The 114,527-nt window shown below is 71.4% G+C and carries 104 protein-coding genes and 1 pseudogene; 41 read left to right on the top strand and 64 right to left on the bottom strand.

Annotated features, from left to right (window positions below; all coding sequences use genetic code 11):
- Positions 1–452: 452 nt before the first annotated feature.
- Complete coding sequence (allB, locus tag B5D66_RS03705; RefSeq protein ID WP_078760178.1) at positions 453–1,805, bottom strand: allantoinase AllB; 1,353 nt, start codon at positions 1,803–1,805, stop codon at positions 453–455.
- A 38-nt stretch (positions 1,806–1,843) separates the two neighbouring features.
- Positions 1,844–3,106, bottom strand: a complete 1,263-nt coding sequence (locus tag B5D66_RS03700; RefSeq protein WP_078760518.1) for a DUF6986 family protein — start codon at positions 3,104–3,106, stop codon at positions 1,844–1,846.
- Positions 3,107–3,420: 314 nt separating this feature from the next.
- On the opposite strand from B5D66_RS03700, the gene B5D66_RS03695 reads away from it, so the two are divergent.
- Complete coding sequence (locus B5D66_RS03695) at positions 3,421–4,242, top strand: IclR family transcriptional regulator (protein ID WP_144389954.1); 822 nt, start codon at positions 3,421–3,423, stop codon at positions 4,240–4,242.
- A 45-nt stretch (positions 4,243–4,287) separates the two neighbouring features.
- Here B5D66_RS03695 and era read toward each other — a convergent pair whose 3' ends face one another.
- The 6 genes from era to B5D66_RS03665 form a co-directional block, all read right to left on the bottom strand.
- On the bottom strand, positions 4,288–5,244 hold the full coding sequence (era, locus tag B5D66_RS03690; RefSeq protein ID WP_078760176.1) for a GTPase Era: 957 nt from the start codon (positions 5,242–5,244) through the stop codon (positions 4,288–4,290).
- A 16-nt stretch (positions 5,245–5,260) separates the two neighbouring features.
- Positions 5,261–5,617 (bottom strand): cytidine deaminase, encoded by a 357-nt coding sequence (locus B5D66_RS03685; protein WP_078760175.1) that lies wholly within the window; start codon positions 5,615–5,617, stop codon positions 5,261–5,263.
- 49 nt (positions 5,618–5,666) lie between these two features.
- Positions 5,667–7,040: a hemolysin family protein gene (locus tag B5D66_RS03680; RefSeq protein ID WP_394330031.1), complete on the bottom strand. Its 1,374-nt coding sequence runs from the start codon at positions 7,038–7,040 to the stop codon at positions 5,667–5,669.
- Positions 7,041–7,078: 38 nt separating this feature from the next.
- Positions 7,079–7,573 carry an rRNA maturation RNase YbeY gene (gene ybeY / locus B5D66_RS03675; RefSeq protein ID WP_078760173.1) on the bottom strand — a complete coding sequence of 165 codons (495 nt, stop codon included), beginning with the start codon at positions 7,571–7,573 and terminating at the stop codon, positions 7,079–7,081.
- Positions 7,574–7,638: 65 nt separating this feature from the next.
- Positions 7,639–8,685, bottom strand: a complete 1,047-nt coding sequence (locus tag B5D66_RS03670) for a PhoH family protein (RefSeq protein WP_078760172.1) — start codon at positions 8,683–8,685, stop codon at positions 7,639–7,641.
- A 176-nt stretch (positions 8,686–8,861) separates the two neighbouring features.
- Positions 8,862–9,212, bottom strand: coding sequence for a histidine triad nucleotide-binding protein (locus B5D66_RS03665; protein WP_078760517.1), 351 nt, complete (start codon positions 9,210–9,212; stop codon positions 8,862–8,864).
- A gap of 466 nt (positions 9,213–9,678) precedes the next feature.
- Between B5D66_RS03665 and B5D66_RS03660 the strand changes: the two genes are divergently transcribed.
- Both B5D66_RS03660 and B5D66_RS03655 read left to right on the top strand, forming a co-directional pair.
- A complete protein-coding gene (locus B5D66_RS03660; RefSeq protein ID WP_078760171.1) occupies positions 9,679–10,209 on the top strand; it encodes a SigE family RNA polymerase sigma factor in 531 nt (176 codons plus the stop codon).
- The gene (locus B5D66_RS03655; RefSeq protein ID WP_078760170.1) at positions 10,206–10,901 is read left to right on the top strand and encodes a hypothetical protein; all 696 of its coding nucleotides are present in this window, start codon (positions 10,206–10,208) and stop codon (positions 10,899–10,901) included. Before B5D66_RS03660 ends, B5D66_RS03655 begins: the two co-directional genes overlap by 4 nt.
- A 65-nt stretch (positions 10,902–10,966) precedes the next feature.
- On the opposite strand, the gene B5D66_RS03650 is transcribed toward B5D66_RS03655, so the two are convergent.
- The 3 genes from B5D66_RS03650 to hrcA form a co-directional block, all read right to left on the bottom strand.
- Positions 10,967–11,704 (bottom strand): 16S rRNA (uracil(1498)-N(3))-methyltransferase, encoded by a 738-nt coding sequence (locus B5D66_RS03650; RefSeq protein WP_078760169.1) that lies wholly within the window; start codon positions 11,702–11,704, stop codon positions 10,967–10,969.
- A 74-nt stretch (positions 11,705–11,778) separates the two neighbouring features.
- The gene (gene dnaJ, locus B5D66_RS03645; protein ID WP_078760168.1) at positions 11,779–12,918 is read right to left on the bottom strand and encodes a molecular chaperone DnaJ; all 1,140 of its coding nucleotides are present in this window, start codon (positions 12,916–12,918) and stop codon (positions 11,779–11,781) included.
- Positions 12,919–13,932 (bottom strand): heat-inducible transcriptional repressor HrcA, encoded by a 1,014-nt coding sequence (gene hrcA, locus B5D66_RS03640; protein ID WP_078760167.1) that lies wholly within the window; start codon positions 13,930–13,932, stop codon positions 12,919–12,921. It abuts the gene before it with no gap.
- A gap of 271 nt (positions 13,933–14,203) precedes the next feature.
- Here hrcA and B5D66_RS03635 point away from each other — a divergent pair, with 271 nt between their 5' ends.
- Both B5D66_RS03635 and B5D66_RS25900 read left to right on the top strand, forming a co-directional pair.
- The gene (locus B5D66_RS03635) at positions 14,204–15,055 is read left to right on the top strand and encodes a DUF3097 domain-containing protein (protein ID WP_235000718.1); all 852 of its coding nucleotides are present in this window, start codon (positions 14,204–14,206) and stop codon (positions 15,053–15,055) included.
- Between the two features lie 92 nt (positions 15,056–15,147).
- Entirely contained in the window at positions 15,148–16,098 is a 951-nt protein-coding gene (locus tag B5D66_RS25900) for a DUF4870 domain-containing protein (protein WP_078760165.1), read from the top strand.
- A 50-nt stretch (positions 16,099–16,148) separates the two neighbouring features.
- Here B5D66_RS25900 and hemW read toward each other — a convergent pair whose 3' ends face one another.
- From hemW to B5D66_RS03615, 3 genes are read right to left on the bottom strand one after another with little or no spacing between them, the layout of a single operon-like run.
- Positions 16,149–17,381 (bottom strand): radical SAM family heme chaperone HemW, encoded by a 1,233-nt coding sequence (gene hemW, locus B5D66_RS03625; RefSeq protein ID WP_078760164.1) that lies wholly within the window; start codon positions 17,379–17,381, stop codon positions 16,149–16,151.
- Positions 17,382–17,441: 60 nt separating this feature from the next.
- Positions 17,442–18,098 carry an MOSC domain-containing protein gene (locus tag B5D66_RS03620; RefSeq protein WP_078760163.1) on the bottom strand — a complete coding sequence of 219 codons (657 nt, stop codon included), beginning with the start codon at positions 18,096–18,098 and terminating at the stop codon, positions 17,442–17,444.
- A 44-nt stretch (positions 18,099–18,142) separates the two neighbouring features.
- On the bottom strand, positions 18,143–19,174 hold the full coding sequence (locus B5D66_RS03615) for a LacI family DNA-binding transcriptional regulator (protein ID WP_200813505.1): 1,032 nt from the start codon (positions 19,172–19,174) through the stop codon (positions 18,143–18,145).
- A 107-nt stretch (positions 19,175–19,281) separates the two neighbouring features.
- On the opposite strand from B5D66_RS03615, the gene B5D66_RS03610 reads away from it, so the two are divergent.
- From B5D66_RS03610 to B5D66_RS03595, 4 genes are all read left to right on the top strand, one after another.
- Positions 19,282–20,919 (top strand): glycoside hydrolase family 13 protein, encoded by a 1,638-nt coding sequence (locus B5D66_RS03610; RefSeq protein WP_078760162.1) that lies wholly within the window; start codon positions 19,282–19,284, stop codon positions 20,917–20,919.
- Between the two features lie 219 nt (positions 20,920–21,138).
- Complete coding sequence (locus B5D66_RS03605) at positions 21,139–22,386, top strand: sugar ABC transporter substrate-binding protein (protein WP_078760161.1); 1,248 nt, start codon at positions 21,139–21,141, stop codon at positions 22,384–22,386.
- Between the two features lie 4 nt (positions 22,387–22,390).
- Positions 22,391–24,010 (top strand): ABC transporter permease subunit, encoded by a 1,620-nt coding sequence (locus tag B5D66_RS03600; RefSeq protein ID WP_235000716.1) that lies wholly within the window; start codon positions 22,391–22,393, stop codon positions 24,008–24,010.
- Positions 24,010–24,882 carry a sugar ABC transporter permease gene (locus B5D66_RS03595; RefSeq protein ID WP_078760160.1) on the top strand — a complete coding sequence of 291 codons (873 nt, stop codon included), beginning with the start codon at positions 24,010–24,012 and terminating at the stop codon, positions 24,880–24,882. The genes B5D66_RS03600 and B5D66_RS03595 overlap by 1 nt, the downstream gene beginning before the upstream one ends.
- A gap of 43 nt (positions 24,883–24,925) precedes the next feature.
- Here the strand turns inward: B5D66_RS03595 and lepA are convergent, their stop codons facing one another.
- Complete coding sequence (gene lepA / locus B5D66_RS03590; protein ID WP_078760159.1) at positions 24,926–26,761, bottom strand: translation elongation factor 4; 1,836 nt, start codon at positions 26,759–26,761, stop codon at positions 24,926–24,928.
- Between the two features lie 182 nt (positions 26,762–26,943).
- On the opposite strand from lepA, the gene B5D66_RS03585 reads away from it, so the two are divergent.
- The 5 genes and pseudogenes from B5D66_RS03585 (at position 26,944) to holA (ending at position 33,022) form a co-directional block, all read left to right on the top strand.
- A complete protein-coding gene (locus tag B5D66_RS03585; protein ID WP_235000715.1) occupies positions 26,944–27,960 on the top strand; it encodes a glycoside hydrolase family 18 protein in 1,017 nt (338 codons plus the stop codon).
- Between the two features lie 248 nt (positions 27,961–28,208).
- Positions 28,209–28,478 carry a 30S ribosomal protein S20 gene (gene rpsT, locus B5D66_RS03580; RefSeq protein ID WP_078760157.1) on the top strand — a complete coding sequence of 90 codons (270 nt, stop codon included), beginning with the start codon at positions 28,209–28,211 and terminating at the stop codon, positions 28,476–28,478.
- 126 nt (positions 28,479–28,604) lie between these two features.
- Positions 28,605–29,633, top strand: coding sequence for a ComEA family DNA-binding protein (locus B5D66_RS25895; RefSeq protein ID WP_235000713.1), 1,029 nt, complete (start codon positions 28,605–28,607; stop codon positions 29,631–29,633).
- A gap of 563 nt (positions 29,634–30,196) precedes the next feature.
- Positions 30,197–31,390, top strand: a pseudogene (locus tag B5D66_RS25890) (ComEC/Rec2 family competence protein); the annotation flags it as partial.
- Between the two features lie 663 nt (positions 31,391–32,053).
- On the top strand, positions 32,054–33,022 hold the full coding sequence (holA, locus tag B5D66_RS03565) for a DNA polymerase III subunit delta (RefSeq protein ID WP_078760513.1): 969 nt from the start codon (positions 32,054–32,056) through the stop codon (positions 33,020–33,022).
- A 771-nt stretch (positions 33,023–33,793) separates the two neighbouring features.
- Here holA and hutI read toward each other — a convergent pair.
- Together hutI and hflX are read right to left on the bottom strand one after the other, a co-directional pair.
- Positions 33,794–35,002: an imidazolonepropionase gene (gene hutI / locus B5D66_RS03560; RefSeq protein WP_078760156.1), complete on the bottom strand. Its 1,209-nt coding sequence runs from the start codon at positions 35,000–35,002 to the stop codon at positions 33,794–33,796.
- A gap of 261 nt (positions 35,003–35,263) precedes the next feature.
- Positions 35,264–36,775, bottom strand: a complete 1,512-nt coding sequence (gene hflX / locus B5D66_RS03555; RefSeq protein WP_144389953.1) for a GTPase HflX — start codon at positions 36,773–36,775, stop codon at positions 35,264–35,266.
- A 301-nt stretch (positions 36,776–37,076) separates the two neighbouring features.
- Between hflX and aceB the strand changes: the two genes are divergently transcribed.
- The 4 genes from aceB (at position 37,077) to B5D66_RS03535 (ending at position 42,885) form a co-directional block, all read left to right on the top strand.
- The gene (gene aceB, locus B5D66_RS03550) at positions 37,077–38,681 is read left to right on the top strand and encodes a malate synthase A (RefSeq protein ID WP_078760154.1); all 1,605 of its coding nucleotides are present in this window, start codon (positions 37,077–37,079) and stop codon (positions 38,679–38,681) included.
- 109 nt (positions 38,682–38,790) lie between these two features.
- On the top strand, positions 38,791–40,260 hold the full coding sequence (locus B5D66_RS03545) for an FAD-linked oxidase C-terminal domain-containing protein (protein WP_078760153.1): 1,470 nt from the start codon (positions 38,791–38,793) through the stop codon (positions 40,258–40,260).
- Between the two features lie 35 nt (positions 40,261–40,295).
- Positions 40,296–41,567, top strand: a complete 1,272-nt coding sequence (locus B5D66_RS03540) for an FAD-binding oxidoreductase (protein ID WP_078760152.1) — start codon at positions 40,296–40,298, stop codon at positions 41,565–41,567.
- Between the two features lie 4 nt (positions 41,568–41,571).
- On the top strand, positions 41,572–42,885 hold the full coding sequence (locus tag B5D66_RS03535) for a (Fe-S)-binding protein (protein WP_078760151.1): 1,314 nt from the start codon (positions 41,572–41,574) through the stop codon (positions 42,883–42,885).
- 3 nt (positions 42,886–42,888) lie between these two features.
- On the opposite strand, the gene B5D66_RS03530 is transcribed toward B5D66_RS03535, so the two are convergent.
- From B5D66_RS03530 to dapF, 3 genes are all read right to left on the bottom strand, one after another.
- Positions 42,889–44,601: an ABC transporter family substrate-binding protein gene (locus B5D66_RS03530; RefSeq protein WP_327307778.1), complete on the bottom strand. Its 1,713-nt coding sequence runs from the start codon at positions 44,599–44,601 to the stop codon at positions 42,889–42,891.
- A 143-nt stretch (positions 44,602–44,744) separates the two neighbouring features.
- The gene (locus B5D66_RS03525) at positions 44,745–45,728 is read right to left on the bottom strand and encodes an ABC transporter permease (protein ID WP_078760150.1); all 984 of its coding nucleotides are present in this window, start codon (positions 45,726–45,728) and stop codon (positions 44,745–44,747) included.
- 17 nt (positions 45,729–45,745) lie between these two features.
- On the bottom strand, positions 45,746–46,564 hold the full coding sequence (gene dapF, locus B5D66_RS03520; protein WP_078760149.1) for a diaminopimelate epimerase: 819 nt from the start codon (positions 46,562–46,564) through the stop codon (positions 45,746–45,748).
- A 110-nt stretch (positions 46,565–46,674) separates the two neighbouring features.
- Here dapF and miaA point away from each other — a divergent pair, with 110 nt between their 5' ends.
- Positions 46,675–47,604: a tRNA (adenosine(37)-N6)-dimethylallyltransferase MiaA gene (miaA, locus tag B5D66_RS03515; protein ID WP_078760148.1), complete on the top strand. Its 930-nt coding sequence runs from the start codon at positions 46,675–46,677 to the stop codon at positions 47,602–47,604.
- A gap of 9 nt (positions 47,605–47,613) precedes the next feature.
- Here the strand turns inward: miaA and B5D66_RS03510 are convergent, their stop codons facing one another.
- Entirely contained in the window at positions 47,614–48,297 is a 684-nt protein-coding gene (locus B5D66_RS03510) for a class III extradiol dioxygenase subunit B-like domain-containing protein (RefSeq protein ID WP_078760147.1), read from the bottom strand.
- 195 nt (positions 48,298–48,492) lie between these two features.
- Here B5D66_RS03510 and B5D66_RS03505 point away from each other — a divergent pair, with 195 nt between their 5' ends.
- A complete protein-coding gene (locus B5D66_RS03505; RefSeq protein ID WP_200813504.1) occupies positions 48,493–49,230 on the top strand; it encodes a TetR/AcrR family transcriptional regulator in 738 nt (245 codons plus the stop codon).
- 23 nt (positions 49,231–49,253) lie between these two features.
- A complete protein-coding gene (locus B5D66_RS03500) occupies positions 49,254–50,531 on the top strand; it encodes a cytochrome P450 family protein (RefSeq protein WP_078760145.1) in 1,278 nt (425 codons plus the stop codon).
- 55 nt (positions 50,532–50,586) lie between these two features.
- On the opposite strand, the gene miaB is transcribed toward B5D66_RS03500, so the two are convergent.
- The gene (gene miaB / locus B5D66_RS03495) at positions 50,587–52,047 is read right to left on the bottom strand and encodes a tRNA (N6-isopentenyl adenosine(37)-C2)-methylthiotransferase MiaB (RefSeq protein ID WP_268805164.1); all 1,461 of its coding nucleotides are present in this window, start codon (positions 52,045–52,047) and stop codon (positions 50,587–50,589) included.
- 250 nt (positions 52,048–52,297) lie between these two features.
- Between miaB and B5D66_RS03490 the strand changes: the two genes are divergently transcribed.
- The 5 genes from B5D66_RS03490 to B5D66_RS03470 all read left to right on the top strand — a co-directional run bounded on the left by B5D66_RS03490 (position 52,298) and on the right by B5D66_RS03470 (position 57,804).
- A complete protein-coding gene (locus B5D66_RS03490) occupies positions 52,298–53,041 on the top strand; it encodes an amino acid ABC transporter ATP-binding protein (protein ID WP_078760143.1) in 744 nt (247 codons plus the stop codon).
- 47 nt (positions 53,042–53,088) lie between these two features.
- Positions 53,089–53,940, top strand: coding sequence for a glutamate ABC transporter substrate-binding protein (locus B5D66_RS03485; protein WP_078760142.1), 852 nt, complete (start codon positions 53,089–53,091; stop codon positions 53,938–53,940).
- Positions 53,941–54,013: 73 nt separating this feature from the next.
- Positions 54,014–54,688, top strand: a complete 675-nt coding sequence (locus B5D66_RS03480; RefSeq protein ID WP_078760141.1) for an amino acid ABC transporter permease — start codon at positions 54,014–54,016, stop codon at positions 54,686–54,688.
- Positions 54,685–55,692 (top strand): amino acid ABC transporter permease, encoded by a 1,008-nt coding sequence (locus tag B5D66_RS03475; protein WP_078760140.1) that lies wholly within the window; start codon positions 54,685–54,687, stop codon positions 55,690–55,692. The genes B5D66_RS03480 and B5D66_RS03475 overlap by 4 nt, the downstream gene beginning before the upstream one ends.
- 144 nt (positions 55,693–55,836) lie before the next feature.
- Positions 55,837–57,804: a S9 family peptidase gene (locus B5D66_RS03470; protein WP_078760139.1), complete on the top strand. Its 1,968-nt coding sequence runs from the start codon at positions 55,837–55,839 to the stop codon at positions 57,802–57,804.
- A gap of 28 nt (positions 57,805–57,832) precedes the next feature.
- Here the strand turns inward: B5D66_RS03470 and rny are convergent, their stop codons facing one another.
- The 4 genes from rny to B5D66_RS03450 form a co-directional block, all read right to left on the bottom strand.
- Positions 57,833–59,419 (bottom strand): ribonuclease Y, encoded by a 1,587-nt coding sequence (gene rny, locus B5D66_RS03465; RefSeq protein ID WP_078760138.1) that lies wholly within the window; start codon positions 59,417–59,419, stop codon positions 57,833–57,835.
- Between the two features lie 245 nt (positions 59,420–59,664).
- The gene (gene recX, locus B5D66_RS03460) at positions 59,665–60,237 is read right to left on the bottom strand and encodes a recombination regulator RecX (RefSeq protein ID WP_078760137.1); all 573 of its coding nucleotides are present in this window, start codon (positions 60,235–60,237) and stop codon (positions 59,665–59,667) included.
- Positions 60,230–61,345 (bottom strand): recombinase RecA, encoded by a 1,116-nt coding sequence (gene recA / locus B5D66_RS03455; protein WP_078760136.1) that lies wholly within the window; start codon positions 61,343–61,345, stop codon positions 60,230–60,232. The genes recX and recA overlap by 8 nt, the downstream gene beginning before the upstream one ends.
- Before the next feature lie 281 nt (positions 61,346–61,626).
- Positions 61,627–61,821, bottom strand: coding sequence for a DUF3046 domain-containing protein (locus B5D66_RS03450; protein WP_078760135.1), 195 nt, complete (start codon positions 61,819–61,821; stop codon positions 61,627–61,629).
- A gap of 109 nt (positions 61,822–61,930) precedes the next feature.
- Between B5D66_RS03450 and B5D66_RS03445 the strand changes: the two genes are divergently transcribed.
- Positions 61,931–62,461, top strand: a complete 531-nt coding sequence (locus B5D66_RS03445; RefSeq protein ID WP_078760134.1) for a GNAT family N-acetyltransferase — start codon at positions 61,931–61,933, stop codon at positions 62,459–62,461.
- A 118-nt stretch (positions 62,462–62,579) separates the two neighbouring features.
- Positions 62,580–63,512 carry an oxidoreductase gene (locus B5D66_RS03440; protein ID WP_078760133.1) on the top strand — a complete coding sequence of 311 codons (933 nt, stop codon included), beginning with the start codon at positions 62,580–62,582 and terminating at the stop codon, positions 63,510–63,512.
- Between the two features lie 12 nt (positions 63,513–63,524).
- Here the strand turns inward: B5D66_RS03440 and B5D66_RS03435 are convergent, their stop codons facing one another.
- Positions 63,525–64,745 carry an ROK family transcriptional regulator gene (locus B5D66_RS03435; protein WP_078760132.1) on the bottom strand — a complete coding sequence of 407 codons (1,221 nt, stop codon included), beginning with the start codon at positions 64,743–64,745 and terminating at the stop codon, positions 63,525–63,527.
- Positions 64,746–65,011: 266 nt separating this feature from the next.
- Between B5D66_RS03435 and B5D66_RS03430 the strand changes: the two genes are divergently transcribed.
- The 5 genes from B5D66_RS03430 (at position 65,012) to B5D66_RS03410 (ending at position 70,602) form a co-directional block, all read left to right on the top strand.
- Positions 65,012–66,316 carry an extracellular solute-binding protein gene (locus tag B5D66_RS03430; RefSeq protein ID WP_078760131.1) on the top strand — a complete coding sequence of 435 codons (1,305 nt, stop codon included), beginning with the start codon at positions 65,012–65,014 and terminating at the stop codon, positions 66,314–66,316.
- A gap of 98 nt (positions 66,317–66,414) precedes the next feature.
- Entirely contained in the window at positions 66,415–67,425 is a 1,011-nt protein-coding gene (locus tag B5D66_RS03425) for a carbohydrate ABC transporter permease (protein ID WP_078760130.1), read from the top strand.
- A complete protein-coding gene (locus B5D66_RS03420) occupies positions 67,422–68,354 on the top strand; it encodes a carbohydrate ABC transporter permease (RefSeq protein ID WP_078760129.1) in 933 nt (310 codons plus the stop codon). The genes B5D66_RS03425 and B5D66_RS03420 overlap by 4 nt, the downstream gene beginning before the upstream one ends.
- A 150-nt stretch (positions 68,355–68,504) precedes the next feature.
- Complete coding sequence (locus B5D66_RS03415) at positions 68,505–69,956, top strand: glycoside hydrolase family 3 protein (RefSeq protein ID WP_078760128.1); 1,452 nt, start codon at positions 68,505–68,507, stop codon at positions 69,954–69,956.
- 193 nt (positions 69,957–70,149) lie between these two features.
- Positions 70,150–70,602: an RrF2 family transcriptional regulator gene (locus B5D66_RS03410; RefSeq protein WP_078760127.1), complete on the top strand. Its 453-nt coding sequence runs from the start codon at positions 70,150–70,152 to the stop codon at positions 70,600–70,602.
- An 82-nt stretch (positions 70,603–70,684) separates the two neighbouring features.
- Here B5D66_RS03410 and B5D66_RS03405 read toward each other — a convergent pair whose 3' ends face one another.
- The 10 genes from B5D66_RS03405 to B5D66_RS03360 all read right to left on the bottom strand — a co-directional run bounded on the left by B5D66_RS03405 (position 70,685) and on the right by B5D66_RS03360 (position 81,452).
- Positions 70,685–71,152, bottom strand: coding sequence for a Dps family protein (locus tag B5D66_RS03405; RefSeq protein WP_078760126.1), 468 nt, complete (start codon positions 71,150–71,152; stop codon positions 70,685–70,687).
- Between the two features lie 177 nt (positions 71,153–71,329).
- Complete coding sequence (locus B5D66_RS03400; RefSeq protein WP_078760125.1) at positions 71,330–71,689, bottom strand: helix-turn-helix domain-containing protein; 360 nt, start codon at positions 71,687–71,689, stop codon at positions 71,330–71,332.
- 158 nt (positions 71,690–71,847) lie between these two features.
- Positions 71,848–72,333: a CinA family protein gene (locus tag B5D66_RS03395; protein WP_078760124.1), complete on the bottom strand. Its 486-nt coding sequence runs from the start codon at positions 72,331–72,333 to the stop codon at positions 71,848–71,850.
- Entirely contained in the window at positions 72,330–72,935 is a 606-nt protein-coding gene (gene pgsA / locus B5D66_RS03390) for a CDP-diacylglycerol--glycerol-3-phosphate 3-phosphatidyltransferase (protein ID WP_078760123.1), read from the bottom strand. The genes B5D66_RS03395 and pgsA overlap by 4 nt, the downstream gene beginning before the upstream one ends.
- Complete coding sequence (gene rimO, locus B5D66_RS03385; protein WP_078760122.1) at positions 72,932–74,374, bottom strand: 30S ribosomal protein S12 methylthiotransferase RimO; 1,443 nt, start codon at positions 74,372–74,374, stop codon at positions 72,932–72,934. The genes pgsA and rimO overlap by 4 nt, the downstream gene beginning before the upstream one ends.
- A 128-nt stretch (positions 74,375–74,502) precedes the next feature.
- Positions 74,503–75,483, bottom strand: coding sequence for a helix-turn-helix domain-containing protein (locus tag B5D66_RS03380; RefSeq protein WP_159457208.1), 981 nt, complete (start codon positions 75,481–75,483; stop codon positions 74,503–74,505).
- A 240-nt stretch (positions 75,484–75,723) separates the two neighbouring features.
- Complete coding sequence (locus tag B5D66_RS03375; protein ID WP_078760120.1) at positions 75,724–78,213, bottom strand: DNA translocase FtsK; 2,490 nt, start codon at positions 78,211–78,213, stop codon at positions 75,724–75,726.
- Between the two features lie 113 nt (positions 78,214–78,326).
- On the bottom strand, positions 78,327–80,012 hold the full coding sequence (locus tag B5D66_RS03370; RefSeq protein ID WP_078760119.1) for a ribonuclease J: 1,686 nt from the start codon (positions 80,010–80,012) through the stop codon (positions 78,327–78,329).
- Complete coding sequence (dapA, locus tag B5D66_RS03365) at positions 80,009–80,986, bottom strand: 4-hydroxy-tetrahydrodipicolinate synthase (protein WP_078760118.1); 978 nt, start codon at positions 80,984–80,986, stop codon at positions 80,009–80,011. Before dapA ends, B5D66_RS03370 begins: the two co-directional genes overlap by 4 nt.
- A gap of 88 nt (positions 80,987–81,074) precedes the next feature.
- Positions 81,075–81,452 (bottom strand): phage holin family protein, encoded by a 378-nt coding sequence (locus tag B5D66_RS03360; RefSeq protein WP_078760117.1) that lies wholly within the window; start codon positions 81,450–81,452, stop codon positions 81,075–81,077.
- A gap of 221 nt (positions 81,453–81,673) precedes the next feature.
- Here B5D66_RS03360 and B5D66_RS03355 point away from each other — a divergent pair, with 221 nt between their 5' ends.
- Both B5D66_RS03355 and B5D66_RS03350 read left to right on the top strand, forming a co-directional pair.
- Entirely contained in the window at positions 81,674–82,216 is a 543-nt protein-coding gene (locus B5D66_RS03355) for a GNAT family N-acetyltransferase (protein WP_078760116.1), read from the top strand.
- A 106-nt stretch (positions 82,217–82,322) separates the two neighbouring features.
- Positions 82,323–83,192, top strand: coding sequence for a 1,4-dihydroxy-2-naphthoate polyprenyltransferase (locus tag B5D66_RS03350; RefSeq protein ID WP_078760115.1), 870 nt, complete (start codon positions 82,323–82,325; stop codon positions 83,190–83,192).
- A gap of 23 nt (positions 83,193–83,215) precedes the next feature.
- Here B5D66_RS03350 and B5D66_RS03345 read toward each other — a convergent pair whose 3' ends face one another.
- The 22 genes from B5D66_RS03345 to rimP all read right to left on the bottom strand — a co-directional run bounded on the left by B5D66_RS03345 (position 83,216) and on the right by rimP (position 104,230).
- Positions 83,216–84,007, bottom strand: a complete 792-nt coding sequence (locus B5D66_RS03345; RefSeq protein WP_078760114.1) for an urease accessory protein UreD — start codon at positions 84,005–84,007, stop codon at positions 83,216–83,218.
- Positions 84,007–84,738, bottom strand: coding sequence for an urease accessory protein UreG (ureG, locus tag B5D66_RS03340; RefSeq protein WP_078760113.1), 732 nt, complete (start codon positions 84,736–84,738; stop codon positions 84,007–84,009). Before ureG ends, B5D66_RS03345 begins: the two co-directional genes overlap by 1 nt.
- Positions 84,731–85,441 (bottom strand): urease accessory protein UreF, encoded by a 711-nt coding sequence (locus B5D66_RS03335; RefSeq protein ID WP_078760112.1) that lies wholly within the window; start codon positions 85,439–85,441, stop codon positions 84,731–84,733. Before B5D66_RS03335 ends, ureG begins: the two co-directional genes overlap by 8 nt.
- A gap of 3 nt (positions 85,442–85,444) precedes the next feature.
- Entirely contained in the window at positions 85,445–87,163 is a 1,719-nt protein-coding gene (locus B5D66_RS03330) for an urease subunit alpha (RefSeq protein WP_078760111.1), read from the bottom strand.
- A complete protein-coding gene (locus tag B5D66_RS03325; protein WP_078760110.1) occupies positions 87,156–87,863 on the bottom strand; it encodes an urease subunit gamma in 708 nt (235 codons plus the stop codon). Before B5D66_RS03325 ends, B5D66_RS03330 begins: the two co-directional genes overlap by 8 nt.
- A 279-nt stretch (positions 87,864–88,142) precedes the next feature.
- Positions 88,143–88,886 (bottom strand): 4-hydroxy-tetrahydrodipicolinate reductase, encoded by a 744-nt coding sequence (dapB, locus tag B5D66_RS03320; RefSeq protein WP_078760109.1) that lies wholly within the window; start codon positions 88,884–88,886, stop codon positions 88,143–88,145.
- A 26-nt stretch (positions 88,887–88,912) separates the two neighbouring features.
- Complete coding sequence (locus B5D66_RS03315; protein ID WP_078760108.1) at positions 88,913–89,407, bottom strand: hypothetical protein; 495 nt, start codon at positions 89,405–89,407, stop codon at positions 88,913–88,915.
- An 81-nt stretch (positions 89,408–89,488) separates the two neighbouring features.
- Positions 89,489–89,692: a hypothetical protein gene (locus tag B5D66_RS24915; RefSeq protein WP_144389951.1), complete on the bottom strand. Its 204-nt coding sequence runs from the start codon at positions 89,690–89,692 to the stop codon at positions 89,489–89,491.
- Positions 89,680–90,204 carry a hypothetical protein gene (locus B5D66_RS03310; protein ID WP_078760107.1) on the bottom strand — a complete coding sequence of 175 codons (525 nt, stop codon included), beginning with the start codon at positions 90,202–90,204 and terminating at the stop codon, positions 89,680–89,682. Before B5D66_RS03310 ends, B5D66_RS24915 begins: the two co-directional genes overlap by 13 nt.
- Positions 90,205–90,209: 5 nt before the next feature.
- Positions 90,210–90,740, bottom strand: a complete 531-nt coding sequence (locus B5D66_RS03305) for a hypothetical protein (RefSeq protein ID WP_078760106.1) — start codon at positions 90,738–90,740, stop codon at positions 90,210–90,212.
- A 28-nt stretch (positions 90,741–90,768) separates the two neighbouring features.
- Positions 90,769–91,512 carry a hypothetical protein gene (locus B5D66_RS03300; protein WP_144290688.1) on the bottom strand — a complete coding sequence of 248 codons (744 nt, stop codon included), beginning with the start codon at positions 91,510–91,512 and terminating at the stop codon, positions 90,769–90,771.
- A 329-nt stretch (positions 91,513–91,841) separates the two neighbouring features.
- Positions 91,842–93,176: a M16 family metallopeptidase gene (locus B5D66_RS03295; RefSeq protein ID WP_078760104.1), complete on the bottom strand. Its 1,335-nt coding sequence runs from the start codon at positions 93,174–93,176 to the stop codon at positions 91,842–91,844.
- Positions 93,177–93,275: 99 nt separating this feature from the next.
- Complete coding sequence (locus tag B5D66_RS03290; RefSeq protein WP_078760103.1) at positions 93,276–95,585, bottom strand: polyribonucleotide nucleotidyltransferase; 2,310 nt, start codon at positions 95,583–95,585, stop codon at positions 93,276–93,278.
- Between the two features lie 355 nt (positions 95,586–95,940).
- Positions 95,941–96,210 carry a 30S ribosomal protein S15 gene (gene rpsO, locus B5D66_RS03285; protein WP_078760102.1) on the bottom strand — a complete coding sequence of 90 codons (270 nt, stop codon included), beginning with the start codon at positions 96,208–96,210 and terminating at the stop codon, positions 95,941–95,943.
- Between the two features lie 219 nt (positions 96,211–96,429).
- A complete protein-coding gene (gene ribF, locus B5D66_RS03280) occupies positions 96,430–97,365 on the bottom strand; it encodes a bifunctional riboflavin kinase/FMN adenylyltransferase (RefSeq protein ID WP_078760101.1) in 936 nt (311 codons plus the stop codon).
- 92 nt (positions 97,366–97,457) lie between these two features.
- Positions 97,458–98,333: a tRNA pseudouridine(55) synthase TruB gene (gene truB / locus B5D66_RS03275; protein WP_078760100.1), complete on the bottom strand. Its 876-nt coding sequence runs from the start codon at positions 98,331–98,333 to the stop codon at positions 97,458–97,460.
- Positions 98,334–98,372: 39 nt separating this feature from the next.
- Complete coding sequence (gene rbfA / locus B5D66_RS03270) at positions 98,373–98,816, bottom strand: 30S ribosome-binding factor RbfA (RefSeq protein WP_078760099.1); 444 nt, start codon at positions 98,814–98,816, stop codon at positions 98,373–98,375.
- A 5-nt stretch (positions 98,817–98,821) separates the two neighbouring features.
- Positions 98,822–99,118: a DUF503 domain-containing protein gene (locus B5D66_RS03265; protein WP_078760511.1), complete on the bottom strand. Its 297-nt coding sequence runs from the start codon at positions 99,116–99,118 to the stop codon at positions 98,822–98,824.
- 106 nt (positions 99,119–99,224) lie between these two features.
- Complete coding sequence (gene infB / locus B5D66_RS03260; protein WP_078760098.1) at positions 99,225–102,203, bottom strand: translation initiation factor IF-2; 2,979 nt, start codon at positions 102,201–102,203, stop codon at positions 99,225–99,227.
- Positions 102,204–102,444: 241 nt separating this feature from the next.
- Positions 102,445–102,681 (bottom strand): YlxR family protein, encoded by a 237-nt coding sequence (locus tag B5D66_RS03255; protein WP_268805077.1) that lies wholly within the window; start codon positions 102,679–102,681, stop codon positions 102,445–102,447.
- Between the two features lie 37 nt (positions 102,682–102,718).
- On the bottom strand, positions 102,719–103,723 hold the full coding sequence (gene nusA, locus B5D66_RS03250; RefSeq protein WP_078760096.1) for a transcription termination factor NusA: 1,005 nt from the start codon (positions 103,721–103,723) through the stop codon (positions 102,719–102,721).
- A 24-nt stretch (positions 103,724–103,747) separates the two neighbouring features.
- Complete coding sequence (gene rimP, locus B5D66_RS03245) at positions 103,748–104,230, bottom strand: ribosome maturation factor RimP (protein WP_078760095.1); 483 nt, start codon at positions 104,228–104,230, stop codon at positions 103,748–103,750.
- A 328-nt stretch (positions 104,231–104,558) separates the two neighbouring features.
- Here rimP and B5D66_RS03240 point away from each other — a divergent pair, with 328 nt between their 5' ends.
- Together B5D66_RS03240 and B5D66_RS03235 are read left to right on the top strand one after the other, a co-directional pair.
- Positions 104,559–105,062, top strand: coding sequence for a hypothetical protein (locus B5D66_RS03240; RefSeq protein ID WP_078760094.1), 504 nt, complete (start codon positions 104,559–104,561; stop codon positions 105,060–105,062).
- Positions 105,059–105,505: a DUF4439 domain-containing protein gene (locus tag B5D66_RS03235; RefSeq protein ID WP_078760093.1), complete on the top strand. Its 447-nt coding sequence runs from the start codon at positions 105,059–105,061 to the stop codon at positions 105,503–105,505. The genes B5D66_RS03240 and B5D66_RS03235 overlap by 4 nt, the downstream gene beginning before the upstream one ends.
- 60 nt (positions 105,506–105,565) lie before the next feature.
- Here B5D66_RS03235 and B5D66_RS03230 read toward each other — a convergent pair whose 3' ends face one another.
- Positions 105,566–107,317 carry a proline--tRNA ligase gene (locus tag B5D66_RS03230; protein WP_200813503.1) on the bottom strand — a complete coding sequence of 584 codons (1,752 nt, stop codon included), beginning with the start codon at positions 107,315–107,317 and terminating at the stop codon, positions 105,566–105,568.
- A gap of 268 nt (positions 107,318–107,585) precedes the next feature.
- On the opposite strand from B5D66_RS03230, the gene B5D66_RS03225 reads away from it, so the two are divergent.
- Positions 107,586–108,428: a spermidine synthase gene (locus B5D66_RS03225; RefSeq protein WP_078760092.1), complete on the top strand. Its 843-nt coding sequence runs from the start codon at positions 107,586–107,588 to the stop codon at positions 108,426–108,428.
- Positions 108,429–108,440: 12 nt separating this feature from the next.
- Here the strand turns inward: B5D66_RS03225 and B5D66_RS03220 are convergent, their stop codons facing one another.
- Positions 108,441–109,127, bottom strand: a complete 687-nt coding sequence (locus B5D66_RS03220) for a hypothetical protein (protein ID WP_078760091.1) — start codon at positions 109,125–109,127, stop codon at positions 108,441–108,443.
- Between the two features lie 254 nt (positions 109,128–109,381).
- Here B5D66_RS03220 and B5D66_RS03215 point away from each other — a divergent pair, with 254 nt between their 5' ends.
- The 3 genes from B5D66_RS03215 to B5D66_RS03205 all read left to right on the top strand — a co-directional run bounded on the left by B5D66_RS03215 (position 109,382) and on the right by B5D66_RS03205 (position 112,419).
- The gene (locus B5D66_RS03215; RefSeq protein ID WP_078760090.1) at positions 109,382–110,317 is read left to right on the top strand and encodes a DMT family transporter; all 936 of its coding nucleotides are present in this window, start codon (positions 109,382–109,384) and stop codon (positions 110,315–110,317) included.
- A gap of 814 nt (positions 110,318–111,131) precedes the next feature.
- Positions 111,132–111,488 (top strand): hypothetical protein, encoded by a 357-nt coding sequence (locus tag B5D66_RS03210; RefSeq protein ID WP_235000703.1) that lies wholly within the window; start codon positions 111,132–111,134, stop codon positions 111,486–111,488.
- A gap of 16 nt (positions 111,489–111,504) precedes the next feature.
- On the top strand, positions 111,505–112,419 hold the full coding sequence (locus B5D66_RS03205) for an alanyl-tRNA editing protein (RefSeq protein ID WP_078760088.1): 915 nt from the start codon (positions 111,505–111,507) through the stop codon (positions 112,417–112,419).
- A 25-nt stretch (positions 112,420–112,444) separates the two neighbouring features.
- Here B5D66_RS03205 and B5D66_RS03200 read toward each other — a convergent pair whose 3' ends face one another.
- From B5D66_RS03200 to B5D66_RS25640, 3 genes are all read right to left on the bottom strand, one after another.
- Positions 112,445–113,407, bottom strand: coding sequence for an FkbM family methyltransferase (locus tag B5D66_RS03200; RefSeq protein ID WP_078760087.1), 963 nt, complete (start codon positions 113,405–113,407; stop codon positions 112,445–112,447).
- Positions 113,408–113,757: 350 nt separating this feature from the next.
- Positions 113,758–114,057, bottom strand: a complete 300-nt coding sequence (locus B5D66_RS03195) for a Dabb family protein (RefSeq protein ID WP_078760086.1) — start codon at positions 114,055–114,057, stop codon at positions 113,758–113,760.
- A gap of 134 nt (positions 114,058–114,191) precedes the next feature.
- The coding region (locus tag B5D66_RS25640) for an LPXTG cell wall anchor domain-containing protein (RefSeq protein ID WP_200813502.1) at positions 114,192–114,527 on the bottom strand (336 nt) is incomplete at its 5' end.

Genomic DNA, 114,527 nt, shown 5'->3' with positions numbered 1-114,527 from the left:
GCTTTGGGCACCGCCGTGGAGCGGGGTACGGCCCCGGTCGGCGCGGAGGCCGACCGGGGTCGCGTGTGGATCGGTGAGGTGGCGCCGGGGCGGTCGCCCCGGCGACCACGGGCGGCGGGGCGAGGGTGGGCGTGCGCGAGGCGCTGCCGCCTAGAACAGCGCGAACTCCTGCCGGGGACGGTCTCCCGGAGCCCTTCGACGGGCCGGACGGCGCGGAGCGCACCGTCGAGGTGCGCGCCCGCGCCCTGGGCGGCGACTCGTGGTCCGGGCCGCCGCCGGGGCGCCGGCCCGTGGTGCCGCGGGGACACCCGCGCGAGCCGGCCCGCTCCCGGTTGCCCGCCCCGCTCCGGCCGGCCCGTTCCACGCCACGGCTCCGGCCCGGGGACACGGCGGCCCGCCGGACGCTCCCCGGGCGGCCCTCCCCCGGGAACTCCGGCCCGCTCGGGCCGTCGTCACCCCCGGCTCAGCAGGCGCCCCTTCGGCTCGGCCGGGTCGACCAGCTCGCCGCGCAACCAGGTGGCGCGCACGACCCCGCGCACCTGACGGCCGTCGTAGGCGCTGATCGGGTTCCTGTGGTGCAGCTCGGCGACGTCCAGACGCACCACCTCGTCGGGGGCGACGACCGCGAAGTCGGCGTCGTTGCCGACGACCAGCCCGCCCTTGCCGTCGACACCGGCGATCTCGGCCGGCCGCCGCGCCATCCACTCGACGACCTCGGCGAGGGGGAATCCGCGCGCCGACGCTTCCGTCCACACCGTGGAGAAGCCCACCTGCACCCCGGAGATGCCGCCCCAGGCCGTCCCGAAGTCACCGGTGTCGAGGTTCTTCAGGTCGACCGTGCTCGGCGAGTGGTCGCTGACGATGCAGTCGATCACCCCTTCGCGCAGCGCCTCCCAGAGTTGATCGCGGTTGGCGCTTCCCCGGATGGGCGGACAGCACTTGAACTGGGTCGCTCCCTCCGGCACCTCCTCCGCGGCGATCGTCAGGTAGTGCGGGCACGTCTCGACCGTGAGGGGGACCCCCTCCTCTCGCGCCGCGCGGATCATCGGCAACGCCGTCGCGCTGGACAGGTGCAGGATGTGACAACGGGTACCGGTGGCCCGCGCGGTGTCGATGACCAGCCGGATCGCCGCGTGTTCGGCCTCGTCGGGGCGCGAGGCGAGGAAGGAGGCGTAGTCGCGACCGTACGCCGGCGGCGCGGCGTCGAGCACGCGGGGATCCTCGGCGTGCACGATGAGCACGCCGCCGAACTCGCCGATCGCCTCGGCCGCGACGCGGAACTCCTCGGGGGACAGGTGACCGAACTCATCCACGCCCGAGGGCGAGAGGAACGACTTGAAGCCGTAGACCCCCTGCTCGTGCAACGCGCGCAGCTCCTTGGTCGTGGCCGGCCCGCTGTTCTCGGGCACGGCACCGCCCCAAAACCCCACGTCGATGAGGACGTTGCCGCGCGCGACCGCGCGCTTGGCCTCCAGCCCGTCGACCGTTGTCGTGGGCGGGATGCTGTTGAGCGGCATGTCGATGATCGTGGTGACCCCGCCGGCCGCCGCGGCGCGGGTGGCGGTGGCGAACCCCTCCCACTCGCTGCGTCCGGGGTCGTTGACGTGGACGTGGCTGTCCACCAGGCCGGGAAGCAGCACCTCGTCGGCGGCGACCTCCACGGTGCGCGCCGCCGCAGGCGGGGTGTCGTAGTCGGTGATCGCGGTGATGCGCCCGTCGCGCACGGCCACGGCGATCGCGCGCTCTCCTTCGGGGGTGATCGCGCGTCGGGCCCGTATCACCAGGTCGTGGGCCTGCTCCGGCATGTTCCTCGCCTTTCTCGTCCGGTTGCCTTCGTTGACGGTCAGCCCACCCTGCGGTTGGCGAAGCCCTCCAGCTCCGAGCGTGACACCCCCGCCGCCGCGGCGACCTCGTCGTCGCCCAACGCCCCGCAGTGCAGGCCCCGGACCAGGGCCGAGGCCAGCGCCTGGGCCGTGGCGGGCTCGTCCATGATGGCGCCGCCGGCCGCGCCCAGGTAGGCCTTGAGGCGTTCGGCGGCGGGCTCGAACGCCTCGCGGTAGAAGGCGTAGGTGGCCAGGTAGCGTGTCGGCAGCTGATGCGGGTGCAGGTCCCAGCCCTGGTAGTAGGCCCGTTCCAGGGACCGGCGGACGAGCCCGGCGTGCAGCCGCCAGGCGGCGTGCACCTGGGCCGTGTCACCGACCGGGAGCACGTTGGTGGAACCGTCGGACAGCCACACGCCGGTTCCGGCGGCGGCGAGCTGCATGACGGCCTTGGCGTGGTCGGCGGCCGGATGGGCCATGCTCTGGAAGGCCGCGGTGACCCCGCAGGCGGCGCTGTAGTCGTAGGTGCCGTAGTGCAGGGCCGTGACCCGGCCGGGCGCCGCGTGCACCATGCGGGCGACGGCGGCCACGCCGTCGTGGGAGAGGATGGACTGCGGCGTCTCGATCTGCAGCTCGAAGGTGAGGTCGCCTTCCGCCAGGCCGAACCGCTTCTCCAGCTCCGCGGTGAGCCAGGCCATCGCCTCGACCTGCTCGACCGCGGTGATCTTGGGCAGGGTGAGCGTCAACCCGTCGGGCAGCCCCCCGGCCCGCTCCAGCACGGTGCGCAGGAACAGTCCGAGGCTGCGCAGGCCCCGCCTGCGGCCGGCGGACTCCATCCCCTTCATGCGGATGCCCCAGTAGGGCGGGGCCGTGCCCTCGGCCAGGTCGGCGCACAGGGCTTCGGCCGCCGCGGTCACGTGGGCGTCCTCTTCCTCGTCGGGCCGGGCGCCATAACCGTCCTCCAGGTCGATGCGCAGGTCCTCGACGGGTTCGGTCTGGAGTTTGGCCCGGACCCGGGGCAGGCAGTCGGCGACGGCCGCCTCGTCCAGGCCGGTGGCCGCGGCGAGGGTCGCGGTGTCGGGGGCGTGCTCGTCCAGGCAGGCCAGCGCCCGACGTCCCCATTCGGCGGCGAGTCCGGGGCGGATCGCGTCGGCGGGGACGTAGACGGTGTGGACCGGTTGGCGGCGGCCCCGGTCGCCGGGATAGCCGCGAAGGAGGCGGGCGTCGGCGTCGGCGAGCCTCGTGTCGAGGGCGTCGCCGAGTTCGGACAGGCCGATACCGGCCACGTCGGCCGCGCCGGCCAGGGAGTCCTGCTCAACCACGGTCTATGTCCCTTCCGCTGTGGACCGGCGCCCGGGGGCGAAGAGAACCCGGCACCGATAACTTCTATATAGCGGACATTAACTTCTACAATTCGGAACAACAAGAGGCAGTACGGCGGAGCCTCCCGAAACAAGGGGCGCCACAGGGGACTTCCGCAGATGGCAGCGGTCGGTACCGAGCCACGATCGGGATTAGCGGGCTCGGCTTCCGTATCGCAGAATGAGAACTCCGAACCGAGTGGCCGTGAGCCGGAACGGCCGGTCGGAGTGGTCACGCGATGGGAGCTACACCTTTGACAACGCCACCACAGACGACGACCGGCGGGACCGGTGCGGAGAGCGAGTCGAGGAACCGGTCGGGCGGCGTCCAGTCGCTCGACCGGGCCTTCGCCCTGCTGGAGATCATGGCCGACGCGGGCGGCGAGATCTCACTGAGCCAGCTCGCCGGCTCCTCCGGTCTTCCCCTCCCCACGATCCACCGCATCATCCGCACCCTGCTGGGCAACGGCTACGTCCGCCAGCTCCCGTCGCGACGCTACGCCCTGGGTCCCCGCCTCATCGGGCTCGGTGAGAGCGCGTCCCGCATGCTCGGCACCTGGGCGCGCCCCCACCTCGCCCAGCTGGTGGACGAACTCGGCGAGACCGCCAACCTGGCCATGCTCGACGGCGACAAGGTCGTCTACGTGGCCCAGGTCCCCTCTCCCCACGCCATGCGGATGTTCACCGAGGTGGGCCGGCGGGTGCTCCCCCACTCGGCGGGCGTGGGCAAGGCCCTGCTGGCCCAGCTCCCCGAGGCCGAGGCGCTGGCGACCGTGCGCCGCACCGGTATGCCCGCGGCCACCGACCGCACCATCACCACCCCCGAGGCGTTCGCGGCGGAGCTCGCCCGCATCCGGGAACGCGGGTACGCCATCGATGACGGCGAACAGGAGATCGGCGTCCGGTGCCTGGCCGTGCCGGTGCTCGGCGGACCGGCGATGATGGCGGTCTCGATCTCCGGCCCCGAATCGCGGATGAACTGGGAGTTCGTGGACCGGGCCGCGCCGATCGTGCAGCGCGCCGCGGTCAGCCTGGCCGGCGACCTCAACCACCAGAATTGAGCGTGGGGGCGCCGGGTCTCGCCCGACGCCCCCACACCCGTGGCCTCACACCTGCTGGTCGAAGCCCAGACGGCGCAGCTGCTTGGGATCGCGCTGCCAGTCCTTGGCGACCCGCACCCTCAGGTCGAGGTAGACCCGGCTGCCCAGCAGCGCCTCGATCTGCGCGCGCGCCCGCGAGCCCACCTCGCGCAGCCGCGCCCCCTTGGAGCCGATGACGATCGCCTTCTGGCTCGGGCGCTCGACGTACAACGAGGCGTAGATGTCGATGAGGTCCCTGCCCTCGCGGGGCGCCATCTCCTCGACCACCACCGCGATCGAATGCGGCAGCTCGTCGCGCACCCCCTCCAGGGACGCCTCGCGAATCAGCTCGGCCACCAGCATCTCGTCCGGCTCGTCGGTCAGCTCACCGTCGGGGTAGAGGGGCGGTCCCTCCGGCAGGTGGCCGCACAGCACGTCGGCGACCGTGTCGAGCTGGAAACCGGCCGCGGCCGACACCGGGACGATGTCGGCCCACTCGCCCAGCCGCGAGACCGCCAGGAGCTGCTCGCTCACCCGGGCCCGGTCGACGGTGTCGGTCTTGGTCACCAGCGCGACGACCGGGGTGTCGCGCTGGGCGGCCAGTTCGCGGGCGATGTAGGTGTCGCCGCGTCCGATGGGCTCACCGGCGGGGATGCAGAAGGCGATCACGTCGACCTCGACCAGTGTCGAGCGGACCAGGCTGTCCAGCCGCTCCCCCAGCAGCGTGCGCGGTTTGTGCAGGCCGGGGGTGTCGACGATGATCAACTGCGCGTCGTCTCGATGCACGATCCCACGCACGGTGCGCCGCGTGGTCTGCGGCCGGTTGCTGGTGATGGCCACCTTCTGGCCGACCAGCGCGTTCATCAGTGTCGATTTGCCCACGTTGGGCCGCCCGACGAAGCAGGCGAACCCACTGCGGAAGCCCTCCGGGTAGGAGGGCATGGGCAGCGGTACCCGCAGCTTTTCCAGGTCGAGGTCGTCCATGAGTCCAGTCTGTTCGTCAGGCGCGCGTGATGCTCGCGGGCGTGCCGTCCGGCCCGCTGAGCACCACGGTCGCGGTTTTCAGGTCACGGGTCACCGCGGCGTCGGCCGGCGACAGCTCCGTGGCCGCGCCCACCACGACGGCGGCCTCAAGCACCTCCGCGCCGCTGGAGACGGCGGCGGCGACCGCGGCCTGTAGTGCCGACAGCTTCAGTGAGGGCAGGTCCACGGTCGTGGCCACATAGGTGCGTCCCGTCTCGTCGCGCACGGCGGCGCCCTCGGCCGTGGCGTTGCGGGCGCGTGAGGAGCGGGCCAGCGTGATGAGCTTGGCGTCCTCGGGGTCGAGTTCGGCCGCGGTGGGGGTCGGTTCGGTCACGTCTTCCTCGTCTCCTGCGCAAACGGTCACCGCGCTGTCGCGCGGTGTCTCAGGCGTCGGCCCTGGGGGTCGGCTCCTGCTCCTGCTCGGCCGCGGCCACCCTCTCGACCAGGATCGTGGCGGTCTGGTTGCGTCGGCCGGAGGGATCCTCCGCGGTGAGCCGCAGACCGGCGTACACGGCCTGGGAGCCGCTGATGGGCACACGGCCCAGCACGTAGGCGAGCAGTCCTCCCACCGTCTCGACGTCGGGGGCGTCCACCTCGGCCCCGAACAACTCGGTGAGCTCGCCCAGCGGCAGGCGCGCGGTGACACGCGCCTTGTCCTCGCCCAGCCGTTCGATGGGCGGGACCTCGTCGTCGTACTCGTCGGTGATCTCCCCGACGATCTCCTCCACGATGTCCTCGATGGTCACCAGGCCCGCGGTCCCGCCGTACTCGTCGATGACGACCGCGACGTGGATGCGCTGCCGCTGCATGTCGCGCAGCAGCTCGTCGATCGGCTTGGAGTCGGGCACGTAGGTCGCCGCGCGCATGATGTCGCGGACGGTCCGGTGCTGGTCGGGCGCGCCGGGCCCGGCGTTCCACTGGTCGCGCAGCCGGGCCACGACGTCCTTGAGGTAGACGATGCCGACCACGTCGTCCATGTCCTCGCCGGCGACGGGGATGCGCGAGAAGCCGCTGCGCAGCGCGAGCGAGAGCGCGTCGTCCACGCTGGCGTCGTGGTCGATGAACACGATGTCGGTGCGCGGCACCATGACCTCGCGCACCGTCGTGTCGTCGAGTTTGAACACCGAGTGGATCATCTGGCGTTCCTCGGGGTCGATCACGTGCCCCCGCTCGGCCAGGTCGACCAGCCTGCGCAGCTCGTCCTCGCTGGTGAACGGCCCCTCGCGCTCGCCCTTGCCGCGCGGGGTGAACGCCTGCCCCAACAGGACCAGCGCCTGGGCGAGCGGCCCCAGCACCCGGGTGACCGGACGGACGATGGCGGCACCGGTCAGCGCGACCGCCGCGGGGAACTGCCGGCCCAGGATCCGCGGGGTGACGCTGATCAGCACGTAGTTGACCAGGATCATCACCACGGCGGCGAGGAGCACCGCGAGCCAGTCCAGGCCCAGCCAGTCGACGAAGCCGACGGCCAGGGCCAGCGTCGCCAGCACCTCGCAGGACACCCGCAGCAGCAGCACCATGTTGAGGTGGCGCGCCGGATCGGCCGCGACGTCCTCCAGGCGGCGTACCCCTCGGCCCGTACGGGTGCCGACGAGTTCGCCCACCCCCATGCGCGCCGCCCGGGTCAGGGCGACCTCGACGCTGACGAAGAAGGCGGCGGCCAGCGACAGCAGGATCGCGCATCCGAACGCGAGCCCCAGCTCCGCGGCCTCCTGACCGGTGACGGCCAGGAGTGTCACGGGCTCCGCCGCCGACAGGGCCGGTCCGAGGCCGGCCTGGCCGGTATGGCCAGAGGTCATCGCGGACCGTCCTCCGTCCCCGTCTGGGCCACGGACTGCTCCAGGCTGTGCCGCCATCCGGCGAGCAGTTCACCCTGGAGCCCGAACATCTCCTTGTGCTCCTCGGGCTCGGCGTGGTCGTAACCGAGCAGGTGCAAGATGCCGTGGGTGCACAGCAGGTCGATCTCGTCCTGGGTCGGGTGACCGGCCTTCTCGGCCTGGCGGGCGGCCACCTGCGGACAGATGATCACGTCGCCGAGGACACCGGGGTCGGAGGTGCGCCCGGGTCCCCCTGGGCGCAGTTCGTCCATCGGGAACGACAGCACGTCGGTCGGTCCGGGTTCGTCCATCCAGCGGACGTGCAACTCGGCCATCGGCTCCTCGTCGACGAGCACGATGGACAACTCCGCGAGCGGGTGGACCCGCATGGAGTCGAGCACGTAACGGGCCAGCCGGGCCAGCCGCGTCTCGTCGGTGGGGACGCCGGACTCGTTCGCGACGTCGATACTCATTGCTGAACGCGCCTCAATCTCTGTGTTCATCGGTCCGCGTGGCCCGGTGCGGGCCACGCGGGATATCAACCGGCGCCGTTGGCCGAACCAGCGGGGCGGGACCGCGGCCGGCGGTCGCGCTGCCGCCCGTCCTGCCGTTCGTGGTCATAGCGCCCGTAGGCGTCGACGATGGCGCTGACCAGCTTGTGGCGGACCACGTCGTTGCTGTTCAGGCGGCAGAAGCCGATGTCGTCGATCCCTTCGAGGATGCGCTCGATCGTGCCGAGGCCGCTGGCCTGACCACCGGGGAGGTCGACCTGGGTCACATCCCCTGTGACCACGATCTTGGACCCGAAACCCAGACGGGTCAGGAACATCTTCATCTGCTCGGGCGAGGTGTTCTGCGCCTCGTCGAGGATGATGAAGGAGTCGTTGAGCGTACGGCCCCGCATGTAGGCCAACGGCGCCACCTCGATCGTCCCCGCCGACATGAGCTTGGGGATGGAGTCGGGGTCGAGCATGTCGTGCAGCGCGTCGTAGAGGGGCCTGAGGTAGGGGTCGATCTTCTCGTAGAGCGTTCCGGGCAGGAAGCCCAGGCGCTCGCCGGCCTCGACCGCGGGGCGGGTCAAGATGATCCGGTTGACCTGCTTGGCCTGGAGCGCCTTGACCGCCTTGGCCATGGCCAGGTAGGTCTTGCCCGTACCGGCCGGACCGATCCCGAAGACGATGGTGTGGCGGTCGATCGCGTCGACATAGCGCTTCTGGTTGAGGGTCTTGGGCCTGATCGTGCGGCCACGCGCCGACAGGATGTTCATCGTCAGCACGTCGGCCGGCCGCTCGCCGTCGGCGCTGGGGGAGCGCAGCATCCCCAGGGTCCGGTCGATGGCGTCGGGGGTGACCTGGGTGCCGTTCTCGACGAGTTCGAGCAGTTCCTCGACGAGACGGACGACGAGCGAGGTCTCCTCGGGGCTGCCGCTGATGGTGATCTCGTTGCCCCGGACATGGATGTCGCTGTCGAAGGAGCGCTCGACCACCCGCAGAAGCTCGTCTCCGGACCCCAGCAGGTTGATCATCATGTGCTCTTCGGGCACGACGACCTTGACCTGGGTGCTTGGTTTCGTTGATTCGACCATAATGTGGCCTCGCGGCCGTCTCGCCCCTGCCTTTCGCGTCCGCTGGGATCGGTGGGGTAACAGCGTCGGCTGTTATGACGAAATTCTATCAAGTTGCCCCTGGTCACCCTCTGCGCTCGCGCGGCCGGGAAAGGGGCCTCCCCCGTCCCGGCCGCTGTTTCCGCGCGCCGTGACCGTTATCCGGGTGGCCACTCCAGGCCCCGTCCACCGAGCACGTGGCCGTGCAGGTGGAACACGGTCTGCCCGGCTCCGGGGCCGGTGTTGAAGACCAGCCGGTAGCCGCTCTCCGCGACGCCGTCGGCCTCGGCCACCGCCTGAGCCTCTCGGGCGATCTCGTCGAGGAGGCCCTGGCCGGCCCGTCCGGCCGCCGCGGCGTCGGGGTGGTGCTCCTTCGGGATGATCAGCACGTGGGTGGGTGCCTGTGGGTTGATGTCGCGGAACGCGAGGGTCCGCTCGCCCTCACGGACGATGTTGGCCGGCACCTCTCCCGCGACGATCTTGCAGAACAGGCAGTCGGGCTCGGTCAACGCCACCGCTGCCCTCCTCTCCTCTTTCTCCTCGGTTCCCCGCACCGGGGTGATCACGGCCATCCCATCACGCCTCGCGGGTGGGCGAGGCCCTCACCCGGGGACGGGCGGCATGCCGTTATCGGCATGCCGTTATGGCCGCGCCGGGACCGGGATTCTCCTACGGTGGGGCGAAGCGCGCCACCGCGTGCTCCCCCAACGCGCCTTCGGTGGTGAATAGCCGGAAAACCTCGCCGTCGCGGGCTATTCTGGTGCTTTGCGTGACTTCTCCCACGCTGTCACGCTCTCGGGGAAGAAGGGGGAACAGCGCGCATGGCCGAGACAAGGGGACCGGTCGCCGGCCCGGGCACGTCGGTGACGTCCGCCCACGGACTCCGCGACAGACCCGGGAACTGAGCGAGAAGAAGGCATGCCCTTTCGTAAACCCCGCGACAAGGGCGCGCGTCCCAATGACGTGACTGAGACCATGGTGGCGGGCGCGCCCGCGGCGACGGTAGCGGTCGAGTGGGACGCCGACCAGGCGGTGACGCAGCTCTACAGTGCTCACTACCGGCCGTTGGTCCGGCTCGCGACGCTTCTCGTCCGCGACTTCGCGACCGCCGAGGAAGTGGTACAGGACGCCTTCGTCGCCATGCACGGCGCCTGGAGGCGCCTACGAGACCCCAACAAGGCCCTGTCCTACCTGAGGCAGTCGGTGGTGAACCGGGCCCGTTCGGTGCTGCGCCACCGCGCCGTCGTCGAGAAGCACGCCCCCAAGGGGCTTCCCGACGCCCCCAGCGCCGAGCACGGCGCCCTGGGCGAGCTCGAACGAGCCGAGGTCGTCGCCGCGCTGCGCAGGCTCCCCACCCGACAACGTGAGGCCATCGTCCTGCGGTACTACGGAGACCTCTCCGAGGCACAGATCGCCGATGCCATGGGAATCAGCCGTGGCGCGGTCAAGAGCCACACGGCGCGCGGAATCGCCGCGCTCCGATCGGTCCTGGAGCGGACGACATGACCGACCCCTTTGACGATGGATTCGAGCAGCGGCTGCGCGAGGCGCTGCGTGCGGAGGCCGACTCCGTACGCCCCTCCCCCGAGGCCCTCGACCTGATCCGCACGCGCACCGCCCAACGCCGTCTCTCCCCCTGGGCCGCGCTGACCTGGCTGCGCCCGGCGGCGGCCGTCGCGGCCGCGGCGCTCATCGGCGGATCGGTGCTGCTCGGTACCCCCCAGATCCGCGACCAGGTCTTCTCGGGGGGCTGGGACTCCGCCTCGGACTCCCGTGGGACCCCCCATGACGGCCAGGGGCTCAGCGACACCACGAGCGAGACCCCCTCGGTCCCTCCCGACGGCCCCACCCCCGGTACCGAACCCGTCGCTCCCCGGCCCCCCGCTCCCTCGCCGTCCCCGAGCGGTCCCGATGGCGACACCGACCACAGGGGCCCGTCCGTCCCGTGCGCTTCTGAGGACGAGGCGCCCACCGCCACCGCCCGTGAGGGCGAGCCCAAGCGTCAGTCCTGCCCGGCCTCGGACGACCCCTCTCCGACTCCCGCCCCCACCACCCCCGCGCCCGCTCCCGAGCCGGAGCCCGATCCGGACGGCGAGGATCCCGGCGAGGGCGGGGCCTCTCCTCCTCCGGAGACACCCGAGCCCTCGGCTCCCGCGATCCCTCTCCCTCCCTCGCCCGCCGGCTCCGCGCTCGAGTAGCCCGGTCCGGCTCTTCGCGTTGTGGCCCCGCCCGTCCCCCGAGCGGGGCCACGCTCCGTCCGGACCTACCAGCGTCCGCAACGCGCCTGAAGCACCGCCAAGGCCGCCACACCCGCGGTGGAGGTGCGCAGCACGGTGCGGCCGAGCAGCGCCGGCACCGCTCCGGCCTGTGTGAACGCCGCCAGCTCCGGGTCGCTGATCCCTCCTTCGGGCCCCACGACCACGACGATCCCGCCGGCTGGATCGGTGGGGAGGGCAAGCGCGGCCAGGCGTTCCTCGGCCTCTTCGTGCAGCACCACGCCCAGTGCCGCCGAGGACAGCAGGGCGACGACGTCACGGGTCGAGGCGAGCCCGGCCACCTCGGGGACCCATGACCGGCGCGCCTGCTTGGCCGCCTCCCGCGCGGTCGCCCGCCACTTGTTCAGGGACTTCTCGGCGCGTTCGGCCTTCCACCGGGTGACGCAGCGTTGCGCGGCCCACGGCACGATGGCGTCCACCCCCGCCTCGGTCATGACCTCCACCGCGAGTTCGCCACGGTCCCCCTTGGGCAACGCCTGCACCACGGTGATCCGCGGCGTGGGCGACGGTTCGTGGACACGGTCGCGGACTTCGAGGGTCACCCTGTCCTTGCCGACCGCGCCGACCACGCACCGCGCCCGCGTCCCCGCGCCGTCGACCACGTGCACGGCCTCGCCGGCCACCAGCCGGCGCACGGTCGCCGCGTGCCTGCCCTCCGGCCCCGAAAGCACGACGGTGTCGTGGGCGAGCCCTCCCGGTTCGGTCAGGAAAACCGGAGCTGTCACAGGTCCCCTCTCAAGAAGAACGGCCGGACCCCGAGCCTGGTACCGGCCCCGGGTCCGGCCATCGGCCGGCCGGCTCAGCGTGTGTTGAAGGCGCCGCGCAACCGGGAGAAGATGCCTCCCTGTCCCGGGCTGAACTTGCCCGGCGGGTGGTCCTCGCCCCGCAGCTCGGCGAACTTGCGCAGCAGGTTCTCCTGCTCCTCGTCGAGCTTGCTCGGCGTCTCGACGGTGACGTGGATCATCAGGTCGCCCCGCCCCGGACCGTTGAGGTGCCGGCTGCCCCGCCCGTCGAGCGTGATGATCTGGCCGGAGTTGGTCCCCGGGCGCAGGTCGATCGTCTCGTTTCCGTCGAGTGTCTCGATGGTGAGCGAGGCCCCCAGCGCGGCGGCCGTCATCGGCACGGTCACCGTGCAGTGGAGGTCGTCTCCGCGCCGCTCGAAGATCGGGTGCGGCCGCTGCACGATCTCCAGGAAGATATCGCCGCGCGGACCGCCGTTGGGGCCGATCTCGCCCTCGCCGGCGAGCTGGATCTGGGTGCCGTCCTCGACACCGGCCGGAATCTGCACCGTGCGGGTGACCTTCTCCCGCACCCGCCCCTCGCCCGCGCAGTCGGGGCAGGGGTTGCGGATGACGGTGCCCTGACCGGAGCACTGCGGACACGGCCGCGTCGTCATGACCTGACCCAGGAACGAGCGCGTGACCTGGGAGACCTCACCGCGTCCGGCGCACATGTCGCAGGTCTCGCGGTGGCTCCCCTTGGCCGTGCCCTCGCCCTGGCAGGTACCGCACAGGACCGCGGTGGGGAAGGTGATGTCCTTGGTGACACCGAACGCGGTCTCGGCGAGATCCAGTTCGACCCGGACCTTGATGCTGCGGCCCCGGCGGGCGCGCTCGCGCGCGGCCCGGCCGGCCGTCTGGCCGCCGCCGAAGAAGGCGTTCATGATGTCGTCGAAGGGGAACCCCGCCCCGCCGAATCCGCCGGCTCCGGCGCCGCCGCCGGGCGCGAAGGGGTCCGCCCCCATGTCGAACATCCGGCGCTTCTCGGGGTCGGAGAGGACCTCGTAGGCCTGGGTGACCTCTTTGAAGCGTTCCTGGGTGAGAGGGTCGGGGTTGACGTCGGGGTGCAGTTCCCGCGCGAGCCTTCGGTACGCCTTCTTGATTTCGTCCTTGGTGGCCTCGCGGCGCACCCCGAGGATCTCGTAGTAGTCTCTGGCCACTTACTGCCCCGCCAAGATCTGACCGACGTATCTTGCCACTGCGCGTACCGCTCCCATCGTTCCGGGGTAATCCATTCGGGTCGGGCCCACCACACCGAGCTTTGCCAGTGACTGATCTCCAATGCCGTAGCCCGCGGTCACGATCGAGGTGGTCTGCAGCCCCTCGTGGGAGTTCTCCGCGCCGATCCGGACCGACAGCATGGACGGATCACCCGCCTCACCGAGCAAACGGATGAGGACGACGTTTTCTTCCAGTGCTTCCAGCACGTCGCGCAGCCCGGCGGAGAAGCCCATCCCGGCGAGGTTGGCGGTGCCGCCGAGGACGACCCGCTCCTCGTGCCGCTCGACGAGACTCTCCAGCAGGACCGACAGGACCGAGGCCGCCAACGGCCGCTCCTCGGCGGGCAGCCGGGCCGGCAGGTCGGAGACCGCTGAGGGCACCTCGTTGAGCCACTTGCCCGCCACCGCCTGGTTGAGCGCGGCCCGCAGGTCGCCGACGGAGGCCTCGGTGACGCGGTCGAGGCCGTCGATGACCTTCTGCTCCACCCGCCCGGTGTCGGTGATGAGAACCATCATCACGCGGTGGGGGCTGAGCGGGACGAGTTCGACGTGCTGCACCGCCGAGCGGGTCAGCGAAGGGTATTGCACGATCGCGACCTGGCGCGTGAGCTGCGCCAGGAGGCGGACCGTGCGGGCGATGATCTCGTCGAGGTCGACGGCGCCGGACAGGAACGTCTCGATCGCGCGCCGCTCGGCCTGCGACAGGGGCTTGACCGTGGACAGGCGGTCGACGAACAGACGGTACCCCTTGTCGGTGGGGACCCGGCCGGCACTGGTGTGCGGCTGGGTGATGTACCCCTCCTCCTCCAGGGCCACCATGTCGTTGCGGATCGTCGCGGGTGAGACCCCCAGGCTGTGCCGGTCGGCGAGCGCCTTCGATCCCACCGGCTCGTTCGTCGACACGTAGTCCTCGACGATGGCACGTAGCACCGCGAGCTTTCGATCGTCGAGCACGCGCTCACCTCCTGGCACTCCGTGGTCCTAAGTGCTAATTCTATGCCGTTCCGCCAAGTCGCTCCCCTCCACGTGATCGCGTCGGGGTGGCGCACCCCGCCGGCCGCGATCCTGACGTCGACCGGTCCGCTCCCGCCCCGGCCAGGACGCGCCGGCGTCGTCGAACGGTTTCCTACCCATGTGGCGGGGAGCGCGCACGGGTCCCGGCCGCGTCGACACGCCGTCGGCTCTGTCCGGGGCGGCGTCGAGGCCGCCACTACAATGCGGGCCCGTGCCCACTTACTCCGGCAGACCAGGCAGAAGGTACGACGGTGACGTCCTCGCCGGCGACTGGCATCGCCCGCGCCGAGGCCGGATCCGCGAGGTCCCGGCCGAGCCGGGGCTCGTCGTGGAATCCGCGGACGAGGGTTTCTGCGGTGCCGTGGTGGCGTGGGACAAGCAGACGGTCACGCTTGAGGACCGGCACGGACGCCGCCGCGTCTTCGACCTCGCCCCCGCCGCGTTCCTCATCGACGGGGAGCCGGTGACCGTGGTCCGCCCCCTCCCCTCGTCCTCCTCGGCTCCGGCGCGCAGCGCCTCGGGGTCGATCGCGGTCCCCGGCCTGCGCGCGCGGACCGCCCGGGAGAGCCGCATCTACGTCGAAGGCGTCCACGACGCCGAGCTGGTGGAGCGTGTCTGGGGACACGACCTGCGGGTGGAGGGGGTGGTCGTGGAACGCCTGGAGGGCGTCGACCACCTGCCGGAGGTCGTCGAACGGTTCGCCCCCGGCCCCCACCGCCGGCTCGGGGTGCTCGTCGACCACCTTGTGCCCGGGTCCAAGGAGAGCCGGATCGCCCGGCTCCTCACCTCGCCGCACGTGCTCGTCGTCGGCCACCCCTTCGTCGACGTGTGGCAGGCGGTCAAGCCGTCGGTTCTCGGCATCCCCGCCTGGCCCGAGGTGCCGCGCGGCCGCCCCTGGAAGGAGGGCGTCTTAAGCGCGCTGGGCTGGCGGGAGGAGCCGGGCGAGGCGTGGCGGCGGATCCTGGGGGCGGTCCGCTCCTACGCCGATCTGGAACCCGGGCTTCTCGCCAGGGTCGAGGAACTCATCGACTTCGTCACCGCTCCCCAGGAGGAGAGCAACTAGGCTCGTCCCAGCACGCGCAGCGACCTCCTCCGGCGCCCCACGGGGCCCGGCTCACCGATCGGCCATCGCAACCGGCACAGCCAAGGGACACCATGAGCGAGACACCGCCCAACCAGCCGCACCCCCAGGACCCTGCGGGCGGGCAGCCCGCCCACGGCCGGCCCGCCGGCGACCCTCCCGCTCCGGCGTCCCCGGAACACCCCTCCTGGCCGGGAACCCCCGCCGGCGGGCAGCCCGGCCATGCCGGCCCCTCCCACACCCCGCCCACGGGGGGACAGCCCGGTCACGCCCGTCCCTCGGGGAACCAGCCGGCCTACCGGCAGCCGTCGGGAGGACAGCCCGCCTACCAGCGGCCGCCCAGCGGACAGCCGGCCTACCAGCAGCCGCCCCAGGGGCCTCCCGGGTACGGACGGCCCGGCCATGCCCCCCACCCCCCGCAAGGGGCACAGCCCGGTTACGCCCAGCCCACCGGGAACCAGCCCGCCTACCAGCAGCCGGGATACGCGCAGCCGCCCGGCCCCCAGGGCCAGCCCCCCTACGGCGGCCCGTCCGGCTACGCCCAACCCGGCTACGCGCAGGGCCCCTACGGCCATCCCGGTTACGCCCAGCCCGGCTACGGTCCCCAGCCCTACGGGCAGCAGGCACACCCGGGGCAGGCCCCGCAGGGAAGCGCCCACCAGGGCGGGACCGGCTCCGACGACACCACGTGGGCCATGGTGGCCCACCTGGTCGGGGTGATCATGGCCTGCGCCGGATGGCTGCCCGCCCTGATCGTGTACCTGGTGAAGCGGAACGCCTCGCCCTACGTGCGCCACCACGCCGCCGAGGCGCTGAACTTCCAGCTGACCCTGCTCATCCCGTTCGTCCTCAGCTGGGCGCTGTTCATCGGCCTCGGCGTCTACGCGCCGGACCTCTCCCCGATCGGCTCGGCCCTGATCGGCCTGTTCTGGCTGCTCTCGATCGTCTTCGGGGTGCTCGCCGCGGTGGCGGCGACCAAGGGCACGTGGTACCGGTACCCGGTCGCGATCCGGATGGTGAAGTAGCCACGGCGCCGTCCCCGCGGTCCACGGCGCTCTCGGAGCGCGGGGACGGCTCAGGTGAGATCGCGTACCACCGCGTCGGCGAGGAGCCTGCCACGTCGGGTCAGCACGGCGCGGCCGTTCGCGTGGGCGTCGGCTTCGAGCAGTCCGTCGCGCACCGCCTGTCCGGCGGCGTTCCGCCCGTCCGCGTCGAGCAGGTCCAGCGGGCATCCGTCGATGATGCGCAGCTCCAGCAGGATCCGTTCGAAGCGCCGGTCGGCCTCGTCCAGGACCTCGCGCGCCTGGCCGGGGGTGATCCCCTCGGCGAGCCGGGCCGCGTAGGCCGCGGGATGCTTGACGTTCCACCAACGGGTCCCGCCGACGTGGCTGTGGGCGCCCGGGCCGACCCCCCACCAGTCCCCGCCGGTCCAGTAGAGCAGGTTGTGCCGGCTGCGGGCGGAGCGCGAGCGCGCCCAGTTGGACACCTCGTACCAGTGGTAGCCCGCCGCGGCGAGGAGTTCGTCGGCCATGAGATAGCGGTCGGCCATCGCGTCGTCGTCGGGCGCCGCAAGCTCGCCGCGGCGGACCCTGGCCGCCAGGCGGGTGCCCTCCTCGACGATCAGGGAGTAGGCCGAGACGTGGTCCGGGCCGGCCGCGATCGCGGCTTGGAGGGACTCCTTCCAGTCGGCGTCGTCCTCCCCCGGCGTCCCGTAGATGAGGTCGAGGTTGACGTGGTCGAACCCGGCCTCGCGGGCCCAGGCGACGCAGCGTTCCGGTCGTCCGGGGCTGTGCGCGCGTTCCAGGACGGCGAGAACGTGCGGGCGGGCGCTTTGCATGCCGAACGAGATCCGCGTGAACCCCGCCTCGCGCAACCGGCCCAGGGAGTCGCGGTCGACGGTCTCGGGGTTGGCCTCGGTGGTCACCTCGGCTCCGGGGGCCAGGCCGAACTCGGCGTCGATCGCGGCGAGGACGCGGCCGAGGTCGGCCGGGTCGAGGAGGGTCGGGGTGCCCCCGCCGACGAACACGGTGCTCACCGGGACGTCGCCGGTGCCGAGCACCCGCCGCGCGAAACGCAGTTCCGCGATGGCGAGATCGGCGTAGGTCTCGCGTGAGGCGGTCACCGATCCGTCCCTGGAGCGCAGCTCGCTCGCGGTGTAGGTGTTGAAGTCGCAGTATCCGCACCGCGTGACGCAGAACGGCACATGGACGTAGACGCCGAACGGGCGCTCGCCCACCCCCTCCAGTGAGGCGGCCGGCAACGCGCCATCAGCGGGCACGGGGTTCCCGTCAAGAGGTACCGAAGGCATGCTTCCAGTGTCGGTCATCGAGGGGACCGGCCGGTCCCCCGTCCCTCTCACCGGGGACGATCACCTGCGGGCGAGCCGCCGCTCCGCCGCGGCCGCGGCCCTCTCCCATTCCGCGGCCCGGCCGGGGATCTCCAGGACACGGCGGATCAGGGCGATGTCGTCATGGGAGGGGCGCGAGGCCCGGAAGGCCGTCGCCAGGTCGATCCCGTGATCGGGACGGTGCGCCACCTCGATCCGGTCTCCCGCGCCGACCTCGCCTTCCTCCAGCACCCTCAGGTAGGCCCCGGTACGCGCCTCCTCGGTGAAGCGCCGGACCCAGCCCTCCTCGCCCAGCCAGTTGCGAAACGTCCCGCACGGGACCCGGGGCAGGGTGACCTCCACCAACGCGGTACCGATCCGCCAGCGTTCGCCGACGAGCGCGCGGCTGACCTCGACGCCGCGGGTGGTCAGGTTCTCGCCGAACATCCCGCCCCGCAGGGGGCGCCCCAACAGCCGCTCCCACACGGCGAGGTCCTCGCGCGCGTAGGCGTAGACCGCCTGGTCGGGGCCACCGTGATTGTCCCGGTCGGCCTGTTCGTCACCGGCCAGCCCCAGCCGGCCCACCGCGACCGCGCCGTCCACCGGGCGTTTGTCGATCGCGGTCCGTCGCAGTCTCCCGGCCCATTCGGCGGCCACCGCGACACCGACGTTGACCGATTCAACCCGTCCACTGTCCATGCCGGAACGTTAGTGCGCCCGCCGCCGGTGTGGGAACTCCGGGATCAGGCCGACGTGGAGTGGGACAGGCCCGAGGGCACCACGCCGGTCGAGCCCCGCACGACGAGTTCGGGATCGAACATGTACTCGGTGCGCGACGCCGCGTGCCCGGCGATCTCGTCGCACAGGGCCCGCACCGCGGCCAGCGCCATGGCCGGGATCGGCTGGCGCACCGTTGTCAACGGCGGATCGGTGAAGGCGATGAGCTGGGAGTCGTCATACCCCACGACGGAGAAGTCGGCCGGGACCGACAGCCCCCGCTGCCGCGCGGCGCGTATCGCCCCCAGGGCCATCAGGTCGGATCCGCAGACCACCGCGGTGACGCCGCGGTCCAGCAGACGGCCGGCCGCCGCGTGCCCGCCCTCGACCCCGAACAGGGACAACTCGACGAGCTCGTCCTCGACGGCCAGGCCGTTGGCGGCCATGGCCTCGCGGTAGCCGGCCAGTTTGCGCTGTACCGGGACGTAGCGCCGCGGCCCGCTGGTGAAACCGATCCGGACGTGACCGAGCGCGGCGAGGTGGTTGACGGCGAGCTGGCTGGCGGTGCGATCGTCACAGGAGACGAACGCCGCGGGGATGTCCTCGGCGAAACCGTTGACGAGCACGATGGGCAGCCGTCGGGCGATGAGCGACCGGTACCGGCCATGGTCGACGGTGGTGTCGGCGTGCAGCCCCGAGACGAAGATGATCCCCGAGACGTTGCGTTCGAGCAGGAGCTCGACGTACTCGTCCTCGGCGATGCCCCCCGGGGTCTGGGTGCACAGCACCGGCGTGTACCCGTGCTGGGCCAGCGCCCCTTCGGCGGCCTGGGCGAACATGGGGAAGACCGGGTTCTCCAGCTCCGGAACGACCATCCCGACCAGCCCGGCCGAGCGCTGGCGCAGCCGGGCCGGGCGCTCGTATCCGAGCACGTCGAGCGCTGTCAGCACGGCCTTGCGGGTGTCGCTTCCCACCCCGGGCCGGTCGTTGAGCACTCGGGAGACCGTTGCCTCGCTCACTCCGGCCTGCCGGGCGATATCGGACAGTCGTGGACCCATGGGAGCACTCTAATGGACGAAAACGACCACGCATTGAAATAAATGAGTAATCTTGCGCAAGTAATTTCAGCCAGCCGAGATCGCTGAGGCGATACGGAGGGACCCTCATGCAGCAGCCCGCCGACCAGGCCGCCCCCCGCTCCCCCGGCTCCCGCCCGGGCTGGTGGCGCGATGCCGTCATCTACCAGATCTACGTCCGCAGCTTCGCCGACTCCAACGGCGACGGCGACGGCGACCTGCCCGGCATCCGCCGGCGTCTGCCGGCGTTGGCCGCTCTCGGCGTGGACGCGGTCTGGCTGACCCCGTTCTACGTCTCGCCGCTCGCCGACGGCGGCTACGACGTCGCCGACTACCGCGACGTGGATTCCCGGTTCGGCACGCTCGCCGACTTCGACGCGCTCCTGGAGACCGCCCACGACCTGGGCATCCGCCTGATCATCGACATCGTCCCCAACCACACCTCCTCCGCGCACCGCTGGTTCCGCGAGGCGGTCGCCGCCGAGCCCGGCTCCCCCGAACGCGCCCGGTACGTGTTCCGGCCCGGCAAGGGGCCCGACGGGGAGGAGCCGCCGAACAACTGGAAGTCCATCTTCGGCGGCCCGGCCTGGACCCGTCTGAAGCGTCCGGACGGCACCCCGGAGGAGTGGTACCTGCACCTGTTCGACGCCGAGCAGCCCGACCTCGACTGGACCAACCCCGAGGTCCACGAGGAGTTCGACGACGTGCTGCGGTTCTGGCTGGACCGTGGGGTGGACGGCTTCCGCATCGACGTCGCCCACGGCATGGTCAAGGATCCGGCGCTCCCCGACCTCGCCGAGGGCCAGACCGCCGAGCTGCTCGACGGCAGCACCCGGCTGCCCTACTTCGACCAGGACGGGGTGCACGACATCTACCGGCGCTGGCGCCGGATCGTCGACGGCTACGACGACCGCGCCATGGTCGCCGAGGCGTGGGTTCCCAACGCCGAGCGCGTGGCCCGCTACCTGCGCCCCGACGAGCTGCACCAGGCGTTCAACTTCGAGTTCCTGACCGCGCCCTGGGACGCCGCCACGCTGCGCAAGGTGGTCGACGACTCGCTGGAGGCCAACGGCGCGGTGGGCGCGCCCAGCACGTGGGTGCTGTCCAACCATGATGTGACCAGGCACGTCACCCGGTTCGGCGGTGGCGCCGAGGGGCTGCGCAAGGCCCGCGCGGCGGCCCTGCTGATGCTCGCGCTGCCCGGCTCGGTCTACCTCTACCAGGGTGAGGAGCTGGGGCTTCCCGAGGTGACCGACCTGCCCGAGGAGGCGCTGCAGGACCCCAACTGGAAGCGTTCGGGCTACACCGAGCGCGGTCGCGACGGCTGCCGCGTCCCGCTGCCGTGGGAGGGCGGCGAGCCGCCCTTCGGCTTCGGCCCCGACGGCAGCGCCCCCTGGTTGCCGATGCCCGCGGCCTGGCGGGAGCTCACCCGCGAGGCCCAGGCCGGCGATCCGGACTCGACGCTGTCGCTGTACACCTCGGCGCTGCGCCTGCGCCGGGAGCACGCCGCCCTGGGCGACGGCACCCTGACCTGGGTGGAGTCCCCCGACGACGTGCTGGCCTTCCGCAGGAGCCCCGGCTTCGCCTGCGCGGTGAACCTCGGGGCCCGGCCCGCGCGGGTCGCCCTGGAGGGTGCCCTGATGTTGGCGAGCGGTCCGGTGGAGGTCGGTGACGGCGGGGTCACGCTGCCGCCCTACACCGCCGTGTGGCTGGAGGAGCGCGCCTAGGCGCCCATGAGGCGACGACGGGCCCGGACGTCCTGGTGGACGGCCGGGCCCGTCATGTTACGGCGATGTTTCGCCGAGATTGCCGCATCCTTGCAGAAAATTTATGAAAAGGCTTCCATTCCTTGCAAGAAGTTGCTAGCGTCGCGGCACCAAGCCCCGCAGAGCCGTGACAGCGGGCACCGGGGGACCCGTCGCGGCTGTGTGTCCCTAAGGAGAGTCATGAAGATCCGTAGCGCCGGCGTGTTCGCGAGCGCCACGGTCCTCACCCTGGTCGCCACCGCCTGCGGCGGTGGCGGCGACAGTGGCGAGGCCGCCCAGGAGGAACCCAGCGGCACGATGGTCATCTGGGCCGACGACATCCGCACCAAGGCGCTGCTTCCCTTCGCCGAGGAGTTCGGCGAGGCACACGGCATCCAGGTCGAGGTCGAGACCATCCCCAACGAGGACCTGGAGTCCAACTTCGTCACCGCCCACCAGGCGGGCTCGGGCCCCGACATCGTCGTCGGCGCGCACGACTGGACGGGCAACTTCGTGCAGAACGGCGCGATCGACCCCGTGCAGCTCCCCGAGGACAAGGTCGCCGCGTTCAACGAGACCGCGATCGAGGCCGTCACCTACAACGGCCAGCTCTACGGCGTTCCCTACGCCACCGAGAACCTGGTGCTGATCCGCAACACCGAGCTCGCCCCCGAGGCGCCGTCGAGCGTCGAGGAGCTCGTCGAGACCGGCGCGGCGCTGAAGGACGAGGGCGAGGTCGAGGAGATCCTGGGTCTCCAGGTCGGCCAAGAGGGCGACCCCTACCACATCTACCCCTTCTACACCTCCGCCGGCGGCTACCTGTTCGGCCAGGACGACAAGGGCGACTACGACCCCTCCGACGTCGGCGTGGGCACGCCGGAGTCCGTCGCGGCGTTCGAACGGATCGCCGAACTCGGCGAGAAGGGCGAGGGCGCGCTGAAGCGCTCCATCGACAGCCAGAACGTCGCCTCCCTCTTCCAGGACGGCAAGACGCCCTTCTTCATCACCGGCCCGTGGTCGATCCCCGACGTCAAGACGGCCGGGATCGACTACGAGATCAGCGCGATCCCCGGCTTCGAGGACGGCGAGGAGGCCCGCCCGTTCGTCGGCGTGCAGACGTTCTACGTCGCCGCGGGCGGCGCCAACAAGGTCCTCGCCCAGGAGTTCGTGACCAACTACGTCACCGACCCCGAGCTGGCCATCGCGCTGTACGAAGAGGACCCGCGCCCTCCGGCGCTGACCGCGGCGCTGGAGCAGGTCTCCCAGAGCGACCCGGATCTGGCCAAGGTCACGGAGGCCGGCGCCAACGGCGACCCGCTGCCCGCCATCCCGCAGATGGCGGCCATCTGGGACCCGTTCGGCAAGGCGGAGGCCGCGGTCATCAGCGGGGAGGACCCCGAAGAGGCCGTCACCGCCGCGGGCAAGGCCATTACGGATCAGATCGGCTGAGTCCGTGTTCGCCGACCGACGTAACGGCGCGGGCGCCCCAGGCGGGGCGCCCGCGCGCCCCCCGCTCCCCGGAGGCGCCCTGGCCCCCCGCTCCGGATCGCTGGCCGGGCAGATGGTGAAGATCGGCATGCTCGGCCTCACCACCGCCCTGGCGGTGTGGGCCGCGTTTCCGCTGTACTCCGCGGGCAACTGGATCGGGATCGGCGTGGTGGCCGCGGTCACCACGCTCCTGTTCTACGTCTACCTGTCCCCCCGCGCCATCCCCGCCAAGTACCTCGTCCCGGGCACGCTGCTGCTGGTCGCCTTCCAGATCCTGCCGGTGCTGTACACGGTCAGCACCTCGATCACCAACTTCGGCGACGGGCACCGCGGCAGCAAGGAGGAGGCCATCGCCTCGATCGAGGCGTCATCGGTGGTGCGCGCCGCCGACTCCGTCGACTACCGCCTCACCGTCGCCGCCGTGGGCGACCCCGCGACCGGCGACCTGGTCTTCCTGCTGACCGACCCCGAGGGCCGGGTCCAGGCCGGCGACGCCGACGGGCTCACCGAGCTCGCGCCGGACGCCGTCACCACCGACCCCTCGGGCCGGATCACCGAGGCCGAGGGCTACACCCTCCTCGGTGCCGCGGAGGTGAGCGCGCGCAGCGCCGAGATCACCGCCTTCGCCGTTCCCAGCGGCGACGGCTCCGGCATCCGCTCCAGCGGCCTGTCCAGCGCCTATGAAGGCGACGCCACCCGCGCCTACGACGCCGACTGCGACTGCATCGTGGACGCCGCCACCGGCGCCCGCTTCACCGCCGACGACGAGCGGGGCGTCTTCCTCGACGAGTCCGGCGAACGCCTCCCGCAGGGCTGGCGTGTCGACGTCGGCTGGGACAACTTCGCCAAGGTGCTCACCAACCCGTCGGTGAGCGGCCCCTTCTTCGGCATCCTGCTGTGGAACCTCGCCTTCGCCGCGGGGACGGTCCTGCTCGTGTTCGTCCTCGGACTGGGGCTGGCCCTGCTCATGCACACCGACCGGTTGCGTGGGCGCAGGGTGTACCGCGTCCTGCTGGTCCTGCCCTACGCGATGCCCTCCTTCGCGATGCTGCTGCTGTGGCGCGACATGTTCAACGCCGACTTCGGCCTGGTCAACCGGCTGCTCGGCCTCGACGTCGACTGGCTGGGCGGGGAGTGGACGGCGCGCCTGGCGTTGCTGGTGGTCAACGCCTGGCTGGGCTATCCCTACCTCTTCCTCGTCGCCACCGGGGCGCTGCAGTCGATTCCGCGCGAGCTCACCCAGGCCGCCCGGCTGGACGGCGCCGGCGCCTGGCAGTCGTTCCGGCACGTCACGCTCCCGCTGTTGATGGTGGCGCTGACGCCGATCCTGGTGTCGACCTTCTCGTTCAACTTCAACAACTTCAACGCCGTCTACCTGATGACGGGCGGCGGCCCGTTCCCGCCCGACAATCCGATGGTGGGCGGTACCGACCTGCTCATCACCTACACCTATCGGCTCGCCTTCGGCGGCCAGGGCGCGCAGTACGGCTACGCCTCGGCGATCTCGGTCTTCATCTTCCTCATCGTGGCCGTCATCTCCGTGGTGAGCCTGAGGCGGAGCAGGAGCTTGGAGGAGACCCACTGATGACCGCGACGACGATGGGCGCCCGGGTGACGCGCTGGGCGCGGCTGACCGGATGGCGTCACCTGCTGCTGGTGGTCGCGTTGGTGTTCGCGCTCTTCCCGGTGCTGTTCGTGGTGTCGGCCGCGCTGAACCCCCTGGGCACGCTCAGCTCCAGCAGCCTGGTCCCCCAGGGGGTCAGCACGGCCAACCTGGAACGGTTGTTCAGCGATACCCCGTTCGGGTCCTGGTACCTCAACTCGATCCTGATCTCGCTGGCCAACGCGGCGGGCACGGTGTTCCTGTGCGCGCTCGCCGCCTACGCCTTCAGCCGGTTCCGCTTCATCGGCCGGCGCACCGGCCTGTTCGGTCTGCTGCTGGTGCAGATGTTCCCGCAGTTCCTGGCGATCGTGGCGATCTACCTGATGTTCACCGACATCACCGAGTACTGGCCCGAGGTGGGGTTCGACACCCCCTGGGGACTGATGCTGGTCTACCTCGGCGGCGCGTTGAGCGTGAACACCTGGCTGATGAAGGGGTTCTTCGACACCGTTCCCCGGGAGCTCGACGAATCGGCGCGGGTCGACGGGGCCACCCACGCCCAGGTCTTCTTCCGGATCATGTTGCCGTTGGTGGCGCCGGTGCTCGCGATCGTGGGACTCCTGGTGTTCATCAGCACCATCAACGAGTTCCTCATCGCCAGCGTGTTCCTGCGCGACCCGGAGTCCAAGACGGTCGCCCTGGGGCTGTACGGGCTGATCTCGGGCGAGCGCAACGCCAACTTCGGCATCTTCGCCGCGGGCACCCTGCTCATCTCCCTGCCGACGATGGCGGTGTTCTGGTTCCTCCAGCGCTTCATCGTCGAGGGCCTGACCAGCGGCGCCGTCAAGGGCTAGACCCACGGCGGGGCGGCCTCCCCGAGGCCGCCCCGCCGTCTCGCTACTTCTTCTTGTCCTTCTCTCCGCTCTCGGTGGACAGCGCGGAGATGAACGCCTCCTGCGGCACCTCGACCCGTCCGACCATCTTCATGCGCTTCTTGCCCTCCTTCTGCTTCTCCAGCAGCTTGCGCTTACGGCTGATGTCACCGCCGTAGCACTTGGAGAGCACGTCCTTGCGGATGGCGCGGATGTTCTCGCGGGCGATGACCCGCGACCCGATCGCGGCCTGCACCGGGACCTCGAACTGCTGCCGCGGGATGAGCTCGCGCAGCTTCTTGGTCATCTCGACGCCGTAGGCGTAGGCCTTGTCCTTGTGCACGATGGCGGAGAAGGCGTCCACGGTCTCGCCCTGGAGCAGGATGTCGACCTTGACGAGGTCGGCCGCCTGCTCGCCGGAGGGCTCGTAGTCCAGCGACGCATATCCCTTGGTACGCGACTTGAGCTGGTCGAAGAAGTCGAACACGATCTCCGCGAGCGGCAGCGTGTAGCGCATCTCCACGCGGTCCTCGGACAGGTAGTCCATCCCCTGGAGGACGCCGCGGCGGCCCTGGCACAGCTCCATGATCTGACCGACGTAGTCGGAGGGGGTCAGCAGGGTCGCCTTGACCACCGGTTCGCGGACCTCGGCGATCTTGCCCTCGGGGAACTCGCTGGGGTTGGTGACCGTGTGCTCGGTGCGGTCCTCCATGACCACCTGGTAGACCACGTTGGGCGCGGTGGAGATGAGGTCGAGGTTGAACTCCCGCTCCAACCGGTCGCGGGTGATCTCCAGGTGCAGCAGCCCCAGGAAACCACAGCGGAACCCGAACCCCAGGGCCGCCGACGTCTCGGGCTCGAACACCAGCGCGGCGTCGTTGAGCTGGAGCTTCTCCAGGGCGTCGCGCAGCACGGGGTAATCGGTGCCCTCGATCGGGTACAGGCCGGAGAACACCATGGGTTTGGGGTCGCGGTAACCCGACAGCATCTCCTCGGCCCCGTTGCTCGCCGAGGTGACGGTGTCACCGACACGCGACTGGCGGACGTCCTTGACCCCGGTGATGAGGTAACCGACCTCGCCCACCCCCAGGCCCTCGACCTTGGTGGGCTCGGGGGAGATGACGCCGACCTCCAGCGTCTCGTGGGTGGCGCGCGTGGACATCATCGCGATGCGCTCGCGGGTGTCGAGCCGGCCGTCGACGACGCGCACGTAGGTGACGACGCCCCGGTAGGTGTCGTAGACCGAGTCGAAGATGAGCGCGCGCGCCGGGGCGTCGGGGTCGCCGACCGGCGGCGGGATGCGCCGGACGATCTCGTTGAGCAGCTCCTCGACGCCCTCTCCGGTCTTGGCGCTGACCTTGAGGACCTCGGAGGGGTCGCAGCCGATGATGTTGGCCAGCTCGGCGGCGTACTTCTCGGGCTGGGCCGCGGGAAGGTCGATCTTGTTGAGCACCGGGATGATCGCGAGATCGTTCTCCAGCGCCAGGTAGAGGTTGGCCAGCGTCTGGGCCTCGATGCCCTGGGCGGCGTCGACCAGCAGGATGGCGCCCTCGCAGGCGGCGAGGGAACGGGAGACCTCGTAGCTGAAGTCGACGTGGCCGGGGGTGTCGATCAGGTTGAGCACGTAGGTCACGTCGTCGAGGGCGGTGAAGGGAAGCCGTACCGCCTGCGACTTGATCGTGATACCGCGCTCGCGCTCGATGTCCATGCGGTCGAGGTATTGCGCGCGCATCTGGCGATCCTCGACGACCCCGGTCAACTGCAGCATCCGGTCGGCCAGTGTCGACTTGCCATGGTCGATGTGCGCGATGATGCAGAAGTTTCGGATCAGCGCGGGATCGGTCCGGGTTGGCTGTGGCACCGTGGTCCGTTCACGTTCTCGAGGTGGTCAGGGCTGGCGGCGCGCCGTCGGCGCGGACGGGGGCGTCGTCTCTCCATGGTCTCATGCGGCAGCGCGCGGGCCGCCGGGGACTTCCCCGGTGATCACGCGGATGTGCCATGGTGGAGACCCTCGTCAGCCTATGTCACTTCGGGAGGCCCCCGGTGAAATGGTTCCTGCAACGAGTCCTGGCCGCGCTGGCCACGCTGGTGGTGGTCGCGGTGGGGGCGGGAGCCCTGCTGGGGATGCAGTACCAGGGCGAGCCCGCCGAGTGGGCGCGCTCGGGCGGCGACGACGCGATCTGGCTGGGCCACGCCTGGGTCGACGGCCGCAACGGCGAGGCGGAGTTCCGGGCGCTCGCCGAACGGGTCTCCAACAGCGGCATCAGGGATCTCTACGTGCACACCGGCCCCCTGGCCGAGGACGGCACCCTCGATCCGGAGCTCCACCCGACCGCGGCCGACTTCGTGGACCGGGTGCACGAGGAGCTGCCCGAGGTCCGGGTCTCGGCCTGGCTGGGCCAGCTCGTCCCGGAGCGCAGCGCCCGCGAGGGGCGGCTGGAACTCGCCGAGGAGGAGACCCGGGCCAACGTCGTCGCCGCGGCCCGCACCGTGATGGAGATCGGCTTCGACGGCGTCCACTACAACTTCGAGCCCCTGTCGAGCGGCGACTGGAACTTCCTGAGCCTGCTGGAGGAGACCCGGGCCGCGATCGGCGAGGAGGCCTGGCTGTCCAGCGCGGTCGCCCAGATCGAGCCCATTCCCGGCTTCCGGCTGCTCGCCAAGGCGGTCGTGGGCCGGGACAAGTACTGGTCCACCGGCTACCTGACCCGTGTCGCCGAGTTGGTGGACCAGGTCGCGATCATGACCTACGACACCGGCATGCCGATGGAACGGCTCTACGGTGGTTACGTCGTCCACCAGACGCGGATGGCCCTGGACGCCGTTCCCGAGGACGTCGGGCTGCTCATGGGGGTGCCGGCCTACGACGACGAGCACGTCATGCGCGACCCCGAGGCCGAGACCATGGAGACCGCGACGCGCGCCGTGCGCCTGGGGATGTCCGAACGCCTCACGGAGCCGCGCGAGGGCGCCGGCGTGGCCATCTACGTGGACTTCGAGGCCACCGACCGGCAGTGGGACGCCTACCGTGACGGCTGGTTCACGCCCGCCGCCCCGTGACGTCGGTGAGGCGCAGGGCGCGCGGGCGGGTACCCCATGTCGGTGTCGCGGTGGGCCGGTACGGAGTGGTCCCGCCGGACGGGCATAATGGAAGTCCGTGTCTCGGACGTTCCACGTTCGGTTATGAGCCCTTAGGACTCACACACCTACGTCGATGCGTTGCTGAGCCGGCCGTGGAACGGCTGCCCACGCGTCCGCGCTCTCTCGTGATCGGCGCATGATCTTAAGTAACTGGAGCACGTTTTCGCATGGCGAACATCAAGTCGCAGAAGAAGCGCAACCGGCAGAACGAGAAGGCCCGTCTGCGCAACAAGGCGGTGAAGTCGTCCCTGAAGACGGCCATCCGCAAGTTCCGCGAAGCCGCCGAGGCCGGGAACGTCGACGAGGCCGTCGTCCTCCAGCGGGCCGCCGCCCGCCAGCTCGACAAGGCCGTCAGCAAGGGCGTCATCCACAAGAACCAGGCCGCGAACCGCAAGAGCGCGATCGCCGCGCGCCTGAACAAGGTGCAGGCCGGCTGACCCAGCGTCATCCCACGGAAGGCCGTCCCCTTCGGGGCGGCCTTCCGTCGTCTCCGGGACGGCTTCTGTCCACAGGGGGATATCGCCGCCTGACGGGGGGCCGGCCGCTCACTTAGCGTGATCGGCATGGCACTGTTCTTCCGTTCCTCCTCGGGGCACGACACCTCGGGTACCGCCGAACAGCGGTTGCGCGCCCTCACCGGGTCGCCCGACTCGCGGGGGCCGGGCTCCCTCCCCTCCCCGCACCAGGCTCCGTCGGCCTCGCCGACCGTCCCCGGCTCCCCCGGCGTCACGCCCCCACCACGCACGAGGGCCCCGGCCGAGGGCGGCGAGAGCGACACCGACGTCTCCCCGCCCGTCCCCCTCCTCCCCGCCCCGCCCTACACCCTGCCGTCGTGGCGGCGTCCCTTCGGGCATCCGCCTCCCGGTTACACCGAGGCCCCTCCCCCCGCCTCACTCACCGGAGTCTTCCACCGGCTCGCCCGGCTCCTCTCCCCCTTGGCGACCGAGGGACCCCGCTTCGGCCGCCCCGGGGTCTGGGCCGTGTCCGCGGTCTGCGTGCTCGCCGCGCTGGTCACCGGGTGGTTCATGCTCCAGGCGCGGGCCGACCCCCATCCGGTCCCCGCGGCGGCCTCGATCGAGCCCGCGGCCCCCTCCCCGACCCGGGACCGGCTCGACTCCCCCGGCCCGCTTCACCCCTCCGGCCGGGTCACCGTCCACGTCGGTGGCGAGGTCAACGAGCCGGGGGTCGTCTCCCTGCCCTCCGGTGCCCGGGTCACCGACGCCATCGAGGCCGCGGGCGGCCCCCTGCCCGGCACCGACACCGGACTGCTGAACCTCGCCCGGCCGCTCACCGACGGCGAACAGGTCCTGGTCGGCGTCACCCCCTCCCCGGGCGCGCTCCCCTCCGGGGTGGGCGCCGTGTCCGGGGTCCCGGGCTCTCCCGCCGACGCCCCCATCGACCTGAACACCGCCACCGTCGAGCAACTGGACGCGCTCCCCGGCGTGGGGCCCGTCCTGGCCGGGCGCATCGCCGAGTACCGGGCCGCCAACGGCGGCTTCACCTCGGTCGAACAGCTACGCGAGGTCACCGGCATCGGCGAGCGCCGCTTCGACGAGCTCGGTCCGCTCGTGCGGGTGGACGGCCCACCGTGATCCCGCTCGGTACCGACGCCCCCGACCGCTCCGGTCCCTCCGATCTGCGCCTGTGCGTCCCCGCCGCGGCGGTCTGGCTGGTCACCCTGCTTCTGTCGGGTTGTTCCCCCGGCGTGGCCGCGTCCGTCGGTCTTCTCCTCATCGCGGCGGTGGGCTCGTGCGTCCCCGCGTTGCGCCGGCCGGCGGTGGAGGCCCCCGCGGCCCTCGTCGCCGTCACGCTGCTGTGCTCGGCCGGTGGGGCGCTCGCCGTGGCCGGACGTCTCAGCGCGGTCGGCGGCAGTCCGGTGACGGCCCTGGCGGCCCGCGAGGGCAGGGCCGAGTTCGAGGCCGTGGTCACCCTCGATCCCCGTCCCCGGACCGGCGGTCCCCCCGTCCGGGGAGGGTCCTACGTCGTCGAGGCCCGGACCACCTGGGTGAGCGTGGCGGGCCGGCGGGTGTCCAGCCGCGTACCGGTCGTCCTGTTGGTCTCGGGGCCGCGTTGGGCCCGTCTGGTGCCGAGCCAGCGGGTCCGGGCGCAGGCGCGTTTCCTGCCGGCCGACCGCGGCGAGCTGGTCGCCGCCCTGATGGCGGTGCACGGCCCGCCCCGTCAGGTCGCTCCTCCCTCCTCCGCGCAGGAGGTCGCGGCCTCCGCCCGCGCCCGGCTCCGCGCGGCGGCGTCGGTCCTGCCCGAGCCCGAGCGCGGGCTGCTGCCCGCTCTCGTCGTCGGTGACGTCTCCCAGGTGCCGCCCACCACCAGGGCGCACTTCGAGGCCGCCGGGATGACCCACCTGCTCACCGTGTCCGGCGCGAACCTGGCGGTGCTGACCGGCGCCGCGCTGGCCCTCTCCCGGACGCTGCGGCTGCCCCGTTGGTGCACGGTGGGCGCCTCCGCCCTCATGATCGCCGTGTTCGTCCTGGTGGCCCGGCCCGAACCCAGCGTCCTTCGCGCCGCGTTCATGGGGGCGATCGCCCTGGTGGCCCTGGCGTTGGAGCGCGAGCGCGACGGGGCCCGCGCGCTGGCGGCCGCGGTGATCGGCCTCGTCCTGTTCGATCCGGCGTTGGCGCGCTCCCCCGGATTCGCGTTGTCGGTGCTGGCGACGGGCGGCATCGTGGTGCTCGCGCCACGGTGGCGGGAACGCTGGTCGGACCGGTTGCCCGCGTGGTCGGCCGACGCGCTGGCGGTGACCCTCGCCGCGCACGTGGCCTGTCTCCCCCTGCTCGCCGTGGTGTCCGCCGAGGTGAGCTGGATCGCGGTCCCGGCGAATCTGGCCGTGGGGCCACTGGTGGCGGTCGCCACCGTCGGCGGTTTCCTGGTGGCCGCGTTGGCGTTGGCGGCCCCTCCCCTGGCCGCGGTCGCGGTGTGGCTCCCGGGGATGGCCGTGGCCTGGATCAACGCGGTCGCCACCGCCGCCGCCCGCGTCCCGGGCGGTGCGCTGCCGTGGCGCGACGACCTGTACGGCGCGTTGGCGCTGGCCGGCGTCACCGTGGTGCTGCTGTCGACGCGGGGCCGGACGCGCCGGTTGCTCTCCGCCGCCGCGGCGACGGTGGCCGTCACCGTGCTGCCGCTCCAGTGCCTGGCCCCGGCCTGGCCGCCGGCGGGCTGGGCCCTGGTCGCCTGCGACGTCGGGCAGGGGGACGCCCTGGTGCTGTCCGCCGGAACGGGACGGGGCATCGTCGTCGACGCCGGGGCCGACCCCGCGGCGGTCGACCGCTGCCTTCGCGACCTGCGCGTACGCGAAGTCCCCCTGCTCGTGCTCACCCACGGCGACACCGATCACGTCGGAGGGCTCGACGGCGTGCTGGACGGACGCCGGGTGGGTACGGCCCTCGTCCCCCCGGGCTTCGACAACGACGCCGCGTCGGACGCACTCGCCGCGGCCTCCATCCCGTTGACCACCGTCACCTCGGGCCGGCGCTTCACCGAGGCCGGCTGGACGCTGGAGGTCCTGTGGCCCCGTTCGCGGGACGGGGGGAACGCCGGTTCCGTCGGCTCCAACGACGCGAGTGTGGTGCTCCTGGCGCGTCTGTCCCCACCCGGTCGGAGCGGGACTCCCCTGCGCGCGCTGCTCACCGGCGACATCGAGGAGTCCGCCCAGCGCGCCCTGCTCGGCGATCCGGCGATCCGTGGCGTGGACGTGCTGAAGACCCCGCACCACGGCGCGCGCACTCAGGAACCCGCCTTCCTGACCGCTGCCGCTCCCCGGCTGACCCTCACCTCGGTGGGGGCCGGCAACCCCTATGGCCATCCCGATCCCGCGACCTGGCGACTGCTGACCTCGCTGACGCCCGCGTCCTACCGCACCGACCTGCACGGTGACATCGCGGTCCTGCCCGGCCCCGCCGTGGCCCACCGCACCTCCTCCGCGCAACGTCGCGCGCGTCCCCCGCGGCATCCGCCGCCTCTCCGCCCGGACCGTCGCCGGACATGGCATGCTGCTTGTATGACCTCCGCCGCCGTTTCCCCGCTGACCGTCGTCGTGGGCGACGAGGAGCTTCTTGTGGACCGGGCCGTCGCCGAGATCGTGGCGATGGCCCGCGCCGAGGACCCTGAGGTGGTTGTCCACGACCTCCTGCCCTCCCAGGTCGGTCCGGGCAAACTGGCCGAGGTGACCTCCCCCTCCCTGTTCGGGGAGCGCCGTGTGGTGATCCTCCGCTCGGTCCACGACCTCACCAAGGACCTCGCCGGCGAGGTCACCGGTTATCTGAAGGACCCCGCCGACGACGTCGTCCTCGTGCTGGTGCACGCGGGCGGCGCGAAGGGGAAGGCGCTGCTGGAGGCCGCGGTCAAGGCCGGCGCGGCCCGCGTCACCTGCGCCAAACCGACCAAGGCCACCGAACGGCTCCAGTTCGTCAAGGGGGAGTTCTCGCGGGCCGGACGTCAGATCACCGCCGACGCCGCGCAGGCCCTCCTCGACGCGGTCGGCAACGACCTGCGTGAACTCGCGGCGGCCTGCACCCAGCTCGTCGCCGACACCGAGGGCCGGGTGGATGTCAAGGCGGTCGCCCGCTACCACACCGGCCGGGCCGAGGCCTCGGGCTTCACCGTCGCCGACCGGGCCGTCGAGGGCCGCCTCTCCGACGCCCTGGAGCAGTTGCGCTGGTCCTTGTCGGTCGGAACCGCGCCCGTGCTGATCAACAGCGCGCTGGCCGGCGCCGTGCGCGGGCTGGCCGTCGTGGCGCAGCCACCGCGCGGCGTGAACGACGCCGAACTGGCCAAGCGCGCCAAGGTGCCGCCGTGGAAGTTGAAGACACTGCGCCAGCAGGCACGGGGCTGGACCCCCCAGGGGGTGGCACGCGCGCTTGAGGTGGTCGCCGAGACCGACGCGCTGATCAAGGGCGCCGGCCGCGACCCCGCCTATGCGCTGGAGCGCGCCGTGATCGGGATCGCCACGGCCCGGGCACAGCGCTGAGCCGGTTTCGCCGCGTACCGCTACCGTTCGCCGGCCCTCCCGTGTCCGAGGACCGGCGAGGGGGCCTCTTCGCGCGCTCGTCCCGCCAGGTCCCTGAGGCCGGACGGCCCCGGGCGCACCGTCCTCACACGCCCCCTCTGCCTCCCCCTGGACGGGGCGACCACGCCTTCCACAAGGGGGCGTCGCGCCGTTGGGAGTCTGCTGGGACCGGGCGGGTGACGGAGGGCGCGGGAGGATCGGCGAGGACGTCGATCCGCTCCGCCCGGTCCACGCGCTGACCGGGCGGCGGGCCCCGTCGGTTTTCCTCGCCCGCGGTCGAAGTCGTGACGGTCCCGCCGCGAGCGGCCGACGCTCCACGCCGTGGTGACTCCCCGGTCTCCTCCGCCGCGGCGCCCCATGGCCTCGGCGGTCTGCGGCTGTGACGCGGCACGGCCGAACCTGTCCTGTGGTGTATGAGCCCCCGACTGTCCCGGACCGATCCACCGGTTGTGGTCGGCTTCCGTCGCCGTCCCCGACGGCGAGTTGGAGAAGCGGGCCACGTTGCGCCGGGTTGTCCCCGACCACCGGCGGAATCCGGACCGTGCCGGGAGCCACGGGGAGAGACGCCGTCGCACGGCGCGTCCAGCGCGCTCCCGGGGCGCGGCAGAAGCGGTCTGAGCAAGGCCGGGCCACAGGCCGGTCCGGACAGGCGGTGGTCCTCGTGGCGAGCGCGCCGGGCCTGCCCGTGTCCCCGCCCCCGGAGGGGCGGCACCGCGTCAGGCGGACGGGAGGCTATCTGATGGACTCGCCGCCGCGCCACACGCGCAGCGCCTTGAGTCCGTAGGCCCACGCGAAGGCGCCCTCGTGGTCGGCGTCCCACTGGACCATGTCGGCGTAGCGACCGGGAGCGAGCACCCCTCGGTCCGCGGCCCCCAACGCGATGGCGCCGCCGACGGTCGCCGCCCGCAGCGCCTCCAGAACGCTCATGTCGAACATGGCGATGGCCATGCACACCGCGAGCGGCAGCGAGGTGGACCCGGACTGGGCCGGATTGTGATCGGTGCCGAGGGCCACCGGGACGCCGTGGTCCAGCAGGGCGCGCACGGGCGGCGTGCGCCGTTCGTGCAGTGACGTGGTGGGACAGATGACCACGGGGGTGCCGGTCTTGGCGAGCGCCAAGACGTCGTCCTCGTCGGTCTCGTGCAGCAGATCCACCGATGAGCACTGAAGGTCGGCCGCCATGCGAACGGCCCCGTGTCGGGGCCGGGAGCAGGCGTGCATGCGGGTCTGGAGTCCGACCGAGCGGCCGATGGACAGCAGCCAACGCGCGTCCTCGGGGGTGAACTGCTGGCTGTCGCAGAAGACGTCCACCCCGTCGGCTCCGGCCTGAGCCGCGTCACCCAGCCAGGAGGCCACGGCGTCGACGTAGTCGCGGGGCCGGCCGAAGTACTCGGGAGGTACGGCGTGCGCGGCGAAGAAGGTGACGTGCAGGCGGGGCATGCCCGGCTCCTCCTCCAGCGAGCGCAGCAGCCGGACGTCGGCGAGCTCTCCGTCACGGGTGAGGTGGTAGCCGGTCTTGGCCTCGACCGTGGTGGTGCCGCTCAGCAACCAGTGCCGCAGGCGTTCGCGCACGCCGTTGCACAGGGTCCAGGGGTCGGTCCCGCGGGTGACGGTGACGGTGGAGGCGACGCCTCCGCCCGCGGAGGTGATCTCGGACATGGAGGCGCCGCTGGCGCGCATGGCGATCTCGGCGTAGCGGTTGCCGGCGTAGACCGGATGGCTGTGGGCGTCGATGAATCCGGGGGTGACCAGTCCGCCGCCGAGGTTCTCGACCTCGTCGACGTCGACGATGTCGTTGATGACCCCGGGCAGGCTCTGGGGAAGCTCAGCGGCCGGGCCGACCCACGCGACCCGGTCGTGCTGGAGAATCACCGCGGCGTTGCTGAGGAGCTCCATGCCTGTCCACAGCCGCCCGATGTTCGTCAGCAGTTGTACCGTCATCGTCTCACCGCTCGCCCGCCCGCGCCGCTACGGCCGGAGCGCCGCAGACAGGCCGGCGCACCGGAACACGTGGACAGTCATCAATGACCTCGTCGTTGGATGGTCGGGCGGAGGGGGTGCCCGCCACGCCCGGGGCCCACGGCGCACGGCCCCCGCGTCGGTGAAGCACACCGTAGTTCATCGACGAAGGGGATGTATAGCTCTGGTCCCAAACAGTGAACGGCGGAACACCCTGTGGTGTTCCGCCGTTCTCCGGGGATTTCAGCGGGTCTCGGCGGTGGCGAAGCCCTCCAGCAGGTTGGCGAGCACGTCGGGCACCATCGCGTGCAGCGCGGTCCCCTCGCCGGTGTACTCCTCGTGGAGGATGCGCCCCTCCTCATAGACCCGCGACACCAGGTCGCCACGGTCGTAGGGGACGAGGACACGGACCTCGCGTTCCAAGGTCGGAAGCGCCTCGGAGATGGCCCGGACGAGCTCGCCGACCCCCGCGCCGGTGCGCGCCGACACCTCGACCGCGCCGGGCACCCGGGTGCGCAGCTGCTTGAGGACGATGGGATCGGCGGCGTCGGTCTTGTTGATGACGATGAGCTCGGGAACGTCCTGCGCCCCGATCTCGGCGAAGACCGTGCGCACCGCGGCCAGCTGCTGCTCGGGGTCGGGGTGGGAACCGTCGACCACGTGCAGGATGAGGTCGGCGTCGGCGACCTCCTCCAGGGTGGAGCGGAACGCCTCGACCAGCTGGTGGGGCAGGTGGCGGACGAACCCGACGGTGTCGCTGAGCGTGAAGGCCCGGCCATCGGGGGTGCGGGCCTGCCGCACGGTCGGGTCCAACGTCGCGAACAGCGCGTTCTCGACGAGCACGCCGGCGCCGGTCAGCCGGTTGAGCAGGCTCGACTTGCCCGCGTTGGTGTAGCCGGCGATCGCCACGGCCGGCACCTGGCGGGTGCGGCGCTGGTCGCGTTTGACCTCGCGGGAGGTCGCCATCTGGGCGAGTTGCCGGCGCAGTTTGGCCATCTTGCTGTTGATGCGCCGGCGGTCGGTCTCGATCTTGGTCTCACCGGGGCCGCGCAGACCCACACCGCCGTTGCCGCCACCGGCGCGGCCACCGGCCTGCCGGGACAGGGATTCACCCCAACCGCGCAGCCGCGGCAGGAGGTAGGTGAGCTGGGCGAGCTCGACCTGCGCCTTGCCCTCGCGGCTGCGGGCGTGCTGGGCGAAGATGTCGAGGATCAGCGCGGTGCGGTCGATGACCTTGACCTTGACGACCTCTTCGAGCTGCCGGAGCTGTCCGGGGGTCAGCTCGCCGTCGCAGATGACGGTGTCGGCGCCGCTGCTCTCGACGATGTCGCGCAGTTCGGCCGCCTTGCCGCTGCCGACGTAGGTGGCGGGGTCGGGCTTGGAGCGGCGCTGGGTGAGTCCGTCGAGGACCAGCGCGCCGGCGGTCTCGGCGAGCTGTTTGAGTTCGATGAGGGAATTGTCGGCGTCGAGTTGGGTGCCGCTGCTCCATACGCCGATGAGCACGACGCGTTCCAGCCGCAGGGACCGGTACTCGACCTCGGTGATGTCCTCGAGCTCGGTGGAGAGCCCGGCCACGCGGCGTAGCGCGTAGCGCTCCTCGAGTTCGAGCTGCCCCTGTTCGGGGATGCCGTCGACGTGGTGGGACGGGGAGGCGAGTGTCGCGTCGACTTCCGTGTCAGCGACGGAGTCGGCCGGGTCGTAGGTCCGAGCGCCGTCGAAGGGATCGTGTTCGTTGAAAGCAGTAGTCATATCCATCCAGAGTCAACGCGGGTCCACCGCGAGTTCTTCCCTGAGATGGTCCCATGCCAACCCAATCCCGAGCATCGGGTTTTCCATCTGGGGTCGAGCCCCCTCGCCGGCGCGAGTCTCTTGTGCGGATCGCGAGAAGTACGGATATCCCGGCCCGCTCTCGCGGAAAGAACGATCTTCTTTCGCCTGAAAAGAAATTCGGTGCCACTCCACCACCGTCACAACATTGACCACCCCCGAAGAGCAGAGTAGCGTCATATTCCACATAACAGAAGCAAATTTCTCTATGTGGAAGGTATGGACTGTCATGGGCGCCACCAACGGGGTCGAGGTCACCGGCCCGCGGCACGAGCGATACGACGAGATCCTCACCGATGACGCCCTCGCGCTCATCGCCGACCTACACCGCCGCTTCGAGGGCCGTCGCCAGGAGCTCCTCGCCGCGCGCAAGCGCCGCCAAGCGGAGATCGCCGCGGGAGCCGACCTCGACTTTCTGCCCGAGACCCGGGGCATCCGCGAGGACCCCACCTGGAAGGTCGCCCCGCCGGCCCCCGGCATCGTGGACCGCCGGGTGGAGATCACCGGCCCCACCGACCGCAAGATGACGATCAACGCGCTCAACTCCGGCGCCAAGGTCTGGCTGGCCGACTTCGAGGACGCCAACACCCCGCTGTGGGAGAACATGATCGGCGGCCAGCTCAACCTCAAGGACGCGCTGGACCGCGCCATCGACTTCACCACGCCCCAGGGCAAGAGCTACACGCTGAAGGACGACTCCGAGCTCGCCACGATCGTCGTGCGCCCACGCGGCTGGCACCTCGACGAGAAGCACATCCTCATCGACGGCCAGCGCGCCTCCGGCGGCATCGTCGACTTCGCGCTGTACTTCTTCCACTGCGCGCGCCGCCAGCTCGCCAAGGGCAAGGGACCCTATTTCTACCTGCCCAAGATGGAGAGCCACCTTGAGGCCCGGCTGTGGAACGACATCTTCGTCCACGCCCAGGAGGCCCTCGGCATCCCCCGTGGCACGATCCGCGCGACGGTCCTCATCGAGACCATCCCCGCCGCGTTCGAGATGGAGGAGATCCTCTACGAACTGCGCGAGCACTCCGCCGGCCTCAACGCCGGACGCTGGGACTACCTCTTCAGCATCATCAAGACCCACCGCACCCGTGGCCGCCGCTTCCTGCTGCCCGAGCGCAACGCGGTCACCATGACCGCGCCGTTCATGCGCGCCTACACCGAGCTGCTGGTGAGCACCTGCCATCGGCGCGGCGCGCACGCGATCGGCGGGATGGCGGCGTTCATCCCCAGCCGCCGCGACCCCGAGGTCAACGAGCGCGCGCTGGCGAAGGTCCGCGAGGACAAGTCCCGCGAGTCCGGTGACGGCTTCGACGGCTCCTGGGTCGCCCACCCCGACCTGGTCCCCGTCGCCCGCGAGGTGTTCGACGGCGTCCTGGGGGAACGACCCAACCAGATCGACCGTCTCCGCGAGGACGTCACGGTGAAGGCCGGCGACCTGCTCGCCGTCGACAGCGCCGAGGGCGGCATCACCGAGGCCGGGCTGCGCGGGAACGTCAACGTCGCGCTGCAGTACCTCGCGGCCTGGATCGGCGGCAACGGCGCGGTGGCCATCCACAATCTGATGGAGGACGCCGCCACCGCGGAGATCTCGCGTTCCCAGATCTGGCAGTGGCTGCACAACGACGTCACCCTCGACGACGGCCCGAAGGTCACGCCGGAGCTGGTCGAGCGGGTCATCGATGAGGAGCTGGCCGCGATCCGCGAGGCGAGCGGCGCGGCGTTCGACTCCGGCCTCTACGAGCGGGCCAGGGAGCTGTTCACGACGGTCGCGCTGGCCGAGGACTACGCCGACTTCCTGACGCTGCCCGCCTACGAGCAGATGCCCTGACCGACCGGCCGGCGGCGGGACCGTTAGCGCCGCCCCTCGGGCGGGAAGGACCGTCCTGCCGCCGGCCACCGCCCGTCGCCACGCGGCACCTCGACGAGAAGGCGGACCCATGTCAGCACCAGTCGATCCCGGCACCCTCGTCCCGCAGTTACGCGCCATCTGCGGCGACGACGGCGTCATCACCGACATCGCCCAACGCCGCACCTACGAGAGCGACGGTCTGACCTACCACGCGGCCGTCCCCGGTGTCGTGGTCCTGCCCACGACCACGGCCCAGGTGGCCGAGGTCGTGCGGCTGTGCGCCGCCCACGGGGTCCCCTTCGTGCCGCGCGGTTCGGGGACCGGCCTGTCCGGGGGCGCGCTGCCGCGTCCCGACGGCGTCCTCATCGTGACGTCGCGGATGCGCCGGATCCTGGAGGTCGACATCGCCGCCCGCTGCGCCGTGGTGGAACCCGGCGTGATCAACCTCGACGTCACCCGGGCCGCCGCCCCGCACGGCTACTACTACGCCCCCGACCCCTCCAGCCAGCAGGTCTGCTCGGTGGGGGGCAACGTCGCGGAGAACTCCGGGGGCGCGCACTGTCTCAAGCACGGTTTCACCGTCAACCACGTGCTCGGCCTGGAGATCGTGACCCCGCGCGGCGAGATCGTGGAGCTGGGCGGCAAAGCCTCCGAGGCCCCGGGATATGACCTGATCGGCGCGTTCATCGGCTCGGAGGGGACCCTGGGCATCGCCACGAAGATCACCGTGCGGCTGCTGCGGGCGCCCGAGAAGGTCCGCACCCTCCTCGCGGCGTTCCCCGGCATGGACGACGGCGGCCGCGCGGTCTCCGCCATCATCGCCGCCGGCGTGCTGCCCTCCGCGATCGAGATGATGGACGCGCTGGCCATCGAGGCCGCCGAGGCCGCCGTGCGCTGTGGCTACCCCTCCGGGGCGGGGGCCGTGCTCATCGTCGAGCTGGACGGTCCGGCCGCCGACGTCGACGCCCAGTTCGAGGAGGTCGCCGCGCTGTGCCGGGCGGCGGGCGCGTTCGAGCTGCGTTCGGCGAGTGATCCCGATGAGCGCGCCCGCATCTGGAAGGGGCGCAAGTCGGCGTTCGCCGCGGTCGGCCGCATCAGTCCGGCCTACATCGTCCAGGACGGGGTCGTCCCGCGCACCGCGCTGCCCGAGGTGCTGGCGCGCATCGCCGAACTCTCGGCGCGTTCGGGCATCCGGGTGGCCAACGTCTTCCACGCCGGGGACGGCAACCTGCACCCGCTCGTGCTGTTCGACGATTCCCTTCCGGGCGCGGCGGAGCGCGCCGCGGAGGTGTCCGGAGCGATCCTGGACCTGTGCATCGAGCACGGTGGTTCCATCACCGGCGAGCATGGCGTCGGCGTGGACAAGGCGTGCCACATGCCGGAGATGTTCACCCCCGAGGACCTGGAGACGATGGCCTGGTTGCGCGCCGCCTTCGACCCCGACGGCATCGCCAACCCGGAGAAGCTGTTGCCCACTCCTCGGCTGTGCGGGGAGCGGCCCGGAGTGCGCACCGGAGTCCACCCGCTGGTGGCCTCCGGTAAGGCCGAACTGTTCTGACCCCGAGGAGGGACGTGAGCGGCGAACAAGGAGCCATGGCCGGTCCCGGCGCGTCGGCCTCCCGGCGGGGAGGCGACCCGCGGGCCGTTCTCGAGGAGGTGCGCGACGCCATCCCCCTGCGCAGCGGTGCCGGGGACGACGCCGTGGGAGGGGTCGTCCCCGCCCTGGTGGCGGCCCCGCCCGACGCGGCGGCGGTCGCCAAGCTGCTGGCCGTGTCGGCGCGGCACGGGCTGACGGTGGTGGCGCGCGGCAACGGCACCAAGCTCGATTGGGGCCGTCCACCCCGACGGTGCGACCTGCTGGTCGACACCGGTGCCCTGAACCGGATCGAGCACGCCTCCGGCGACCTGGTGGTGCGCGCCGAGGCGGGAGCCGGCCTGGCCGAGCTCGACGCGGTCCTGGCGCGCGCCGGGCAGCGTCTGGTGGTGGATCCGGTCGTGCCGGGGTCGTCCCTGGGCGGCGTGGTGGCGACGGGCCTGTCGGGGCCCCGGCGCGCGCTGTACGGGCCGCTGCGCGACCTGATCATCGGGATGACGGTGGTGCGCGCCGACGGGGTGACCGTGAGGTCCGGTGGGGCCGTGGTGAAGAACGTCGCAGGCTATGACCTGGGAAAGCTGCACACCGGAGCGTTCGGCACGCTCGGCCTGATCACATCGGTGACGCTGCGGCTGCACCCCGTCCCCTCCGCGGCCCGCCATGTGTGGGCGCGCACCACCGACCCCGCCACGGCACGGGGCTGGATCCTGGCCCTGCTGGACTCCCAGACCGTCCCCTCCGCCGTCGAGGTCGACTGGCCCGTCGAGGGACCGATCTGGGTGCAGGTGCTGCTGGAAGGCGCCGAGGACGGCATCGCCGCCCGGGCGCGGGACGTCGCGGACCTGCTGGAGGGTGCCGAGGCCGCGGAGGAGGCGCCACCGGGCTGGGGCGTCCTGCCGGGCCGGGCCGGCGACACGTTGCTGAAGCTCACCTGCGCGCCCCCTGATCTGGTCGCCGCGGTACAGACGCTGCGGACGGCCACCGAACGGGCCGGCGTCCCGGTCGCGGTGCGGGGTTCCGCCGGCGCCGGCGTGGTGCACGCCGCGGTTCCGGCGGACGCCGATCCCGTCGCCGTCCACGGGGCCGTCTCCGCTGCGCGCGCGGCGCTTCCACGGGGGTGGCTGACCGTGCCGCGGGCGGGGGCGGACCTGCTCGCCGCGGGCCTGGATCCGTGGGGCGAGGTTCCCGGACTGCCTCTGATGCGCGCGGTCAAGGACCGCTTCGATCCCCGCAACCTCCTGTCACCCGGCCGCTTCGTCGATGGGATCTGAGATCATGACCGACACCGATTCCTCGCGTTCCTTCGAGGACCTGCTGGGCGACTGCGTTCACTGCGGCTTCTGCCTGCCGACCTGCCCGACCTATGTGCTGTGGGGCGAGGAGATGGACTCCCCGCGCGGGCGCATCCACCTCATGGAGCAGATGCGTGAGGAGGACGTCCTCTCCCAGGCCGCCGTCGAGCACTTCGACCGTTGCCTGGGCTGCCTGGCGTGTGTGAGCGCCTGTCCCTCGGGGGTACGCTACGACTCCCTCATCGAGACCACGCGCGCCCGGGTGGAACAGGAACACCGGCGTGGACCCGGCGAGCGGCTGCTGCGCGCGGCGATCTTCGCCCTGTTCCCGCACCGTTCCCGGCTGGAACTGCTGCGCGGCCCGCTCCGCGCCTACCAGGCCAGCGGCCTGTCGGCGCCGCTACGGCGCAGCGGGTTGCTGGAGCGGCTCTCCCCCTCGCTGGCCGCGATGGAGCGGATCGCCCCGCCCGTGCGGCCCGCTCCCCGGCTGCCCGAGCTGGTCCCGGCCCGGGGGCGTCGCCGCGCCGTGGTCGGGATGCTCACCGGGTGCGTTCAGGGCGCGTTGTTCCCCCAGGTCAACACGGCGACGGCGCGTGTCCTGGCCACCGAGGGGTGCGACGTGGTGATCCCGCGCCGTCAGGGGTGCTGTGGCGCGCTGTCGGCGCACTCGGGGCGCGCCGCCGAGGCCGCGCGGTTCGCCCGCGAGGTGATCCGCGTGTTCGAGCGGAGCGGCGTCGAGGCGATCGTCGTCAACTCCGCCGGCTGTGGCAGCACGATGAAGCACTACGCCGATGTGCTGCGGACCGCCGGGGCCACGCAGGAGTGGGTGGGGCGGGCCGAGGCGCTGGGGCGGCGGGTGGTGGACCTGGCGGAGTTCCTGGTGGATCTGGGACCGGTGGCCGAACGCCACCCGTTGCCCGTCCGCGCCGCCTATCACGACGCCTGCCACCTGGCACACGGCCAGGGGGTGCGCGACCAGCCGCGCCGGCTGCTGCGCGCGATCCCCGAGCTGGAGGTCGCCGACCTGCCCAACGCCGACGTCTGCTGCGGGTCGGCCGGCGTCTACAACCTGCTGCGCCCGCAGGCAGCCGATGACCTGGGCCGGCGTAAGAGCGAGGACGTGCGCTCCACCGGGGCCGAGCTGCTGGTGGCGGGCAACCCCGGCTGCTCGCTCCAGATCGCCTCGGCGGTGCGGCGCGACGGCGCGACGATCTCGGTGGCCCACACCGTCCAGGTGCTGGACGCCTCGCTGCGCGGCCTGGGCCGCGCGGCGCTGGTCGGCCGGGCCGCGGGGTGAGGCTCAGCCGTTCTTGACGAAGCCGATATCGGCCTGGTCGAGTGCGGCGAACCCGGCCGCGCCGAGGTTGGCGATGTCCTCGCGGACGGCCACCAGCTCGGGACGCTGGTAGAGCGGGAGGGTGTGACCGGCCTCCCACAACAGCCGGTCGGCCTCGTTGATCCGTTCCCGGGCCGCCTCGGGGGAGAACTCCGCGAGCGCCGCGTTCATGGCGGCGTCGATCTCGGGCGAGCCGATCCGTCCGACGTTGGAGCGCCACAGCGGTGATCCGGAGTCGTCGGTGACCGCGTCGCTCCACTGCGCCATGGACGGGGAGACCGGGAATCCGGTGCCGTAGTTGACGAAGGCGACGAGGTCGTAGTCGCCGGGAAGGACGTGTTCGGAGAACAGGCTGTCGCCGGGGACCGCCTCGATGTCCACGGCGATGCCGACCTCGCCGAGCATCGCCTGGACGAGCTCGGCCTCGCTCTGGGCCGTCGCGTACCCCTGGGGTACCACGAAGGTGAGCCGTAGCTCTCGGCCGTCCTTGACGCGGACCTGTCCGCCGTCCTTGCCCAGGGTCCAGCCGGCCCGTTCGAGGAGTTCGGCGGCGCGTTGCGGGTCGGGGCCGGCCCACTCTCCGCTGTTGTCGACGTAACCGTCCTGGGTGGGCATGAGGAAGTGGTTGCCGAGCGGTTCCGGCTCCCAGCCGATCGAGCTGAACGCCGCGGCGGCGAGCGCGGTCCGGTCGATGGCCAGGAAGAGCGCGTGGCGGACGTCGACGTCGGCGAGGATCGGGCTTTGGCCGTTGAGGGTGATGTGGCGGTAGTCGGGGGCGAGCGCGGCCCGGACCTCGCTGTCCCGCGCGTCCCTGACCCGGGCGTAGCTGCCGGACTCGGGGGCCGGCGCGTAGGCGTCGATCCCGCCGTCGAGGAAGGCCGCGTCGAGCGCGTCGGGGGCCATGGCCCGGTAGACGATGCGGTCGAGCAGGGCCGGCTCCCCCCACCAGTCCGTGTCGCGGACGACCGTGATCGTCTGGCCGGTGGGATCGATCTCCTCGAACTCGAACGGTCCCGCGGTGACCGGGATGGTCTCGCGGTAGCCCTCGTTGAACTTCGCCGGGGATGAGGTGTACTCGTGCGGCAGCAGGTGGGAGAAGAGGGCCTCGTACTCGGCGAACGGCCGGGCGAACTCGACGACGACCTCGAACTCGTCCGCGCCGCGGCGGACCTCGGAGATCCGGTCGTATCCGGCCTCGCCCAGGATCTCGTACCCCTCGCCGCGGCCGGACAGCGCCGTGGCCATGGCCGCGTAGTCGCGCCAGGTGATGGGATCGCCCGTGGACCAACGGGCCTCCGGGTTGAGCTTCAGCGTCACGACCTGGCGGGGTTCGGTCGTGACGGTGACCTCCTCGACGTAGTCGGGGTCGGGATGGGCGCGTCCCTTGTCGTCGGTGCGGAAGGGGGTGGGCAGCAGCCCGTCCATGACGGTGGCCACCGTGGAGAGGTTGCCGTTGGCGTGGTGGGGGTTCCACTGGGCGGGGAAGTCGTTGACCCCCCAGCGCAGCGTTCCGCCTTCGGCGAGCTCTTCACGCGGTAGGGGGTTGATCGCGGAGGCCGGGAGGGAGTCGAGGTCCATCTCCGGTTCCTGGGGCCGGTTCCCGCAGGCCACGAGGCTCGCCAACAGCGTCACAACCGACGCCAGCGCCGCGCCTCCGCGCACCGTCACCGCTCGCACCCGTCCCCCAACGCTGTCGCGCCGCCGGCGTCACGAGGGTAACGCGCCGCACCCGAACGGCCTAAAGTAACTAATAGAACAATTCGGAAATGTTACTCCGTCAAGGGGTCTTCGCTGATCCCCCAGCCTCCCCCCAGGGATCCTCACACCTCCCTGGCCCTCGGGTCGAGTAGGAAACGGGCCACGTCGGCGAGAATTCCCACGGCCACCAGCGTCGCCGCCGCGAGCGCGCACACCGCCGCGACCGCGTTGACGTCCCCCTTGGCGACCGAGTCGAGGAGGAACTCGCCCAGACCGTGCCAGCCGAACACCTTCTCGGTGAACACCGCCCCGGTGAACAACGCCGCCGAGGAGTAGCCGAAGTAGGCGAACGCCGATCCCAGCGTCGGACGGAGCCCGTGCCGCAGCAACGCCGAACGGCGGGTGAGCCCCTTGGCCCGCGCGGTCCGGACGTGGTCGGCCCCCACCTGGTCGGCCATCAACGCCCGCTGGTAACGGCTGTAGACGGCGGCCAGCGGCAGGGCGATGGTGAGGGTCGGCAGCACCAGGTGGCGGGCGCGGTCGACCGCCGCGTCCCAGGCGTCACCGGGCAGGGCGTGGGTGTACTCGCCCGTCGCCCGTAACAGGTCGGTGCCCGCGACGTCGTTCACCCACAACGCCGTGTTCTGCAGACAGACCGCGATGACGATCGCCGGTGTGGAGATGACCAGGAACGCGCCGACCGTGGACAGCCGGTCGACCGCGCCGTAGCGCCGTGCCCCCGCCCAGGCCCCCACCAGCACCCCGGTGACGCCGCCGACGAGCACGCCCGGAACGACCAGCCGCAGGGTCACCCCCGCGCGCCGCTCCACCTCCTCGCCGATCGGCCGGCCGTCCCAGGTCCGGCCGAGGTCCCCGGTCAGCACGTTCCCGGCCCACGTCACGTAACGCTCGGCCAGCGGAACACGGTCGCTGAGGTTGTAGCGCTCCAGGAGCGTGTCGACGACGTGTTCGGGAAGCGGGGGCTGACGCCCCTCGTAGTTACCGCGGGGGTCCAGCGCGGAGGCCGCGAGCAGGTAGGCGCAACTGCTCACGACCACCACGAGCAGCAGACCGCCGCCCAGCCGGCGCAGCAGGAATCCGGCCACGCCCCTCCTCGTTCGGATCAGGACGACAGGTGGACGTCGCCTTCGGCGACGATGACGGCGGGACCGCTCAACCAGGCCCGGCCGGACTCCAGCACCACGGTGCACTCGCCGCCGGGGACCCGCACCCGCCACGTGGCGCTCTGCCCCTCGGGCGTCGCGGCGGCGGCCGCGGCGACGATCCCGGTCCCGCACGAGCGGGTCTCGCCCGCCCCGCGCTCATAGACCCGCATCTCCAGCACGCCCGGCCCGGACTCGCGGAACACCTCGACGTTGGCGCCCTGGGGGAACTCCCCCGCGTCCAGGGACGGCTGCGTGGTGAGGTCGATGCCGGCGAGCGGACGGTCGACCCGGCAGGCCAGGTGGGGGTTGCCCACGGAGATCCGCAGCCCCTGGACCGGGCCGTCGGCCAGGCGCGCCGTCCCCTCGCCGAACATGGTCACGTTACCCATGTCGACCGTGACGTCGCCGTTGGGCTCGATCCTGACGTGACGCGCGCCGGAGCGGGTGCCCACCCCGAAGGAGTCGGCGGCGACCAGTCCCGAGGAGAGCAGGTAGCGGGCGAAGACCCGCACCCCGTTGCCGCACATCTCGGCGACGCTGCCGTCGGCGTTGCGGTAGTCCATGAACCACTCGCAGTTCTCGGCCGAGCGGGCCTCCTCGGCCAGGGGCTCGCCGAGCGCCTTGGTGCGTACGACCCGCAGCACGCCGTCCGCGCCGATGCCGGCCCGGCGGTCGCACAGCGCGGCGACCCGTTCGGGGGTCAGTTCCAGCGTCCCGTCGGGATCCGGAAGGATCACGAAGTCGTTCTCGGTGCCATGGCCCTTGGCGAATCGCATGCCTCTCATCCTAGGAGGAGCCGGTGGTCCCGGCCGCCCCTCCGCCCATGTGACGACATGTTCGGTGAACCGGGTCACTCTGTCCGCGCTGCCACACTGGAGAGGTGAAGATGGTGATCGCGGTCGTCGGGCCGACCGCAGCGGGCAAATCCGACCTCGGCGTCGAGCTGGCGTTGCGGCTCGGCGCGACCGGTGCCCCCGGCGAGGTCGTCAACGCCGACTCCATGCAGCTGTACCGGGGCATGGACATCGGCACCGCGAAGCTGCCCCCGGCCGAACGACGTGGCGTCCCCCACCACCTGCTCGACGTATGGGAGGTGACCGAGACCGCCAACGTGGCCTCCTACCAGCGCATGGCCCGCGCGACGATCGACGACCTGCGCGCCGCGGGACGGACGCCGATCCTGGTCGGGGGTTCGGGACTGTACGTGCGCGGCGCACTGGACGAGCTGGACTTTCCCGGCACCGATCCGGCCGTCCGCGCCCGTCTGGAGGCCGAGCTCGCCGAGGTCGGGCCGGCCGCGCTGCACGCCCGGCTCGGCGAGCTCGATCCCGCAGCCGCGGCGGCGATCCTGCCGAGCAACGGCCGCCGGCTGGTCCGCGCGCTGGAGGTCATCGAACTGACCGGCCGGCCCTTCACCGCGACGATGCCCGAGCACGTCTCGCGCTACCCGTGCGTGCAGATCGGACTGGAGGTCCCCCGCCCCGAACTCGACGAGCGCATCGCGCTGCGCGTGGAGCGCATGTGGGCGGCGGGACTGGTCGAGGAGGTCCGCGGGTTGGAGTCCCACGGACTGCGTGAGGGGTTCACCGCCTCGCGTGCCCTCGGCTACGCCCAGATCCTGCGGTTTCTGTCCGGGGAGTGCGGCGAGCAGGAGGCCAAGGACGAGACGGTGCGTGCCACCCGGCGCTTCGCCCGCCGTCAGGAGTCGTGGTTCCGTCGCGACCCGCGTGTCGTGTGGCTTGCCTACGACGCGCCCGACCTCACCGAGCAGGCGTTGGCGGCCGTGCTGGACGCCACCGGCGCCACGCCCCACTGAACGGTTCCCTCACCGACTCCACGAGGCGACGAAGTAGCCGACGCCGTAGGGAGCCTCGTGGGCGAGGAGTTCGCCTCTGAGCCCGGCTCCGCGTGCCGCCTCCGCGAGCACCTGCCAGGCCGGCCGGCCGGCGACGAGCAGCTCGCGCGCCGGCTCCGGGGCCAGCCCGGCCAGCGCGCGGGTGTCGGCGCGTGCGAGCGCGTCGGCCACCTCGGTGTCGTACCGCCTCGCCCGTTCGTCGAGGTAGCCGGGGGAGGTCGTGTCGCGCCGGGCGCTGCCGTCCCCCATGACCAGCGCGGCCACCCGCGGGGCCTGGGCGGCCAGCCGCCTTCCCATCTCCCGGCACTCCTGTGGGCCGGCGTCCCCCGCGATCTCGGCGTAGGCGTCGGGGGTGGCGCCCGCGCGCTCGGCGAGCCAGCGTCCCAGGGTCAGTGACAGCGGTAGCACCGTCGGGACGCCCCCCGTCCGCACCCCTACCCCGTAGGCCGTGAGGTCGCCGCCGGCCTCGGGCCCATGCCATCCGGTCGCCGTCCCCGCGCCGACCACCACGATCCGGTCGGCGCCCGCCTCCAGCAGCCCTGCGACCGCGCGGTCGCAGGCGGCGCGCACCGTGTCGAGTTCGCCGGCGGCACCCTGGGCGACCTCGGGGACGAGCAGGGGCGGGTGGGGGCACACGGCGGCGGCGATCAGCACAGGGCGAGGTTATCGCCCGTCCGCGGCCCTGGTGACGGGTGGCGGACGGGACGGGGCGGCCTATCGGGACTTGACGGCTTCCTTACCCGCGGGGGCGTTGTCCGGTGCCGCCGTCCGGCCTAGCGTCGACTGTGTGACCGTTTTCGGCGTCTGGTCATCGGGTCAGCACCGGACACGGCAGAGGGGGTGGGGCACGTGGGGACCACCGGCCCGACGGCCATGGACGTCCACGAGGGGGCCGAGCGCGCCGGCAGGGCCGCGCGCATCCTGGACTCCGCCAGCGAGCTGCTGGTCGCCTGGGGCTACCGGCGCGTCACCATCGACGAGGTCGCCCGGCACGCCGACGTCGGCAAGGGAACCGTCTACCTGCACTGGAGGACCAAGGAGGCGCTCTTCCTCGCCGTCCTGCTGCGCGCGAAGAGGCGGATCGTGGGGGCGCGGGCGAACGCCATGCGCCACGACCCCGGCGAGGCCCTGCCCAGCCGCATGGTCCGGGCGATGTATGTGGACCTGCACGCGGACCCGGTCGCCCGGGCGTTGTACACCGGCGACTCCCGGCTGCTGGGCCAATTGTCCCGTATCTCCAACGAACGGCTCCGCGGACTGACCGACGAGGGCGTGATCACGCTCGACCGCCATCTGGGGATACTGCGCGAGCACGGCCTGGTCCGCGTCGATTCCGACGTCCGGCACCAGGAGTACGCCCTGAAGGCGACCACGCTCGGTTTCCTCATGCTCGACCCGTTCCTTCCCGACCAGGCCTCCATGGGGATCGAGGAACGCGCCGACGGGCTGGAGGCGACGGTCCGGGCCGCCCTCGAACGACCCGGCGATCCCGCGGCGCTCGCCGCCGCGGCACCGCCGATCGCCGCGCTGTACGCGCGGCTGGACAGGCTGTGCCGTGAGGAGATCCGGCGCCAGCTCAGGGAATGACACATACGTGAGGAGTTCTCACAATGACGACCTCCAACCCCTTCGCCGCGACCGTCGACGAGCACCCCGGTGAACCCCACCTGGCCTCGCCCGAACTGATCTCCGACCCCTACGGGGGCTACGCCCGGCTGCGCGAGCAGGCCCCGGTGATACGCGGCCGCTACCTGGACGGCTCCCCGATCTGGTTCGTCACGCGCTTCGACGACGTCCGCGCCGTCCTGAGCGACCCCCGCTTCCTCAACAACGCCGATGCGGCTCCCGGAGACGCGGCGAAGGGCGGTCGCGCGGGGGTGATGAGGATGATGGGGCTCGACGGGGAGCTCAGCTCGCTCCTGCTCGGGTCGATCCTGGAGACCGATCCCCCCGACCACACCCGGCTGCGCAAACTCGTCTCCCGGACCTTCACCGTGCGCCGGGTGGGCGAGCTGCGCCCCCGGGTGGAGGCGATCACCGAGGAGCTGTTGGACCGGCTGCCCGACACCGCGGACAACGGCGTCGTCGACCTGATCGAGCACCTGGCCTATCCGCTGCCGATCACCGTCATCTGCGAACTGGTCGGCATCCCCGAACCCGACCGACCCCTGTGGCGCGACTGGGGACGATCCCTGCTGTCGGTGGATCCCGCGACCTTCCCCGCGACCGTCCGGGCCGTCGCCGACTACATCCACGGCCTGATCGCCGCGCGGCGCGCCGCCCCCTCCGACGATCTGCTCAGCGGGCTCATCCGCACCCACGACGAGGACGGCGACCGCCTCACCGACCACGAGATGGTCTCATTGGTGCTCACCCTGGTCTTCGCCGGCCACGAGACGACCGCCCATCTCATCGGCAACGGGGTCGCGGCGCTGCTCACCCATCCCGACCAGCTCGCGCTCCTGCGCGCGGATCCCGATCTGACGCCACGCGCGGTCAACGAGCTGATGCGCTGGTGCGGGCCGGTGCAGGCGACCCGGCTGCGCTACGCGGCCGAGGACCTCGAACTGGCCGGGACGGCGATCCGGGCCGGCGATGCGGTCCAGGTCGTCCTGGTCTCGGCCAACCGCGATCCCCGCCGCTTCCCCGACCCCGACCGGCTGGACATCACCCGCGATCCGGGAGGCCCCGGCGAGAGCCACATCGGCTTCGGGCACGGCGCCCACTACTGCCTGGGGGCCGCGCTGGCCCGCCAGGAGGCCGACGTGGCGCTGCGCGCCCTGCTGGGGCGCTTCCCAGGGCTCGCGCTCGCGATCGCGCCGGAGCAGCTGGAGTGGATCCCGCTGCCGGCCAACCGGCGCCTGGCACGGCTGCCCGTGCGCTGGTGAACGCGAGACGCCGTGGCCCCGGGACCGAGTCGGTCCCGGGGCCACGGCGACGGGTCTACAGCGCGCTACAGCCCCCGGTGGCCGCGGGGAGCGGGTCGGGGACGCCCACCTTGGGCATGCCCAGCAGAACCCCCGAGCCGGACTGCGGAGCGGCGTTGCGGGCCTCCCAGGCGTCGCCCGCGCGGGTACGGCGCACCGCGCGCACCCCGGCGTCGGCGACGAGGTGGTGGGGGGCGGCGTAGGTGACGCCGACCGTCACCAGGTCGCCGGGGCGCGGGACGGCCTCCCCGTCCACCGCGAAGTGGACGAGCCGGTTGTCGGGGGCGCGGCCGGAGAGGCGACGCCGCTCGCCGTCCTTGCGGCCCTCTCCCTCCGCCACGAGCACCTCGACGTCGCGTCCCACGAGTCGGCGGTTCTCCTCCCAGGAGATGGCGTCTTGGAGCTCGACCAGCCGCTCGTAGCGCTCCTGCACGACCTCCTTGGGCAGCTGACCCTCCATCGTGGCCGCCGGGGTCCCGGGCCGCTTGGAGTACTGGAAGGTGAACGCCTGGGCGAAGCGCGCCTCGCGCACGACCTTGAGCGTCTCCTCGAAGTCCTCCTCGGTCTCACCAGGGAAGCCGACGATGATGTCGGTGGTGATGGCGGCCTCGGGCATCGCCGCGCGGACCTTCTCCACGATGCCGAGGAAACGCTCCTGCCGGTAGGAACGGCGCATCGCCTTGAGCACCCGGCTGGATCCGGACTGCAACGGCATGTGGAGCTGGGGCATGACGTTGGGGGTCTCGGCCATCGCCGCGATGACGTCGTCGGTGAAGTCGCGCGGGTGCGGGGAGGTGAAGCGGACCCGCTCCAGTCCCTCGATCTCGCCACAGGCCCGCAGGAGCTTGGAGAACGCCTGCCGGTCGCCGAACTCCGAGCCGTAGGCGTTGACGTTCTGACCGAGCAGGGTGACCTCGATCGCCCCTTCGGCGACGAGCGCCCGGATCTCGGCGAGGATGTCACCGGGCCTGCGGTCCTTCTCCTTGCCCCGCAGGGAGGGGACGATGCAGAAGGTGCAGATGTTGTTGCATCCCACCGAGATGGAGACCCAGGCGGCGTAGACGGACTCGCGCCGGGTCGGCAGCGTGGAGGGGAACGTCTCCAGCGACTCCTGGATCTCGACCTGGGCCTCGCGTTGCACGCGGGATCGTTCCAGCAGCGCCGGGAGGGAGCCGATGTTGTGGGTCCCGAACACCACGTCCACCCACGGCGCCCGGCGGACGATCTCGCCCCGGTCCTTCTGCGCGAGGCACCCGCCCACGGCGATCTGCATGCCGGGATGGGAGTCCTTGACGGGGCGCAGGTGCCCGAGGTTGCCGTAGAGGCGGTTGTCGGCGTTCTCCCGGACCGCGCACGTGTTGAACACGACGACGTCTGGTGTGCTGTCCTCGGCTGCGCGCTTGTACCCCGCGTCCTCCAGCAGACCGGACAGGCGCTCGGAGTCGTGGACGTTCATCTGGCAGCCGTAGGTGCGCACTTCGTAGGTACGACTCTGGCTCACGGTCCCAGGCTAGTCGCTGCTCGCACCTGGGCCGACCGGTCCAGGCGCCCCGCTTTCGGAGGGCCGCAAAGCATAGTTGCCAGGGCCATCAACTACCAAGCCGGCCAACCAAACGTCCTGATTCATAACATTTGTACAGATTGGCCCATAACAAGTCTGCTACTCCCATCTTCCGGGGGGTCTGTGGTGATGACAACCACTCCCTCCGGCCGCTAGGTTCCGGCTCATGAAGGCAACTCCTCTCGTCGTCCTGGAGAACGTCGACAAGCACTTCGGCGACCTCCACGTGCTTCGCGACATCAATCTCTCCGTCCAGCGCGGCGAGGTGGTGGTCGTCATCGGCCCGTCCGGTTCTGGCAAATCCACCCTGTGCCGCACGATCAACCGGTTGGAGACGATCGACAGCGGAGTCATCACGATCGACGGGAGTCCGCTCCCTGCTGAAGGACGGGGCCTGGCCCGGCTGCGCAGCGACGTCGGCATGGTGTTCCAGTCGTTCAACCTCTTCGCGCACAAGACCGTGCTGCAGAACGTGACACTCGGACCGATCAAGGTCTTGAAGAAGTCCAAGGCCGAGGCCGAGGCCCGCGGGATGGAGCTGCTGGAGCGGGTCCGCATCGCCAACCAGGCGCACAAGTACCCCGCCCAGCTCTCCGGAGGCCAGCAGCAGCGGGTGGCGATCGCCCGCGCCCTGGCCATGAACCCCAAGGTGATCCTCTTCGACGAGCCCACCTCCGCTCTGGACCCCGAAATGGTCCAGGAGGTCCTCGACGTCATGACCGACCTCGCCAAGGAGGGCATGACGATGGTGGTGGTCACCCACGAGATGGGATTCGCCCGCCGCGCCGCGAACCGGGTGGTCTTCATGGCCGATGGTCAGATCGTCGAGGAGAACACCCCCGACGAGTTCTTCACCAACCCTCGCTCGGAACGGGCCAAGGACTTCCTCTCGAAGATCCTCACCCACTAGGCACCCCACCGGTTCCCGCACAGAACACAAGGAAGAGGTACCCGAACATGCGAGTTCGTCGCATCAGCACGGCCCTGGCCGGAACCGCCGCCATGGTCCTGGCGCTCACGGCCTGCGGGACCGCCGAGGTCGGCGGTGGCGAGGGCGGCGGCGAAGGCGGCGGCGAGGGCGGCGGCGACACCATCACCATCGGCGTCAAGTACGACCAGCCGGGCCTGGGCATGCAGGAGGGGAACGCGCCCGTCGGCTTCGACGTGGACGTGGCCACCTACATCGCCGGTGAGCTGGGCTACACGCCGGAGCAGATCGAGTGGACCGAGGCCGCCTCGGCCAACCGCGAGACCTTCCTCCAGCAGGGCACGGTGGACATGATCATCGCGACCTACTCCATCACCGACGAGCGCAAGCAGGTCGTCGACTTCGGCGGCCCCTACTACGTCGCCCAGCAGGACATCCTCGTCAGCGCCGACAACGAGGACATCCAGGGCCCCGAGGACCTCGCGGGCAAGACGCTGTGCTCGGCCTCCGGCTCCCGTTCGGCCAACAACATCGTCGACGACATGGGCATCGACGCCCAGCTTCGTGAGGCCGGCAACTACTCCGAGTGCATCCAGCTCCTCACCGACGGCACCGTCGACGCGGTGACCACCGACAACACCATCCTGGCCGGCTTCGCCTCCCAGCAGCCCGACGCCTTCCGCCTCGTCAACAACCCCTTCGGCGAGGAGCGTTACGGTGTCGGCCTGCCCAAGGGCAGCACCGACCGTTGCGAGCAGGTCAACCAGGCCATCACCAAGATGTGGGACGAGGGCAAGGCCGTGGAGTTCCTCGAGTCCAACTTCGGTGAGACCGGTTTCGAGTACGAGGAGACGCAGCCGGAGATCGAAGGCTGCGCCTAAAGCCACCCCTTGATCCAGTGCCCGGGCGGCGGGCCGCTGTTCCGCCGTCCGGGCATGCGACTGGCTTGGACCCATGGAAGCCTTTTTCAGCAACATCGACAAAGTCGTCGACGGTTTCTCCTGGACCGTCCGGCTCACCCTGCTGAGCGCCCTGTTCTCTTTCATCCTGGGCGTCATCCTGACCGCGATGCGGGTCTCCCCCGTCCCACTGCTACGGGGCATCTCCACGGCCTACGTCGAGGGGATCCGCAACACTCCACTCACCCTGGTGCTGCTCTTCTGCGGCCTGGGGCTCAACAGCGCACTGGGACTCCACCTGTCCGACCAGGTCATGTGGGACGTCTTCTGGTGGGCGGTGATCGGCCTGTCCGCCTACACCTCCTGCTTCGTCTCCGAGTCCCTGCGCGCGGGCATCAACACCATTCCGGTGGGCCAGGTCGAGGCCGCGCGTTCGCTCGGCCTGACCTTCACCCAGAACCTGCGCCTGATCGTGATCCCACAGGCGCTGCGCACCGTCGTGGGACCGCTGGGTAGCGTGCTCATCGCCCTCACCAAGAACACGACCGTGGCCTCGGTCGCCGGGCTCGGCGTACAGGAGGCCTCCCGACAGATGAAGCTGATGTTCGACCAGGGCATCGCACCGGTCCTGCCGACCTTCTTCGGCTTCGCGGTCGGGTTCTTGATCCTGACCCTGCCGATGGGATACCTCTTCGGCTGGCTGAGCAAGCGAGTGGCGGTGGTCCGATGAGCACGAACAACGTCCTGTTCGACGTTCCGGGCCCCAAGGCCCGGGCGCGGTACGGCGTCTACAGCGCGCTGACCCTCCTGGCCGGCCTGGCCGGCCTGGCGGTGCTCTACCTCGGTTTCAACCGGACCCTGGGCGAGGGCGCGCCCTCGTTGTTCAGCGCGCAGGCCTGGGCCCCCAACCCCGACGGGCAGTGGACGCAGGCCAAGTGGGCGCCGTTCCTCGACCCCGCCACGTGGACCGACTACGTCATCCCGGGTCTGCAGAACACCCTGACCGCGGCGCTGTTCGCGGCGGTGCTGGCCCTGGTCTTCGGCCTGGTGTTCGGCATCGGCCGGTTGTCGGAGCACGCCTGGATCCGCATCCCCGCGGGGGCGGTCGTGGAGTTCTTCCGCGGCATCCCGCTGCTCATGCTGATCTTCTTCACCATGGCGCTGCCCATCGCGATCAACCAGTTGCTGCCGGTCTTCGGGATGCCCCCCATGACACCCGGTACCTTCCAGGTGAGCGCGCTGGCCGCGGTGGTAACGGGCCTGACCCTGTACAACGGGTCGGTGCTGGCCGAGGTCTTCCGGGCCGGTATCAACGCCGTGCCCAAGGGGCAGAGCGAGGCCGCCTACTCGATCGGCATGAACCGCACCAAGACCATGTGGCTCATCCTGATCCCGCAGGCCGTCAGCTCGATGATGCCCGCGATCGTGGCCCAGCTGGTGGTCCTGCTCAAGGACTCGGCGCTCGGTTACATCGTGGCCTTCCCCGAGCTGCTGCGCAGCTTCACGCTGATCGCGACCAGGTACAGCAACGTCATCCCGGCCGCCATCATCTGCGCGGTCATCTACATCATCATCAATGTCGCGTTGAGCCGCGTGGCGATCATGCTGGAACGACGCAACTCCCGGCGCGGCCGGCCGGCCGGCGTCACCGCCGAACCGGGCGATGGCCCCGTTCCCGCGGTGTCCGTCGCCGAGCCCGGCCCCTCGGCCGGCGGCGTCTCCAAGGAGCCCTGAGGTCCCCTCTGTCTCCTGCCGCGCGTCCCCGGTCCGTTCCTCGGACCGGGGACGCGCCTTTTCCAGCGTTCTTCGCCTCACGTGTCGACCCCTCGTCCACTAGGGTCGTGCCGATCCGACGAGACCCACGAAGCGGGGGCCGCATTGAGCGATCAGTCGATGCCGTACGGGACCTGGCCGTCCCCACTCACCGCGAAGGACGTCGCGCGAGGCGAACGTGGCCTGAACTTCCCCTCCGCCGCCGGTGGGGAGATCTGGTGGGAGGAGTCCCGCCCGGACGAGGACGGGCGGACCACGGTGATGCGCCAGGGCGGCGACGGCTCCCTCACCGAACTGCTGCCCCGCCCCTGGAACGCCCGGACCCGCGTCCACGAGTACGGCGGCCGTTCCCACCTGCCGGTCCCAAGTCGAGACGGCCAGGCCGGTACCCGGTACGGCGTCGTCTTCGCCGAGTTCTCCGACCAGCGCCTGTACCTGCTGGAGCGCGACGCGCGCCACCCCCGTCCGCTCACACCCGAACCCGAGCGGCCCGGATCGCTGCGCTACGCCGACCTGTCCCTGGCCCCCGACGGCGAACAGGTCCTGTGCGTTCGGGAGAGTCACGCCGCCGACGGCTCCGTGTCCCGCTGCCTCGTCTCGGTCCCGCTCTGCGGACGGGCCGCCGAGGACCCCGCGGCCGTGCGCGTGCTGGTCACCGGATCGGACTTCTTCGCCGCGCCCGTGGCCTCGCCCGACGGCCGTCACCTGGCCTGGCTCTGCTGGGACCACCCGCGCATGCCCTGGGACGGCACCGAGCTGCGGGTCGGGATGTTCGACGGGGACGGCCGGGTCGAGGGGATCCGCACCCTCAAGGGCGGCCCCACCGAGTCGGTGCTCGCCCCGCGGTGGCGCGACGACACCCATCTGTACTACGTCTGTGACCGGTCGGGCTGGTGGAACCTCTACCAGGTGGACCTGGACGGTCTCGTCCAGGCGCTGCACCCGGCCGAGCGGGAGTTCGCCCCACCCCCCTGGCAGTTGGGGGTGACGCCGTTCTGCGTGCTCGACGACGGCCGGCTGCTCGTCCTCCACGGTCACGCCGACCTCGGCGCGGCCCTCCTCGATCCCGCGTCCGGCTCCCTGCACCCCGTGGCCGGCGAGCTGACCAGCTGGCGTTCGGTGGCCTGTGACGGGACGACGGTGGTCGGGGTGGCCGGATCCCCACGGACACCGTGGGCCGTGGTCCGGTTGGATCCCGCGACCGGTGAGACCGAGACGGTGCGCAGCGGGTCGGACGCGCCTCCCTCCCCCGAGTTCCTGCCGACCCCGCGCGCCGAGACCCTGTCCGGCCCTCACGGTCGTCGCGTACACGCGGTCGTGTATCCGCCCGCGCACCCCGACGTGTCCGGGGACGGGCCCGCCCCCTACGTGGTGTGGGTCCACGGCGGGCCGACCGGTCTGGCCGACAGCAGCATGGACGCGACGAAGGCGTACTTCACCAGCCGTGGGATCGGCATCCTCGACGTCAACTACGGCGGATCCGCCGGATACGGACGCGCCTACCGCGAACGGCTGCACCGACAGTGGGGTGTCGTCGACGTGGAGGACGCCGTCGCCGCGGCACAGGCCCTGGTCGAACGCGGCATGGCCGATCCTCGGCGGCTGGCCATCCGCGGCCCCAGCTCCGGAGGGCTGACCGCGCTGCTGGCCCTGACCGGTGACACCTTCGCCTGCGGCACCTCCTACTTCGGGGTCACCGACCTGTCCCGGCTGGTCGAGGAGACGCACGACTTCGAATCGCGCTACCTCGACGGGCTGATCGGGCCGTTGCCGGAGAGCGCCGAGCTGTACCGTGAGCGCTCGCCGATCACCCGCGCCGACGAGGTCGACGTACCGGTGCTGCTGCTCCAGGGAAGCGAGGACCCGGTGGTGCCGCCCGCACAGGCCCGCGCGTTCGCCGCGTCGCTGGCCGAACGCGGGGTCGCGCACCTCCTCGTGGAGTTCGCGGGCGAGTCGCACGGGTTCCGCGAGGCCGGCAACGTCGCCCGGTCGCTGGAGACGGAGCTGGCGTTCTACGGGCGGGTGTTCGGTTTCGTTCCGCCGGGGATCCCCGAGGTCACCCTGGAGACATGACCGAGGGCGGGGCCGGGGCCGGCCCCGCTCAACGGGCCGTCTCGGTCGCCCGGGACTCGCGGATGACGGTCACCCGGATCTGCCCGGGGTAGGTCAGCTCCTCCTCGACCCGTTTGGCGATGTCGCGCGCGATCACCTGGGCCTGCACGTCGTCGACCGCCTCGGGTTTGACCATGACCCTCACCTCGCGGCCGGCCTGCATCGCGAAGACCTTCTCGACGCCCTCGTTGGCCCGGGCGATCTCCTCCAGCCGTTGGAGACGCTCGACATAGGCCTCCAGCGATTCGCGCCGGGCGCCGGGACGGCCCCCGCTGATGGCGTCGGCGGCCTGGGTGAGGACCGCCTCGACGGTGCGGACCTCGACCTCGTTGTGGTGGGCTTCGATGGCGTGCACCACGTCGTCGGACTCGCCGTAGCGACGGGCGATCTCCGCGCCGATCAGCGCGTGACTGCCCTCGACCTCGTGGGTGAGCGCTTTTCCGATGTCGTGCAGCAGGGCGCACCGTTTGAGGAGCCGGACGTCCAAGCCCAGCTCGGCGGCCATCATGCCGGCCAGGTGGGCGGACTCGACGAGGTGCTTGAGCACGTTTTGGCCGTAGGAGGTGCGGTAACGGAGCTGGCCGAGCAGGGTGACCAGTTCGGGATGCATGTCGGTGACGCCCACGTCGACGAGCGCGTCCTCGCCGGCCCGCACGCACAGCTGGTCGACCTCGGCCCGGCTGGCCTCGTAGACCTCCTCGATGCGGTGGGGGTGGATGCGACCGTCGAGGACCAGCTTCTCCAGGGTGAGCCGGGCGATCTCCCGGCGTACCGGGTCGAAACAGGACAGGAGGACGGCCTCGGGGGTGTCGTCGATGATCAGGTTGACGCCGGTGACCGTTTCGAAGGCGCGGATATTGCGTCCCTCGCGGCCGATGACCCTGCCCTTCATGTCGTCGCTGGGCAGGTGCACGACCGAGACGACCGACTCGGTGGTCTGTTCGGTGGCCAACCGCTGGATGGCCAGGGTGATGATCTTGCGAGCGCGCGCCTCGCCGTTCTTGCGGGCCTCCTTCTCGATGTCGCGTACCAGGAGCGCGGCCTCGCGTTTGGCCTGATTCTCGATCTCGGCGACGATCTCGGCACGCGCCTCCTCGGCGGTCAGCCCGGCCGCGGCCTCAAGCACCACCAGCCGTTCCTCGTCGAGCCGGGAGAGTTCGCGCTCTCGCCGGTCGAGGAGCGCGGAACGCCGGTCGACCTCACGCCGGGCGTCGGCGAGCCGGCGCAGCTCCTCGTCGAGGCGGCGTTCCCGTTCGGACAACCGGGACTCGCGCGCCTCCAATTCGGCGCGGTGCTCGTCGATGCGGCCACGGGCCGCCGTGTGCTCCTCGTCGGTCTGGGCACGGGTGCGGGCCGCGCGCTCCTCGGCCTCGCGGACGCGGTCACGGGCCTCGGCCTCGGCCTCGGAGCGGATTCGTCTGGCCTGTTCGCGGGCCTCGTCGAGTTCGGCGCGGATCACCCGGGCGCGCTCGTCCCGGGCCGAGGTCACCGATCGGACGAGGATCACCGCCATGACCCCGAGCACGGCGAGGGCGACCACGAAGCCCGCCGTCAGCAGGCCGGTCGCCCCGCCCATGGCCCTACCCCCAACCCTGCCCATGGTCGCCGGCTGTCGCTGTCGGCTCCCCGGGCGGCCTTCGGGTGCGCTTCGCCGGCCACCTGGGCCACTTGTCCGTACGCGACGGCGCGCGCCTCATCCACTGTGGATATGGCTACCCGCCGTACACGGAGTTAATTCCTCACTGCCGCGAGGTTAGGGCCGGGCGACCCGCTGAGGCAAGGAAACCGGCGAGACGGTACCCGTCCGTGGCATCGGCCCGTTCAGTCGAGGTCGGGCCCCGGGTCGGGAAGGTCGACCTCGACGCCCTCGGCCTCAAGCTCCTCGCGCACCAGACGGTAGGCCAGCCCCGCGGAGTATCCCTTGCGGGCGAGCATGCCCATGACCCGGCGGATCCGCGTGGTGTCGTCACGGCCCGCGGTGGCGGCGAGTTTGCGGCGGACCAGCCTCCGGGCGGTCTCCTCCTCCCGCTCGGCGCTCAGTTCGTCCACGGCGTCGCGCACCGTCTCCTCGGCGACGCCACGCCGGCGTAGTTCGGAGGCGAGCGCGCGCCGGGCGAGTCCCCGCCCTGCGTGGCGGGAGTCGACCCAGGCCTCGGCGAAGGCGACGTCGTCGATCAGCCCGGCCTCGCCGAGCCCGTCGAGCACGGTCTCGATGACCTCGTCGGGGATGTTCCTGCGCTGGAGCGCCTGTTCGAGCTGGGCGCGGGTACGCGGCGCCGAGGTCAGCAGCCGCAGACAGACGCCGCGTGCCTTCGCCGTGGGATCTTCCTCCGGCCGGGGGCCGGCCGGAGGAATCTCGTGCGCGTCGAACAGGGGGGCAAGCGGATCAGACATCCGCCGTCGGAGCCGCCTTCTTGGCGGCCCGCTTGGTCGGTGCGGCGGGGGCGGTCGCGGCCTTGGCCGGGTCCGGCTCGGGCGCGGCCTCGCTGGTGGCGGTGTCGTCGCCGGCGGTCCGCACGCCCAGCTTCTCCTTGATCTTCTTCTCGATCTCGTTGGCGAGGTCGGCGTTTTCGCGCAGGAAGGTGCGGGCGTTCTCCTTGCCCTGGCCGAGCTGGGTGCCCTCGTAGGTGTACCAGGCGCCGGACTTGCGGACGATGCCCTGTTCGACACCGAGGTCGATCAGCCCGCCCTCGCGGCTGATGCCCACCCCGTAGAGGATGTCGAACTCGGCCTGCTTGAAGGGCGGGGCCACCTTGTTCTTGACCACCTTGACACGGGTGCGGTTGGCGACCGCCTCGGTGCCGTCCTTCAGGGTCTCGATGCGGCGCACGTCCAGGCGGACCGAGGAGTAGAACTTCAGCGCCCGTCCACCGGTGGTGGTCTCGGGCGAACCGAACATGACGCCGACCTTCTCGCGAAGCTGGTTGATGAAGATCGCGGTGGTGCCGGTCTGGTGCAGCGCGCTGGTGATCTTGCGCAGCGCCTGCGACATCAGGCGGGCCTGGAGGCCGACGTGGCTGTCGCCCATCTCGCCCTCGATCTCGGCCCGGGGCACGAGCGCGGCCACCGAGTCGATGACGATGATGGAGATCGCGCCGGAGCGGATCAGCATGTCGACGATCTCCAGGGCCTGCTCGCCCGTGTCGGGCTGGGACAGCAGGAGGTCGTCGGTGTTGACGCCGAGCTTCTTGGCGTACTCGGGGTCCAGGGCGTGCTCGGCGTCGACGAACGCCGCGATGCCTCCCATGCGCTGGGCGTTGGCCACCGCGTGCAGGGCGACCGTGGTCTTACCCGAGGATTCGGGACCGTAGATCTCGATGATCCGGCCCCGCGGGAGGCCACCGATCCCCAGCGCGATGTCCAGCGAGATCGCGCCGGTGGGGATCGACTCGATGGGCGGGCGGTCGTCATCGCCGAGGCGCATGATGGAGCCCTTGCCGAATTGACGCTCGATCTGCGCGAGCGCGGTTTCGAGAGCCTTCTCTCGATCAGCAGTTGCCACGGGGAACCCCTGTTGGGTCGGTGCTTTCTTTTTCATGTCGAAGGTGACGCTACGCTGCCGCGATGACATTTCGCGACGCGGATCGCCACGGTGTGGACAGCCGTCGCGCGGCGTTCTCGCCGGTCTGTGGGCGCGGCCGTCCAGCGGTAGCCGTCGCGTGTCTCCTCGTGAATCGCGTCACCGCCGGGCCGGCTACACCGTTCAGCCTACCCGAACTTCTGTTCGATTTTGAGGGGGCCGGCCCTCCTTCGGCATGTCGGCGCCCCCCTCGGGCCCCCTCCTCAGCGGACGGCCGCGGGAAGGTCGAACGCCTCGCACACGGCGCGCCAGACCTGCTTGGCCGCGACCCCGTCGGCGAGCGCCTGGTGGACGGTACGGGAGCCCAGCTCCTCGATCACGTGGTCGCGGGCCAGGCTCTCGGCGTAGTTCTCGCCGAACTGCTCGTTCATTCGCTGCCAGAATTGGGAGAGTCTCATCCCCTCCAGTATCGGTGCCGCCGACACCGATGTCACCCGCGCGCCAGGGCGAGGAGAAGAGCCGTCCCCGCCTGGACGTGCGAAAACCGGTGGACCCATCCGTGTCCGGATGAGACCATCCACCGATGTGAGCGAACCCCTCTCCCCGGTCCCCGGCACCTCGATCCGACCGGCCCTCCCCTCCGACGCCGCGCGACTGCGCGAGATCTCCCTCGCCGCCGACGCCCTGTTCGCCACGGCGGGGATCGAGCTGCCTCCCGACGATCCGGGCGAGACGCTGGTGACGGCGGGACGGGTGTTCGTCGCCGGCCGTCCCGCGGCCGGGTTCGCGGTCGTCACCGAGCTCGACGGCCAGGCGCACCTGGCCCAGCTCGCGGTCCATCCGGACCTGGGCCGTCGTGGGACCGGCTCGGCGCTGGTGGAGGCGGTGTGCGCCGACGCCCGGGAGCGTGGGCTGGCCGCCGTCACCCTGACGACCTTCCGCGATGTCGCCTGGAACGCCCCCTGGTACGCCCGGCGCGGCTTCGAGGAGCTTCCCGAGTCCCGGTGGGGCCCGCAGCTGCGCGCGCAGTGGCGTGTCGAGGAGGCCGCGGGCATCGTGGTCGCGCCGCGGATCGCGATGCGACGCCCGCTCGTCTGAGGACGGGCCCGGGCACGTAGCGTTCACCGCGCCTCAACGGGGCGGTCACACGGGTGGGGAGGCGACGGACTAGGTTCGGCATCGCCGCCCCTCTCCCGCGCCGTCCCCGGAGGTCCCGATGCGTCCTGTCCCCTGGGCCCTGAGCGACATCCCCGACCTGAGCGGGCGGGTGGCCGTGGTGACCGGCGCGAACAGGGGAATCGGCCATGTCACGGCGCGCGAGCTGGCCCGGCGTGGCGCCCGCACCGTACTGGCCTGCCGCGACCGGGAGCGCGGCGCAGCCGCGCTGGAGCGGTTGCGCGCCCAGGTACCCGGCGCCGACGCCACCGTGCTCCCCCTGGACCTGGCCGACCTGGGATCGGTACGCGAGTTTCCGGCGCGGCTGCCCGAGGAACGGGTGGACCTGCTGGTGAACAACGCGGGGGTCATGGCCCTGCCCCGGCGCAGCACCGCGGACGGGTTCGAGATGCAGTTCGGGACGAACCACCTCGGGCACTTCGCGCTGACCGGTGTGCTGCTGCCCTGGCTGCTGGCGTCCGCCGAGCCACGGGTGGTGACCGTGAGCAGCATGCTGCACGCACGCGGGCGGATCGACTTCGGGGACCTCCAGGGGCGGGGCGACTACCGGCCGTGGCGCGCCTACGCCCAGTCGAAGCTGGCCAACCTGTTGTTCAGCGGCGAACTCCAGCGCAGGGCGCGGGCCGCCGGACGGCCGTTGCGCTCCCTCGCCGCGCACCCCGGTCTGACCGCGACCGGGCTGGCCGCCGCAGGTCCCCGAATGGCCGGGCGGCGCCTGCTCGCCCGGGCGATGACCGCGGGGATGGCCCTGGTGGGGCAGAGCGACGAGCAGGGTGCGCTGCCCGTCCTCCGCGCGGCCACCGACCCGGACCTGCCCGGGGACGCCTATGTCGGTCCGGCCTCGTTCATGGGGCTGCGAGGCGCCCCGGTGCCCGGAGGCCGTTCCCCCGCGGCCGAGGACGAGCAGACGGCGGCACGGTTGTGGCGCGTCTGCGAGGACCTGACCGGGGTGCGCTTCGACTGGGCCGGCTGACCCTCCCCCGGCTCACCCCTCCACGGTGGAGGCGAAGACCTCCTCCCGGGCGGAACGCAGCGCGGCGAGGACCGCGCCACGCAGGACGGGGTTGCCCTCGACCCGGCTGACGCTGACCTCCGGCGCGTTCGGCCCGATCCGCTCGGTCGCCCTGGCCACGCGGTGGGCCAGGTCGGTCCCGCCCGCGCGGGAGACCGCGCCGCCGAGGACCACCAGCCCGGGGTCGAGGACGACGCACACCGATGCCACTCCGCGCGCGATGCGCTGGGCGAGCTCGTCGAGGAAGGCGTCCCCGCGCTCGCGGTGGGCGCGTGCCGCGTGCAGCACCGCGGCGACGTCGTCTCCCGGGAAGCCGTGGGACGAGGCGAGCGCGAGGATCTCCTGGGCGCCCACGAGCGCCTGGAAGCCGTGCGCCAGCGACGGCTTGCCATAGGCGGTGCGCAGCGACTGGTAGCCCCCGGGCAGGCCGACGTCGTCGGGCAGCGGCGCCCCCGGGACGGGGAGGTAGCCGATCTCACCGGCTCCGCCGGAGCGTCCCCGGTGGATCCGGTCGCCGAGCATGATGGCCATGCCCACACCGCCGCCGCTGCCGACCCACATCAACACGAAGTCGGAGACCCCGCGGGCGACCCCCTCGGCGTGCTCGGCGAGGGCGGCGAGGTTGACGTCGTTCTCGATGGTGACCGAGCGCCGCAGGTCGGTGCGTAGTGACTCCAGCACGCCCTCGTGCCAGGAGTGCAGGTCGAAGGAGAAGCGGACGTCGCCGGTGCGCGGGTCCACGACGCCGGGCGTGCCGATGACGCAGGCGCGCAGGAGTTCCAGCCGCACGCCGGCGCCTTCCACGAGCTTCATGACGGTGGTGTGCACGACCGCCACCGGATCGTCGGATGCCGTGGGGTCGACCGAGACCTCCGTGACGATCTGACCGGTGATGTCGGCGATGGCCGCGGTGACCCGGTCGGGGCCGACATCCAGGGCGGCCACGTAGGCGCTGGAGGGGACCACGGCGTACAGCGCCGCGTTGGGCCCCCGCCCCCCGGCCTGGGTTCCGACGACGTGGACGAGTTCGCGTTCCTCCAACCGGGCGAGCAGTTGGGAGGCGGTCACCTTGGACAGGCCCGTCGCCTCACCGAGCTGGGTTCGCGTCAACGGCCCCGACGACAGCAGTAACTCCAGGGCGGCGCGATCGTTCAACTGCCGGAGCAGCCGAGGAGTCCCCGGACGTCGAGACATAACCGTGACACCCCTGTCTCTATTTATTAGGAAAGTTTCCTGTTAGTTTAACCGCCAACCGGAACCGGGTGGCCCCGCTCACACCACCCCGTCCGCGGAGGCTCGGCCCCACCAGGCCGGGCGGCCCGAAGACACAGTGCTTACTCAAGCACACCCCGCACCGACGACGAAGCCCGCACAGCGTTCGTAGCCGACTGAGATGTTTCGGGGGCGTCATCTTCGACGCACGCCGCACGCGTGGCGACTCCTGGAAGGAGCACAACGAAGTGAGATTCGCGAAGGTCGCAGCGGCCTCCACGGCCCTGCTGCTGGCAGCCGCGTGTGGCGGCGGAGGTGACGAGGGAAGCGGCTCCGCCGGCGGGGCCGACCCGGCCAGCGCCCCCGAGGAGCTGACCGTGTGGGTCATGGGCTCCTCTCAGGACGCACTCGTCTCCTACTTCGACGAGGTCGAGGCCAAGTACCAGGAGACCTACCCCGACACCGCGGTCAACGTCGAGTTCATCCCCTGGCCCGACGCCCAGGAGTCCATCAACAACGCGATGGCGGGCGGCGACGCCCCCGACGTCCTGGAGGTCGGCAACGACCAGGTCTCCAACTGGGCCGCCCAGGGCGCGCTGGCCGACATCGGTTCCTACGTCGAGAGCTGGGACGAGGCCGCCGACCTCGACCAGGGCGCGCTGGAGTACGGCCGTTACGACGGCGTCCAGTACGGCGTGCCGTGGTTCTCGGGCGTGCGGACGCTGTACTACCGCGCCGACTGGCTGCGCGAGATCGGCATGGAGCCGCCGACCACCTGGGACGAGGTGGTCGAGGTCGCCGAGGCGATCGAGAAGGAGAAGGACGTCCCCGGCTTCGCCGCGCCGACCGACTTCACCAACGGCATCGCCAGCTTCATCTGGAGCAACGGCGGTGAGATCGCGGTTCAGGAGGGCGACTCCTGGCAGGGGCGGCTCACCAGCCCCGAGACCAAGGAGGCCATCGAGTTCTACGCCGGTCTGAGCGGCGACGACGGGGTCTCCCCCAAGGCCTACGTCGGCGAGAACGAGCTGGTCCCGCTGGCCGACATGGCCAACAGCAAGCTCGGCATGTACATCGACGGCGGCTGGGCGCTGGGCTCCATGGAGGAGCAGGCCGAGGACAAGTCGGTCCTGGAGAACATCGCCTCCGCCCCGCTGCCCGGCGCCGAGGGCAACGCGCCGGCGTTCGCCGGCGGCTCCGCCCTGAGCGTGTTCGCCCTGTCGGAGAACCCCGACCACGCGGCCGAACTCCTCAAGCTGATGGGCGGCAAGGAGTTCGGGAAGAAGTACGCCGACGCGGGCGGCTTCTTCCCCGCCTACCCCGAGCTGCTGGACGACCCGGCCTACACCGACGACCCCGCCCGGGCCGCCGCCGCGGAGCAGATGAAGAACACCAAGTTCTTCCCCGCCACCCCCAAGTGGAACGACGCGGACCTCAACCAGAAGATCCTGCCCGCCGCGGTCCTGGAGATCGTCCAGGGCGAGGACCCGGACAAGGTCTTGGAGGAGGCCAACGAGGCCCTCACCAACACCCTCAACGAGCCGGTGGACTGACCCTCGGTCCCGCCTACCGTCAACCGGACCCACGGGGCCGGCGGGAGCAGCGCGCCGCCGGCCCCTCGTGGGTCCCGAGCCGATAGAGAAACGCAGCCATGGCACAAACCGCCGAGGTGACCACGCCGGCCGATCCCGCCCCCGGTCCCGGCCGGGACCCGAAGGCCGGCCGCGCCGACCACTCCCTCCTGCGCACCATCCTCAAGAAGACCCCGCCCTACGCGCTGATCGCACCGGCGCTGATCTTCCTCGCCGTCATCCTGTTGTGGCCGATCGCGCAGATGGTGTGGAACTCCCTGCACGGTTACACCATCCGCCACCTCAGCCCGGCCGGCCCGGACCCCGAGTGGAACGACTTCGAGCACTACATCCGGCTGCTGAGCGACCCCGGCTTCTGGAGCATCCTGCGCAACACCGTCCTGGTCTGCGTGCTGATGGTCGGTATCACGATGGTGCTGGGCACGCTGGTGGGCATCCTGCTGCACAAGCTTCCCCAGTGGTTCTCCACCGTCGTCGCGGTCGGCATGATGCTCGCCTGGGCGACCCCCGCGATGAGCGCCTCGCTGGTCTTCCGCTGGCTGTTCCTGCCGGGCCGCGGCCTGGTCAACCACGTGCTCGAGTCGCTGCCGGACTGGCTGGTCGGCTCGGGGTGGACCGATTACAACTGGTTCCTCGAACCCCTGTCGCTGTTCAGCGTGCTGATCACGGTCATCGTGTGGCAGTCGTTCCCGTTCGTGGCGGTCTCGGTCCTCGCCGGTCTCAAGAGCATCCCCAACGAGCTCTACGAGGCGGCCCGGATGGACGGGGCCGGCGGCTGGCGGTCCTTCTGGAACATCACCCTGCCGATGCTCCGGCCGCTGTTCTCGTTGATCCTCGTCCTGCAGATCATCTGGGACCTGCGCGTGTTCACCCAGCTCTACGTGCTGGCGAACAGCTTCCAGAACAAGGACGTCTACCTCCTCTCGTACTACATCTACCAGCAGGGCTTCAACGCCAGCCCGCCCAACTACGGCATGGGCTCGGCGATCGCGGTGGTCATGACGGTCATGATCCTCATCGTCACCGCCTACTACCTGCGCATCATGATCCGCCAGGGAGAGACCCGATGAGCGCCGTCACCGCCCCCACGAAGGGGACCCCCGCGCACCGGCGAAGCCGCGCCCGAGGCCCGCTGCTGTCCAAACGGCTGCGCATGGCCGGGCTCTACCTGGCCGGCGCGGCGGTGTTCCTGTTCTCGGTCTTCCCCGTCTACTGGATGGTGGCGACCGCCTTCAAGCCCGTGAGCGAGATCTTCTCGGGCACGCCGTCGCTGCTGCCGGGAACGCCCACCCTGGAGCACTTCGACCGGGTGATCAACGGCGAGCTGATCCCCGGGGTCAGCTTCTGGCGTTTCTTCGCCAACAGCCTGACGGTGACGCTGGCCTCGGTGCTCATGGGGGCGGTGCTGTCGCTGCTCGCCGCGATCGCGGTGGCCCGGTTCAGGTTCCGGCTGCGCACCGCGTTCATCATGGTGCTGCTGGTCATCCAGATGGTGCCGATGGAGGCGATGATCATCTCCATCTTCATCAACTTCCGGCAGCTCCAGGACGCCACCGGGGTGCAGATGCTCGGCAACCTGACCGGCATCCTCATCGTCTACACCGCGGTGTCCCTGCCGATCACCATCATGATGCTGCGGGGATTCGTCGCCGCGGTGCCCAAAGAGCTGGAAGAGGCCGCGGCCATCGACGGTGCCGGCAACTGGACGATCTTCTGGCGCATCCTCATGCCGCTGGTCGCCCCCGGCCTGGTCGCCGCGAGCATCTTCGCGTTCATCACCGCGTGGAACGAGTTCATCGTGGCGCTGACCTTCCTCGGCCGCTCCACCGACTACTACACGCTGCCGTTGACGCTGTCCTACTACTTCGGCCGTTACGGCACCGAGTGGGGGTCGATCATGGCGGCTTCGACGCTGTTGACGATCCCGGTGATGATCTTCTTCCTGTTCGTCCAACGCCGCATGGTCTCCGGCCTCACCATGGGCGCGGTCAAGGGCTGACCCCCTCCCAGCCCGGCCGCACGGCGCCGTGTGCCGCTCTCTCCCGGCGCACGGCGCCCTTCCACGTCCCTTCTCGTCCGCGTTTTCGTCGGCGTGTTCCCGCACGCCCCCGGCGCCCCGAGCGCGCCACCACACTGAACGGAGTCCGCGATGTCCGCAGACCGGAGCCTGGAACGTCTCGCCAACGCCACGTTGCTCGTGCCCTTCGAGGCGGAGCACGCACCGCGCTGGACGCTGGACGGGCTGGCGGACGGTATCGCCGGGGTCTGCCTGTTCCACAACAACATCTCCGGACCCGAACAGGTGACCGAACTCAACCGGCGGCTCTCCGAGGCGGCCGACGACCCGCTGATCGCGCTCGACGAGGAGGGGGGTGACGTCACCCGGATCGGCCAGGCCGCGGGGAGCGACTATCCGGGCAACGCGGCGTTGGGCGCGGTGGACGATCCCGAGCTCACCCGCTCGGTCCACCGGACGCTCGGCGCCCGGCTGCGCGCGCTCGGGTTCACGTTGGACCTGGCCCCCTCGGTGGACGTGAACACGGTCGCCGACAATCCGGTCATCGGTACCCGTTCCTTCGGCGCCGACGCCGAACTGGTCGCCCGCAACGCCGCGGCGGCCGTCACCGGTCTGCAGGAGGGGGGCGTGGCGGCGTGCGCCAAGCACTTTCCCGGCCACGGGGCCACCCACCAGGACTCCCACCACGAGCTTCCGGTGGTCGACGCCGACACCGACCTCCTGCACCGGCGGGAGCTGCTGCCGTTTCGCGCGGCGATCCAGGCGGGCGTGCGCAGCGTCTTGACCGCCCACATCCAGCTGCCCCGGCTGGGCCAGCACGGACCGGCCACCCTGACCCCCTCCCTGGTCAACGGTCTGCTCCGAACCGAGCTGGGCTTTGACGGCATGATCATCACCGACGCGCTGGACATGCGCGGGGTCAGCGGGGACATCGGCATCCCCGAGGCCGCGGTGCGGGCCCTGTCCGCCGGCTGCGACCTGCTGTGCCTGGGCCGCTATGTCTACGCCGACCAGGTCGCCGCCATCCGCGCGGCGATCGTCGAGGCGGTGCGCGAAGGCCGGCTGCCCGCCGAGCGGCTGGAGGACGCCGCCGCGCGTACCGCCGCCGCGCGGGCCTGGACGCGCTCCCGGGGAACGGTCCCCGGCGACGAGGAGATCGGCCTGGCGGCCGCCCGCCGCGCGGTGCGGGTCGAGGGCGAGCTCGGCCGCCTGAGCGACCCGGTGGTGATCGAGGTGGACGCGCCGGCCGGGATGGCCGTGGGCGAGGTGCCGTGGGGGCTGGCCCCGTGGTTCTCCGGGACCGAGCGGATCGACGCCTCGGCCGTGCGCGCCGACGAGATCCTTTCCCGCGCGACAGGGCGCGACCTCGTCGTCGTGGTGCGCGACGCGCACCGCTACCCGCGTACCCGTGCCCTGCTCACCGAGTTGTGCGCCGCACGGCCCGACACCGTCGTGGTCGAGATGGGCCTTCCGGTCTGGCGTCCGCAGTGCCGCGCCCACGTCAGCACCTACGGCGCCGCCCGGGTCAACTGCCTCAGCGCCGCCGAACTCCTCGGCTCGGCCACCGTGGCATCGATACGCTGAGAGCGGGGCACCACGCCCCGCTCCCTTCCGGCGCGCCAGCGGAGCGGGGCCGTGATATTGACCGCCCTGCGGGCGCGCCGTCACACCGAAATCCCGGTAGGAGAACTGGAAATGCGTCTCGTCACCGACGCCGATCCGCAACGCGGCCGTCCGATTGACCCGAAGTCCCTTTGTTTCACGGCATAATCGCAGCATGCGCCTTTCTGCCCGGGTCGACTACGCGTTGCGCGCCGCGGCCGAACTCGCTGCCGCCAGTGGCGGCCCGGTTACGGCCGAACAACTCGCGCGCGCGCAGGCCATCCCCGGAAAATTCCTGGAGAACATCCTCACCCAGCTACGCCGTGCCGGCCTGGTGCGCAGCCAGCGCGGTCCCGTCGGCGGCTACTGGCTGGCCCGCCCCGCGACCGAGATCTCGCTGGCCGACATCATCCGCGCGGTGGACGGCCCATTGGCCAACGTGCGGGGCGAGCGCCCCGAGCACGTCGACTACGACGGCGCTGCGCGCAGCCTCCAGCAGGTGTGGATCGCGTTGCGCGCCAGCGAACGCGCCATCCTGGAGACCGTGACCCTGGACCACGTGGCGGGCAACAAGCTGCCCGAGTCGGTCCGTGTCCTGGCCGAGGACCCTGAAGCCTGGGCCAGCTGAGGGGACGCGAACGCCACGACGCCGGCCGGACCGCCGTGAAGGCGTCCTGCCGGCGTCGTCGTCCTCGGCCGCGAACGGTGCGTCAGCGCATCGCTTCGAACATCCAGTGCTGCTGCTCCAGGTCCTGCGCCGCCGCGATGAGCAGGTCCTGGGTGACCGGGTCGGGCTCCTCCGTGGCCGCGATGTGGTCGCGGAAACGCTTCACCACGCCGCCGAGGACCTCGACGATCAACGCGATGACCTCGTCGTCCTTGATGTAGCCGGGTTCGGGCTGCTTGATGGCGGTGTCGGCGGCGACCCTCGTGGAACGTCCGTCGGGGTTGACGCCGATGGCGATGGCGCGTTCGGCCAGCACGTCGGTGTGGTTGCGGGCCGCCTCGACCAGCTCGTCCAGCTGGAGGTGAATCGACCGGAAGGTTCGCCCCACCACGTTCCAGTGCGCCTGCTTGGCGAGCAAGGACAGGTCGATCAGGTCGACGACCGAGCGCTGGAGTGCCTCGCCCGTGATCTTACGCGCCTCGTCACTGAGCGGACCGTGGATCTTGGCCATGGTAGTTCCTCCCCTTTTGCGATTCGTTGCGGCATCCGTAGCACTGCCCTCGAAGCCTCAGGGGAAACACCCGACCCGGACACGGGTCAGGCCCCGCCTCCCAAGGGAGACGGGGCCTGGAGAACGGGAGGCCGGCCGCGCCGTCGCGGCCGGCGGTGACGGGAGCAGGATGGGCGATTACACGCCCACCATGTCGACGACATCGGGAACGCGGTCGGGTACCGAATCGATGCCCAGACGGCTGGGTCCCGGAACGGATTCGGAGGAGACCGACCCGCTGAGGAGAGCCGCTTCCTGGAGCTCGGCGAGCGCCAACTGGTCGGAAACTTCGCGTAGAACCTGGGAGAGGGGGACCCCCAGCGCCCCGCAGATCGACGCGAGCAGTTCGGAGGAGGCCTCCTTCTGCCCCCGCTCGACCTCCGACAAGTAGCCCAGCGAGACCCGGGCATCGGCCGACACCTCGCGGAGGGTGCGGCCCTGCCGCTGCCGAAGCTGCCGTAGCACGTCACCAAGTAGGTGACGAAGCAGGACCATCATTCGCGCTCCCTCCCACCGGTAGCGACCTTCATGAAAAACACCGTACCTGCCCCGAGCCAGATCGTCGCACCTCATAGCTTTCTGTTCGCTGGAGGGGTAACACGATCTTGGTGAGGGTTTGTTCCCCCCAGGGACGGGCTTGAACGGCTCGGGGGCCGCTATTTCGGCGTGGTTTGCGCCACGCTGGAGCAGAGCAGGAGAAGTGCCTGGTCAACGGTATCGCGCCGGATGGCCTCGCGGTCACCGCTCAGCCGGAGTTCCGTCACCTGGCGCAGTCCTCCGGGACCCGCGACCCCGACGAAGACGGTTCCCACCGCCCTGCCGTCCTGGGGTTCGGGTCCGGCCACCCCGGTCACCGAAAGGCCGTATGTGGCCGTGAGGAGTTCACGTACCCCCTCCGCCATCGCCAGGGCCACATCGGGGTGCACCGCGCCGTGGTCCTCCAGGAGCGCGGCTGAGACGCCCAGGACATCGGCCTTGACCTCCGTGGCGTAGGAGACCACCGCCCCGCGGAACACCGCCGACGCCCCGGGGACGTCGGTGAGCGCCGCCCCGATCAGCCCACCGGTCAGCGACTCGGCGGCGGCCACGGTCGCCGAGCGCTCACGCAGCAGCGCCTGCGCCCGTTCCGCCAGGTCGCTCACCCGGCTCCGCCTCCCGCACGCGCCTTGGCGACGCGACGCATCCGCAGCGCCTGCACGACGTAGTCGACACCGGTGACCACCGTCACGGCGAACGCCGCGGCCATGATCACGTGCGCCACGAAGTGCAGCACGTCGGGCAACGGGAACAGGTAGACGGCGATCGCGACGATCTGGAGCACCGTCTTGAGCTTGCCGCCGCGGCTGGCCGGGATGACGCCGTGCTTGATCACCGCGAAACGCAGCGCGGTGACCCCCCACTCGCGGAGCAGGATCACGATCGTGACCCACCACCACAGGTCCCCCAGCATCGACAGCACGACGAGCGCGGCACCGGTGAGGGCCTTGTCCGCGATCGGATCGGCCACCTTGCCGAAGTCGGTGACGAGGTTGCGCTTACGCGCGATGTCGCCGTCGATCTTGTCGGTGATCGCCGCGAGGACGAAGATCGCGAACGCCGCGAAGCGCCAGAGCGGGTGGTCCAGGAACATGAAGACCACGAACAACGGCACCATCAGGAGCCGGCTCACGGTCAGGATGTTCGCGATGTTCCACACCGGCACGTTGTCGGAGGGAACCGCCGCGGGATCCGAAGCGCCGTTCATCGCGGCTCCGCTCCGTCGGTACGCGCCTCGGCGACCAGGTCCGCGCCCATCGCCTCGACGACGCGGGCGCGGACGATGTCCCCGACCTTCAGGTCCGTCGCGGCGTGCAGGATCGTGCTGCCGTCCACCTCGGGCGCCTGGTGTTCGGCGCGCCCCTCGTAGACGCCGTCACCGAGGTCCGTCTCGACGAGCACCTCGACGGTGGAGCCGACGCGCTCCTCGGCGCGCTGCGCCATGAGCTCCTCGGCCAGCCGGTTGAGCCGGTCCACGCGCTCGGCGATGACGTCCTCGGGGAGCTTGCCCTCGTGTCCCGCCGCCTCGGTCCCGTCCTCGTCGGAGTAGCCGAAGACGCCGATCGCGTCGAGGCGGGCCTCCTCCAGGAAGGCCACCAGGTCGGCGAACTCCTCCTCGGTCTCGCCGGGGAAGCCCACGATGAAGTTGGACCGGGCACCGGCCTGTGGCGCCTTCTCGCGCACGGTGCGCAGCAGGTCCAAGAAGCGCTCGCGGTCGCCGAAGCGGCGCATGCGGCGCAGCAGCGTCCCACTGGCGTGCTGGAAGGACAGGTCGAAGTAGGGAACGACACCGGGGGTCGAGGTGAGCACGTCGATCAGGCCCGGGCGGACCTCCGCCGGCTGGAGGTAGCTCACCCGCACGCGTTCGATACCCGAAACGGCGGCCAGGCGCGGCAGCAGCTTCTCCAGCGCGCGCAGGTCCTTGAGGTCCTTGCCGTAGGAGGTGGAGTTCTCGCTCACCAGGAACAGTTCACGGACGCCCTGTCCGGCCAGCCACTCGGCCTCGCGCACCACGTCGTCGGGCTGACGCGAGACGTAGGCGCCGCGGAAGGCCGGGATCGCGCAGAACGTACAGCGGCGGTCGCAGCCGGAGGCGATCTTGAGGTTGGCCACCGGTCCGCCGGTGAGCCTGCGCCGGGGGATGTAGGGACCCGAGGCCGGCGCGACGCCCTCGGGAAGCGGTTCGATGCTCGCGTGTCCGGGGACGTGCACGCCCTGGGCGGCGGAACGCTCCACCGGCGAGATCGGCAGCAGCGTGCGCCGGTCGCGCGGGCTGTGGGGGACGAGCGAGCGGCCGGCGAGCACGTCGTCGAGTCGGTCACCGATCTCGGCGTAGTCGTCGAATCCGATCACCTGGGCTTCGGGAAGGGCCTCGGCCAGCTCCGAGCCGTAGCGTTCGGCCATGCACCCCGCGGCGACCACCTTGGTGCCGTCCTCGGCAGCGTTGAGCAGTGCCTCGATGGAGTCCTGTTTCGCGGCCTCGATGAAGCCGCAGGTGTTCACGACGACGACGTCGGCACTCTCGCCGTCGCCGGGATCGACCAGCTCCCATCCACTGGACGCCAGACGTCCGGCGAGTTCTTCGGAGTCAACCTCATTTCGCGCACACCCCAGGGTGACGAGCGAAACAGTACGGCGCGATGACATAGCTTCCAAGGTTACGGGAGATCACGAGCGCGGCACTCCGCCGCTGTCTCCAGGGTAGGTCGTCCCCGAGGGATGTCAGGCCCTCGGGGACCGCCTCGACGGTCTCGCCCTCCCCTGTCGAGGTGTCCTCATCCCGCCGACGGGGGCCGCGGTGCCGCCGCCTCCTCTTCGGGGACGTCCCGGTTTCCGGTGTCCTCCCCGCCGGCGGGTCCGCCCGTGTGGGGTTGCGCGGGGAGCCCTTCGCCCTGTTCCCCTTCCCCGCCCACACCGGGCTGCTGGCGCTGTGGCGGCGTGGAGGGCTGGTCCGGGGTCTGGGGCTGGGGTTGCTGGGAGCGCCACGGTTGGGACGGGTCCAAGACGACGGCTCCCGTCCTCCCCTCCGGGCCGAAGGTGAGCTGCATCACCTGTCCGGGCGGGCCGGGCACCTCGGCCGCCTCTCCGTTGGCCTCGACGCTGACCGCCCCGGCGTCGCCGACGTGCACGCGAAGTTCCTTCGCGTCAGCCCACTCCCGGCTCTCGCCCTGCTCCAGGAATCCGGCGAACAGTTCGCGGCCGTCCGCGGTGGTCACGCCGATCCAGGTGCGTTCCTGGGCGGTGGCGCGGACCACGACCCCGTCGTTGACGCGGCGCGGCCGGTCGTCGGGGCGTTCCTTGGCCTCGGTGAGCCGTTCCGGAGCCCCCGACGGCTCGACGGCGATGATGTGGGCGGCCGTGGGGTCGTCGGACCTGGGCCAGGCGTTGGCCACCGCGAGCAGGCCCATGCCGGTGATGACCGCGGCCACCATGACCGGCCACCGGCGGCGCGCGGGGCCGCGGACCGCATCGGGGGCGCTGGCCACGAACAGTTCGTCGGCGGTCCTGGGCTGTGGGGCGCGTTCGGCGTGCTCCTGGTTGAAGCGCTCGATCAGAGGTTCCGGATCGATCCCCAAAACGCGACAGATAGCACGAATATGGCCACGCGCATAGAAGTCCCCTCCACACGCGGCGAAGTCATCGCGTTCGATCGCCTCGATGACCGGTTCGGTGATGAAGGTGCGTTCGCTCAGTTCGGCAACCGAGCGCCCGGCCTGTTCGCGGACGCCCGCGAGCGTCTGGCCGATCGTCGTCATACCCGCTCCCCCGATCCGGGTGTGTCCACCCGTCAGTCCACTGGAGCCCGGCCGCCCGCGGGAACGGCGCCGTGCTCCCCGTCCCGACCCTGGCCAGCACACAGCGCCGGCCGTCCATCCCTCACTGTGCCCTTCAGGCGACATCCGTCGATACTGGACACGCCACCACACGAGTTCAAAAAACGGTCATGACGTACGGAACCGCGCGCTTCCCCCGAAAAGCCCGGTTCCCGTGGCGGCCTACACGCGCAGCCCGGCCAGGGTCTCCTCCAGTTCCTCGGGTTTGACCAGGACCTCCCGCGCCTTGGACCCCTCGCTCGGCCCGACGACGCCGCGGCTCTCCATGAGGTCCATGAGCCGGCCCGCCTTCGCGAAGCCGACACGCAGCTTGCGTTGCAGCATCGAGGTGGATCCGAACTGCGTGGTGACGACGAGTTCGATGGCCTGCACGAGCAGGTCCAGGTCGTCGCCGACCTCCTCGTCGATCTCCTTCTTCTTCGCCTCGGCGACGCCGACGTCCTCGCGGTAGCTGGGCTGGGCCTGCTTCTTGCAGTGCTCGACGACCCCGCGGATCTCCTTCTCCGAGACCCACGCGTTCTGCAGGCGGATGGGCTTGCTCGACCCCATGGGCAGGAACAGGGCGTCGCCCTTGCCCACCAGCTTCTCCGCGCCCGGCTGGTCCAGGATGACCCGGCTGTCGGACAGGCTGGAGGTGGCGAAGGCCAGCCGGGAGGGCACGTTGGCCTTGATCAGACCGGTGACGACGTCGACGCTGGGGCGCTGGGTGGCCAGCACCAGGTGGATCCCCGCGGCCCGGGCCAGCTGGGTGATGCGCACGATCGCGTCCTCGACGTCGCGTGGTGCGACCATCATGAGGTCGGCGAGCTCGTCGACGATGACCAGCAGATAGGGATAGGGCTCGTACACCCGTTCGCTCCCCGGCGGGGCGGTCAGCTCCCCCGCCCGCACCGCGGCGTTGAAGTCGTCGACGTGGCGGTACCCCGACGCGGCCAGGTCGTCGTAGCGGCGGTCCATCTCCCCCACGACCCACTGCAGGGCCTCGGCGGCCTTCTTGGGGCTGGTGATGATCGGGGTGATGAGATGGGGGATCCCCTCGTACATCGTGAGCTCGACGCGCTTGGGGTCGATCAGGATGAGACGCACCTCGTCGGGCGTCGCGCGCATCATGATCGAGGTGATGAGCCCGTTGATGCAGGTCGACTTGCCCGCGCCGGTGGCGCCGGCGACGAGCACGTGCGGCATCTTCGCCAGGTTGGCGACCACGTCCGCCCCTTCGACGTCCTTGCCCAACCCCACCAGCATGGGGTGGTCGTCGGAGGTCGCGGCGGCGGAGCTCATGATGTCGCCGAGGCTGACGATGTCCTTGTCGGTGTTGGGGATCTCGACGCCGATCGCGGACTTGCCGGGGATCGGCGAGAGGATGCGCACGTCGGCGCTCTTGACCGCCAACGAGATGTTCTTCGTCAGCGCGGTCACCTTCTCGACCTTCACCGCGGGGCCGAGCTCGATCTCGTAGCGGGTGACCGTCGGCCCACGGGTGAACCCGGTGATCTCGGCGTCGACGTTGAACTGCTCCATGACGCCGGTCAGCGCCTCGACGACGGCGTCGTTGGCCTTGGTCCGCGGCTTGGGCGGGGTTCCCGGCTTGAGCAGACGCGGTGGCGGCAGCTCGTAGTCGCCGTCGACCACCCGCGACGGCAGGGCCAGCTGTTCCACGCTGCGCGGCGCGGGCGTCGGCTCAGGAGGCGGCGGGGGCGCGGGACGCTGCGGCGCGGTCTCGACGACGGGGGTGTCGTAGGGGCGCTCGTTGGCTCCGGCCACGCTCTCCGCCGGCCCGGTGAGGGGCGCGGTCTCGTCGGAGGGGGCCGCCGTGGCGGGGGAACGCTTGCGCTTGGGCCGGTTCCCGCCCCCCGAACGCTTCGGGGCGGGCGGCGCCGGAGTCTCCTCCCGCGCGACGAGGACCCCGAACGCCTGACGCAGACGTTCGGGAACGCGGTGAACCGGTGTGGCCGTGACCACCAGCAGGCCGAACAGCATGAGGAGGAACAGCAGCACCCCCGTCACCCACGGGGTGAGCAGCTCGCTGAGCGGTCCGGACGCCGCGAAACCGATCAACCCGCCGGCCCGCTGGATCGCCTCCTGGCCGTCGGAGGGCCAGGGCACCCCATGAACGATGTGGACCAGGCCGAGCAACCCCGCGACGAGCGCCGTGGAGCCGATGAAGAGCCGTCCCGCGTCGGTGGGGCCGTCACCGGGCGTGCGCATGAGCCGCCAGGCGAACGGCAGGACCAGCAGTGGCAGGACCGGCGAGAAGGTCCCGAAGGCGCCGAGCACCACCATGCGGGTGAACTCCAGCAGCGGCCCCTCGGTCTCCCACCACACGGCCGCGGCGACGAGCAGGCCGACCGCCAGGAGGACCAGCCCCAAGCCGTCACGGCGCAGGTCGGGGTCGAGGTCGCGTGCGCTGCGCCCGGCCGCCCGCGCGATCCCCCCCGCCGTGTGGGCCAGCACCTTCCAGATCATCAGGAGGAAGCGGCCCACCAGGGCGAACAGCAGGGCGATGGGGCCTTCCGAGGACGTCGCCGAAGGCGTGCGGGCCTTGGCCCGGGAGGCGGCCGGGCGCCGGGCGGGAGGCTTGCCTCCCGACCCGCCGTTGCGGGACGTTCCGCCGCCGGAACGCCGAGGGGTCTTGGGCGCGCGGGTGACCATGCTGCGCAGCCTACTAAGGAAGACCCGGCCGCTTCACGCTCCGCCGACGGGGTGTCGGGCCCTCGGAGACGACCGCCGGCCCGTCCCGGGACGTGGCCGGCGGAGGTGGTCGGTCAGATCTCGACGACGACCGGGACGATCATCGGGCGACGACGGTAGGTCTCGTTGACCCAACGGCCGATGCCCCTGCGCACCAGCTGGCGCAGTTGCGCCGGATCGGTGATGCCGTCCGCGGCCGCCTGTTCGAGCGCGTCCTGGATCTTGGGGATGACCTCGTCATAGGCGTCGACGTCGATCCCCGAACCGCGGGTGTGGATCTCGGGCTCGCCGATGATCTTGCCCGACTGGGAGTCCACGGCGACGATCACCGAGATGAACCCCTCCTCACCGAGGATGCGCCGGTCCTTCAGCGCCGACTCGGTGACGTCGCCGACCGACGTGCCGTCCACGTAGACGTAGCCCGCCGGGACCGCCCCGACGATACGGGCGCGCCCCTTGTGCAGGTCGACGACCACGCCGTCCTCGGCGATGACCACCTGCTTCTCGGGCACGCCGGTGAGCATCGCCAGCTGCGCGTGGGCGCGCAGGTGCCGCCACTCGCCGTGCACCGGCATGAAGTTGCGCGGACGGACCATGTTGAGCACGTAGAGCAGCTCGCCGGCCGAGGAGTGCCCCGAGACGTGCACGAGCGCGTTGCCCTTGTGCACGACCTTGGCCCCCCAGCGGGTCAGGCCGTTGATGACCCGGTTGACGGAGTTCTCGTTGCCCGGGATGAGCGAGGAGGCGAGCACGACCGTGTCGTCCTTCTCGATGCGGATCTGGTGATCGCGGTTGGCCATCCGGGTCAGCGCCGACATCGGCTCCCCCTGGGAGCCGGTGGAGACGAGCACCGCCTCGTTCGGCGGCAGGTCGTCGAGCTCCTTGACGTCGACGAGCAGGCCCCCCGGGACGGAGAGGTAGCCGAGGTCGCGCGCGATGTTCATGTTGCGGACCATCGAGCGGCCGACGAAGGCGACCTTGCGGCCGTGCGCGTGCGCCGCGTCCAGCACCTGCTGCACCCGGTGGATGTGGGAGGCGAAGCAGGCGACGATGATGCGCTTGTCGGCCTTGGCGAAGACGTTGTCGATGACGCCGGCGATGTCGCGCTCGCTCGTGACGAACCCCGGCACCTCGGCGTTGGTGGAGTCCGACAGCAGCAGGTCGACCCCCTCGGCGCCGAAACGCGCGAAGCCGGCGAGGTCGGTGAGACGGCCGTCCAGCGGGAGCTGGTCCATCTTGAAGTCGCCGGTGTGCAGCAGGGAGCCGCCCGGCGTGCGGATCCCGACCGCCAGCGCGTCGGGGATCGAGTGGTTGACCGAGAAGAACTCGCAGTCGAACTGCCCGAAGGAGCGCCGCTCCCCCTCGCTGACCTGGACCAGCTCCGGCTTGATGCGGTGCTCACCGAGCTTGGCCGACAGCAGCGCCAGGGTCAGCCGCGACCCCACCAACGGGATGTCGGGGCGTTCCCGCAGCAGGAAGGGCACCGCGCCGATGTGGTCCTCGTGGCCGTGGGTGAGGACCAGCGCCTCGACGTCGTCGAGACGGTCGCGGATGTAGTCGAAGTCCGGCAGGATGAGATCGATGCCGGGCTGCTCCTCCTCGGGGAAGAGCACGCCGCAGTCGACGATCAGCAGCTTGCCGCCGTACTCGAACACCGTCATGTTGCGGCCGATCTCGCCCAACCCGCCGAGGGGGACGATCCTCAGCGTGCGGTCGGGCAGCGGCGGCGGCGGGCCCAGTTCGGGATGCGGGTGACTCATGCGGATCCTTCCGTCAACCGTTCCACTCCCACCGCGCTCGCCGGCACGGCCTGGTGCGGCGCGAGACCGATCGGCCCCTTGACCCCCGCCGCCGCGAGGTCCTCACGCAGAAGCGTCTGGAGCTCGGGCGAGGCGTCGGCGAGCGGCGTGCGCACCGCCCCTCCTGGCAGGCCGAACATGTTGAGCACCGCCTTGGTGGTGATGACTCCCTGGGTGCGGAAGATGCCCGTGTAGACGGGCGTGAGCCGGCGGTGGATCGCCAGCGCCCGGGAGACGTCACCGGAGTGGTAGGCGTCGATCATCTCGTGGAGATCGTTACCCACGATGTGGCCGACGACGCTGACGAAACCGACCGCGCCGATCGACAGCATCGGCAGGTTGAGCATGTCGCTGCCCGAGTAATAGGCCAATCCGGTGCGTTCCATCACCCAGGAGCTGGCGCCGAGATCGTCCTTGGCGTCCTTGTTGGCGAGGATGCGCGGATGTTCGGCCAGTCGGACCAGCGTCTCCGAGGCGATCGGCACCCCGGTGCGTCCGGGGATGTCGTAGAGCATGACCGGCAGACCGGTGGAGTCGGCGATCGCGGTGAAGTGGCGCAGCAGCCCCTCCTGGGGCGGCTTGTTGTAATAGGGGGTGACTGTCAGCAGACCGTGCGCGCCGGCGCGCTCGGCCGCCTTGGCGAGTTCGATGCTGTGCCGGGTGTCGTTGGTGCCGACACCGGCGATGACGGTGGCGCGGTCGCCGACCGCTTCGAGCACGGCACGCAGCAGCCGGTCTTTCTCGTCGTCGGTCGTGGTCGGGGACTCCCCGGTGGTACCGCTGACGACGAGGCCGTCGTTGCGCTGCTCATCGACCAGGTACGTGGCGAGACGCGCGGCGCCGTCGTAGTCGACGTCGCCGTTCTCGTGCATGGGCGTGACCATCGCGGTCACCATCTGACCGAAGGGCGCGTTCGGCGTAGTGCTGCCTACCATGCAGCAAACGGTACCGCGAATAGCGGGCGAACGACGCCAAGCGCCCCGGTCAGGGGCGGCCCGGGCGTCGTCCGCCCTGACGCGCGGGTCAGTCGTCGCGGCCGCCCACGAAGAGGCTCAGCAGCCAGCTGACGACGGCGATGATGATGGCGCCGAAGAAGGCCGGCCAGAACCCGCTGACGGTGAAGGGAACCCCGAGCAGGCCCGCGATCCATGCCGTCAACAGGAGCAGCAGGGCGTTGACGACCAGGGCGATCAGGCCCAGCGTGAGGACGTAGAAGGCACACCCGACGGTCTTGACGATGGGTTTGATCACGGCGTTGACCAGACCGAAGATCACGCCGACCACGAGGTAGACGCCGATCGCGCCGGCCGTGGTGGTGGTCTCGATATCGACGCCGTCGACGAGGAGGACCGCGGCCCACAGCGCGATCGCGTTGACGATGATCCGAATGATGACGCTCACTCCCACGATGCTGCCATGCCCGCGCGTCCCCGTCCTACGCCCCCTCCCGAGGATGGGGGAAAAGTCCGGGGAAGACCCGACCCGTTTCAGGGGCGGGTGGTTCGGGACGGCCCGCCCCGGCGCTCCCGGGACGGGCACGCCGTGATGTGGCGGGGGACGGGGATACCTGGGACGATGCGTGCCGACCCACCGGCCACCGGACAACGGATGAGGGCGTCCCCGTGACGACACAGCGTTTTGTGCGCTCCGCCCGGAGCGAGGACATCGACGAGATCGTGGAAGCGCAGGTGGCGTCGTGGCGCGACGCCTACCGTGAGGCGTTTCCCCCGGCCGTGCTGAGCGAGATGACCGGGGAGGAGGCGGGTGGACGCTTCCGGGAGCGCTGGCGCGAGGCGGTCGAGCACCCGCCGACACCGCGCCACCGTCTCCTGGTGGCGACGGACGAGGGGAGGGTGGCCGGGTTCACGGCCTTCGGGCCGGCCGGCGACCCCGACCTGTGGCCCCGCACCGACGCCGAACTCTACGCGCTGCACGTCCATCCGCGCCTGATCGGACGCGGGCACGGCAGCAGGATGCTCAACGCCGCGGTGGACTACCTGCTGGACGACGGTTTCGGCGTGGTCCACCTGTGGGTGCTGCGGGAAGGGGACCCGCTGCGTTCCTTCGCCGAGGCCGCGGGGTGGCGTCCCGATGGCGCGCGCCGCGAGCTGGACCTGGGCGCCGCCGTGCCGATGATCAGGTTGCGGGCCGCCATCGGAGGCTGACCTGGTTGCCTTCCGAGCGGGGATACGGTTGTGACGAACGTGAGGAAACGGACCAGGCGCCGTGATGCGATCGCGCCGGCCGGCGAGGTGAAAGAAGGTCTCCTGCGTGGCCACCGTCAGCGAGTGGGTTGCGGGCGCGCGCCCGCGGACGTTGCCCAATTCGATCGTCCCCGTGGCGGTGGGCACCGGCGTCGCGCTGGGGTCCGGCGCGGCGGTGTGGTGGAAGGCCGCGCTGGCCATGGTCGTCGCCCTCGCCCTGCAGATCGGGGTGAACTACGCCAACGACTACAGCGACGGGATCCGGGGGACCGACACCGACCGGGTGGGGCCGGTCCGGTTGACCGCGACCGGGCTCGCCGCCCCTAGACGGGTCTTCACCGCCGCCTGGGCCTGTTTCGCGGTCGCCGCGGTCACCGGTCTGGTCCTCGTCGCCACCTCGTCCTGGTGGCTCCTGCTGGTGGGCGCCGCCGCGATCGTCGCGGCCTGGTTCTACACCGGCGGGCGCACCCCCTACGGCTACCGGGCGCTCGGCGAGGTCTCGGTGTTCGTCTTCTTCGGCCTGGTGGCCGTGGTGGGAACGGTGTTCGTCCAGGTCGGCTCGGTCCCCTGGCAGGGCTGGGTGGCCTCGGTGCCCATCGGGCTGTTGTCGTGCTCGGTGCTGGTCATCAACAACCTGCGGGACATCCCCACCGACACCGCGACGGGTAAGCGCACCCTGGCCGTGGTGCTCGGCGACGCCGGTACCCGGCGGTTGTACCTGGCCTGCGTGGTGGGCGCCTTCGTCCTCGCCCTCGTCACGGCCGTGGCCGCGCCGTGGGCGGCGTTGGTGTTGCTGGCGGCGCCGTTGGTGATCGCGCCCTGCCGCCGTGTCCTGTCCGGGCAGCAGGGACGCGATCTCGTCCTCGGCCTGGGCGAGACCGGCCGGGCCCAGCTCGCCTTCGGCGTCTTGTACACCGTGGGGCTGGCCCTGGCCTGAGCCGGCGTCGCCGGGCGGCCGGCTCAGGCGTGGCCGCCCCAGGCGTGCCAGACCGGCGTGAGCGCCTCGTCCACCAGGTAGGTCTGCCGGGCGAGGGCACGGGTGATCGCCCCGGGACCGGCCAGGTCCATCCGTCCGGGGCCATGGGGCCCCTCGGGGGTGCGCCCGAACAGTCCGACCTGGCCGAGGACCCGCGCGCCGCCGAGCATCCCCGGCAGTTCGCGCAGTCGGGGGTCACGCAGGTCGAGCTCCTCGACGAGGAGGTCGGCCCCCTCCCCCCGCACATGGGTGAGGGAGCGCAGCGCGCCCCCGCGCTCCCCCGACCGGCCGAGTACCAGCGTCTCGTGCCACAGCAGCTCGGCCCCCGGCGCCAGGCGCACGTCGATCTCGCGCAGCACGTCCGCGCCGTCGGAGACGATGAAGGACGGCTCCCTCCAGGACATCCGCGCCCCCTCGGCCAGGGTCACCTCGGCCCTCCAGGCGGCCCGGCCGCCGCGCGCGTTGTAGGCGACCGTCCCGTTGGGATCGACCAGTTCCAGGTGCGCGCCGGGCCCGACGTGGACGCGCAGCCGCAGGTCGTCGCCGGCGCACAGCGAGGCGCGGATCGCCGCGAGCGCGACGCGCAGCGCGGGCCCGGGACGACGCATGACCCGGGGCAGGAGGAAGGTCCCGGCCTCCAACGCGACCGGGAGCGTCCGGCCGCCGAACCGGGCCACCTCGATCGTCGTGGGCCGGGACGGCGCGAGCCCCCCTCCGGAGGGCTCGGCGCCGAGGGACACCAGGACCTCCGGACACGGCGCTGTCAGCGCTCCCATCAGTGGGCGTGGAGGGCGTGCCCGTGGCCGTGCCCGTGGTCGTCCGGGCCGTGGCTGTGCGGCGCCATCGGACCCGGGTCCTGCGGCACGTGGTCACCCCCGCGGTGGGCGGCCAGGATCTCGCGTACCCAGGCGCACAGTCGCGCCACCGAGGCAGCGTCGTGGCGGGACAGCGCCAGCACCGGACGGCCCTCGCGGGCCTTCTCCGCGTCGGCGACCATCAGGTCGACGTCGACCCCCACGTGGGGGGCGAGGTCGGACTTGTTGACGACGAGCAGGTCGGCGCGGCCGATACCCGGCCCTCCCTTGCGGGCGACGTCCCCACCTCCGGCGACGTCCAGGCAGAAGATCTGGGCGTCGATGAGCGCGGGGCTGAAGGTGGCGGTGAGGTTGTCCCCGCCGCTCTCCACCAGCACCAGGTCCAGCGGGGCGAACTCCTCCTCCAGGTCCTCCACGGCGTCGAGGTTGGCCGTGATGTCGTCCCGGATGGCGGTGTGCGGGCAGGCCCCCGTCTCGACGGCCCGGATGCGCTCGGCGTCGAGGACCCCGGCCGAACGCAGGAAGCGGGCGTCCTCGTCGGTGTAGATGTCGTTGGTGACGACGGCCATGGCTAGCTCACCGGCCAGTTCGCGGCACAGGGTCGCGATGAGCGAGCTCTTTCCCGTCCCCACCGGGCCGGCCACGCCAAGGCGCAGCGTCTGTCGGGTGGCGGGGGATGCGGTCTCAGGCAACGAAGAGTCTCCTTGTCGCGTAGGTGTGCTCGCCGGCCCACTGGTCGATCAGCGGTGCCGAGCGAGCCGGAAGGTCGTCGGGGCCCTCGGTGGCCACGGCGGCGCGCACGCTCGCCTCGATGTCGGGAGCGGCGTCGAGGAGCCACTGGGCCGTGGTCAGCGGATCTCCGGGGTGGAGCTTCAGCGCGGCGGCGGTGACGGTCTGCACGTCGTCGTAGAGCACCGCCCGCGCCGCCTGGGCCTCGGTCATGCCCAAGGCGGCGCCGAGCGCGCCGATCACGACGGGGCGCATCGGCCGGAGGCCGGGGACGGCCTGGGCCGCCGTGGACAGGCCGACCACGGCGGGGTGGTCGCCGCGTACCCGCCGGGCGAGCCGCGCCAGGCCGCGGCCGAGCGCGGCCGACGCCTCACGCAGGGCGTGGCTGGGCGTGCGCGCGGCGAGGGCGGCCTGGACGGTGGTGTAGTCGACCGGTTCGTCCAGGCCGGCGCGCAGGGCGAGCACCGCCGCGGCGGCCTCGGTGCGCGCCACGGTCCGCAACCGGGCGCTCAGGTAGTCGGGGATCCGTTCGCCGGGCAGCCCGGCGGCGAGGGCCGCCTCCAGGGTCGCCGAATGGGCGTGCCCCCCGGTGGGCAGGCGCGCGTCGGCCAGCAGCAGCGCTCCGAGTTCCCCCGTGCCCTCGCCCACGTCGTCTCCTCTCCCCATGTCCTAGAACAGGCTGTAGCGCTGGGTGAGCGGCAGCTCGGCGACCGGATGGTCGCGTCCCTGGGGGTCGACGGTGTAACCGTCGATGGTGACCCGGAAGGTCTCCGGATCCACCTCGATGCTGGGCAGCGCGGTGTTGTTGGGCAGGTCGGCCTTGGTGACCTCGCGGGTGGGCCGGACCGCGGCGAGACGGCGACGCAGCCCGAGCCGCTCGGCGAGGCCGTCGTCGAGGGCCGCCTGGGAGACGAAGCTGACCCCGAGGTGGGCCGCCGAGGAGGTGGCCGCGGCCAGCCCCCGGCGCAGCAGCATCGGCTGGGCCGTGGGGATGGTGGCGTTGGGGTCGCCCTGCGGGGCGTAGACCACCGCTCCGGACTTGACCACGGCGGCCGGGCGGCTGCCGAAGAAGGCGCGGTCCCACAGCACCAGGTCGGCGAGCTTGCCCGGTTCGACCGACCCGACCTCGGAGTCGATGCCGTGGGCGACCGCCGGGCAGATCGTGTACTTGGCGACGTAGCGCCGGGCGCGCTCGTTGTCGGCCGGCAGGGACGAGTCGACCCCGTGGCGGTTCTTCATCACGTGCGCCACCTGCCAGGTACGGCAGATCACCTCGCCGATGCGGCCCATGGCCTGGGCGTCGGAGGAGGTGACCGACATGGCGCCCATGTCCTGGAGGATGTCCTCGGCCGCCATGGTGGTGTCGCGGATGCGGGAGTCGGCGAACTGGACGTCGGCCTCGACGTCGGGGTTGAGGTGGTGGCAGACCATGAGCATGTCGTGGTGCTCGGCGACGGTGTTGACCGTGAAGGGCAGCGTCGGGTTGGTCGAGCCGGGGATCACGTTGGGTTCGCCGGCCAGCACGATCACGTCGGGTGCGTGTCCGCCGCCGGCGCCCTCGGAGTGGAAGACGTGGATGCCCCGGCCGGCGATCGCGGCGATCGTGTCCTGCACGTAACCGGCCTCGTTGAGGCTGTCGGCGTGCAGGGCGACCTGGAGGCCGAACTCCTCGGCCGCGCGCAGGGCGGCGTCGATGGCCGCCGGGGTGGCGCCCCAGTCCTCGTGGACCTTGTAGCCGGCCGCGCCGGCCAGGGCCTGTTCGCGTAGCGCGGCGGCGCCGACGGTGTTGCCCTTGCCCAGCAGCAGCGCGTTGACGGGGATCTCGTCGAGCGCGCGGTGCGCGAGCGCGAGGTTCCAGGGTCCGGGGGTGACCGTGGTGGCCTTGCTCCCCTCGGCGGGGCCGGTGCCGCCGCCGACGACCGTCGTGGTGCCGGTGGCCAGCCCCTCGTAGAGCATGTCGGCGTTGAGCAGGTGGACGTGGGTGTCGATGGCGCCGGCGGTGAGGATGCGCCCCTCGCCGGCGAGGACCTCGGTGCCGGGGCCGATCACCAGGTCGGGGTGGACGCCGTCGGCGATGTCGGGGTTGCCGGCCTTGCCGATGGCGGTGATGCGCCCGTTGCGCACGCCGACGTCGGCTCGGACGATGCCCCAGTGGTCGAGGACGACCACGTTGGTGATGACGAGGTCCAGTGCCCCCTGTTCGTTGGTCCGGGTGCTCTGCAGCATCGACTCGCGGATGGACTTGCCCCCGCCGAAGACGGTCTCGTCACCGCCGAAGCAGTGGTCGTGCTCGATCTCGATCCACAGGTCGGTGTCGCCGAGCCGGATCTGGTCGCCGGTGGACGGTCCGTAGAGGGCGGCGTACTCGCCGCGCCCGATCTCACTCACCCTGGTCCTCCGCCTCGTCGTTGCCCGCGCTCTGTCCCGGTTTGCCCGGCCGGATCCCCGGGACGGCCCCGGTCCCGCCCAGCGCCACGATGCCCAGCCGTTTGGCGTCCCCCGGCTGGAAACGGATCGAGGTGCCCGCGGGGATGTCCAGGCGGAACCCCTCGACCGAGACGGGGTCCTGGCCCCCCTCGTCGTTGGGGACGAGGAAGCTGACGGCCGGATTGACGTCGGCGAGGTGGATGTGGGAGCCGATCTGTACCGGCCGGTCGCCCTCGTTGAACACGACGACGACACGCTTCTCACGGCCGGCGTTGAGTTCGACGGAACCGTCGCGGACCCGGATCGCGCCCGGTACGACGGTCTCCGCCTCCTGGTCGCCCGGGTCGCTTCCCGCCACGGCGCGGATGGGGTGGCTGAGGGTGACGAGCTTGCGCCCGTCGGGGAACGTGGCCTCGACCTGGACGTGGTCGATCATCTCCGGCACGCCGGCCATGACCTGGTCGGCGCGCAGTACCTGGACACCCTCCTCCATGAGCTGTTCGACGGTGGCCCCCTCGCGGGCCCTCTCCAGGACCCAGCAGGACAGCAACGCGATGGCTTCGGGATGGTTGAGGTGGACGCCGCGTTCGAGCCGATCGCGGGCGACCATGCCGGCCACGCTCAACAAGAGCTTCTCCGTGTCCGACGGAGTCAGAAACATAGATCCTCCCCGCGACGTGCGATGGGCACGCCGCCCAGCGGTACCCGCTGTTATAAGGCGTGAGCCGGCTCGGCCGGTTACGCCTGTGTTAAAGCGGTACCGATCAAGAAGATGGTGTCAGGTGGCCAGGCGCGCGGACGGGATATCGAGAGGTCGGCGCGAATTCATCCCACCTCTGACGGAGGAGAGATAGCATATTCGGACATTTTTCGCTTTAAGCGTCAAAAGTAACGGCCCCGGCGGTGCCGGGGCCGTGCGTCGAGTGGGGAGGATGCCGGTTCAGGACAGGCCGAGCAGCGGCTCCAGACCGACCGTGACCTGCTGGGGGAGGTCGGCGACACGGCGCACCCCCAGCAGCACGCCCGGCATGAACGACTCCCGGTTCATCGAGTCGTGCCGGATCGTCAACGTCTCGCCGTGCGTGCCGAGGACGACCTCCTGGTGGGCGATCATCCCGGTGATGCGCAGGGCGTGTACGCGCACCCCGCCGACCTCGGCCCCCCGAGCGCCGTCCAGCTCGGAGGTGGTGGCGTCGGGCATCGGGGCCGATCCGGCCCGCTCACGCGCCGCGGCGACGAGCTCGGCCGTGCGGTAGGCGGTACCGCTGGGAGCGTCGGCCTTGTTCGGGTGGTGCAGCTCGATGATCTCGACCGAGTCGAAGTAGGGGGCCGCCTTCTCCGCGAAGCTCATCATCAGCACCGCCGCGACACCGAAGTTCGGGGCGATGAGCACGTTGACACCGGGCGCCTCGGCCAACAGCTCCCTCACCTGCGCGACCCTGGCCTCGTCGAACCCGCTCGTCCCCACCACGGCGTGGATGCCATGGGAGATCAGCCAGCGCAGATTGTCCATGACGACGTCGGGATGGGTGAAGTCGACGACGACATCGGCGCCGAGCACCCTGTCGCGCTCATCGGCCGCGCCGACCCCGGCCACCAGCTCGGTGTCCTCGGCCGCCTCGACCGCCTTGACCACTTCTGACCCCATGCGCCCCTGGGCGCCGAACACTCCTACCTTGATCACGGGGTTACCGTACCGGACGTGCGGTCTCACCAGCGGATCGGCGTCAGGGCCACGGACAGCGACAGCAGCGTGGCGACCGTGAGCATCGGCACCAGCCACCTGCGGTGGGCGTCCCAGGTCGCGGTCCACTCCCCCGCCGGCCCGTACCGGAGTGCCGCGACCGCCATCGTCCACCGTCCGGCCGCGAATCCGAGCGCCGCCGCGGGGACCGCGCCGAACGGGACCGCGAGGACGAGCGCGGCCAACATCAGGTGCGGCAGCGCGGTCGGGGAGTAGGTGCGCACGCCCGTGCCCATCTCGAACCCGAACTGCGCCGCTCCCCACAGGGGACCCCGATGCTGGACCTCCTCGGGCACCAGGCGCCGGTTCTCGGGGATCGGGAAGCGCGCGATGCCCAGTTCGCGCACCGCGACGGCCAGCGCCAGCAGGCCCAGCAGCGCCATCCGGGGCGGGGGCGGCGCCAGTGCCTGCACCAGCCCGCCGACGACCCCCGCCACGGCCCCGACCAGTCCCGCGCCCACGACGAGACCGGCCCCGAAGGCCGCGAGGCTCCGTCCACCGCGCCAGACCGGCGCGCTCAGCAGAAACGCCGAGTTATGGCTTCAAGTGGAACCGGAACCGGAGAAGCCCGCGGCCCAGGAGGCGCAGGAGACGGCGATCATGACACCGACCGCCCCGCCCCCCGTACCGGCCGGCGCCAGCGCGAGCGCGATCACGCACCCCACGACGGTCAGGGTCCTGGGGTCGCTCGACGCCCGCGCCCACGGTCGCGGCCCTCTCGCCGGCGTCACGCTCACAGCTCGCACACCGCGATCGTCAGGTCCTCGTAGCGGTCGCCGTCCTCCCAGGTGACCTCGGTGTGGGCGTCGGAGCAGCGGTACTCCTTGCCCGCGGTGACCCACCGCCAGGCGTTGCGCCCGCCACAGCTGGTGCCGACGCGGTAGGCCTGGTAGTTCTCCCCGCGCGAGGAACGGCTCCCCTCGAAGTGGAACCCCCCCGAGCAGGGGTAGGTGCCGCGCCGCCAGCCGCCCATGCACACCGCCGCCCCGCTCCACCAGTTGCTGGGGTCCTCCTCGTACCCCATCGGCCCGGCGAACCCGTCACAGTCGGGGTGTTCGCTGGTAGGGCCGGCGGCCCAGGCGCGCGCCCGGGTGTAGGCCCAGTCCAAAGGCGCCAGCGCGGCCAGGACCAGACCGGTCAGAACGCCCTTGAACACCGTGCGCCGAGCCGGAGCCGCGGCGCGGACCCGCCGCACCAGCGGGCTGGGTCTGCCGTCCGGCGGCGCCTCGACCGCCGAGGGAATCCGGGTGATGTCCATGCTGGTCACTCCTTCGACAGGGCGGTGGACAGCCGGTGCGCGCGGGTGAGCAGCGTGGCGACCGTCTCGGGCGGCGGCGCACCGGGCCGGACGTAGCGGCGGTCCAGGAGCGCGCCCTCATGGTCGACCAGCGCGAGCACCGGGGTGTAGCCCTCGTAGACCTCGCTCCACAGGTCGGCGCCGGCCATGGTCTCGGCGAAGGAGGCGTCCGGGTAGCGCCCGGCGGCCTCGGCGTCGGCGAACACGAACACGATCCGGACGTTGGCGCTACGTCCCTCCTCGCAGGCCGCCGCGACCGCCTCCCAGACCTCCCGGCACAACGGACAGGTGCCGTCCAAAAGCGCGACGAGCGCCGCCCCGTCCCCGGGGCCCGGCCGCAGACGGACCGGGTAGCGAGGGGGCCGGGCGCGCTGACCGGCGAAGACGATCGCCGAGAGCTGACGGAGCCGGATGTAGACGGCGGTGGACACCGCAACGGCGAAAACGGCGACGAGCATGGCCGCGGCGGCCAGCGCCGCCGGAAACGAGAGTGTCACGCGCTCCCCCTTGTTCGGCGATCACGGGTCACGTCCAACGCGCCTGGATGTTCTCCAGGACGGAACCGACATCGGATTCGGCCATCTTGGGGACGTCCCCCGAGGGACCGACGAAGATGACCTCCAGGAGGGCGCTCTCCCCGGCGATCATGTAGCGCCAGCCGAACGGGGAGTCCTCGCGTGGCGCGGAGTCGCCGGCCCCGTCGTCGACCGGCATCCGCCAGATCTCCACGTCGTCTCGGGTCAGCCCCTGCCATTCCGGAAGGTCGGGGAGCGCGTCACGAGCGCTGCGGACCATGAGCACCGCCTCGTCACAACGTCCGATCGCGACGGTGCCGAATTGGCGGAACGAGTCGCCGGCCACCGGCCGCACCGAGGCGCCCCCGGGGGCGTCGACGAACTCCACCACCCCGATGACACGTTCCAGGGCGTCGCCGGACGGCGCCGGACCGGCGAACCAGGAGACGGCGTCATGGTGGGGGCCAGCCCACACCAGGCAGGATTGCGCCTCGCCGTTGTAGAGCAGGAGGTCGTGGCCGCGATGATGACGGACCTCCTCACGCGCACCGGGCAGCAGTTTGCGGGGGATGACCTCGTGCCGGCCGGCGGGGGCGATCGAATACTGCCGGTGGAAGGCGTCACCGGATATCCGGGTGATACCGCTCCAGGAGAGACTCCCCAGCGGAGCGGCCCCCTCGACCGTGAATTCCGATCCGTCCGCGGCGATCCGGGACACGCCCTGACCTGCCGTCGGACCCGAACGGAGAACCATGACGTCACCTCACAGAATGCCGGACCACCAGGTTAGTGAAGGTAGTGGCCAACAAAAAGGAATCACGCCTTGGAACTACGCGCCGTATGACACGACGCGAATTTTACGAAAAAAGGCAGAAATAGCGATAAGAAGAGGATGGCGGGAAAAACACGAGAGAACGTATTTACCGGCTCATCGCCGCTGTCGTGCCCGTCCCAACGGGCACGACAGGCCGCGCAAAACCTCACTCACCCGGGAGTGGAACGACAACCCCGGCGGGGACGGTGAAACGTCCCCGCCGGGGACCACCGGATCGGGCCGGCCGGATACGGCCGCGGCCGAAACGGTTAGAACTCGCGGTCCTCGGCGTAGGGACCGATGATCGCGAGCGCCTGCGGGCGCGTGAGCACGTCGGCGGCGACGGCGCGGACCTCATCGGGGGTGACCGCGGCGATCGCCGCGAGCTCCTCGTCCATCGACGGGAGGCGGGGATGCCCCAGCTCGTGCCGCGCGATCCGGCTCATCCGGGAATAGGACCCCTCGTAGCCGAGCACGAACGACCCCCGCAGCTGCCCCTTGGCCCGCTGGATCTCCTCATCGCCGAGACCCGACTCGGCCACCGAGGCCAGCTCGTCGCGGCACACCGCCAGCACCTCGTCGATCTTGCCCGGCAGGCAGCCCACCGAGACCGAGAACGTCCCGGTGTCGGCATAGCCCGAGGTGTAGCTGTAGACCGAGTAGGCCAGTCCCCGCTTCTCCCGAACCTCCTGGAAGAGACGCGAGGACATGCCGCCCCCGAGGGCGGAACTGAGGACGCCGAGCGCGTGGCGGCGCGGGTCCGTGCGTGCCAGCGCGGTTCCCCCCAGCATCACCTGCGCCTGCTCGGTGTCACGGGACAACAGCGTGGTCCCGGGGTGGGCCGGCGCCCCCGGACCGCTCAGCCGGGGGCCCACCGGGCGGACGTCCTCCGCCTCCGCCAGCACCGGCGCGAACGCCTCACGTACCAGCGCGACGACCGTGTCGTGGTCGAGGTTGCCGGCCGCGGCCACGATCAGCTCGTGGGGGCGGTAGCGGTCGCGGTAGTGCTCGACGATGCGGTCACGGGACAGCGCCGTGATCGTCTCGACCGTGCCCAGGATGGGCCGCCCCAGTGGAGCGGCACCGAACAACTGGGCCGCGAACAGGTCCTCGACGAGCTCACCCGGCTCATCGTCGACCATCGCGATCTCCTCCAGGATCACGTCGCGTTCAGCCTCGACCTCCTTGGGGTCCAGCACCGACCCGATCACCATGTCGCTGATGACGTCGATGGCCAAGGGGAGGTCGGAGTCGAGCACCTTGGCGTAGTAGCAGGTGCACTCCTTGGTGGTGAAGGCGTTGTGGTCGGCGCCGACCGCGTCCATCAACGAGGAGATCCCCAAGGCGTCACGCTTGCGCGTGCCCTTGAACAGCAGGTGCTCCAGGAAGTGCGTCGAGCCGGCGTGCGCGGTGTCCTCGTCCCGCGAGCCCACGCCCACCCAGACACCGAAGGCCGCCGAGCGCACGCCCGGCATGGCCTCGGTGACCACGCGCAATCCGCCCGGCAGGACCGTCCGACGGACCGCGCCCGTGCCGTCCCGGCCCTCCAGCAGCGTGACCGTGCTACCGGGTTCCTGCTCGGCGGCGATGGGGACAGGGTTCATGCTTCCTTCTTCGTCTCGGAGGGATGGGACCGGGCAGACCCCGGGAAAACGGGAAAGGGCGCACCCGAAGGTGCGCCCACCCGCCCTACACGGCGATGATCAGGTGTTCTCACCACGGCCGCTGCCACGGGTGCGGCGTCGACGCCGCTCCGTGGGCTGACGCTCGGCCGCGGGCTCGTCGCTGTCGGCCTTCTCGGGCTTGTCCTCGGCGGCGGCGTCCGTGGACGCGGCGGCCGCCTCGGCCTCGACGACCTCGACGGGGACCAGCGAGAGCTTGCCACGGTCGTCGATCTCGCGGATCTCGACCTGGATCTTCTCGCCGATGCTGATCACATCGTCGATGTTCTCGATCCGCTTGCCACCGTGCAGCTTACGGATCTGCGAGATGTGCAGCAGGCCGTCCTTGCCCGGCAGCAGCGACACGAACGCCCCGAAGGCGGTCGTCTTGACGACGGTGCCCAGGTAGCGGTCGCCGACCTCCGGCATGGTCGGGTTGGCGATGCTGTTGATCGTGTCGCGCGCGGCCTCGGCGGAGGGGCCGTCGACGGCGCCGATGTAGATGGTGCCGTCGTCCTCGATGGTGATCTCGGCGCCGGTCTCGTCCTGGATCGAGTTGATCATCTTGCCCTTGGGGCCGATGACCTCGCCGATCTTGTCGACGGGCACCTTGACGGTGAGGATGCGCGGCGCGTTCGGGCTCATCTCGGCCGGACGCTCGATGGCCTCCTGCATGACGTCGAGGATGGCCAGGCGGGCGCCACGCGCCTGCTGGAGCGCGGCGGCCAGCACCTCGGCCGGGATGCCGTCGAGCTTGGTGTCGAGCTGGAGCGCGGTGATCAGGTCACGGGTACCGGCGACCTTGAAGTCCATGTCGCCGTAGGCGTCCTCGGCACCGAGGATGTCGGTCAGCGTGACGTACTCGCCGCCCTCGCTGATGAGTCCCATGGCGATACCAGCGACCATCTCCTTGAGCGGCACGCCCGCCGACATCAGCGACATCGTCGAGGCGCAGACCGAGCCCATGGAGGTCGACCCGTTGGAGCCGAGGGCCTCCGAGACCTGGCGGATCGCGTAGGGGAACTCCTCGCGCGAGGGCAGGACCGGCAGGAGCGCCCGCTCGGCGAGCGCGCCGTGCCCGATCTCGCGGCGCTTGGGGGAGCCGACCCGCCCGGTCTCGCCGGTGGAGTAGGGCGGGAAGTTGTAGTTGTGCATGTAGCGCTTGGTCCGCTCGGGGTTGAGCGTGTCGACCATCTGCTCCATGCGCAGCATGTTCAGCGTGGTGACGCCCAGGATCTGGGTCTCGCCCCGCTCGAACAGCGCCGAGCCGTGGACCCGCGGCAGCACGCCGACCTCGGCGGTGAGCTGGCGGATGTCCTTGACCCCGCGACCGTCGATGCGCTTCTTGTCGCGGATGATCCGCTCGCGCACCAGCTTCTTGGTCAGGGCCTTGAACGCCGCGCCGATCTCCTTCTCGCGGCCCTCGAAGTCCTCGGCCAGCTTCTCGGCGGCCAGCGCCTTGACCCGGTCGAGCTCGGCCTCGCGGTCCTGCTTGTCGGCGATGGTGAGCGCCTGCGCCAGCTCGTCGCTGACGGCGTTGGCGACCGCGGCGTAGGCGTCGTCCTCGTAGTCGAGGAAGATCGGGAACTCGGCGGTCTCCTTGGCGGTCTGCTCGGCCAGCGCCTGCTGGGCCCGGCACAGGACCTTGATGAACGGCTTGGCCGCTTCGAGCCCCTCGGCGACGGTCTGCTCGTTGGGGCCGACCGCGCCCTCGGCGACCAGCTTGAGCGTGCTGGTCGTGGACTCGGCCTCGACCATCATGATCGCGACGTCGCCGTCCTCCAGCACACGGCCGGCGACCACCATGTCGAACGTCGCGCCGCCCAGCTCCTCGTGGGTCGGGAAGGCCACCCACTGGCCGTCGATCAGGGCCACGCGCACGCCGCCGATCGGGCCCGAGAAGGGCAGGCCGGCGAGCTGGGTCGACATCGACGCGGCGTTGATGGCGATCACGTCGTAGAGGTGCTCGGGGTGCAGCGCCAGGACGGTCTCGACGATCTGGATCTCGTTGCGCAGCCCCTGCTTGAAGGAGGGACGCAGCGGACGGTCGATGAGACGGCAGGTGAGGATGGCGTCCTCCGAGGGCCGCCCCTCGCGCCGGAAGAACGATCCGGGGATACGCCCGGCGGCGTACATGCGCTCCTCGACGTCGACCGTCAACGGGAAGAAGTCGAGGTTCTCCTTGGGCCGCTTCGAGGCGGTCGTGGCCGACAGGACCACGGTCTCCTCGTCGAGATAGGCCACGGCGGAGCCGGCGGCCTGACGGGCCAGCCGGCCCGTCTCGAAGCGGATGGTACGGGTGCCGAAGCGGCCGTTGTCGATAACGGCTTCGGCGGAATACGCGCCCTCCATGGGCGTCCTCCTACACGGTGATTCGGGTATTGCTCAAGATCCCGCGTCCGTGCCCCGGAGAGTCATACGTCGTCGAGTCGTCCTCAACCTGTTCGGCCTGGCAGGCGCCGCCTGCGAGACATCCGATGGTCAGCGACGGCCGGCCATCGATCGAAGCCCCCGGCACGCCCATGACGGGCCGAGGACCACTACCGAGGACCGGCCTCGACGCGGCAGCCGAGGGTCGGGGCGCGGGAAGACCGGTGATTCAGTTGTTCGAACAGTGCAGCCAGCGATGTACCCAGCACTGCCCAGTGGTAACACCACACTACTAAGAAAGGGAGCGGCCGGGGCCACTCCCTCTCTGAAGGCTCGCCTAGCGGCGCAGACCGAGGCGCTCGATGAGCTGACGGTAGCGCGTGATGTCCTTCTTCGCGATGTACTTGAGGAGGCGACGACGGCGACCGACCATCAGCAGCAGACCGCGGCGGCTGTGGTGGTCGTGCTTGTGCGTCTTCAGGTGCTCGGTCAGCTCGGTGATCCGGTGCGTCAGCAGCGCGACCTGGACCTCAGGGGAGCCGGTGTCGCCGTCCTTGGTGGCGTACTCGGCGATGATCTCGTTCTTCTTGGCGGTGTCGATCGACACGACGCTCCTTCTCAAGGTTCTGGTCCGCTGGTTTGGGCATGCACCCGCGGCGGGCGCGGGACCGGTGACCACGCGAACCCACAGTCACCGGAATTTCAGGATCGAACGCGCCCCGCGGGGCCGTGAGGCCGCCTGGCATCGGGCGCGGACACGAGCCGGTGCACGCACCGGCGCTCGGACCAGGTTACACCCCGGCACGGGTGCCCCGGACCATCGGCGTCACTCCCCCGCCAGGAGCTCCCGCGTGCGCTCCACGTCGCGCTCCATCGCCGCGATGAGCTCGTCGATCCCGTCGAAACGCAGGGTGGGGCGGATCCGGTGGGTGAACTCGACCGCCATCTCCTCGCCGTAGAGGTCGAGGTCGTCGCGGTCCAGCGCGTAGGCCTCGACGGTGCGTTCCCCGCCCTCGAACGTCGGGTTGGTGCCCACCGAGACGGCGGCCGGCCAGCCCGCCTCCTGCCCCGAAGCGGGGGACAGCCGCAGCAACCGTCCAGCGTAGACCCCGTCGGCCGGGACGGCGCTTCCCACCGGGGAGTCGAGGTTGGCGGTGGGGAAGCCCAGCAGTTCACGGCCGCGGGCCGCGCCGTGGACCACGATCCCCTCGACGCGGTGCGGACGGCCCAGCAGCCGCCGCGCCTCCTCGACCGCCCCCTCGGCGACGGCCCCGCGAACACGCTCCGAGGTGACGGGGGCGCCCTCGTCGGTGAGGACGGGAACCTCCTCGACCGCGAAACCGCGCCGATCCCCCAGCGCTCGCAGGGCCTCAACACCGCCCCGCGCCCATTCGCCCACACCCGGCCCGGTCACGACGGTGTCGGCGCCCAGCCGAGCGACGAACCGCGAGGCGTCCCCCTCGTCGGACAGGTCGTCCGGCTCGGGGACCGACGGCGGCACGCAGACGGCGGAGGCACCGAACCGCTCCAGCAGTTCGGTCTTGTGCCGCGGACCGGTCAGGACGGCGGGACGCGCGGCCCCTGCGCAGCCGGCGGCGTCGAAGGTCACGACGACCAACGGCAGGTCCCGCTTGCGCGCCAGCTCCGCGGCCCGGGCCAGCACCTCCTGGTGCCCGCGGTGGACCCCGTCGAAGACGCCGATGGCCACGACGGAGCGCCCCCAGTCGCGGGGAATCTCCTCCACACCGCGCCAGCACCGCACGTCACACAGCTCCCCTCAACCCCGCGTCGCGGGACTCCTCCTCGCCCGCCGGGACCTCGCGGTCCGTCGGGACGTCCGGTCAGCGCGGCCGGTCAGGCCGCGGAGAACACCACGATCGGCTTGCTGTAGCCGGGACGTTCCTCGGCGAGCGCCAGCACGCTGCCGTCCGGGGCGAACAGCCCGATCGGTCCCGGCCCCAGGTTGCCCGGGGCGATCCGGTTCCCGTGGCTGATCCTGCGCACCTCATCGTGGTCGAGGACCCTGACGGGGAAGGCCGCGGCCACCGCGTCGGCCAACGGGATCGCGCTGAACTCCGTCTCAAGCTGTTCCAGGGTGCGCGCCAGGGCGAGGTCGTAGGGCCCCACCCTGGTGCGGCGCAGCGCGGTCAGGTGTCCCCCGACTCCCAGCGCCACGCCGAGGTCGCGGGCCAGCGCGCGGATGTAGGTGCCGCTGGAGCAGGTCACCCGCGCGTCCACGTCGACGTACCCGTCCACACGCCGGACCTCGCCGATCGCGAACTCCGACACCGTGACCGGGCGTGCCCTCAGCTCCACCGACTCGCCTGCGCGCGCCTTCTTGTAGGCGCGCTGGCCGTTCACCTTGATGGCGCTGACCTGGGGAGGGACCTGCTGGATGGTGCCGGTCAGCGCGGCGGCCCCGGCCCGGATCGCCGCCTCCTCCACCCCCTCGGTGGAGGCGCGGGCGACCGGCTCCCCCTCGGCGTCGTCGGTGGTGGTGGACTCGCCCAGCCGGAGGGTCGCCTCGTAGACCTTCTCCGTCAACGCCAGGTGCCCCAGCAGTTTGGTGCCCTTGTCGATGCCGAGCACGAGCACCCCGGTGGCCATGGGGTCGAGCGTGCCGGCGTGGCCGACCCTGCGTGTCCTGGCGAGCCGCCGGACGCGCGCGACAACGTCATGCGACGTCCAACCGGCCGGCTTGTCGACGATGACGACGCCGTTGGTGGTCATGGTGGTGAGACCGCTTCCTCGTCCTCGGCCCGTGCCGGCCTATTCGTCGTCCTCGTCGTCGCGTTCGCGGGGCACCCGGTAGGGGTCGGCCTCGCCGGCGGGCTGGGCGGTCGCCGCGGAACGGGCCACCTCGGCGTCGGCCTGGCGGGCCTTGGCCAGCAGCTCCTCGATGTGGTAGGCGTTCTGCTGGACCTCGTCCCGCTCGAAGGCGAGGCTCGGTGTGTGGCGCAGTCCGGTCTGGCGCCCCACCTCGGAGCGGATCACTCCCTTGGCGCTCTCCAGCGCCGCGGCGGTACCGGCCTTCTCCTCGTCGGTGCCGAACACCGTGTAGTAGACCGTCGCCTCGCGCAGGTCGTTGGTGAGACGCGCGTCGGTGACGGTCACGAATCCCAGACGCGGGTCCTTGATGCGCCGCTCCAGCATCTCCGCCACGATCCGCTGGATCCGGTCGGCGAGCTTACGCGCGCGTGCGGCGTCAACCATGGTGTCTATTCTTCCTCGTGATTGAAGAGCCGCTGCCGGGCGGAGAGCAGCTCGATCTCAGGGTGTCCCGCGACCAGACGTTCGCACGAGTCCATCACCTCGACGCAGTGCGCCGCCGTGGAGGACACGACCGCGACGCCGATCTGGGTACGACGGTGCAGGTCCTGGTTGCCGGTCTCGGCGACGGAGACCGCGAACTTGCGCTGGAGCTCGGCCACGATCGGCCGCACCACCGAGCGTTTCTGCTTCAGGGAACGGACATCGCCCAGCAGGATGTCCAGGCTCAGCGCACCGACGTACAAGCGGTTCACCCCGGGTTTTCTCGATTTGTCGGACCGACCCCGCGGGGCCGGAAAGAAACGCGGACCGGGGCCCGGCGAGTGCCGGGCCCCGGACCAAGGGCGCGTATCAGTCGCGCGGCTTCTCCTGCATCTCGAACGTCTCGATGACGTCCCCGATGCGGATGTCGTTGTAGCCGACACCGATACCACACTCGTAGCCCTCGCGGACCTCGGTCGCGTCGTCCTTGAAGCGGCGCAGCGACTCGACGGTGAGGTTGTCGGAGATGACGACCCCGTCGCGGATGAGGCGGGCCTTGGCGTTGCGGCGGATGATGCCGTCGCGCACGATCGAACCGGCGATGTTGCCGATCCGCGGCACCTTGAAGACCTCGCGGATCTCCGCGGAGCCGAGCTGGACCTCCTCGTAGATGGGCTTGAGCAGGCCCTTGACCGCGGCTTCGACCTCCTCGATCGCCTGGTAGATGACCGAGTAGTAGCGGATCTCGACGCCCATGCGGTCGGCGAGCTCGCTGTTCTTGCCCTCGGGCCGAACGTTGAAGCCGATGATGATCGCGTCCGAGGTCGCGGCCAGGTTGATGTCGTTCTGCGTGATCGCACCGACACCACGGCCGACGATACGGATGCCGACCTCGTCGCCTCCGGCGTCGATCTTGAGCAGCGACTCCTCCAGCGCCTCCACCGAACCGGACATGTCGCCCTTGAGGAGCAGCGAGAGCTCGCTGCGCTCGCCCTCCTTGAGCGCGTCCTGCCAGTTCTGCATGGTGACCCGGCGGCTGGCCCGCGCCTGCTGGGCGAAGCGCTCGCGCGCCTCACGCTGCTGGGCGATCTGACGGGCGACCCGGTCGTCCTTGACGACCAGGAAGCTGTCGCCGGCGCTGGGAACGTTGGTCAGACCCAGCACCTGGACCGGCCGCGACGGCTCGGCTTCCTCGACGTTCTCGCCGTTCTCGTCCAGCATCGCCCGGACACGCCCGTAGGCGTCGCCACAGACGATGGAGTCGCCCACGCGCAGCGTGCCGCGCTGGACCAGCACCGTCGCCGTGGAACCGCGGCCGCGGTCGAGGAACGCCTCGATGGCCAGGCCCTGGGCGTCCTGGTAAGGGTTGGCCCGCAGGTCCAGCGCCGCGTCCGAGGTCAGCACGACCGCCTCGAGCAGACCGTCGATGTTGGTCCCCTGCTTGGCGGAGATGTCGACGAACTGAACGTCGCCGCCGTACTCCTCGGCCACCAGACCGTACTCGGTGAGCTGGGCCCGCACCTTCTGCGGGTCGGCGCCCTCGACGTCGATCTTGTTGACCGCGACCACGATCGGCACGTCGGCCGCCTTCGCGTGGTCGATGGCCTCGGCCGTCTGCGGCTTCACGCCGTCGTCGGCCGCGACCACGAGGACCGCGATGTCGGTCGCCTGCGCACCACGGGCACGCATGGCGGTGAACGCCTCGTGACCCGGGGTGTCGATGAAGGTGATCTTGCGCTCTTCACCGTCGACCTCGGTGGCCACCTGATAGGCACCGATGTGCTGGGTGATGCCGCCGGCCTCGCCGCTGACCACGTTGGTGTTGCGGATGGCGTCGAGCAGGCGGGTCTTACCGTGGTCGACGTGACCCATGACGGTGACCACCGGCGGACGCGGCCGCAGGCTCTCCTCGCCGCCCTCGTTCTCACCGAACTCGATGGAGAACGACTCGAGCAGCTCGCGGTCCTCGTCCTCGGGGCTGACGACCTCGACGTTGTACTTGAGCTCCTCGCCCAGCAGCTGCAGGGTCTCGTCGGGCAGCGACTGCGTGGCGGTGACCATCTCGCCCAGGTGCATCATGACCTGGACCAGCGACGCCGGGTTGACGTCGATCTTGTCACCGAAGTCCGACAGCGACGCACCGCGCGACAGCCGGATCGTCTGACCGTTGCCGCTCGGGATCTTGACGCCGCCGAAGGACGGCGCCTGCATGTCGTTGAACTCTTGACGCCGCTGCTTCTTGGACTTGCGGGCACGCCCCGGACGGCCACCGGGCCGACCGAACGCACCGGCCGTGCCGCCACCGCGACCGCGACCGCCGCCACCGGGACGGCCGCCGAAGCCACCCGGACGCGGGCCGCCGCCACCGGCGCCACCGCCACCGCCACCCGTACGCGGACCGGCGCCCACGGGGCCGCCGCGACCGCCACCGGGACGGCCGCCGCTACGCCCGCCGGCTCCGCCACGACCGCCGCCGGCACCACCGGGCGGGGTCGGACGCGACGAGGGCATGTTCATGGGGCTGGGACGCGGGCCACCGGGCCGCGGTCCCATGCTGGCCGGGCTGGGGCGCGGACCGCCCGCACCGGGAGCACCGGGGCGCGGCGCCTGCGGACGCGGAGCCTGGGGGCGCGGCGGACCGCCGGCACCCGGAGCTCCCCCCGGACGCGGGGCGCGGTCGGAGCCGCCACCAGGACGCGGGGCGCCCTGGCCGCCCTGGGGCCCGGGACGCGGTCCCGGACGGGGGGCGGGCTTGGGCGCGCCCATGCCCGTGGCGGTCGACGCGAAGGGGTTGTTCCCCGGACGCGGACCCGCCGGGCGCGGACCCGGACGCGGGCCCTTGCCGGACTCGGGACGACCGGAACGCTCGGCGCGCTCCGGACGCTCGCCACGCTCGCCGCGCTCGGGGCGGTTGCCGCCGGGCTTCGGGCCGGACTGGCCCTGCGGGCCCGGCTTGGGAGCGGGGGCACCGGCCCCCGGACGCGGACCCGGCTTAGGGCCGGGCTTGGGCGCGCCGCCCATGGACGGGCCCGAGCGCGCGGCCGGCTTGGGGCCGGGGCGCGGGCCCGGACGCGGGGCAGCGCCATTGGACTCCCCGGACGGCGCCGGGGAGGAGGACTGGGATTCGGCCCGCGGGCGCGGGCGGGGTTCCGAGGGACGCGGACGGCGGTCGCCGCCCTTCTTCTCCGCGGGACCGTTGAAGGCTTCCTTGAGCCGACGGACGACGGGCGCCTCTATCGTCGATGACGCCGAACGGACGAACTCGCCCATCTCGTTGAGCTTGGCCAGAACGACCTTGCTCTCTACACCGAACTCCTTAGCGAGCTCATATACCCGGACCTTCGCCACTACTCTCCTCTACTTCGGTCCGGGACATGGGCTTGTGCCGGACCGTGGCTAGCTGGACGTACTCATCGCTGCGTACTCATCGAGCGCTCATCGCAATCTCGACCCGCTTTCGACTCTTCGCTACACAACAATGGAACAGTTACGCCGGACTTGCCGACATGGCAAGACCCGCCGACCGCCCGAAGCGTACAACCAGGGCGACGGCGAGATCATTCCAACTGTATCCGGAACCGCCGCAGACTCAAACGCGCCCGAGCGCGGCGAGGTGGTCCGCGACGGGCGAGGCATCGACCCGGCGACTCTCGCGAAACGCCCTCGACCACGCCCGGCGCCGTTCCGCCGCCTGCAAACATCGCAGGTCAAAGTGGATGTAGGCGCCCCTCCCCGGCCGGTTTCCCCGGGGGTCGGGGCGCACCATATCGCCGTCGAGCACCAGCCTCAGCAGCTCTCCCTTGGACGCGCGCGTCCGGCAGCCCACGCACGTCCGTTCGGGGGTCGGGGCGGTCCCGGAGCCGCTACTCGTCACCGGCCGGCTCGGCGGAGTCGGCGGCGCGCTCCTGCTCGGCGAGCTCGGCGTCGGAGCGGATGTCGATCCGCCAACCGGTGAGACGAGCGGCGAGACGGGCGTTCTGCCCCTCCTTGCCGATCGCGAGCGACTGCTGGTAGTCGGGCACGATGACGCGGGCGACCCGGGCCGCGGGATCGAGGATCTCGACATGGTCAACCCGGGCCGGCGACAGCGCGTTGCCCACGAACACCGCGGGATCGTCGGAGTAGTCGACGATGTCGATCTTCTCGCCGTGCAGCTCGGCCATGACGTTGCGCACGCGGCTGCCCAACGGGCCGATGCAGGCGCCCTTGGCGTTGACGCCGGGCTTGTTGGACTTCACCGCCATCTTGGTGCGGTGGCCCGCCTCGCGGGCGATCGCCGCGATCTCGACCGTTCCGTCGGCGATCTCGGGCACCTCGAGCTGGAACAGCTTGCGCACCAGGTTGGGGTGGGTGCGCGACAGGGTGACCGAGGGACCGCGGTGCCCCTTGCGCACCTGGACGACGTAGGCGCGCAGGCGGTCACCGTGGTTGTAGGACTCGCCCGGAACCTGCTCCTGGGGCGGCAGGATCGCCTCGATCCGACCGAGGTCGACCAGGACGTTACGCGGGTCCTTGCCCTGCTGGATGATGCCCGAGACGACCTCGAACTCACGGCCGGCGAACTCGCCGAGCGTCAGCTCGTCCTCGGCGTCGCGCAGACGTTGCAGGATGACCTGCTTGGCGGTCGAGGTGGCGATGCGCCCGAACCCCGACGGGGTCGCGTCGTACTCGCGGACGGGCTCGCCCTCTTCGTCGGTCTCGGTGGCCCACACGGTGACGTGTCCGGTGGAACGGTCGAGCTCGACGCGCGCCTTCGTCTCGGTCCCCTCTTGGCGGTGGTAGGCGATCAGCAGCGCGTCCTCGATCGCCTTGACGACGAGGTCCACCGAGATGTCCTTCTCGCGCTCCAGACTGCGCAGGACACTCATATCGATATCCACGGGGCTCCCCCTCTAGTCCGCCGCGTCGCCGTCGGTGTCGCGACGGAATTCCACCTGGATCTTGCCGCGCCCCAGCTCAGTGTAGGCGTGGACCTGATCCCGGCCCTCGACGTCGAAGGTGACGCCGGAGTCGTCGGTGTGCTTCACCCGTCCACGGACCTCTCCGCCGCCCACGAGGGGGGCGTGCACCAGGCGTCCCCGCGCGCGTCGCCAGTGGCGAGGTTCGGTGAGGGGCCGGTCCACACCGGGGGAGGACACTTCGAGCACATAGGGCGCCTTGCCCATCAGGTCGGAGGCGTCGAGCGCGGTGGCCACCTCCTGGCTCACCTCTCCGATGGAGTCGAGGTCGACACCGTCATCGGAGTCGACCACGACGCGCAGCAGGCGCCGCCTGCCCGCCGGGGTGACCTCGACCGCCTCCAGATCCAATCCGGCCTCTGCCAGGACCGGTTCCAGCAACCGAACGAGACGGTCCTGGCGATCCTGCGCGCCCATCAGCGGTCCTCCTCGGCGAATTCCGCCCGCTTCCTCACGGCGACGGGGCGGTCCAGCTCTGCACATAGTTTCGTCCGCGCGTCCGGCACGACGGCGGTTTGCACCCAAGGGTATCCACTCTCCACCGATCCCCAGGCCCGGTCGCGACGCCTCACGGCGGTGGGGCCGCCCGGGCGAGCGTGTCCGGTGGTCCGCGCGGACGCGCCGAGGACCCGCCTCCCCGTGGAAAGATGGGGGTCGCGGCCCCTTTCCCCGTACCCCGTCTCCGTGGTCCCAGGCCGTGGATAGCGTCCCTGTCGTCGTCATCTCGCACGCTGAGGAGGCACGGTTGCGCCCTGAATCGGTCGGCCGCCGCACGGTCATCGCCGGCGCGCTCGCGGGACTGGCCGCGATCACGCTGGGAGGCTGTCAAGGCGCCCGCTGGTATCCCAGCTCGGTCTCGCCCGACGAGTACCTGCTGCGCCGGGTCGTCTCCGAGAAGGAGACGATGGTGGCGCGCTACCGCGCCGCGATCTCCGCGGGGACCGGGCCGGGCGGACTGCTGGAGCGGCTCCTGGCCGACCACGAGGAGCACTTGGCGGAGCTGCGTTCACGGCTTCCCCAGCGCAGCGCCGAGGAGAACGAGGAGAACGAGGTCACCGCCTCCTCAGCCCCCGTCAGCGAGGACGAGGCGACGGACCCCGCCGTCCTGCGGGTGGCCGAGGAGGCCGCGGCCGCGGCACGCGCCCGCCAGGCCGCCGGGCTGGCCGACTCCAGCCTGGCCCAGCTCTTAAGCTCCGTCGGCGCGTGCGAGGCCGGTCACGCCCACCTGCTGGCGATGGAGGTCCGATGAGCGCTTCGCCCACCCCGGAGGAGGACGCCGCGATCGCGGCGTTGCAGGCCGCGCTGCGCGCCGAGTACGCCGCCATCCACGGTTATGGATTCATCGGAGCCCGCTCCAGGGAGACGCGGGCACGCGCCCACGTCGACCTCGACGCGCACCGCGGCCTGCGCGACCGGCTCCGCGCCGAACTGGTCGAACGCGACGCCGAACCGGTGGCCGCCGAATCCGCCTACGCCCTCCCCGAACAGGACGACACGGGGGCGCTCACCGCCTTCGCGGTCCGCTTGGAGGAGACGACCGCGCAGGCCTACCTCGAACTGAGCGCGGTCCCCGACCAGCGGCTGCGCGACCTGGCGGCCCGCTCCCTGCAGTCCGCCACCGTGCGCTCGCTGGTCTGGGGCGCCCAGCTCGCGGCCTTCCCCGGCTTTCCCGGCGGAGCGCCCGGAGCCTGACCCGACGCCGACGGCCGCCGCGGGAAGCCCGCGGCGGCCGTCGTGTCCGCTCGGCGTCGGCTACCCCTCGGCGACGATGGCCGCGACCCGGTCGACCACGGTGTCGACCGGCACCTCCTCGCGTTCGCCGGTGGCGCGGTCGCGCAGCTCCACCACACCGGAGGCCAGCCCCTTGCCGACGATGACCGCGGTGGGAACGCCCAGCAGTTCGGCGTCGGTGAACTTCACCCCGGGGGACACCCCCTTGCGGTCGTCGACGATGACCCGGACGCCCCTGGCCTCCAGCTCCCCGGCCAGGCGCAGGGCGACCTCGATCTGCTCGCCCTTGCCGGTGCCGACGACGTGCACGTCGGCCGGCGCCACCTCGCGGGGCCACAGGATGCCCTTGTCGTCGTGGGACTGCTCGACGATCGCCGCGACCACGCGCGAGACCCCGATGCCGTAGGAGCCCATGGTGATCCGCTTCGGCTTGCCGTCGGGGCCGAGCGCGTCGACCTCGAAGGCGTCGGCGTACTTGCGGCCGAGCTGGAAGATGTGGCCGATCTCGATGCCACGCGCGGCGTAGAGCGTGCCCTCGCCGTCGGGGGAGGGGTCGCCCTCGCGCACCTCGGCGGCCTCGATCGTGCCATCGGGGGTGAAGTCGCGGCCGCACACCAGGTCGACGACGTGGTGGTCGGGACGGTCGGCACCGGTGACCCAGCGCGTGCCCGGAACGACCCGGGGGTCGACGAGGTAGCGCACCTTGTTGTCGAGGAGCGCGCGCGGGCCGATGTAGCCCTTGACCAGGAAGGGGTTGGCCGCGAAGTCGGCCTCGTCGAGGAGCGCGACCTCGGCCGGCTCGACCGCGGCCTCCAAGCGCTTGGTGTCCACCTCGCGGTCGCCGGGCAGGCCGATGCCGAGGATCTCCCACTCGGTCTCGCCGGGACGGCGGATCTTGACCAGCACGTTCTTGAGGGTGTCGGCCGCGGTGAAGGTCCGGCCCAGGCCGGCCCCGTTGAGGAAGTCCACCAGCGACTCGATGGTGGGGGTGTTCGGCGTGTGGTGCACCCGCGCCTCGGGCTGGCCCTCGATCGGCAGGCTGGCGGGGACGGGGGTGCGCACGGCCTCGACGTTGGCCGCGTAGTCCGAGCCGGTGCTGCGGACGAAGGTGTCCTCGCCGGTGGGGGTCTCGGCCAGGAACTCCTCCGACGCCGAGCCGCCCATGGCCCCCGAGGTGGCCGACACGATGGCGTAGCGCAGGCCCAGCCGGTCGAAGATCCGGATGTAGGCCTCGCGGTGCAGCTCGTAGGAGCGGCGCAGCCCCTCATCGTCGATGTCGAAGGAGTAGGAGTCCTTCATGTGGAACTCCCGGCCGCGCAGGATCCCGGCCCGGGGACGCGCCTCGTCCCGGAACTTCTCCTGGATCTGGTAGAGGATGACCGGGAAGTCCTTGTAGGAGGAGTACTCGCCCTTCACCAGGAGCGTGAACAGCTCCTCGTGGGTCGGCCCGAGCAGGTAGTCGGCGCCCTTGCGGTCGACCAGACGGAACAGGTTGTCGCCGTACTCGACCCAGCGGTTGGTGGCCTCGTAGTACTCGCGGGGCAGCAGCGCGGGGAGCAGGACCTCCTGTCCCCCGATACGGTTCATCTCCTCGCGCACCACGCCGGCCACGTTCTCCAGCACGATCTTGCCGAGCGGCAGCCAGGAGTACACGCCGGGCGCGGCACGGCGGACATAGCCACCGCGGACGAGCAGTTTGTGGCTGGGCACCTCGGCGTCCGCCGGGTCCTCGCGCAGGGTGCGCAGGAACAGGGTCGACATCCGCAGCAGCACGGCCACTCCTCGTCTCATCCGGCGGCCCCGGGAGCCGCCGCCACAGTCAAAAGCAGACTCCCAGGCTAGCGGGAGGGCGGGGTACTCGCAGCCGGGCCGCGGCCCCGTGGTGAGGGGCCGAGCCGGCCAGGACGGCCCGCCCCCACGGACGGGAACGGGCCGTCGACGCCCGCCCCTCCCCCGCCATGGACGCCCCGCCCGCCACCGGCCCTACCGTGGAGACGTGCCGAAGCAGCGGCACGGCACGAGCGAGGAACGGACGGGGAGCATGGGCGGCAGGGAACAGGCCGAAGACGGCAACGGGCGACCGGTGATGGAGCTGCTTCGCGACGCCGACCGCGAGGGGGCCTGGGTCCTCGTGGTGGACGGCACCCCCCAGTCCCACGTGGACCTCACCGACCCGACGTACCTGGACTTCGAGTACGTGCGCCGGTTCGGCCACGTCGTGGACCTGCTCGCCCCCGAACGCGCCCCCATCGACGCCTACCACCTCGGCGCGGGCGCGCTGACCCTGGCGCGCTACGTCGCCGCGACCCGGCCCGGTTCCCGGCAGCGCGCCGTGGACATCGACGCCGGGCTCGTCGACCTCGTCCGCCGCGAGCTGCCGTGGGACCGACGCGCCGGGATCCGGGTGGGCACCGGTGACGCGCGCGCCTGGCTGGGCGCGCGCCACGACGGCTCCGCCGACCTCGTGGTCACCGACGTGTTCTCCGGCGCCCGTACCCCCGCCCACCTGACCTCGGTGGAGTTCGCCGCCGAGGCCGCGCGGGTGCTGCGGCCCGGCGGCGTGCACACCGTGAACATCGGCGACGGCGGCCGGCTCCACCACACCCGGGCCCAGGTCGCCACCGCCGCCGCCGTGTTCGGTCACGTGGCGCTGATCGCCGAGCCCGCGGTGCTCCGCGGCCGGCGGTTCGGCAACCTCGTGCTGGTGGCGTCGGACCGGCCGTTGCCCATCGACGAGCTCACCAGGCGCGCCCACCGCGACCCCGACATGGCCCGGTTGCTGGCCGGAGCCGAGCTCGACCGCTTCGTCGCCGGAGCCGTCCCGGTGCGCGACGCCGAAGCCCGGGACTCCCCGGCACCGCCCCAGGACGCCTTCGCCCGTTGAGCCGGGGACGGGTCAGGCCGGCAGCTCCTCCTCGACCATGCGGCCGAACTCGGCCGGGGCGTTCAGCCGCACGCCGGGCCGCCCGTCCTGGGGCGGCGCGGGCTCGGTGCGGATCGCCATCACCGTGCCCCCGCGCCACCACACGATCTGGTCGGTGACCGGCATCCCGCCACGGGCCAATTCCTGGAAGGTCTCCCACATGAACGCCACCACCGACATGGAGCGGCGGGAGCGCAGGGGCGCGAACATCAGCGTGTTGGGAGAGGGCAGCATGGCGAGCGCGCCGTAGGGCATGGGGTCGGCGGACAGTTCCACCAGCCGCATCACGTGCGCGGTTCCCGGCCAGCCATGGCCGGTGACGACGTTGAGCACGGTGTCGGCGGCCTGGAAGACCTTCAGGTCGTAGGTCTCCGTCGCCATGTTGCGCAGGGCGGTGAACCATAGGTCCTGTTTGGTGGTCCCCCAGGCGTGGGCGTGCCGCTTGCCGAGGATCACCGCGCCGTCGGCCGCCGGGCCGGTGCGGACGCACACCGCGGCGGTGACCGATTCGTTGATGGAATAGGCCAGCGGTTCGGGGCCCAGGAAACGGGGGTCACCGAGGACGAGAACACGCAGGTAGGGGGCGACCTGGTACAACGGGTCGCTCAGCAATCGGGCGTGGACGGCCTCGTCGTTGTGGATCCGGTAGGGGGCGTTCATCGGCTCGCTCTCTGGTCGGGGTCGGACGGCGCGCCCGTCGCGGGCGTCGTGGGCCGCTCCGCCCGGTAGGCGGTGGGGAGACCTCGTCGTTGGTAGAGTCTGCGGCATGACCTACCGGACCGGACTCTTCGTCACTCCCCCTCCGTACGCCTCTTAGGGCGTCCGGGCGCGGCCGCGGGGCCGCGTGACAATGGCATATCACGGACGCCCTGCGCCGACGTTCCCGTTCCTCTCGTCGACGTTGGAGTACGTCCATGTCCGGTTCCGCTTCCTCTTCCCGCCTGTCCTCGGGCATCTCCGCCTCCCCGTCCCGGCGCGGCCCCGCGCTTCTCGTCACGGCCGGCCTGCTGTGGGGGACGGGCGGGCTGGCCGGCTCGGTCCTACAGGACCTGACCGGGATCCACCCCCTGGGAACCGCCGCCTACCGGCTTCTGGTCGGCGGCCTGCTGGCGACCGCGGTCCTCGCCGTCTCGGGGCGGCTTCGCCGGGTGCCGCGCACCCGGGCCTCGCTGACCCGGGTGGCCACCGCGGGCGGTCTGCTCGCGCTGTTCCAGTCCGCCTACTTCGCCTCGGTGTGGCTGACCTCGGTGGGGTTGGCCACCCTGGTCACGATCGGCAGTGTCCCGCTGTTCGTCACCGCGGTGACCGCGGTGCTGGAGCGCCGTCGACCGGCGCCCCGCCTGCTGGTGTCGGTGGGTCTGGGCGTGTTGGGGCTCGCGCTCCTGGCCGGCTTCCCCTCCCTGTCCGGTCCCGCCTGGCGGATCGCCCTGGGGCTGGGCTGCGCGTTGGCCGCGGGGGCGCTCTTCTCCGCGCTGACGATCGTCAACCGGCGTCCCGTCGCCGGTCTCGACCCGTTGGCCGTCACCGCCCTGGGGTGTCTGACCGGCGGGCTCCTGCTGCTGCTCCCCGGGCTCGTCGCCGGGATGGCGTTCTCCCCCGCCCCCGCCCCGCTGGGGGTGCTGCTGTACCTGGGCGCGGTACCGACCGCGCTGGCCTACCTCGCCTACTTCGGCGGGCTGCGCTCGGCCCCGGCGACGGTGGCCGCGCTGGCGGCGGTGCTGGAGCCGTTGACCGCGACCCTCCTGTCGGTCGCGCTGCTGGGCGAGCGCCTCAGCGCGGCCGGGACGCTGGGCGCGGTGCTCCTGATGGCCGCCGTCGTCTTGGACCAGTGGCGGCCACGGCGTAGGTAGGGGCCTTCCGGCCGCCTCCCGGGAGGCGGCCGGGGCGTGTCCTCCCTGCCCGGGGAGGACACGCCCGGGTCCGGCGCGGCGTGGCGTCGGATCCGGTGGGCACCTCGCCGTTCCGTCCGAACCGGGTCGGCTGCGGCTCCCCGTCGGCGCGCTCGCGCCGGTCGGCGTGGCGGTGGCCGTACCGATCACGGTCGTCGGGTGGGTCCGGGGTAGCGGCCGCCGCGCCGGCCCGCCTCCTCGGGTCTCTCCGCTCGCCGCGCCCAGCTGCTCGAAAAACCCGTTTGCAAAACCGCACTTGTCAGGCTTTTCCGAAATCGGCCACAGCGGTTGGCGCTCCGCGATCACGGGGAACCTCCCTGTAGGCAATGGCAAGGCATACCGGCGGCACCGTCGCCGGCGCGGCCACCGTTCTCACATGCCGGTGGCCGCTCGACCATGAGGAGAGACCATGTCCCCCTCCACGCCCGCAGCCCCCAGGCCCGGCGGTTGCAACTGCGGCCCCGGATGCAGCTGTGGCTGCCAGAACGGTGGCTCGTGCAGCTGCGGTGGCGGCTGTAACTGACCCGGCCACACGTCCCGAATCGACGATGACGGCGGCAGACTCCCTTCCGACCGCCTCCCCAGCATGGGCCGTCCCTCCGGGACGGCCCATGCGCGCGTCCGGCCACGTGGCGCACGACACACCGTCCAGATGACGGGTCCCGCCTCCCCCAAACGCGAATCTGCGACAATCCGTGACACTCGTCATGCGCGGTGCCACCTTCAAGGGCCCCGCGTCCGCTTCGCCAAGGGGGAAACGACCATGTCCTTCGACATGCCCACGTCCGCGCCAGGCCTGCTCGACGAGCACGAGCAGTTGCGGTCGCGCGTGGAGGAGGTCCGCGATCGGGCGGTCAAAGCCGCGCCCTGGACGCCTCGCTCCCCCCTCCACGGCCGGTTCGGGCCGCGCACGGACATCCCCCTGAGCGACGCGGACAACGCCTTCTACGCGGGGGCCCAGGCCCAGGTCACCGCCTTCGCCGACCTGTGCCTGAGCCTTCTCTCCCTCCACCAGCCGCGCGACGGCGGTGGACTGAGCAGTGGGCCGACCCCCGCGGTGCAGCGTTGCACCTGCTGCATGCTCCTGTGGCCCTGCCCGACCATCCGCGAGATGACCCGGCTGCTCACCTAGCCAGCCGGGAGGCGCCATGCCGTTGCCGACGACCGGGACCACGGTCGATTTCCCGAGGGGCGCCGTGCAGGGCCGTGCCCGCGTCCGGCACGTCCTGCCGTCCCCCCTCGCTCCCGATCGGCGCCTGCTCCTCATCACCGATTCCACGCCCTTCCACCCGCTGGGCCCCACTCCGCTCGGCCAACCCGGGGACACCGGCGAACTCGACACCGCCGGCCGGGTGGTGCCCGTGCTGGACAGCGTCACCGTCGCGGCGCCGCCCGACCGCGACATCGCCTACGTCGGCCGGGACATCCCCGCCCACCCCGCGGGCGCGGGCTGGCGCCACTACGTCGGCCACGTGGTGAGCACACGACGCGGCGGCGCGCGAAGCGGGCTCGTCGGGGCCCGGGTGACCCTACGGGTGGACCCGCGCCGGCGGCTGCTGCTGTCCGCCGGCCACACCGGGCACCATCTCGCCTCGCTCGCGCTCAACGCCGCCCTGACCCCGTACTGGCGCGAGGCGACGGTGACCGACGGACTGGGCTCGCCCGACTTCGACGGCCTGGCACTGAGGACGTACCGCATCCATCCCGGCTCCAGCACGAGCACCTACCGCATCGGGGTCGCCCTGCGCGAACGCGGATTCGACGCCACCGGGCTGGACGCGGCGCTCGCGGACATCGAGGAGCGCGCGAACACGGCACTCGCCGCCTGGCACGAGACCGGGGCACCGGTCCTGCTCCGCGCCACCGGCCCGTTCCTGGACGACCGACGGGTCTGGAGCTGCGCCCTTCCCCCGGGACGGGTGGAGATCCCGTGCGCGGGGACGCACGTACGCGGACTGGACGAGCTGGAACGGCCGTCCCTGCGGCTGCGCCTGGACGAGGAGGGGACCCTCCTCGTCTGCGCGACCAGGACGATCCCGATCGGGTTCTGCCGCGATCCCTGAGACGGGCCGGGAGGACGGGGGCGGCTCAGGCCACCGGCACTCCCATCCGCGCCAACTCGCCGCCGTCCCTGGTGGTGAAGAACCAGTCGCGGAAGCGGGGATGGGGCGCGAGCGGCCCGGCCGGGGCGAGCGCCCGTTCGCCGACCAGGTGGAAGCGGTAACCGTGCGGCTCCAGCAGGGCGCGCAACCGCTCCGCGTCCGCCTGCGGCAGTACCTCGCACAGGATGTCGGGGCGATGCCGCGCGAGGAACTCACGGCCGTGCTCGAACACCTCGGCCTCGGTCCCCTCGACATCGACCTTCAACAGCGTCCGGGTTCCCGGGGCGACCGTGTCGACGAATTCGTCGAGGGCGACGACGCCGACCGGAACGCCATCGTCGAAGCGCAGCTCGCTGGAGTAGAAGCACGGCAGCGCGGAGTCGCCGGAGCGTATCGGCATTCCGATCGTGACCCCCGGATCCCCCACCCCGACATGGTGCAACGTCGTGCGGTTCAGGACACGGTTGCGCACGCAGTTGTCGAACAGGGCGTGGTAGACCTCGGGCACGATCTCGAAGGCGTGGACGCGCAGGTCCTTGTTGACGGCCGTGCCGACGAGGGTGAACAGCCCCGTGTAGGCCCCGATGTCGAACATGACGCCGGCCTGCCGCGCGGCCGCGGCGAACAGCCGGACCGCGAAGTCGTCCGCGGGCTGCGGACGGCGCCCTCCGCCCCAGTACAGCTCCTTGGCGACGACGCAGCGGGCCGGCCGGAGCATGACGTAGTCGACCCCGTCGACATGGCCGGTGACCTCCTCGATCGCCGCCGGGACGGGGAGCCGGCCGGTCTGCCGCAGCCCGGGGGCCGCGATTCCGACCGCCCCGCGCATGGCGAGGTTGGGCAGGCGCCAGCCCAGGACCCGCTTGACGTGCTTCTTCGTTCCGTACCAGCTCCTGCGCCGACCGACGTCGGTGGCCCGGTAGTCGGTCTCCGTCGCCGGCTGTCCCATGTCCGCTCCCTGTGACGCGATGTTGCCCGACCCGCCCAGGCTAGCCGTCCAGGTGACGCCGGTCACGGAAAAACGGCGGAAGCAGGAGGTGGTGGGACCGCGCGGACGGGCGTCCCCCACCAAGGACGGGGCGCGATCCGCCCCTGGTGGGTGACGCGTCCACGCGCCCGCCCCGGCGTGCCACGGACCCAGACCCGCACGTCACCGGAACCGGCGCTGCACCGAAGAACCTAGTGCCACGGCGAGTTCCCGCGCAAGAACGAGATTCGGTAAGGAGGCGCTTCCCCTCGGTGACCTCCCTCCGGACCGGGCACGGCCCGGTCCGTGGTGGAGACGGGCCACCTTCGTGGTCAGCTGGGAAGGGTGAACTGGACCGCGGCGCGATCGGCCAGCAGAGGGGTGACGACGGCCAGCACCGCCTGGTGTTCGGGATGGTCGCGGTAGACGCGGAACGCCTCGTCGTCGGCGAGGTCGGCGACGACCGCGAAATCGTGGTTTCCCGCTCCCAGTCCCAGGTCGGCGCCGTAGGAGTAGGAGAGGAGCTGGGGGATCGCGGCGGGAAGCCGGGAGAGCCCCTCCTCGACCGAGGCGATCTGCTCAGGGGTCACGCCCTGAGCCCAGCGGAACAGCGCGATGTGCCGAATGGTCATGGGAGAAACCTAGCCGACGCGGTACGGCCGCCAGATGCCCGCGCGGGCGTCTGGCGGCCGTACCTGTCATCTCATCCTCTGTCACCCGTCACCGGTCTCCCACGGCCCTGGCGGGGTCGCGGGGCGCGGGCGGCTTACTGCCGCGCGGGGCGGCGCCGGGCGGCGTAGACCGTCACCAGGCCGAGGCCCGCGGCCGTCGCGCCGGCGAGCATCAGGGCGGAGGGGTCGGCACCGGTGACCGGAAGCTCCTTGTCCTCCTTCTCCTTGTCCTTGCCGGAGGCGTCGTCGTCGGAGGCTCCCTTGTCGTCGCCGGAGTCGGCGGCGGGCTGGTTGCCGCTCACCTTGCCGTCGCCGGCGCCGTTGTCACCGCCGGTGCCGGGAGCGGGGTCGGGGCTGGGGGCGGGGTCGTTGCCACCGCCGTTGTCACCACCACCGGGGTTGCCACCGCCGTTGTCACCACCACCGGGGTT

The organism is Marinactinospora thermotolerans DSM 45154 (assembly GCF_900167435.1).
In the GTDB taxonomy this organism is placed as follows: domain Bacteria; phylum Actinomycetota; class Actinomycetes; order Streptosporangiales; family Streptosporangiaceae; genus Marinactinospora; species Marinactinospora thermotolerans.
This window is presented reverse-complemented; position numbering and strand designations above follow the sequence as displayed.

What these genes read in the sequence shown, in the direction of transcription:
- pgsA (WP_078760123.1), bottom strand. Translation starts at nt 72,935, where the DNA reads ATGAACGGCGCTTCGGATCCCGCGGCGGTTCCCTCCGACAACGTGCCG.
- B5D66_RS03380 (WP_159457208.1), bottom strand. Translation starts at nt 75,483, where the DNA reads ATGACGACGATCGGCCAGACGCTCGCGGGCGTCCGCGAACAGGCCGGG.
- hemW (WP_078760164.1), bottom strand. Translation starts at nt 17,381, where the DNA reads ATGCCTTCGGTACCTCTTGACGGGAACCCCGTGCCCGCTGATGGCGCG.
- B5D66_RS03620 (WP_078760163.1), bottom strand. Translation starts at nt 18,098, where the DNA reads ATGGACAGTGGACGGGTTGAATCGGTCAACGTCGGTGTCGCGGTGGCC.
- B5D66_RS03670 (WP_078760172.1), bottom strand. Translation starts at nt 8,685, where the DNA reads ATGGTCGAATCAACGAAACCAAGCACCCAGGTCAAGGTCGTCGTGCCC.
- B5D66_RS03415 (WP_078760128.1), top strand. Translation starts at nt 68,505, where the DNA reads ATGTCCGCAGACCGGAGCCTGGAACGTCTCGCCAACGCCACGTTGCTC.
- B5D66_RS03220 (WP_078760091.1), bottom strand. Translation starts at nt 109,127, where the DNA reads ATGAACGCCCCCTACCGGATCCACAACGACGAGGCCGTCCACGCCCGA.
- B5D66_RS03695 (WP_144389954.1), top strand. Translation starts at nt 3,421, where the DNA reads ATGGGAGCTACACCTTTGACAACGCCACCACAGACGACGACCGGCGGG.
- B5D66_RS03300 (WP_144290688.1), bottom strand. Translation starts at nt 91,512, where the DNA reads ATGGTTCTCCGTTCGGGTCCGACGGCAGGTCAGGGCGTGTCCCGGATC.
- B5D66_RS03195 (WP_078760086.1), bottom strand. Translation starts at nt 114,057, where the DNA reads ATGACCATTCGGCACATCGCGCTGTTCCGCTGGGCTCAGGGCGTGACC.
- miaA (WP_078760148.1), top strand. Translation starts at nt 46,675, where the DNA reads ATGGTGATCGCGGTCGTCGGGCCGACCGCAGCGGGCAAATCCGACCTC.
- dapA (WP_078760118.1), bottom strand. Translation starts at nt 80,986, where the DNA reads ATGGTAGGCAGCACTACGCCGAACGCGCCCTTCGGTCAGATGGTGACC.
- holA (WP_078760513.1), top strand. Translation starts at nt 32,054, where the DNA reads ATGACCTCCGCCGCCGTTTCCCCGCTGACCGTCGTCGTGGGCGACGAG.
- rimP (WP_078760095.1), bottom strand. Translation starts at nt 104,230, where the DNA reads ATGGGCGCGCAGGATCGCCAGGACCGTCTCGTTCGGTTGCTGGAACCG.
- ybeY (WP_078760173.1), bottom strand. Translation starts at nt 7,573, where the DNA reads ATGAGTATCGACGTCGCGAACGAGTCCGGCGTCCCCACCGACGAGACG.
- aceB (WP_078760154.1), top strand. Translation starts at nt 37,077, where the DNA reads ATGGGCGCCACCAACGGGGTCGAGGTCACCGGCCCGCGGCACGAGCGA.
- allB (WP_078760178.1), bottom strand. Translation starts at nt 1,805, where the DNA reads ATGCCGGAGCAGGCCCACGACCTGGTGATACGGGCCCGACGCGCGATC.
- B5D66_RS03440 (WP_078760133.1), top strand. Translation starts at nt 62,580, where the DNA reads ATGCGTCCTGTCCCCTGGGCCCTGAGCGACATCCCCGACCTGAGCGGG.
- rny (WP_078760138.1), bottom strand. Translation starts at nt 59,419, where the DNA reads ATGGGCGGGGCGACCGGCCTGCTGACGGCGGGCTTCGTGGTCGCCCTC.
- B5D66_RS03225 (WP_078760092.1), top strand. Translation starts at nt 107,586, where the DNA reads ATGGGCGGCAGGGAACAGGCCGAAGACGGCAACGGGCGACCGGTGATG.
- B5D66_RS03425 (WP_078760130.1), top strand. Translation starts at nt 66,415, where the DNA reads ATGGCACAAACCGCCGAGGTGACCACGCCGGCCGATCCCGCCCCCGGT.
- B5D66_RS03335 (WP_078760112.1), bottom strand. Translation starts at nt 85,441, where the DNA reads ATGGGGAGAGGAGACGACGTGGGCGAGGGCACGGGGGAACTCGGAGCG.
- B5D66_RS03535 (WP_078760151.1), top strand. Translation starts at nt 41,572, where the DNA reads ATGACCGACACCGATTCCTCGCGTTCCTTCGAGGACCTGCTGGGCGAC.
- B5D66_RS03545 (WP_078760153.1), top strand. Translation starts at nt 38,791, where the DNA reads ATGTCAGCACCAGTCGATCCCGGCACCCTCGTCCCGCAGTTACGCGCC.
- B5D66_RS03445 (WP_078760134.1), top strand. Translation starts at nt 61,931, where the DNA reads ATGAGACCATCCACCGATGTGAGCGAACCCCTCTCCCCGGTCCCCGGC.
- hutI (WP_078760156.1), bottom strand. Translation starts at nt 35,002, where the DNA reads ATGACGGTACAACTGCTGACGAACATCGGGCGGCTGTGGACAGGCATG.
- B5D66_RS03450 (WP_078760135.1), bottom strand. Translation starts at nt 61,821, where the DNA reads ATGAGACTCTCCCAATTCTGGCAGCGAATGAACGAGCAGTTCGGCGAG.
- B5D66_RS03595 (WP_078760160.1), top strand. Translation starts at nt 24,010, where the DNA reads ATGACCGCGACGACGATGGGCGCCCGGGTGACGCGCTGGGCGCGGCTG.
- B5D66_RS03540 (WP_078760152.1), top strand. Translation starts at nt 40,296, where the DNA reads ATGGCCGGTCCCGGCGCGTCGGCCTCCCGGCGGGGAGGCGACCCGCGG.
- B5D66_RS03400 (WP_078760125.1), bottom strand. Translation starts at nt 71,689, where the DNA reads ATGATGGTCCTGCTTCGTCACCTACTTGGTGACGTGCTACGGCAGCTT.
- B5D66_RS03475 (WP_078760140.1), top strand. Translation starts at nt 54,685, where the DNA reads ATGAGCACGAACAACGTCCTGTTCGACGTTCCGGGCCCCAAGGCCCGG.
- era (WP_078760176.1), bottom strand. Translation starts at nt 5,244, where the DNA reads ATGGACGACCTCGACCTGGAAAAGCTGCGGGTACCGCTGCCCATGCCC.
- hflX (WP_144389953.1), bottom strand. Translation starts at nt 36,775, where the DNA reads ATGGATATGACTACTGCTTTCAACGAACACGATCCCTTCGACGGCGCT.
- B5D66_RS03325 (WP_078760110.1), bottom strand. Translation starts at nt 87,863, where the DNA reads ATGTTTCTGACTCCGTCGGACACGGAGAAGCTCTTGTTGAGCGTGGCC.
- B5D66_RS03615 (WP_200813505.1), bottom strand. Translation starts at nt 19,174, where the DNA reads ATGGGTCCACGACTGTCCGATATCGCCCGGCAGGCCGGAGTGAGCGAG.
- dapF (WP_078760149.1), bottom strand. Translation starts at nt 46,564, where the DNA reads ATGCGATTCGCCAAGGGCCATGGCACCGAGAACGACTTCGTGATCCTT.
- B5D66_RS03375 (WP_078760120.1), bottom strand. Translation starts at nt 78,213, where the DNA reads ATGGTCACCCGCGCGCCCAAGACCCCTCGGCGTTCCGGCGGCGGAACG.
- B5D66_RS03435 (WP_078760132.1), bottom strand. Translation starts at nt 64,745, where the DNA reads ATGTCTCGACGTCCGGGGACTCCTCGGCTGCTCCGGCAGTTGAACGAT.
- B5D66_RS03420 (WP_078760129.1), top strand. Translation starts at nt 67,422, where the DNA reads ATGAGCGCCGTCACCGCCCCCACGAAGGGGACCCCCGCGCACCGGCGA.
- B5D66_RS03210 (WP_235000703.1), top strand. Translation starts at nt 111,132, where the DNA reads ATGCCCACGTCCGCGCCAGGCCTGCTCGACGAGCACGAGCAGTTGCGG.
- B5D66_RS03345 (WP_078760114.1), bottom strand. Translation starts at nt 84,007, where the DNA reads ATGGGAGCGCTGACAGCGCCGTGTCCGGAGGTCCTGGTGTCCCTCGGC.
- recX (WP_078760137.1), bottom strand. Translation starts at nt 60,237, where the DNA reads ATGTCTGATCCGCTTGCCCCCCTGTTCGACGCGCACGAGATTCCTCCG.
- B5D66_RS03500 (WP_078760145.1), top strand. Translation starts at nt 49,254, where the DNA reads ATGACGACCTCCAACCCCTTCGCCGCGACCGTCGACGAGCACCCCGGT.
- rpsT (WP_078760157.1), top strand. Translation starts at nt 28,209, where the DNA reads ATGGCGAACATCAAGTCGCAGAAGAAGCGCAACCGGCAGAACGAGAAG.
- B5D66_RS25900 (WP_078760165.1), top strand. Translation starts at nt 15,148, where the DNA reads ATGAGCGAGACACCGCCCAACCAGCCGCACCCCCAGGACCCTGCGGGC.
- B5D66_RS03610 (WP_078760162.1), top strand. Translation starts at nt 19,282, where the DNA reads ATGCAGCAGCCCGCCGACCAGGCCGCCCCCCGCTCCCCCGGCTCCCGC.
- B5D66_RS03485 (WP_078760142.1), top strand. Translation starts at nt 53,089, where the DNA reads ATGCGAGTTCGTCGCATCAGCACGGCCCTGGCCGGAACCGCCGCCATG.
- B5D66_RS03405 (WP_078760126.1), bottom strand. Translation starts at nt 71,152, where the DNA reads ATGGCCAAGATCCACGGTCCGCTCAGTGACGAGGCGCGTAAGATCACG.
- B5D66_RS03605 (WP_078760161.1), top strand. Translation starts at nt 21,139, where the DNA reads ATGAAGATCCGTAGCGCCGGCGTGTTCGCGAGCGCCACGGTCCTCACC.
- B5D66_RS03215 (WP_078760090.1), top strand. Translation starts at nt 109,382, where the DNA reads ATGTCCGGTTCCGCTTCCTCTTCCCGCCTGTCCTCGGGCATCTCCGCC.
- B5D66_RS03310 (WP_078760107.1), bottom strand. Translation starts at nt 90,204, where the DNA reads ATGGACATCACCCGGATTCCCTCGGCGGTCGAGGCGCCGCCGGACGGC.
- B5D66_RS03295 (WP_078760104.1), bottom strand. Translation starts at nt 93,176, where the DNA reads ATGAACCCTGTCCCCATCGCCGCCGAGCAGGAACCCGGTAGCACGGTC.
- truB (WP_078760100.1), bottom strand. Translation starts at nt 98,333, where the DNA reads ATGACCACCAACGGCGTCGTCATCGTCGACAAGCCGGCCGGTTGGACG.
- B5D66_RS03290 (WP_078760103.1), bottom strand. Translation starts at nt 95,585, where the DNA reads ATGGAGGGCGCGTATTCCGCCGAAGCCGTTATCGACAACGGCCGCTTC.
- B5D66_RS03235 (WP_078760093.1), top strand. Translation starts at nt 105,059, where the DNA reads ATGAGCGCTTCGCCCACCCCGGAGGAGGACGCCGCGATCGCGGCGTTG.
- B5D66_RS25895 (WP_235000713.1), top strand. Translation starts at nt 28,605, where the DNA reads ATGGCACTGTTCTTCCGTTCCTCCTCGGGGCACGACACCTCGGGTACC.
- B5D66_RS03205 (WP_078760088.1), top strand. Translation starts at nt 111,505, where the DNA reads ATGCCGTTGCCGACGACCGGGACCACGGTCGATTTCCCGAGGGGCGCC.
- B5D66_RS03490 (WP_078760143.1), top strand. Translation starts at nt 52,298, where the DNA reads ATGAAGGCAACTCCTCTCGTCGTCCTGGAGAACGTCGACAAGCACTTC.
- B5D66_RS03660 (WP_078760171.1), top strand. Translation starts at nt 9,679, where the DNA reads ATGGTGGCGGGCGCGCCCGCGGCGACGGTAGCGGTCGAGTGGGACGCC.
- B5D66_RS03410 (WP_078760127.1), top strand. Translation starts at nt 70,150, where the DNA reads ATGCGCCTTTCTGCCCGGGTCGACTACGCGTTGCGCGCCGCGGCCGAA.
- B5D66_RS03370 (WP_078760119.1), bottom strand. Translation starts at nt 80,012, where the DNA reads ATGAGTCACCCGCATCCCGAACTGGGCCCGCCGCCGCCGCTGCCCGAC.
- nusA (WP_078760096.1), bottom strand. Translation starts at nt 103,723, where the DNA reads ATGAGTGTCCTGCGCAGTCTGGAGCGCGAGAAGGACATCTCGGTGGAC.
- B5D66_RS03655 (WP_078760170.1), top strand. Translation starts at nt 10,206, where the DNA reads ATGACCGACCCCTTTGACGATGGATTCGAGCAGCGGCTGCGCGAGGCG.
- rbfA (WP_078760099.1), bottom strand. Translation starts at nt 98,816, where the DNA reads ATGGTTGACGCCGCACGCGCGCGTAAGCTCGCCGACCGGATCCAGCGG.
- B5D66_RS03480 (WP_078760141.1), top strand. Translation starts at nt 54,014, where the DNA reads ATGGAAGCCTTTTTCAGCAACATCGACAAAGTCGTCGACGGTTTCTCC.
- B5D66_RS03200 (WP_078760087.1), bottom strand. Translation starts at nt 113,407, where the DNA reads ATGGGACAGCCGGCGACGGAGACCGACTACCGGGCCACCGACGTCGGT.
- rimO (WP_078760122.1), bottom strand. Translation starts at nt 74,374, where the DNA reads ATGTCATCGCGCCGTACTGTTTCGCTCGTCACCCTGGGGTGTGCGCGA.